General features: G+C 47.7%; 109 protein-coding genes, 2 pseudogenes and 1 riboswitch (1 of these 112 cut by a window edge). Of the genes and pseudogenes, 68 read left to right on the forward strand and 43 right to left on the reverse strand.

The genetic code is table 11. From position 1 onward, the window contains the following. The first annotated feature begins 74 nt into the window (after positions 1 to 74). Complete coding sequence (locus ACRRNK_RS02245; RefSeq protein WP_433945204.1) at positions 75 to 371, forward strand: DUF5316 family protein; 297 nt, start codon at positions 75 to 77, stop codon at positions 369 to 371. A gap of 67 nt (positions 372 to 438) precedes the next feature. Here ACRRNK_RS02245 and ACRRNK_RS02250 read toward each other — a convergent pair whose 3' ends face one another. The 5 genes from ACRRNK_RS02250 to ACRRNK_RS02270 all read right to left on the reverse strand — a co-directional run bounded on the left by ACRRNK_RS02250 (position 439) and on the right by ACRRNK_RS02270 (position 2,982). Further along, positions 439 to 831: a YvaD family protein gene (locus ACRRNK_RS02250; protein WP_433945205.1), complete on the reverse strand. Its 393-nt coding sequence runs from the start codon at positions 829 to 831 to the stop codon at positions 439 to 441. 34 nt (positions 832 to 865) lie between these two features. Continuing rightward, positions 866 to 1,222, reverse strand: coding sequence for a DMT family transporter (locus ACRRNK_RS02255; protein ID WP_433946777.1), 357 nt, complete (start codon positions 1,220 to 1,222; stop codon positions 866 to 868). A gap of 13 nt (positions 1,223 to 1,235) precedes the next feature. Beyond that, the gene (locus tag ACRRNK_RS02260; RefSeq protein ID WP_433945206.1) at positions 1,236 to 1,805 is read right to left on the reverse strand and encodes a TetR/AcrR family transcriptional regulator; all 570 of its coding nucleotides are present in this window, start codon (positions 1,803 to 1,805) and stop codon (positions 1,236 to 1,238) included. A gap of 249 nt (positions 1,806 to 2,054) precedes the next feature. Then, complete coding sequence (locus ACRRNK_RS02265; protein ID WP_433945207.1) at positions 2,055 to 2,465, reverse strand: hypothetical protein; 411 nt, start codon at positions 2,463 to 2,465, stop codon at positions 2,055 to 2,057. Between the two features lie 91 nt (positions 2,466 to 2,556). Beyond that, entirely contained in the window at positions 2,557 to 2,982 is a 426-nt protein-coding gene (locus ACRRNK_RS02270; RefSeq protein WP_433945208.1) for an SRPBCC family protein, read from the reverse strand. A gap of 135 nt (positions 2,983 to 3,117) precedes the next feature. Between ACRRNK_RS02270 and ACRRNK_RS02275 the strand changes: the two genes are divergently transcribed. Continuing rightward, a complete protein-coding gene (locus ACRRNK_RS02275; protein WP_433945209.1) occupies positions 3,118 to 4,086 on the forward strand; it encodes a copper amine oxidase N-terminal domain-containing protein in 969 nt (322 codons plus the stop codon). A 316-nt stretch (positions 4,087 to 4,402) separates the two neighbouring features. Here ACRRNK_RS02275 and ACRRNK_RS02280 read toward each other — a convergent pair whose 3' ends face one another. The 5 genes from ACRRNK_RS02280 to ACRRNK_RS02300 form a co-directional block, all read right to left on the reverse strand. Next, positions 4,403 to 5,548, reverse strand: coding sequence for a low temperature requirement protein A (locus tag ACRRNK_RS02280; protein ID WP_433946778.1), 1,146 nt, complete (start codon positions 5,546 to 5,548; stop codon positions 4,403 to 4,405). Between the two features lie 100 nt (positions 5,549 to 5,648). Then, a complete protein-coding gene (locus ACRRNK_RS02285) occupies positions 5,649 to 5,873 on the reverse strand; it encodes a hypothetical protein (RefSeq protein WP_433945210.1) in 225 nt (74 codons plus the stop codon). A gap of 359 nt (positions 5,874 to 6,232) precedes the next feature. After that, positions 6,233 to 8,551, reverse strand: coding sequence for a glycoside hydrolase family 65 protein (locus tag ACRRNK_RS02290; protein ID WP_433945211.1), 2,319 nt, complete (start codon positions 8,549 to 8,551; stop codon positions 6,233 to 6,235). 80 nt (positions 8,552 to 8,631) lie between these two features. Next, a complete protein-coding gene (pgmB, locus tag ACRRNK_RS02295; protein WP_433945212.1) occupies positions 8,632 to 9,282 on the reverse strand; it encodes a beta-phosphoglucomutase in 651 nt (216 codons plus the stop codon). Between the two features lie 93 nt (positions 9,283 to 9,375). Further along, on the reverse strand, positions 9,376 to 10,410 hold the full coding sequence (locus ACRRNK_RS02300) for a LacI family DNA-binding transcriptional regulator (RefSeq protein ID WP_433945213.1): 1,035 nt from the start codon (positions 10,408 to 10,410) through the stop codon (positions 9,376 to 9,378). A gap of 299 nt (positions 10,411 to 10,709) precedes the next feature. On the opposite strand from ACRRNK_RS02300, the gene pulA reads away from it, so the two are divergent. Continuing rightward, positions 10,710 to 13,373: a type I pullulanase gene (gene pulA, locus ACRRNK_RS02305; RefSeq protein ID WP_433945214.1), complete on the forward strand. Its 2,664-nt coding sequence runs from the start codon at positions 10,710 to 10,712 to the stop codon at positions 13,371 to 13,373. Positions 13,374 to 13,469: 96 nt separating this feature from the next. Here the strand turns inward: pulA and ACRRNK_RS02310 are convergent, their stop codons facing one another. The 3 genes from ACRRNK_RS02310 to ACRRNK_RS02320 form a co-directional block, all read right to left on the reverse strand. Next, on the reverse strand, positions 13,470 to 13,853 hold the full coding sequence (locus ACRRNK_RS02310) for a VOC family protein (RefSeq protein WP_433945215.1): 384 nt from the start codon (positions 13,851 to 13,853) through the stop codon (positions 13,470 to 13,472). After that, entirely contained in the window at positions 13,854 to 14,495 is a 642-nt protein-coding gene (locus tag ACRRNK_RS02315; RefSeq protein ID WP_433945216.1) for a DL-endopeptidase inhibitor IseA family protein, read from the reverse strand. Positions 14,496 to 15,001: 506 nt separating this feature from the next. Beyond that, the gene (locus tag ACRRNK_RS02320; protein WP_433945217.1) at positions 15,002 to 16,744 is read right to left on the reverse strand and encodes an alpha-glycosidase; all 1,743 of its coding nucleotides are present in this window, start codon (positions 16,742 to 16,744) and stop codon (positions 15,002 to 15,004) included. Positions 16,745 to 17,295: 551 nt separating this feature from the next. Between ACRRNK_RS02320 and ACRRNK_RS02325 the strand changes: the two genes are divergently transcribed. The 8 genes and pseudogenes from ACRRNK_RS02325 to ACRRNK_RS02360 all read left to right on the forward strand — a co-directional run bounded on the left by ACRRNK_RS02325 (position 17,296) and on the right by ACRRNK_RS02360 (position 26,450). Next, the gene (locus ACRRNK_RS02325; RefSeq protein ID WP_433945218.1) at positions 17,296 to 18,594 is read left to right on the forward strand and encodes a sugar ABC transporter substrate-binding protein; all 1,299 of its coding nucleotides are present in this window, start codon (positions 17,296 to 17,298) and stop codon (positions 18,592 to 18,594) included. Between the two features lie 93 nt (positions 18,595 to 18,687). After that, positions 18,688 to 20,016 (forward strand): ABC transporter permease subunit, encoded by a 1,329-nt coding sequence (locus ACRRNK_RS02330; RefSeq protein WP_433945219.1) that lies wholly within the window; start codon positions 18,688 to 18,690, stop codon positions 20,014 to 20,016. Then, the gene (locus ACRRNK_RS02335) at positions 20,013 to 20,858 is read left to right on the forward strand and encodes a sugar ABC transporter permease (protein WP_433945220.1); all 846 of its coding nucleotides are present in this window, start codon (positions 20,013 to 20,015) and stop codon (positions 20,856 to 20,858) included. Before ACRRNK_RS02330 ends, ACRRNK_RS02335 begins: the two co-directional genes overlap by 4 nt. A gap of 156 nt (positions 20,859 to 21,014) precedes the next feature. Further along, the gene (locus tag ACRRNK_RS02340) at positions 21,015 to 23,066 is read left to right on the forward strand and encodes a methyl-accepting chemotaxis protein (protein WP_433945221.1); all 2,052 of its coding nucleotides are present in this window, start codon (positions 21,015 to 21,017) and stop codon (positions 23,064 to 23,066) included. A 264-nt stretch (positions 23,067 to 23,330) separates the two neighbouring features. Next, positions 23,331 to 23,525, forward strand: a pseudogene (locus ACRRNK_RS02345) (transposase); the annotation flags it as partial. A 164-nt stretch (positions 23,526 to 23,689) separates the two neighbouring features. Next, the gene (locus ACRRNK_RS02350) at positions 23,690 to 24,220 is read left to right on the forward strand and encodes a type IV pilus modification PilV family protein (RefSeq protein ID WP_433945222.1); all 531 of its coding nucleotides are present in this window, start codon (positions 23,690 to 23,692) and stop codon (positions 24,218 to 24,220) included. Then, positions 24,204 to 24,737 carry a type II secretion system protein gene (locus tag ACRRNK_RS02355; protein WP_433945223.1) on the forward strand — a complete coding sequence of 178 codons (534 nt, stop codon included), beginning with the start codon at positions 24,204 to 24,206 and terminating at the stop codon, positions 24,735 to 24,737. Before ACRRNK_RS02350 ends, ACRRNK_RS02355 begins: the two co-directional genes overlap by 17 nt. Positions 24,738 to 24,749: 12 nt before the next feature. Then, a complete protein-coding gene (locus ACRRNK_RS02360; RefSeq protein WP_433945224.1) occupies positions 24,750 to 26,450 on the forward strand; it encodes a hypothetical protein in 1,701 nt (566 codons plus the stop codon). A gap of 83 nt (positions 26,451 to 26,533) precedes the next feature. On the opposite strand, the gene ACRRNK_RS02365 is transcribed toward ACRRNK_RS02360, so the two are convergent. Next, the gene (locus tag ACRRNK_RS02365) at positions 26,534 to 30,289 is read right to left on the reverse strand and encodes a DUF5057 domain-containing protein (RefSeq protein WP_433945225.1); all 3,756 of its coding nucleotides are present in this window, start codon (positions 30,287 to 30,289) and stop codon (positions 26,534 to 26,536) included. Positions 30,290 to 30,550: 261 nt separating this feature from the next. Here ACRRNK_RS02365 and ACRRNK_RS02370 point away from each other — a divergent pair, with 261 nt between their 5' ends. From ACRRNK_RS02370 to ACRRNK_RS02410, 9 genes are all read left to right on the forward strand, one after another. Continuing rightward, entirely contained in the window at positions 30,551 to 32,215 is a 1,665-nt protein-coding gene (locus ACRRNK_RS02370; protein WP_433945226.1) for a GspE/PulE family protein, read from the forward strand. Between the two features lie 12 nt (positions 32,216 to 32,227). Then, positions 32,228 to 33,274, forward strand: a complete 1,047-nt coding sequence (locus ACRRNK_RS02375) for a type IV pilus twitching motility protein PilT (RefSeq protein ID WP_433945227.1) — start codon at positions 32,228 to 32,230, stop codon at positions 33,272 to 33,274. A 1-nt stretch (position 33,275) separates the two neighbouring features. Further along, entirely contained in the window at positions 33,276 to 34,484 is a 1,209-nt protein-coding gene (locus ACRRNK_RS02380; RefSeq protein WP_433945228.1) for a type II secretion system F family protein, read from the forward strand. An 84-nt stretch (positions 34,485 to 34,568) separates the two neighbouring features. Beyond that, the gene (locus ACRRNK_RS02385; RefSeq protein ID WP_433945229.1) at positions 34,569 to 34,991 is read left to right on the forward strand and encodes a prepilin-type N-terminal cleavage/methylation domain-containing protein; all 423 of its coding nucleotides are present in this window, start codon (positions 34,569 to 34,571) and stop codon (positions 34,989 to 34,991) included. A 60-nt stretch (positions 34,992 to 35,051) separates the two neighbouring features. Beyond that, positions 35,052 to 35,807, forward strand: a complete 756-nt coding sequence (locus ACRRNK_RS02390; protein ID WP_433945230.1) for a prepilin peptidase — start codon at positions 35,052 to 35,054, stop codon at positions 35,805 to 35,807. A gap of 16 nt (positions 35,808 to 35,823) precedes the next feature. Beyond that, entirely contained in the window at positions 35,824 to 37,281 is a 1,458-nt protein-coding gene (gene pilM / locus ACRRNK_RS02395; protein ID WP_433945231.1) for a pilus assembly protein PilM, read from the forward strand. 5 nt (positions 37,282 to 37,286) lie between these two features. Further along, complete coding sequence (locus ACRRNK_RS02400) at positions 37,287 to 37,892, forward strand: hypothetical protein (protein ID WP_433945232.1); 606 nt, start codon at positions 37,287 to 37,289, stop codon at positions 37,890 to 37,892. 210 nt (positions 37,893 to 38,102) lie between these two features. Beyond that, a complete protein-coding gene (locus ACRRNK_RS02405) occupies positions 38,103 to 38,537 on the forward strand; it encodes an NfeD family protein (protein WP_433945233.1) in 435 nt (144 codons plus the stop codon). Beyond that, positions 38,537 to 39,472, forward strand: a complete 936-nt coding sequence (locus ACRRNK_RS02410; protein ID WP_433945234.1) for an SPFH domain-containing protein — start codon at positions 38,537 to 38,539, stop codon at positions 39,470 to 39,472. Before ACRRNK_RS02405 ends, ACRRNK_RS02410 begins: the two co-directional genes overlap by 1 nt. 47 nt (positions 39,473 to 39,519) lie before the next feature. Here the strand turns inward: ACRRNK_RS02410 and ACRRNK_RS02415 are convergent, their stop codons facing one another. Together ACRRNK_RS02415 and ACRRNK_RS02420 are read right to left on the reverse strand one after the other, a co-directional pair. Next, positions 39,520 to 40,200: a PspA/IM30 family protein gene (locus tag ACRRNK_RS02415; protein ID WP_433945235.1), complete on the reverse strand. Its 681-nt coding sequence runs from the start codon at positions 40,198 to 40,200 to the stop codon at positions 39,520 to 39,522. A gap of 25 nt (positions 40,201 to 40,225) precedes the next feature. Then, positions 40,226 to 40,453, reverse strand: coding sequence for a PspC domain-containing protein (locus tag ACRRNK_RS02420; protein ID WP_433945236.1), 228 nt, complete (start codon positions 40,451 to 40,453; stop codon positions 40,226 to 40,228). A 299-nt stretch (positions 40,454 to 40,752) separates the two neighbouring features. On the opposite strand from ACRRNK_RS02420, the gene ACRRNK_RS02425 reads away from it, so the two are divergent. Next, positions 40,753 to 41,301, forward strand: a complete 549-nt coding sequence (locus ACRRNK_RS02425; RefSeq protein WP_433945237.1) for a flavodoxin family protein — start codon at positions 40,753 to 40,755, stop codon at positions 41,299 to 41,301. Positions 41,302 to 41,470: 169 nt separating this feature from the next. On the opposite strand, the gene ACRRNK_RS02430 is transcribed toward ACRRNK_RS02425, so the two are convergent. Both ACRRNK_RS02430 and ACRRNK_RS02435 read right to left on the reverse strand, forming a co-directional pair. Continuing rightward, positions 41,471 to 42,205 carry a YcnI family copper-binding membrane protein gene (locus ACRRNK_RS02430; RefSeq protein WP_433945238.1) on the reverse strand — a complete coding sequence of 245 codons (735 nt, stop codon included), beginning with the start codon at positions 42,203 to 42,205 and terminating at the stop codon, positions 41,471 to 41,473. Between the two features lie 40 nt (positions 42,206 to 42,245). Continuing rightward, complete coding sequence (locus tag ACRRNK_RS02435; RefSeq protein ID WP_433945239.1) at positions 42,246 to 43,916, reverse strand: copper resistance protein CopC; 1,671 nt, start codon at positions 43,914 to 43,916, stop codon at positions 42,246 to 42,248. Positions 43,917 to 44,473: 557 nt separating this feature from the next. Here ACRRNK_RS02435 and ACRRNK_RS02440 point away from each other — a divergent pair. Both ACRRNK_RS02440 and ACRRNK_RS02445 read left to right on the forward strand, forming a co-directional pair. Beyond that, a complete protein-coding gene (locus ACRRNK_RS02440; protein WP_433945240.1) occupies positions 44,474 to 44,812 on the forward strand; it encodes a metal-sensitive transcriptional regulator in 339 nt (112 codons plus the stop codon). 23 nt (positions 44,813 to 44,835) lie between these two features. Next, a complete protein-coding gene (locus tag ACRRNK_RS02445) occupies positions 44,836 to 45,036 on the forward strand; it encodes a copper ion binding protein (RefSeq protein ID WP_433945241.1) in 201 nt (66 codons plus the stop codon). A 97-nt stretch (positions 45,037 to 45,133) separates the two neighbouring features. Here the strand turns inward: ACRRNK_RS02445 and ACRRNK_RS02450 are convergent, their stop codons facing one another. Beyond that, positions 45,134 to 45,544, reverse strand: coding sequence for an exosporium protein C (locus ACRRNK_RS02450; protein ID WP_433945242.1), 411 nt, complete (start codon positions 45,542 to 45,544; stop codon positions 45,134 to 45,136). A gap of 174 nt (positions 45,545 to 45,718) precedes the next feature. Here ACRRNK_RS02450 and ACRRNK_RS02455 point away from each other — a divergent pair. The 7 genes and pseudogenes from ACRRNK_RS02455 to ACRRNK_RS02485 all read left to right on the forward strand — a co-directional run. Further along, a pseudogene (locus ACRRNK_RS02455) lies at positions 45,719 to 46,363 on the forward strand (IS1595 family transposase); the annotation flags it as partial. Positions 46,364 to 46,415: 52 nt separating this feature from the next. Further along, positions 46,416 to 47,291 (forward strand): alpha/beta fold hydrolase, encoded by an 876-nt coding sequence (locus ACRRNK_RS02460; protein ID WP_433945243.1) that lies wholly within the window; start codon positions 46,416 to 46,418, stop codon positions 47,289 to 47,291. 377 nt (positions 47,292 to 47,668) lie between these two features. After that, positions 47,669 to 48,574, forward strand: coding sequence for a CPBP family glutamic-type intramembrane protease (locus ACRRNK_RS02465; protein WP_433945244.1), 906 nt, complete (start codon positions 47,669 to 47,671; stop codon positions 48,572 to 48,574). A gap of 88 nt (positions 48,575 to 48,662) precedes the next feature. After that, a complete protein-coding gene (locus ACRRNK_RS02470; protein ID WP_433945245.1) occupies positions 48,663 to 49,220 on the forward strand; it encodes a CcdC protein domain-containing protein in 558 nt (185 codons plus the stop codon). A gap of 41 nt (positions 49,221 to 49,261) precedes the next feature. Then, positions 49,262 to 49,741 carry a hypothetical protein gene (locus ACRRNK_RS02475; protein ID WP_433945246.1) on the forward strand — a complete coding sequence of 160 codons (480 nt, stop codon included), beginning with the start codon at positions 49,262 to 49,264 and terminating at the stop codon, positions 49,739 to 49,741. A gap of 70 nt (positions 49,742 to 49,811) precedes the next feature. Continuing rightward, entirely contained in the window at positions 49,812 to 50,405 is a 594-nt protein-coding gene (locus ACRRNK_RS02480; RefSeq protein ID WP_433945247.1) for a TetR/AcrR family transcriptional regulator, read from the forward strand. A gap of 76 nt (positions 50,406 to 50,481) precedes the next feature. After that, positions 50,482 to 51,111, forward strand: coding sequence for a VC0807 family protein (locus tag ACRRNK_RS02485; RefSeq protein WP_433945248.1), 630 nt, complete (start codon positions 50,482 to 50,484; stop codon positions 51,109 to 51,111). 252 nt (positions 51,112 to 51,363) lie between these two features. On the opposite strand, the gene ACRRNK_RS02490 is transcribed toward ACRRNK_RS02485, so the two are convergent. From ACRRNK_RS02490 to ACRRNK_RS02500, 3 genes are all read right to left on the reverse strand, one after another. After that, complete coding sequence (locus ACRRNK_RS02490; protein ID WP_433945249.1) at positions 51,364 to 51,768, reverse strand: hypothetical protein; 405 nt, start codon at positions 51,766 to 51,768, stop codon at positions 51,364 to 51,366. A 92-nt stretch (positions 51,769 to 51,860) separates the two neighbouring features. Then, positions 51,861 to 52,343 (reverse strand): hypothetical protein, encoded by a 483-nt coding sequence (locus ACRRNK_RS02495; RefSeq protein ID WP_433945250.1) that lies wholly within the window; start codon positions 52,341 to 52,343, stop codon positions 51,861 to 51,863. A gap of 13 nt (positions 52,344 to 52,356) precedes the next feature. Continuing rightward, on the reverse strand, positions 52,357 to 52,893 hold the full coding sequence (locus ACRRNK_RS02500) for a hypothetical protein (RefSeq protein ID WP_433945251.1): 537 nt from the start codon (positions 52,891 to 52,893) through the stop codon (positions 52,357 to 52,359). A 478-nt stretch (positions 52,894 to 53,371) separates the two neighbouring features. Between ACRRNK_RS02500 and ACRRNK_RS02505 the strand changes: the two genes are divergently transcribed. Continuing rightward, entirely contained in the window at positions 53,372 to 53,677 is a 306-nt protein-coding gene (locus ACRRNK_RS02505) for a hypothetical protein (RefSeq protein ID WP_433945252.1), read from the forward strand. On the opposite strand, the gene ACRRNK_RS02510 is transcribed toward ACRRNK_RS02505, so the two are convergent. Beyond that, entirely contained in the window at positions 53,661 to 55,124 is a 1,464-nt protein-coding gene (locus tag ACRRNK_RS02510; protein ID WP_433945253.1) for a PLP-dependent aminotransferase family protein, read from the reverse strand. The genes ACRRNK_RS02505 and ACRRNK_RS02510 overlap by 17 nt on opposite strands. Positions 55,125 to 55,386: 262 nt before the next feature. Between ACRRNK_RS02510 and ACRRNK_RS02515 the strand changes: the two genes are divergently transcribed. From ACRRNK_RS02515 to ACRRNK_RS02545, 7 genes are all read left to right on the forward strand, one after another. Further along, positions 55,387 to 56,004 (forward strand): LysE/ArgO family amino acid transporter, encoded by a 618-nt coding sequence (locus tag ACRRNK_RS02515; RefSeq protein WP_433945254.1) that lies wholly within the window; start codon positions 55,387 to 55,389, stop codon positions 56,002 to 56,004. A gap of 47 nt (positions 56,005 to 56,051) precedes the next feature. Further along, positions 56,052 to 56,249, forward strand: a complete 198-nt coding sequence (locus ACRRNK_RS02520) for a hypothetical protein (protein WP_433945255.1) — start codon at positions 56,052 to 56,054, stop codon at positions 56,247 to 56,249. A gap of 266 nt (positions 56,250 to 56,515) precedes the next feature. Continuing rightward, positions 56,516 to 57,685 carry a YhgE/Pip domain-containing protein gene (locus ACRRNK_RS02525; protein ID WP_433945256.1) on the forward strand — a complete coding sequence of 390 codons (1,170 nt, stop codon included), beginning with the start codon at positions 56,516 to 56,518 and terminating at the stop codon, positions 57,683 to 57,685. 203 nt (positions 57,686 to 57,888) lie between these two features. Then, on the forward strand, positions 57,889 to 58,482 hold the full coding sequence (locus ACRRNK_RS02530) for a TetR family transcriptional regulator (protein ID WP_433945257.1): 594 nt from the start codon (positions 57,889 to 57,891) through the stop codon (positions 58,480 to 58,482). Further along, positions 58,479 to 59,222, forward strand: coding sequence for an oxygen-insensitive NADPH nitroreductase (gene nfsA, locus ACRRNK_RS02535; RefSeq protein WP_433945258.1), 744 nt, complete (start codon positions 58,479 to 58,481; stop codon positions 59,220 to 59,222). Before ACRRNK_RS02530 ends, nfsA begins: the two co-directional genes overlap by 4 nt. 298 nt (positions 59,223 to 59,520) lie before the next feature. Further along, a complete protein-coding gene (locus tag ACRRNK_RS02540) occupies positions 59,521 to 60,081 on the forward strand; it encodes a DUF2062 domain-containing protein (protein ID WP_433945259.1) in 561 nt (186 codons plus the stop codon). 103 nt (positions 60,082 to 60,184) lie between these two features. Next, positions 60,185 to 60,940, forward strand: coding sequence for an AAA family ATPase (locus tag ACRRNK_RS02545; RefSeq protein WP_433945260.1), 756 nt, complete (start codon positions 60,185 to 60,187; stop codon positions 60,938 to 60,940). A 12-nt stretch (positions 60,941 to 60,952) separates the two neighbouring features. Here ACRRNK_RS02545 and ACRRNK_RS02550 read toward each other — a convergent pair whose 3' ends face one another. The 6 genes from ACRRNK_RS02550 to ACRRNK_RS02575 form a co-directional block, all read right to left on the reverse strand. Then, positions 60,953 to 61,384: a 2-oxoglutarate dehydrogenase E1 gene (locus ACRRNK_RS02550; protein ID WP_433945261.1), complete on the reverse strand. Its 432-nt coding sequence runs from the start codon at positions 61,382 to 61,384 to the stop codon at positions 60,953 to 60,955. A 209-nt stretch (positions 61,385 to 61,593) separates the two neighbouring features. Further along, positions 61,594 to 62,379 (reverse strand): TatD family hydrolase, encoded by a 786-nt coding sequence (locus ACRRNK_RS02555; protein ID WP_433945262.1) that lies wholly within the window; start codon positions 62,377 to 62,379, stop codon positions 61,594 to 61,596. 5 nt (positions 62,380 to 62,384) lie between these two features. Continuing rightward, positions 62,385 to 63,206 carry an ABC transporter ATP-binding protein gene (locus tag ACRRNK_RS02560; protein ID WP_433945263.1) on the reverse strand — a complete coding sequence of 274 codons (822 nt, stop codon included), beginning with the start codon at positions 63,204 to 63,206 and terminating at the stop codon, positions 62,385 to 62,387. A gap of 12 nt (positions 63,207 to 63,218) precedes the next feature. After that, on the reverse strand, positions 63,219 to 63,983 hold the full coding sequence (locus tag ACRRNK_RS02565; RefSeq protein ID WP_433945264.1) for an ABC transporter permease: 765 nt from the start codon (positions 63,981 to 63,983) through the stop codon (positions 63,219 to 63,221). After that, positions 63,980 to 64,273: a thiamine-binding protein gene (locus ACRRNK_RS02570; protein WP_433945265.1), complete on the reverse strand. Its 294-nt coding sequence runs from the start codon at positions 64,271 to 64,273 to the stop codon at positions 63,980 to 63,982. Before ACRRNK_RS02570 ends, ACRRNK_RS02565 begins: the two co-directional genes overlap by 4 nt. Positions 64,274 to 64,340: 67 nt before the next feature. Beyond that, the gene (locus ACRRNK_RS02575) at positions 64,341 to 65,384 is read right to left on the reverse strand and encodes an ABC transporter substrate-binding protein (protein WP_433945266.1); all 1,044 of its coding nucleotides are present in this window, start codon (positions 65,382 to 65,384) and stop codon (positions 64,341 to 64,343) included. 161 nt (positions 65,385 to 65,545) lie between these two features. After that, a riboswitch (TPP riboswitch) is annotated at positions 65,546 to 65,656 on the reverse strand. Between the two features lie 133 nt (positions 65,657 to 65,789). Between ACRRNK_RS02575 and ACRRNK_RS02580 the strand changes: the two genes are divergently transcribed. The 3 genes from ACRRNK_RS02580 to ACRRNK_RS02590 all read left to right on the forward strand — a co-directional run bounded on the left by ACRRNK_RS02580 (position 65,790) and on the right by ACRRNK_RS02590 (position 67,016). Further along, positions 65,790 to 66,206 carry a pyridoxamine 5'-phosphate oxidase family protein gene (locus tag ACRRNK_RS02580; RefSeq protein WP_433945267.1) on the forward strand — a complete coding sequence of 139 codons (417 nt, stop codon included), beginning with the start codon at positions 65,790 to 65,792 and terminating at the stop codon, positions 66,204 to 66,206. 298 nt (positions 66,207 to 66,504) lie between these two features. Continuing rightward, a complete protein-coding gene (locus ACRRNK_RS02585) occupies positions 66,505 to 66,705 on the forward strand; it encodes a cold-shock protein (RefSeq protein WP_009223993.1) in 201 nt (66 codons plus the stop codon). 77 nt (positions 66,706 to 66,782) lie between these two features. Further along, positions 66,783 to 67,016: a cold-shock protein gene (locus ACRRNK_RS02590; RefSeq protein ID WP_127199052.1), complete on the forward strand. Its 234-nt coding sequence runs from the start codon at positions 66,783 to 66,785 to the stop codon at positions 67,014 to 67,016. 95 nt (positions 67,017 to 67,111) lie between these two features. Here ACRRNK_RS02590 and ACRRNK_RS02595 read toward each other — a convergent pair whose 3' ends face one another. Both ACRRNK_RS02595 and ACRRNK_RS02600 read right to left on the reverse strand, forming a co-directional pair. After that, on the reverse strand, positions 67,112 to 67,498 hold the full coding sequence (locus ACRRNK_RS02595; RefSeq protein ID WP_433945268.1) for a VOC family protein: 387 nt from the start codon (positions 67,496 to 67,498) through the stop codon (positions 67,112 to 67,114). 137 nt (positions 67,499 to 67,635) lie between these two features. Then, positions 67,636 to 68,130 carry a CcdC family protein gene (locus ACRRNK_RS02600; RefSeq protein WP_433945269.1) on the reverse strand — a complete coding sequence of 165 codons (495 nt, stop codon included), beginning with the start codon at positions 68,128 to 68,130 and terminating at the stop codon, positions 67,636 to 67,638. A 217-nt stretch (positions 68,131 to 68,347) separates the two neighbouring features. Between ACRRNK_RS02600 and ACRRNK_RS02605 the strand changes: the two genes are divergently transcribed. From ACRRNK_RS02605 to ACRRNK_RS02625, 5 genes are all read left to right on the forward strand, one after another. Continuing rightward, positions 68,348 to 69,421, forward strand: a complete 1,074-nt coding sequence (locus ACRRNK_RS02605) for a lactonase family protein (protein ID WP_433945270.1) — start codon at positions 68,348 to 68,350, stop codon at positions 69,419 to 69,421. Between the two features lie 593 nt (positions 69,422 to 70,014). Next, on the forward strand, positions 70,015 to 70,998 hold the full coding sequence (locus ACRRNK_RS02610) for a sulfate ABC transporter substrate-binding protein (RefSeq protein ID WP_433946779.1): 984 nt from the start codon (positions 70,015 to 70,017) through the stop codon (positions 70,996 to 70,998). 33 nt (positions 70,999 to 71,031) lie between these two features. After that, on the forward strand, positions 71,032 to 71,862 hold the full coding sequence (gene cysT / locus ACRRNK_RS02615; protein ID WP_433945271.1) for a sulfate ABC transporter permease subunit CysT: 831 nt from the start codon (positions 71,032 to 71,034) through the stop codon (positions 71,860 to 71,862). An 88-nt stretch (positions 71,863 to 71,950) separates the two neighbouring features. Further along, a complete protein-coding gene (gene cysW, locus ACRRNK_RS02620; RefSeq protein ID WP_433945272.1) occupies positions 71,951 to 72,811 on the forward strand; it encodes a sulfate ABC transporter permease subunit CysW in 861 nt (286 codons plus the stop codon). Between the two features lie 104 nt (positions 72,812 to 72,915). Next, entirely contained in the window at positions 72,916 to 73,143 is a 228-nt protein-coding gene (locus ACRRNK_RS02625) for a YezD family protein (RefSeq protein ID WP_433945273.1), read from the forward strand. A gap of 142 nt (positions 73,144 to 73,285) precedes the next feature. On the opposite strand, the gene ACRRNK_RS02630 is transcribed toward ACRRNK_RS02625, so the two are convergent. After that, positions 73,286 to 74,239 carry a hypothetical protein gene (locus ACRRNK_RS02630; RefSeq protein WP_433945274.1) on the reverse strand — a complete coding sequence of 318 codons (954 nt, stop codon included), beginning with the start codon at positions 74,237 to 74,239 and terminating at the stop codon, positions 73,286 to 73,288. Positions 74,240 to 74,418: 179 nt separating this feature from the next. On the opposite strand from ACRRNK_RS02630, the gene ACRRNK_RS02635 reads away from it, so the two are divergent. From ACRRNK_RS02635 to ACRRNK_RS02665, 7 genes are all read left to right on the forward strand, one after another. After that, positions 74,419 to 75,147 carry a DUF421 domain-containing protein gene (locus ACRRNK_RS02635; RefSeq protein WP_433945275.1) on the forward strand — a complete coding sequence of 243 codons (729 nt, stop codon included), beginning with the start codon at positions 74,419 to 74,421 and terminating at the stop codon, positions 75,145 to 75,147. Between the two features lie 21 nt (positions 75,148 to 75,168). Next, the gene (locus tag ACRRNK_RS02640; RefSeq protein ID WP_433945276.1) at positions 75,169 to 75,603 is read left to right on the forward strand and encodes a GNAT family N-acetyltransferase; all 435 of its coding nucleotides are present in this window, start codon (positions 75,169 to 75,171) and stop codon (positions 75,601 to 75,603) included. A gap of 42 nt (positions 75,604 to 75,645) precedes the next feature. Beyond that, entirely contained in the window at positions 75,646 to 76,479 is an 834-nt protein-coding gene (locus ACRRNK_RS02645; protein ID WP_433945277.1) for a sulfite exporter TauE/SafE family protein, read from the forward strand. A gap of 1 nt (position 76,480) precedes the next feature. Next, complete coding sequence (locus tag ACRRNK_RS02650) at positions 76,481 to 76,867, forward strand: DUF1634 domain-containing protein (RefSeq protein ID WP_433945278.1); 387 nt, start codon at positions 76,481 to 76,483, stop codon at positions 76,865 to 76,867. Positions 76,868 to 77,026: 159 nt separating this feature from the next. After that, complete coding sequence (locus tag ACRRNK_RS02655) at positions 77,027 to 77,665, forward strand: NAD(P)-dependent oxidoreductase (RefSeq protein WP_433945279.1); 639 nt, start codon at positions 77,027 to 77,029, stop codon at positions 77,663 to 77,665. Between the two features lie 321 nt (positions 77,666 to 77,986). Beyond that, a complete protein-coding gene (locus tag ACRRNK_RS02660) occupies positions 77,987 to 78,142 on the forward strand; it encodes a hypothetical protein (protein ID WP_433945280.1) in 156 nt (51 codons plus the stop codon). Positions 78,143 to 78,317: 175 nt separating this feature from the next. Then, positions 78,318 to 79,955, forward strand: a complete 1,638-nt coding sequence (locus ACRRNK_RS02665; RefSeq protein ID WP_433945281.1) for an NAD(P)H-hydrate dehydratase — start codon at positions 78,318 to 78,320, stop codon at positions 79,953 to 79,955. A gap of 413 nt (positions 79,956 to 80,368) precedes the next feature. Here the strand turns inward: ACRRNK_RS02665 and ACRRNK_RS02670 are convergent, their stop codons facing one another. Beyond that, positions 80,369 to 81,271 (reverse strand): SDR family oxidoreductase, encoded by a 903-nt coding sequence (locus tag ACRRNK_RS02670; protein WP_433945282.1) that lies wholly within the window; start codon positions 81,269 to 81,271, stop codon positions 80,369 to 80,371. 211 nt (positions 81,272 to 81,482) lie between these two features. Between ACRRNK_RS02670 and ssuE the strand changes: the two genes are divergently transcribed. The 5 genes from ssuE to ACRRNK_RS02695 all read left to right on the forward strand — a co-directional run bounded on the left by ssuE (position 81,483) and on the right by ACRRNK_RS02695 (position 85,470). Next, positions 81,483 to 82,049 (forward strand): NADPH-dependent FMN reductase, encoded by a 567-nt coding sequence (ssuE, locus tag ACRRNK_RS02675; protein WP_433945283.1) that lies wholly within the window; start codon positions 81,483 to 81,485, stop codon positions 82,047 to 82,049. Positions 82,050 to 82,476: 427 nt separating this feature from the next. Next, positions 82,477 to 83,598: an IS200/IS605 family element RNA-guided endonuclease TnpB gene (gene tnpB, locus ACRRNK_RS02680; RefSeq protein WP_433943985.1), complete on the forward strand. Its 1,122-nt coding sequence runs from the start codon at positions 82,477 to 82,479 to the stop codon at positions 83,596 to 83,598. A gap of 416 nt (positions 83,599 to 84,014) precedes the next feature. Continuing rightward, positions 84,015 to 84,617, forward strand: a complete 603-nt coding sequence (locus tag ACRRNK_RS02685; protein ID WP_433946780.1) for an AAA family ATPase — start codon at positions 84,015 to 84,017, stop codon at positions 84,615 to 84,617. Between the two features lie 158 nt (positions 84,618 to 84,775). Next, the gene (locus tag ACRRNK_RS02690) at positions 84,776 to 84,919 is read left to right on the forward strand and encodes a hypothetical protein (protein WP_433945284.1); all 144 of its coding nucleotides are present in this window, start codon (positions 84,776 to 84,778) and stop codon (positions 84,917 to 84,919) included. A 38-nt stretch (positions 84,920 to 84,957) separates the two neighbouring features. Beyond that, positions 84,958 to 85,470 carry an SRPBCC family protein gene (locus tag ACRRNK_RS02695; protein WP_433945285.1) on the forward strand — a complete coding sequence of 171 codons (513 nt, stop codon included), beginning with the start codon at positions 84,958 to 84,960 and terminating at the stop codon, positions 85,468 to 85,470. 157 nt (positions 85,471 to 85,627) lie between these two features. On the opposite strand, the gene ACRRNK_RS02700 is transcribed toward ACRRNK_RS02695, so the two are convergent. From ACRRNK_RS02700 to ACRRNK_RS02715, 4 genes are all read right to left on the reverse strand, one after another. Further along, complete coding sequence (locus tag ACRRNK_RS02700) at positions 85,628 to 86,659, reverse strand: ribonucleotide-diphosphate reductase subunit beta (RefSeq protein ID WP_433945286.1); 1,032 nt, start codon at positions 86,657 to 86,659, stop codon at positions 85,628 to 85,630. 1,166 nt (positions 86,660 to 87,825) lie between these two features. Continuing rightward, positions 87,826 to 90,159 (reverse strand): ribonucleoside-diphosphate reductase subunit alpha, encoded by a 2,334-nt coding sequence (locus ACRRNK_RS02705; protein ID WP_433945287.1) that lies wholly within the window; start codon positions 90,157 to 90,159, stop codon positions 87,826 to 87,828. Between the two features lie 270 nt (positions 90,160 to 90,429). Continuing rightward, positions 90,430 to 90,948, reverse strand: a complete 519-nt coding sequence (gene nrdG / locus ACRRNK_RS02710; RefSeq protein WP_433945288.1) for an anaerobic ribonucleoside-triphosphate reductase activating protein — start codon at positions 90,946 to 90,948, stop codon at positions 90,430 to 90,432. After that, a complete protein-coding gene (locus ACRRNK_RS02715) occupies positions 90,945 to 92,921 on the reverse strand; it encodes an anaerobic ribonucleoside triphosphate reductase (RefSeq protein WP_433945289.1) in 1,977 nt (658 codons plus the stop codon). The genes nrdG and ACRRNK_RS02715 overlap by 4 nt, the downstream gene beginning before the upstream one ends. 591 nt (positions 92,922 to 93,512) lie before the next feature. On the opposite strand from ACRRNK_RS02715, the gene ACRRNK_RS02720 reads away from it, so the two are divergent. Next, positions 93,513 to 93,812 (forward strand): MTH1187 family thiamine-binding protein, encoded by a 300-nt coding sequence (locus ACRRNK_RS02720; RefSeq protein ID WP_433945290.1) that lies wholly within the window; start codon positions 93,513 to 93,515, stop codon positions 93,810 to 93,812. Between the two features lie 76 nt (positions 93,813 to 93,888). Here the strand turns inward: ACRRNK_RS02720 and ACRRNK_RS02725 are convergent, their stop codons facing one another. The 4 genes from ACRRNK_RS02725 to ACRRNK_RS02740 form a co-directional block, all read right to left on the reverse strand. Next, the gene (locus ACRRNK_RS02725; RefSeq protein ID WP_433945291.1) at positions 93,889 to 95,373 is read right to left on the reverse strand and encodes an oligosaccharide flippase family protein; all 1,485 of its coding nucleotides are present in this window, start codon (positions 95,371 to 95,373) and stop codon (positions 93,889 to 93,891) included. A gap of 78 nt (positions 95,374 to 95,451) precedes the next feature. Then, positions 95,452 to 96,573 (reverse strand): amidase domain-containing protein, encoded by a 1,122-nt coding sequence (locus tag ACRRNK_RS02730; protein ID WP_433945292.1) that lies wholly within the window; start codon positions 96,571 to 96,573, stop codon positions 95,452 to 95,454. Positions 96,574 to 96,596: 23 nt separating this feature from the next. Beyond that, positions 96,597 to 97,253: a class F sortase gene (locus ACRRNK_RS02735; RefSeq protein ID WP_433945293.1), complete on the reverse strand. Its 657-nt coding sequence runs from the start codon at positions 97,251 to 97,253 to the stop codon at positions 96,597 to 96,599. A 41-nt stretch (positions 97,254 to 97,294) separates the two neighbouring features. Further along, positions 97,295 to 97,615 carry a hypothetical protein gene (locus ACRRNK_RS02740; RefSeq protein WP_433945294.1) on the reverse strand — a complete coding sequence of 107 codons (321 nt, stop codon included), beginning with the start codon at positions 97,613 to 97,615 and terminating at the stop codon, positions 97,295 to 97,297. A gap of 211 nt (positions 97,616 to 97,826) precedes the next feature. Between ACRRNK_RS02740 and ACRRNK_RS02745 the strand changes: the two genes are divergently transcribed. Both ACRRNK_RS02745 and ACRRNK_RS02750 read left to right on the forward strand, forming a co-directional pair. Beyond that, positions 97,827 to 98,519 (forward strand): general stress protein, encoded by a 693-nt coding sequence (locus ACRRNK_RS02745; protein ID WP_433945295.1) that lies wholly within the window; start codon positions 97,827 to 97,829, stop codon positions 98,517 to 98,519. 324 nt (positions 98,520 to 98,843) lie between these two features. Next, positions 98,844 to 99,878, forward strand: coding sequence for a YsnF/AvaK domain-containing protein (locus ACRRNK_RS02750; protein WP_433945296.1), 1,035 nt, complete (start codon positions 98,844 to 98,846; stop codon positions 99,876 to 99,878). 110 nt (positions 99,879 to 99,988) lie between these two features. Here the strand turns inward: ACRRNK_RS02750 and ACRRNK_RS02755 are convergent, their stop codons facing one another. Beyond that, positions 99,989 to 106,216: an S-layer homology domain-containing protein gene (locus tag ACRRNK_RS02755; RefSeq protein WP_433945297.1), complete on the reverse strand. Its 6,228-nt coding sequence runs from the start codon at positions 106,214 to 106,216 to the stop codon at positions 99,989 to 99,991. Positions 106,217 to 106,677: 461 nt separating this feature from the next. Here ACRRNK_RS02755 and ACRRNK_RS02760 point away from each other — a divergent pair, with 461 nt between their 5' ends. The 6 genes from ACRRNK_RS02760 (at position 106,678) to ACRRNK_RS02785 (ending at position 112,123) form a co-directional block, all read left to right on the forward strand. Next, complete coding sequence (locus ACRRNK_RS02760) at positions 106,678 to 107,547, forward strand: carbohydrate ABC transporter permease (protein WP_433945298.1); 870 nt, start codon at positions 106,678 to 106,680, stop codon at positions 107,545 to 107,547. Further along, positions 107,547 to 108,383, forward strand: a complete 837-nt coding sequence (locus ACRRNK_RS02765; protein ID WP_433945299.1) for a carbohydrate ABC transporter permease — start codon at positions 107,547 to 107,549, stop codon at positions 108,381 to 108,383. The genes ACRRNK_RS02760 and ACRRNK_RS02765 overlap by 1 nt, the downstream gene beginning before the upstream one ends. A gap of 165 nt (positions 108,384 to 108,548) precedes the next feature. Then, the gene (locus tag ACRRNK_RS02770) at positions 108,549 to 109,811 is read left to right on the forward strand and encodes an ABC transporter substrate-binding protein (RefSeq protein ID WP_433945300.1); all 1,263 of its coding nucleotides are present in this window, start codon (positions 108,549 to 108,551) and stop codon (positions 109,809 to 109,811) included. Positions 109,812 to 109,997: 186 nt separating this feature from the next. Beyond that, the gene (locus ACRRNK_RS02775; RefSeq protein ID WP_433945301.1) at positions 109,998 to 110,336 is read left to right on the forward strand and encodes a YrdB family protein; all 339 of its coding nucleotides are present in this window, start codon (positions 109,998 to 110,000) and stop codon (positions 110,334 to 110,336) included. A gap of 405 nt (positions 110,337 to 110,741) precedes the next feature. Further along, positions 110,742 to 111,503 (forward strand): hypothetical protein, encoded by a 762-nt coding sequence (locus ACRRNK_RS02780; protein WP_433946781.1) that lies wholly within the window; start codon positions 110,742 to 110,744, stop codon positions 111,501 to 111,503. Positions 111,504 to 111,994: 491 nt separating this feature from the next. Next, positions 111,995 to 112,123 (forward strand): hypothetical protein, encoded by a 129-nt coding sequence (locus ACRRNK_RS02785; protein ID WP_433945302.1) that lies wholly within the window; start codon positions 111,995 to 111,997, stop codon positions 112,121 to 112,123. 123 nt (positions 112,124 to 112,246) lie between these two features. Here ACRRNK_RS02785 and ACRRNK_RS02790 read toward each other — a convergent pair whose 3' ends face one another. Then, complete coding sequence (locus tag ACRRNK_RS02790) at positions 112,247 to 113,803, reverse strand: potassium/proton antiporter (RefSeq protein WP_433945303.1); 1,557 nt, start codon at positions 113,801 to 113,803, stop codon at positions 112,247 to 112,249. A gap of 241 nt (positions 113,804 to 114,044) precedes the next feature. Here ACRRNK_RS02790 and ACRRNK_RS02795 point away from each other — a divergent pair, with 241 nt between their 5' ends. Further along, a protein-coding gene (locus tag ACRRNK_RS02795; RefSeq protein WP_433945304.1) for an HD-GYP domain-containing protein crosses the window boundary here: on the forward strand, positions 114,045 to 115,343 show its 5' portion. Its footprint extends 207 nt past the window's final position; only the first 1,299 of its 1,506 coding nucleotides appear in the window; it begins with the start codon at positions 114,045 to 114,047; its stop codon lies off the right edge, out of view.

The raw sequence follows: 115,343 nt of genomic DNA on the forward strand, positions 1-115,343 counted from the left end.
AATCATAGCTATCAGGAAGGGAAAAGAATGCTATAATATACCAAAAAATGGTTCGGCTGTGAGAGGAGTAGACGATGAGACGTGAGTTATATGGCTTTGCTGCGGGATTGGTGGCTGCATTAATCCTTGGTGCTCTAGCATGGGTTAAGGGTAGCGAGGTATTCTTCTTACAGACTGCGGGCTGGATCGGCTCCGCTGCCTTGATCATTGGGGCCTTAATTTCAGGTAACTTCTTAACTGGAGATAGAATAAGACAGCACCAAGCTAATGAATCCAAGCAGGACCGGAATAACAGAAGGATTGCAGCGGGTATCCTGATTTTATTTAGCCTGCCTGTTCTGGCGGCCTATGTCCTTGTGTCGTTATTTTAAGAATGAGTCTTATACAACTTACAATAAAAAAATGAGCTCCCCGATTCTTTGTCGGAGGCTCATCTTCTCAGGCCCTGCTTGGCTGCTGGATACAAGTCTTGATGAAGAACAGCGGATAGATCATTAAATACAAATTAAATAACCACCATGTAATATCAAAATCGTTACTGATCAGCCAAAATGCAATGGCTTGCAGACCTGAGCAAAATGTTAGCACAAGAGAGATTAATGCAACGCTTCTCCAGGCAGCCCGTTGTTTGCGATATAAATATAAGCTGGAAAGGCCTGTTATCGAGATCAGTATATCTAGCGGCAGGAAAGACCAGTTCCAGGCAATAATAATGGGATTATTGTAGTCTTTGAAGGCCCAGCTTGTTGGAATTACGTGCAGATAAGTTACGATCCAATAGATGATAAACCCAATATCCGTAATAAGAAAAAATGGCTTTAGTAGTTTCATTACTTTCCTCCATTAAAATTCAAGGGATACTATTTTATTTATTTGATCGACTCACTGTTGGCGCTTGATGAGCTTGTTCTGACGTAAGGTTGAGTGTAATGACACCAATAATTATAAGAATTATGGATAGAGCTTTAGATATATTGACCTTCTCGGAGAAGAAAAAGAAGCCAATAAGAGTGATCATTACAATGCCCATACCTGACCAGATTGCATAGGCTACGGATACCTGAATCGATTTCAAGGTCAAAGTTAGAAATACCAGACTGCAAATATAAAATATTACGAGGAGAACGCTAGGCTGCCATTTGGTAAATCCAGCTGACAGCTTCATACTTATCGTCCCGGCCACTTCGAACAGAATGGCTAGTGATAAATAGATCCATTGCAGGTACATCTCTCAATCACCCTCCATCTATATTTGGCACCACAATACCTTCCAGCAGAATATCTACAACCGAATTAAGAATTTCTCCCATCGTTAATAAATTTCGTAGAGGAGAAGATACATCATAGATCTGATTGATCGCGCCCAAGTATAACTCGATGAATAAGAGAGGATGGATGTTCTTGATGATTCCCTTCTCGGTACCCTTGTTCAATAGTTCCTGGACGACACTCCATTCATCCTTCAAGAAAGTATCTAGTATCCTCCATTGGTTGAAATGATACTGCTTCAGCTCCACCAGCATGTTCGAGTCCATGATGGCGAATTCCTCAGGTACACAAATCAAAATATGCTTGATTTTTTGAAATTCATTTAGTTGCTTGTCTTCAGCAATTTGCCGTTCCCTTGTCTTGATTTTGCTAATAAGCTGGTTAATGACTTCCTCGACAATGTCGTCTTTAGAAGAGAAGTTGTCATAGATCGTACGTTTACTGATTGATAACTGCTTGGCCAGGTCACTAATAGTAAAGTTAAAACCCTTTCGCTGAATTAATGAAATCGTCTCATCAATGATTCTTTGCTTCAAAGTTGTCCCTCCAAATTGGTACCAATAATAACGTTTCAGTACCATTGGTATTTTATAGTAAATAATGCGAAATGTAAATCGCTAATTTGTAAATATATATCATTACTGTATAAGGGGCCCACAAAGGCTCGGATTGGCTATAATATTATGTACAATTGTCACCGGATAGTTAGGCAAGTCCAACTTTAGACTACAACCCAAAAATCCAAAAAAAACCTGCTGGCGATCCAGCAGGTTCCTTGTACACAATTAGTAATCCCCGAATGATACTCCACTGAAAGATACAGGTCCTGTAATACTTGCTGTATTGAGCAATACATTTGTGCTGTTGTTCGTGACGACCAACAAATAAGAATGGTATCCTTGAGGTGCGTTATCAAGAAATGAGATGTTGACTGGTGTTATTGCCTGAACGGCTAAACCTGAGGCTCCTACATTGAAGATAGGTTGGCCGTCCCGATAGATTGTGAAGACTACATTAGGAATTCCCAAAGTGGTCTGAAAACCTACAGTCGCATTCAGTAACGCACTTCCTCCGTCCGGAGTGTAAAGTCCAAAATTAGCAAGTCCCACGGGATCAGCTGGACTTAGAATAGGAATACTCAATGTCTCGGTACCGGTTGACGCAACTGAACTACCCCGATCAATTACATATGCCATATCTAATTACCTCCCTTCTATAATTTACATAGTATGAGAGGCATCATATGAATGATTGGACTTAAACCAGCCTTCTTAATCAATATTATCTCTATAGACTCTCACTATACTTTTTAAAATTGTCTAGAATCGCCTGCCAGCCAGCTTGCTGCATCTCGGTAGGATTGGTAGTTTCTGCTTCGAAAGTTTCAATTACCTTAGTGTCATTTCCTTGGCTGCTAAAAGTAATCGTGACTTTTCTTCCATCACCAATTGTATAGGAGATATACTCATTTATCCTTACGTCATCATACACTCCGCTAAAATCAAAACCAAAGCTTCCATCCTTAGCTTCCATTCTTGTAAGAAACGTTCCGCCAACTCGTAAATCATTTTCAGCAGTTGGCACATGCCAATCATCGGAGGCGTTATTCCATTTTTTTATGTGCTGTGGCTCTGTCCAATATTCCCATACCTTTTCAATTGGTGAATGAACTGTGGTCTCAATGGTGATGATTGGTTTGTTAGTTGACTCCATAATAATTACCACCTCAACATAAATTATAATTCTGGGCAATTATACCATTAGTTAAGCAAACAATCTAAATTTAATTTACAACCCTTTATATTCCATTAATGTTATAATTATATAGATCTGAAAGGAGAGAGTATAGTGAAAAAGCTGCTGTATACCTTTATCCTCATGGGTGTATTCTCTTTCAATGCTTCGGCGTTTGCTGCCGGAGACATAGGCATTACGGTGAAGGACAAACCGCTGAAATCGGATAGATATCCTATTCTCGTTCAAGGGAGAGTATTGGTTCCACTTCGTGCAGTTTCTGAATCGCTTGGTGCTTCAGTAAGCTGGAATCCACACACCAAAACTGTGACCGTTAGCAAGTGGTCGGAGAGTATGTCGTTGACGCCTGGCAGCAAGAAAGCCCGGATTGAAGGGGGATTGAGAGGAGCTGTGACAATTCCACTAGATGTACCGGTCAGAACGGTTAATAATCGAGTCTACGTACCTCTGCGATTGATATCGGAGCAATATGGCTACAGGGTGGATTGGAGTAATAACACAGTCTCTATTCAATCACCGCTGACGCCAAGCGGGCGAGCCAAGCTCTATAAGGGTGATCTATCAACAAGCAGATCCATTGCAATGGATACAGCATTATATAACGGAGCTCATTACGAGCATCGACCTTTAGCAACCTCGCATGAACAGGAGGATTACAGCACCGCGTTCCTCTTTCCCGAGGGAGAGGCCCTGCGATTCTTCATGATCACAGGCAGCGAGACGATAACCTTGTTTGAATACAAGGATGACTTTCTCGTAGCCACCTGGCAGGCTCATGTCCAGAAGATCGGTCAGGATCCCGTGCAGCAGCTTTTTGAGAACAAACTCAAGGACCGGACAGGACCGACACCAACAATCAAGAAGCCATTTATGTATTACAACTCCGGCTATTTCGGAGATACCTCCTATGAGGAATATGGCCGATATGATAAGGATGCGAAATATACCAAAACCGGATCTCTAAGAAAAATGGGCAGATTTGTGACGGAGTCTACTGGAACGTTCTCGTTAATACTTCCTGACGAGAAACGGAAGGAAGTTATTACTATTCCGCGGGATTAACGATAGGAGTTGAAGAGGATGAAGCTCCATGAAACAGAAAAGCAACCCATGCACAATGATGTAGCAGTCTTTAATCGTGAACCTATGGCGAACCTCCAGTATATTGAAGGCGGTGGCCCGCCAAAAAAAGTGGGTCTGAAAGAAATGCCGAAGTGGATCCGGTATTTCGGATACTTCTTCGTCTATATAATTCCCGTGGTATTAATAGGCTTAATTATACTAAGTTTTTTTCGTTAGGAGAGAGCGGATATTATTATTCTGATTATTTTCTTTTTACAGAAGATGATGAGAAAAAAGTAGGCAGCTAGAACTCTCCTCAAGCCCGCTTCCTCTTACCGAGCCAGCGCACATATACCAAGGTATGGGCGATAAAGAAGAAGGCAAGAGCGATATACACTGTCAGGATCGTGGGGAGCAGCAGCAGGATAGCACCGCACAGGACAAGAGCGGCCAGGTAACAGCCAAGCAATCTATAGGTCTGTGCACCATTCTTATTCACAAAGGGACCAAAAATAAGCGCCATGGAGAGGAGATACATGGCCAATCCCGTTAAGGCAAGCCAGGCAAAGGGACCAAGGTCCAGCTCATGGCTCATTGCATACCGGATTACATTGGAGATGATCCCAAGCGACATATACGTGAACAAATGCCCATAGATGACCTTATGGCCGGCACCGTCTCCGGTCTGTTCCACTTTCTCTGAGGACTCGAAGTAATGCCACCAGATTGACGCGGTAATAATGAACCCGAGCAGGAGTTCAAAGCCGGACTGAAGCGTAATGGGATGATGGCGGATTGTATCCACGATCACAAGAATAAGTTCACCTAGTAAAATAATGGTGGCGAGCCCATACCGCTCCACCAGATGATAATAATGAACCGGCATCTGCCGCAGGATATGCCGTCCAGCAAGAGGGAGGACGATCTCCAGGAATATGCCGAGATACAGGATGTAGAATTTCGTAAGCTCCGGAAATAGAACCGAGCTAAAGCTGATGAGCGTTCCTATCAAAAAGCTTAAGGCTAAATAACGCGCAACCCTTCGCTGGGCACCCTTGTGCATAAGCCAGGTCCGCACATACATGAAGACCGTAGACAGGCGGATGCCAACATAACCAAGCATGAACAAGAGATAATGGGACTCAAAGTCGATGTTGATGTTAGCAGCCATGATAATGACGAACAGCATTTGTATGAAATACACAATTCGCTGGGCGGTGCTATCTTGACCAAAGCGATTTACATACACGGTAAAACCTGTCCAGGCCCACCACAAAGGGATGAAAATCAGGGGATATTTCAGGATGGCGTCTTCTGATATAAGGCCGTCATGAGGCTCTGAGAGCACGTGTGTCGTGATAGAAATGGCGGTAACATAGATAAGATCGTAAAAGAGTTCCAGCCACGTGACCTTCTTGGGAATGATAGGCTTCAGCCTCCGATCCTGTTTTCTTTCCAGTATACACCAGCCGTTCCTGACTGGGCTCTAGATTTTTACTTCCTTAAGGTTAAGAAGACCACAGGCCGCTGCAGGGCTCGTGGTCTTCTTCATGAATTTTTAATTAAAAAGAGAAATTGATCAGCCTCATGACATGAACAATTTCATCAAAGGGGAACGTCACCATGCCGGATTCATCCAAGATCTTGACACGGTTCTCCTGCCGGGAAATTTGAGGCAGCCCAATCAGTATTCTTCCATCCTGAATTTTGACACTCACCATTTGTTGCTTCTCTGCGGCCAATTGCAGAACATCGGCGAACATTAATATCCCACCAATCTTATTCATCTCTATGTATGTAAATACGTATATTGTTTATGTCGGATGATCTTTCTAATTATTTCATAGTTAGAAAGCCCCAACTCTCTAACTGTGTCAGCCTAAAACGACAAAAAAGCGCCCGGGAGCCAGTTGGCCCCCGGGCGCTTCAATATTACCCCCATTGTGCATGGGTAGACATGCACAATGGGGGTAAAGGCTCCGCTGAGAAAGCGGAGAGGACGGGAACGATTCCGGAGAAGCGAAGCGTTCGCCTTTGCTCGCGATTTCCTACAAAATCAAATCAATCAGGGAATTCGCGAGCAGGCAGCGATCGCAGGAACGTTCCGTCATCGGAGTGCCCTCAAGTGGCACCCTTCCTTTACTAATTAAGCATTTACTACTGCATTCTCAACTTGGATCATGCCAAGCGGGCTAACGGTGTAGTCACGGTCGAAGATACGGATCGCTGCAGGCGTCTCAGTCTCGTTGGATACTGTGATGTCCTTGTCAGATACGCTGACTTTCAGACGGGACCCGCGGAACATCACTTTGAACGAGAATGATTTCCAGTGACCTGGGATGAACGGTTTCAATACAAGCTCATCATTCTCTACACGAAGGCCGCCGAAGCCGTGAACGACAGACATCCAGGTTCCCGCCATACTTGTAGTGTGGCAGCCGTCTTCGGTGTCATTGTTGTAGTTATCGAGATCCAGTCTTGCAGTGCGCAGGTACATCTCGTATGCCTTCTCCTGATATCCAAGCTCACAAGCCAGGATGGAGTGCAGGCACGGAGACAGGGAGGACTCATGAACGGTCAATGGCTCGTAGAAGTCGAAGTTCCGTTTCTTGGTCTCCAGGTCATATTTGTGGCTGAGGAAGTACAGACCTTGAATGACATCACCCTGTTTGATGAAGCAAGAACGAAGGATACGGTCCCAAGACCAGTTCTGGTTGATCGGGAGGTTCTCAGGCTTCAGGTCTTTAACTTGGATAATCTCTTTGTCCAAGAAGCCGTCCTGCTGCAGGAAGATTCCAAGCTCTTCGTCCGCAGGGTAGTACATTTTGGCGATAATATCTTTCCATTTATCAGTCTCTTCCGGCTTAAGCTTCAGAGTCTCAACCAGCTCGTTGTAACGGGATGGCTCGTTCTCTTTCAGATAGTCCAGAACCTCAAGTGTATACTCCAGCGTCCATACAGCGATACGGTTGGTGTACCAGTTGTTGTTCACGTTGTTCTCATATTCGTTCGGGCCGGTTACGCCGAGCATCACGTATTGATCTTTGCGTGGTGCGTAGTTCACGCGCTCTTCCCAGAAGCGGGAGATTTCAGCCAGAACCTCAAGGCCGTATTGACCGAGGTAAGATTTATCACCTGTATAATTAACATAGTTATAGATCGCATAAGCAATCGCGCCGTTACGGTGGATCTCTTCAAAAGTGATCTCCCACTCGTTGTGACACTCTTCACCGTTCATAGTTACCATTGGATAGAGGGCGCCTTTGGTGAAGCCGAGCTTACGGGCATTCTCTTTAGCCTTCTCCAGGTGCTTATAACGGTAGATAAGCAGGTTCCGTGCGATAGAAGAATCTGCTGTACTCAGGTAGAACGGTACGCAGTAAGCTTCGGTATCCCAGTAAGTGCTGCCGCCATATTTCTCGCCAGTGAAGCCCTTCGGTCCGATGTTGAGGCGATCGTCTTCACCGCTGTAAGTCTGATTCAATTGGAAAATGTTAAAGCGGATCGCCTGCTGTGCAGACTCATCACCCTCGATGATAATGTCACTTTCTTTCCATTTCTCAGCCCAGCCTGCAACCTGCTCGCTAAGAAGCACATCAAAACCTGCAGTTCTTGCTTCCTCAAGCGCCTTGGAACCGACTTCAACCAATTGTCCCAGGCCATGGTTACGGGAGGTCACATTAGCCACATATTTATAGATAACGATTTCTTCGTTTTGTTCAGCTTGAATCGTAACATCATTGCCGACGTATTTTTCTTTTTCAACTGTGGAAGGAGTCAGGTCCAGCTTCTTGCCGTTCTTGAATACATCGTAAGTCATGACAGAAGTCACATGGAAGTCCAGCTTCTTCGTCTTCAATGTCAGGTTCGCGGAACCAGCGGACACCTCTTTGCTTACTTCGTTCCAGAACTTCTCTTCATAGTTGGAGTCCTTGTTCTTCACGTCGCCGTCCAGGTAGACAGTCAGACGGATAGGAGCGGAGAAATTCAGCGGAGTTACCGCATAGCGAATCGCGCCGATCTCATGACGGGCAATGCTCACGAAGCGAGTGGACTCGATCTTGATCTGTTTGCCATCTTCCATTTCGGCAACAGCGCTGCGGATCAGAACGCCTTCCTTCATGTTAAGCTCGCGGCGGAACTCAGTTACCTTGCATTTCGCGAGGTCGAGCGCAGTGCCGCCCACATACACATCAATCCCGATCCAGTTGGTTGAGTTCAGTACCTTGGCGAAATACTCAGGGTAACCGTTCTTCCACCAGCCAACACGGGTTTTGTCCGGATAATACACGCCAGCCATGTAGCTGCCTTGAAGAGAAGGACCGCTGTACTGCTCTTCAAAGTTGGCGCGCTGCCCCATAAATCCATTCCCGATACTGAAAATACTTTCTGAAATTTCATGATTGATAGGGTCAAAGCTTTCTTCGATAATAGACCATTCGTCAACTTTCAAATACTGTTTCACACTTATCGGCTCCTTTTAGATCGAAGTATATATAGTTACACTTGAAATTAACTCAATAATATCAGATCAGTGATTAAGTATTATAGTTCAGCTAACCGGCTTACAGACATTTGCTGAAGTGAAGGAATAACCAGATTGGCACGGCTGAGGGTATCCGGACTTCCGATACCTACACTGCGCATCCCTGCGCGCACCGCAGCTTCAATACCTGCTTCCGCATCTTCGAACACAACACAGTGCTCAGCGGGAATTCCAACCTCTTTGGCTCCCAGTACGAACACTTCAGGGTCTGGCTTGGCAGCAGCTGTCTTGGTACCATCAATGATGGCATCGAAGTAAGGGGTGAGGCCCGTATTATTCAGAATCAGCATGGCGTTCTTACTCGCAGAGCCGAGAGCCACCTTCAGACCGTTAGCACGGCATTCCTTCAGGAACTCAAGAGCTCCGGGAAGAATCTCGGTTTCGTCCATACTTGTAATGGATTCTACATACCAGTTGTTCTTGCGTTCAGCAAGCTCCAGCTTGGCAGCGTCATCCAGCTTGATTCCGCCAATTTCAAGCAGAATCTCAAGAGATGCAGTCCGGGATACCCCTTTAAGACGCTCATTGTCTTGTTCCGTAAATACAAACCCAAGCTCTTCAGCAAGACGTTTCCAAGCCAGGTAGTGATACTTAGCAGTGTCGACTAGAACACCATCGAGGTCGAATAAACAAGCTTGAATAGATGCCATTAATGATTCCTCCTCTAAATAGCGCAAACGTTTGTACAAATTGTTAAAAATAAATGAAGCATTTCAGCTTCAGTTATTTGTGTGCCCCGCAAGTCACCTCTTCGGCAGTGACAGCATAGAAGATTCCCGTATCATCAAGCGATGCGGAATAATCTGACGAGTCTGATAAGTTATATCTTCACCGTTCTGGATGTTCTGAATTAGCATTTGAGACGCGGTGTAGCCTAGATGATAGATACCGATGTCAATACTGCTGATAGGCGGCGTGGACAACTCCGATAACGTAATGTTATTAAAGCTGACCAGGCAAATATCATCAGGTACTTTGAAGTTAAGCTCGTGTAGACCCCGCAGAACTCCGAATGACACCATATCATCGACGACAACAAGAGCGGTCGGGCGATTCGGAAGGCTCATAATGAAGGACATGGCCCTATAGCCACTGTCTTGCAAGAATTCACCTTCAACAATCCACTCGGGACGCATCTCAAGGCCCGCATCAATCAGTGCATTCTGATAGCCCTTCATCCGGTCTTGCGAGACTGTCAAATTCGGCGGACCGCTTACGAAGCCGATGCGTTCATGGCCCATAGAGATTAGATGCTTCGTCGCATCATACGCGGCTTGAACATTGTCTGTATCTACAGACAAGGCATCAGGATGGTCATTGCTTCTGCCGACGATCACAAATGGATAATTGTTCGCATGCAGAAATTCAATCACCGGATCATCGTTACGGGAATATAGAAGAATGGCTCCGTCTACACGGCGCCCCTTTAAGAGCCGGGCTACAGCTTCGACTTCTTCCTTCTCATTCGCGCCTGAACTGATCAGTACGTCATATCCGGAACGGTTAGCTTGAGTGACAATACCGCGAATCAACTCCATAAAGAACAGGTTGGAGAACAACTCCTCTGCCGGTTTGGGGAGAATAATGCAGATGCTTTCGGTTGTCTTCGACACCAGGCTCTTAGCCATAATGTTAGGGTGATAACCTAGCTGCTCCATAATCTCCTTCACTTTATTGGAGGTTTGAGTACTGATTCGAGGGTGATTGGATAATACCCGGGACACGGTGGAGGGTGAAACTCCGGCCTTCTTGGCAACATCCTTGATGGTTACAGCCATGGCAACCTCCTTTGTGGAACCGTTTGCTTTTACATTGTAATCTTAATCGAAAGACATTGTAAAGTAAATAGAGACCTATGCCAGCAAGAATTTTTTAGCGTTCAAAAGGGAAGAGGGAACCAAGCGTGGCGCTGATTCATACACTATGGGAGCCGCAGATTTCACGTCTGGTATGAGGCGTGCATCCGTAGGGAGGCACGTACATTTCTTCCGGCGAGGAGATCCTATACGGGAAGCACTCCAGTCTCGGAAAGCGCATACAGCAAGCCCTCGCGGAACTGACAGGATGTGATTGCAACGTGGAATGGGTGACAGGTGCAGTGCAGCCCGGAACCGGGTTGAGGTATAAGTATACGATTCATTATTACCGTTATGATCAGCAGTTTGCAGGCTGGAACATGTGGATATGGTATGACCATAAGGAAGGGTGCAGTTACGCTTTCCATGCTGTGGATGAGAGAGGATTCGCAGTGGCTACAATAGAGCTTCCCGTAACCCGGATAGAAATCATAACGAGATGGAGCATGAACGGTAATGATTGGGCGGATCAGGAGGTTGCGAGGCGAGTTGTTATACCGGAAGGCGGCCGGGAGGTCGATGTCTGGCTCGTCCAAGATGACAAACAGGTGATCTATGACCCTGCTAAAGCTGATGTGTCTCCTAGATTCCGTTCAGCTCTTGCGGATGCTGCGGACACGTTAATCGCTGTAACAAGCGAATATATTGCGGATGAAGATATACAGACTACTCAATTAATCGATGCGGTGACGCAGGAGACCCTGCCTGTATCTGTGGTGAGGTCAGGAGACTGCCATCTCATCATAAAGCTTCTTAATGTTGAGCAATTCGACGTGACAAGGATTTATCTGTTAAAGAGCCGCCATTTCTCGGCAGCCAAGGTGACCATGCGCCATATTTTGGATCAACCTAAATTTTATTATGAACACCAGGATCTTGGCGTAACTTATACGCGGGCCGGCAGCAGCTTCAAGGTATGGGCCCCTACGGCAGCCAAGGTAAGTCTCTTATTGTATGACGGTGCCGGAGTTTATAATACCGAAGGACTTGTCATCGATCAAAGTGACGTGCGGAATACCGTGCCCATGAAGCGGATTTCCTGCGGGGTATGGTCAACCGTGATTAGCGGCAATTTGGCAGGTCAATGTTATATGTATCTGGTGGAATTTGCGGACGGAACCTCGCATGTGGCCATCGACCCCTATGCCAAAGCCGTAACCGCCAATGGGCAGAGAGCTGTGGTCATGGATCTGGCCGCGTCGAATCCGTCCGGATGGGCTGCCGGGGAGAAGCCACCGATGAAGCAGTCTACAGATGCGGTGATTTATGAGCTTCATGTTCGTGATTTCTCGGTTGATGAGAACTCTGGTATGGTGCACAAGGGGACATTCAAGGCGTTTACCGAGTTAGGTGCCTCCACACCAGATGGGCTTAAGAGCGGGATAGAGCATCTGAAAGAGCTGGGCATCACCCATGTACAGCTGCTTCCCTGCAGCGATTATGCTACGGTTAATGAACTGCCTACCGTGGGTGGTAAGGGGCTAAAGTCCTTGTACAACTGGGGATATGACCCGCAGAATTACAATGTTCCTGAGGGCTCCTACTCGACGAATCCGTGTGATCCGGTGGTTCGGGTCCTGGAGTTCAAGGAGCTGGTGCAGGCGCTTCATGACCAGGGACTCCGGGTTGTGCTCGACGTGGTATATAACCATACTTATTCCACGGAGGAGGGCCCCTTTGACAGGATTGTACCCGGATATTACTACAGGACAACGAGTACGGGCAGGTATACCAATGCTAGCGGAGTGGGGAACGAGCTGGCTTCGGAACGCCCCATGGTAAGAAAGTACATTCTGGATTCGGTCCGGTACTGGGCGGAGGAATTCCAGGTCGATGGCTTCCGTTTTGATCTTATGGGCCTGATTGACATAGGCACAATGAACGAAGTGACCCGGATGCTGCGTGGGATTAACCCCGATATTCTAATCTACGGCGAGCCTTGGGATATGGCGGGAACGACCCTGCCGCAGGAGAATAAGACCTTGAAAGGCTCCCAGCGGAACCGGGGGTTTGGCGTATTTAACGATAGCTTCCGCATAGCAATCAAAGGGGACAGTGATGGAGGGCAACGGGGATTTGCTACGGGTGAGCCGGGGAGGGAAGGAGATATCGCCGCCGGGGTAAAAGGATCAATCGATACGTTTACCGAGGTCCCTGCTGAGTCTATCAATTATGTAACTGCTCATGATAACTACATTCTCTGGGATAAAGTGATTGCAGCTCGGGGACTCGCACACGATATGGGTATGCTTGATATGCGAGATGGTGCGCTTCGCGGCGGTGGTTCTGTTGAAGCTGCCGTGAACCAGGTAGATCCTTATAAAGGAGTAGGAGAGGGGCCTCGCGTACTGCTTAACGAGTTAGTAAGGCGGACGCTGCTTGCTAATGCCATCATACTAACCTCGCAGGGAATTCCTATGATTCACGCCGGAGATGAAATGCTCAGGACCAAGTATGGGGACCATAACAGCTACAAGAGCCCGGATGTCATAAATAAGATACGCTGGCGGAATAAGCTGACATTCCGTCATGTATTTGATTATTATAAAGGGCTTATCAGACTGCGAAGGGCGCACCCCGCCTTCCGAATGAGTACTAAGGAGGCCGTGACAGAGCATTTGCAGATTCTGCGTGCGGAAGGGAACGTAGTTTCTTTTCAGATCGCGAATCACGCCTGCGGGGATACCTGGAATAGTATTGTTGTGATTTATAATGCGAATGAAGAGGCCTGCGACGTAAGTCTGCCTCCGAATACCGGTCGCTGGCATATCGTTGTTAACGACACCGCTGCCGGAACAGCCGTCCTTGAAGAAATTGATGGGGCCAGGGGAAGCGTTCGAGTTCCAGGAATTTCAGTCATGGTGATGTATGATCGGGAGAAGTGAAGAAGCCAGATACGCAGGTGCATATATAAAAGGCCCTACCAGGAATCAGATGATCCAGGTAGGGCCTGTCCGCTTGCTTGTAGTAGGCTTTGACGGCTAGGGTGCTACGACTTCAACCTTAATCCGGTCAGGGTCCTCGAAATATACGGCATAATGGCTGGAACCACCAGCGTAGGGATGCTTATTCTCATAAAGAATGGGGATACTCTTCTCCCGTAGCTGGCGGGTAAGACCATTAACTTGTTCTTTTGAAGTCGCTCGGAATGCCAGATGGTTCAGACCTACCCGAGAGCGGTGGTAGGGAATATCCAGAAATCGCTCTTCGGTCTGAACGAACACAAGGTAGGTATCCTGGCTCTTCCAGCTGAACCCGCCTTCCCACTGCTGATATGGGGTGTAACCAAGCTCATTCAGAAGCCAGCCCCAGAATTCCGAGCTCTTACCGAGATCGGACACATACAGCTCGATGTGGTGCAGCATTTAGAATATCAGGTGAGGTGCCGTATCTACTCTCCAGTAATCGCCAACCTTCTCGAACTTCACAACGATATACTTGGAGCTTTCCTTGATCTCTTTGGGGAAGGGAACATTGATCTTGTAGACCCGCTTGGTCGGGGTCATGCTGATCATCTTGGCCGTGGCTCTCTCGAACTCAAGCAGGTTGCCGGTATCGGCATTCAGCTGAGCAAGACGTCCTTCGTGAACGATGATGAATTTCTTGATAAAAAATTCACTGGCCTGCTTGGTATAGCTTTTCATCAGGTATTTCAGCAGCTCGTCCTTCGTATCGATATCCGCGGATAAGTAGCGGTATTCCTTCCCATTCTCGGTAAAGGTCTCGAGCTCCCCTGTTCCTGTTCCGCCGCTAAGCGCGTAGAAATATCTCTTCTCTGCTTCGACAAGAAGTGGAACCGCGGTCTCGTGGTTCAAGCTCTTAATTAGGGTAGGGTCTGTGACTTTCTGAGCTGGAGCAGTCTTTTTGTCTGCCTTAGTTGCAGGAGCTGCCTGTGTTTTTGCAGCGGACTGAGCTCCAGTAGCAGCAGGTGCAGCCATGGCCATGCCAGCTGAGGTTAAGCCCATTGCGAGTGTAAGTATACCTGCAGTAATTTGTTTAGATTTCATGTTGATCGCCTCCACCTAGTTAAACGCACTCAAGATGGTAAAAGTTTCATATTCTGCGGCAATCGACAAAATGGTGAAAGTGAATTATCGATCTTTAATCACAGAGTTAGCAACAAACATTAATCCAGTAATTACAGCTGCAGCTAACCAAGATATTTCCGTATCAAAAAGGCGTGGAACGAAAAGGAAAAGTATGGTCATTTTAAATCACCTATATTAAAGGAAGAGATTGGGTTTGTATGTTACAAAGATCATAGCAAATAGTGACTCTAATTCTGACCGTCGGCAGTATTAGAGTCAAGACTACGGATTCCCCAAAAGTGAATAATATGATGAACGGAAGAAAGTGATCCGACAAAAGTTGTTTTCTTGCTACTCTTTATTCTAATCAAGCAAGAGCAGATAAGAAGCGGCTGAAGATGGACAAGTCTCCCCAAGAATTATTCCAACTTCAGCCCCGCTTGGGCCACAAAAACAAAAAAGCCGCCTTTCGGCGGCTTTCTACACTATTTCGCGGACAAAATAGCGAATCCATAAGCTGGAAGGCGCACGGACAGCTTGCCGCGCTCGGCGTTCCATTCTTGGCCTGTGAATTCATCTTTCCAAGAATTCTCGTAGACATCGACTTCAATGGACTGAATTGTACTGTCATTGTTCAGCATGACAATCACGGTCTCGTCGCCAAGGCGGCGTTCGTAAGCCAGCTTCGTTTCTCCTTTACCGGCCGAGAGGAACTTGATTGTACCCGTACGCAGCGCAGGATGATCCTTTCTAATCTGAATCAACCGCTGATAAAAGGCGAACAATTCACGGTCCTGCTGCTCAGGCTCCCAAATCATGCATTTACGGCAGTCAGGGTCGAATCCTCCATCCATCCCGATTTCATCCCCGTAATAAATACACGGAGTACCCATATAAGTGAAGAGGGAGACGGCGGCCATTTTCAGCTTGTCCTTGTTCCCTTCGCACAGGGTCAACAGGCGGGCAGTATCGTGACTGTCGATTAGATTGAAGGCAACCTCGCTGGCCTGCTGAGGGTATCTCGACAGCTGAACGGCGATGGCGCTGGCGAAACCGCTCGCATCCTGGGTGCCATTTACGATGAAGTCAGTCAGCGCGAATGTGAATGGATAGTTCATTACGGCATCGAACTGGTCACCCTGAAGCCATGGGGACGATTCGTGCCAGATTTCGCCTAGAATATAGGCATCCGGGTTCACCTTTTTCACCACTTTACGGAATTCGCGCCAGAAGTTCTGATCTACTTCATTGGCTACATCCAGGCGCCAGCCATCAATGCCGACTTCCTTGATCCAGTATTCAGCTACCTTGAGCAGATACTCCTTGACCTCAGGATGCCCCGTATTCAGCTTAGGCATATGTGGCTCAAAGGCAAAAGCATCATAACTAGGAATACCATCCTTGATTTCAAGCGGGAAGCTGTTCACATGGAACCAGTCTTTATATTTCGACGCTTCGCCTTTCTCCTTCACGTCGAGGAATGGAGCAAAGGTGCCTCCCGAATGGTTGAACACAGCATCCAGCAGAATGCGAATACCCCGGTCGTGACAGAGCTTAACGAGCTTCTTGAGCGTTTCAGCGTCACCGAACTGTGGATCGATCTTCAAATAGTCCTCGGTATCATACTTGTGGTTCGTAGTGGCTGCAAATAGCGGCGTGAAGTAAATGGCGGTAATGCCAAGCTCGCTCAAATGATCCAAATGATCGATTACCCCTTGCAGGTCTCCCCCAAAGAAGTTATCCCGCTCAGGCTTTCCTCCCCATGGAAGCGTTCCTTCGGGATCATTGCTAGGATCCCCATTCGCAAAGCGTTCAGGGAAGATTTGATAGAACACGGCATCCTTCACCCAGGCTGGCGGCGTGTACACATCAACTGGATTTATGTAAGGAATCTCGAACAAGCGGTCTGGATTGGGTGGCATGTTCGGGGTGAATTCATACTCGGTCATCCAGAGCTTCTCGCTGCCGCTTTGCAGCAGAAATCCATATTTAAGCCGGCGGTAAGGAGGCTTCACACTGCATTCCCAGTAATCAAACATTTCATCCGATGCCATCACGCGCATAGGTACAAGCTCTCTTGTATGATCCCATGCATATTTATCACCAGTCCAAGCATACACGTTAGACAGGTCATCTTTTTTGGTCCGGATTCGGAGGTGAATGGTCTCCTTGTCGTAGGCGTAAGCCCAGTTCAGCTTTGGTCGATGATAGACAGCTTCTAATAGCATTCTGATTCCCCCTGAGATATGGTGTGTAGATACAAAAAAGGCACATCCTGTCTCTATAATCCGAGCGAGGATGTACCTTGTTGGTAACATTGCCTTTTTGTTTTGAAAGAGTACCAAAGTATCCCTCCAAAAAGGATCAATCTTTCGTTGCTCAGGATTATATCATGCCCATATTAATTTAAACAATAGGATTTAAGAAAAAACATTCAAGCCAAAAATCCGAAAAATTTTCATGGTTGCAATGCTTCTAATAATGGGTCAATTTATAGGCAAAATGCACCAAAAATAAGAGATATATTGCGATATAGGGAGGAAAACGAAGCGTAAATCAGTAAACAAAGGGTAAATGGGCTAAAATGACGAATGCAAACGTTTTTGCAATGCCAGAGATGTGATGTATGATGTCCCTAGGAATTAAGCGCTTCCAATCCGAAAGCTTGCTAAATCAGAGATAGAAACAGGCGAAGAAAATAGCTTGCTTCAAGTTTTGAGGAAACGTTTGCGCTGATCATTTCCTGTAAACTGTTCGCTAAAAATGGGAGGGTTATTCAATGAAAATCAAGAAATTAGCGGTTTTGCTTGCAGCGTTCTCGATGGCTGTATCCATCACGGCATGCGGACCTAAGAAAGCTTCCGAGCAGGTACAAACGCCGGCTGACTCCAGTACAACCACAGAGACAACTACCGCTACTACGGAAGTGAAGCCTGAAGACGGCGCCAAGCTGGTTATTTGGGAAAGTAAGGATGAAAGATCATTTACAGATGAGATTGCAAAGCAATTTACTGCTAAATACAACGTTCCAGTCAAAGTTGAAGAAGTAGCTCCGGTTGACCAAGTAACCAAATTGACTCAGGACGGTCCTTCAGGACTTGCCGCTGACGTAGTCATCTTCCCGCACGATGCCCTCGGTAGAGCAGCAAGTGCTAACCTGGTACTGCCAAACGATTTGTTTGCAGAAGAGACAACCAAGAACAACACAGAAAGCTCCATCAAAGGTGTTACTTATAACGATGTCCTCTACGGATACCCTAGAGCGGCTGAGACTTACGCACTCTACTACAATAAATCCGAGGTAAAAGAAGCTCCTAAAACTTTTGAAGATGTTCTAGCATTTGGTAAAACGTTTACTGATAAAGCGAAGAAGAAATACGGAATTATGTGGGAGACAGGCAACATGTACTTCAACTATCCGTTCATCGCAACTACTGGCGGATACATCTTCGGTAAAGACGGTACAGATAAAGACGACATTGGTATCAACAATGCAGGTGCAATCGAAGGTCTGAAAGTATACCAAAGCCTGAAAGAAGTGCTCCCAGTGAAGAGCGGTGACATTACGCCGGATATCAAACGCAGCTTGTTCGGCTCTGGTGATGTGGCTATGGATCTTAATGGACCTTGGGAACTTGCGGGATATAAAGCAGCTCTTGGCGATAAACTGGGTGTAGCTCCAATCCCAACTATTGGCGGCAAAACGGCGATTTCCTTGGCGGGGATCAAAGCCTGGTACGTAAATGCTTACACGAAATATCCGAATGCAGCTAAACTGTTCGCTGAATTTGCTTCTACCAAAGACGCACAGCTGCTTCTGAACGAAAAAGTAGGTTCGATCCCAACTAACAATGAAGCTCTTGAATCCGATCAAATTAAGAGCGATCCATATCTGTCCGCTTTCGCAGAACAAACCAAGAACTCTCAGCCTATGCCATCCATCCCTGAAATGGGTAACGTATGGAGCCCAGTGAACGCTGCTCTTCCAGAGATTTGGGACAACGGCAAAGATCCTAAAGCTACCATGGACAAAGCGGCACAACAAATCAAAGATTTGAACAATGGTGCTAAGAAATAATTAGATTGTGAATTGGGGATAGATGCATTATGAGGCCCGCCGCATAAGCGGCGGGTCATTCCCCGATCGCCGGGAGAGGAGAAGAGAAGGCACATGGATCGTCACCGCACAAGAGCCACGATACTGTCGATACTTAGCTTGGGACTAGGACAAATATATAACCGCCAATATATTAAAGGCGCCATCTTCTTGCTGGTTGAGGTTTTAGGGATTGCTTATTTTATTAACTATTTGGGTTTTGCAATTTGGGGAATTACGACATTAGGGGATACACCTACTGGATTCGTGAAAGTTAAGTCTGCTTCGGGCATGATGGTCTCCAAGCTGGTGCAAGGTGACCACTCGATTATTATTATGATTCAAAGCTTGATAACTTTGCTCTTCCTGGTTCTATTTATCATTGCGTACATTATGAACATCAAGGATGCCAATCGTATTGGCAGCTTAAGAGACCATGGACATAAACCGAACAACTTCAAACAATCGGTTCGATATATTCTGGACTACAAATTCGCGCAGGTATTTCTGGTACTGCCGGCCATCGGTATTCTGTTCTTCACCATTATGCCGATTGTCTTCATGATCATGCTGGCATTTACCAATTACGCCGCACCCGATCATATTCCGCCCGCGAAGCTCGTTAACTGGGTTGGATTTGAGACGTTCACCAATTTAGTCTCTCTGGGTACCTGGAGCCATACATTCTATGGGGTACTTACCTGGACCATTATTTGGGCGATCCTATCCACCATTACAACGTATTTCGGCGGTATGCTGGTAGCTCTGCTGATTAGCCAGCAGGGGATTAAATTCAAGGGAATGTGGAGAACGCTGCTTATTATTCCTTACGCGATTCCACAGCTTATTTCCTTGCTTGTTATGAAGAATCTGTTCAACGGCCAATTCGGCCCAATCAACCAATACTTTGGTTACTTTGGACTTAGCGGTCTGCCTTGGCTAACCGATCCATTCTGGGCGAAGGTAACTGTTATCTTGGTTAATATGTGGGTGGGAATTCCGGTATCCATGCTGCTCATTATGGGCGTGCTTACGACGATTCCGAAGGATATGTATGAAGCAGCTGAAGTTGACGGGGCGACAGGCTTCCAGAAGTTCAAGATTGTTACGCTGCCTATGATTCTCTTTACTACAGCGCCAACCCTGATTACCCAGTTCGCCGGTAATATCAACAACTTTAATGCGATCTACCTTCTGACTGCGGGGAATCCGGTGAACGGGGACTACCAATACGCAGGTTCAACCGACTTGCTCGTAACCTGGCTGTATAAGCTTACCCTGGATCAGAACAAGAACAACATGGCCTCTGCGGTCGGCATTATTATATTCGTGATTGTCGCATCCTTCTCGATTTATAACTACCGCCGGACGAGATCATTCAAAGAGGAGGATATGATCCAATGATCGGACGCAAACTTGCTAACAGACTGCGCTTGACCATCAGCTATATCATATTGCTAATTCTAGCTGTGTGTGCGCTGTATCCTGCTTTGTGGGTGGTGCTGGCTTCTTTTAGACCAGGTAAGTCGCTTTACAGTAAGACCTTAATTCCTGAAAGTTTTACCTTGGATCATTACAAGGAATTATTCACTTCTAACACATTTATGTTCACGCATTGGTATATGAATACGCTTAAGATTGCCATATTCTCTATGATCTTTGGCGTACTTTTGACCTTGCTCACGAGTTATGCCGTATCCCGGTTTCGCTTCCGGGCACGGAAGACTGCCTTGTCTATCGTTCTTGTGCTTGGGATGTTCCCGGGATTCATGAGTATGATCGCAATCTTCCTGCTGCTCAAAGAGCTCAATCTATTGGATACGCATGCGGCACTGATTATCGTCTATGCCTGTGGTGCTCCGCTCATGGGCACATTCATTGCCAAAGGCTTCTTCGATACCATCCCGAGATCTCTGGATGAAGCGGCCCGGATTGACGGAGCCAGCAACTTTATGATCTTTCGCCGGATTATTCTACCGCTGTCGCGTCCGATGCTGACGTATATGGCTCTGACTCAATTCGTCGGGCCTTGGGTAGACTTCATTTTTGCAAGATTGATTCTGCGGACCAAGGAGAACTGGACTCTGGCTGTTGGACTCTGGGATATTGTAAATACGAGCCAGAACAGTAACTTTACCCTGTTCGCCGCGGCTGCCGTATTCATTGCCATTCCGATTATTATTTTGTTCATCTTCCTGCAGCGCCTGCTTGTAGACGGATTGACCTCTGGAGCAAGTAAGGGATAATTGACGCTGGATGGTGGGGTTTTGGCTCCATATGGAAATATTACAATTGAAGAAGCACAGTCTGTTATGGGACTGTGCTTTTTCTATAACCAATTTCTTACACGAATTGTAAATTCATATCTATTAATGCAGAAAATTCATTAGGGTGGGATTATCTTGAAGTTGGGTTCGAAGATAGGTTGGAAGTCGGTAGGGACGAAGCTTTTCCTGGTAGTATTCATTACTATTGTTGTGTTATCGGCGGGACTTGGGCTGGTCTCCTATCAGGTGTCCAAAGGAATTATTCAGGAGCAGGTGTCTTCAGCGTCATCCGAGGCCATTAAGCAGGCGGCTGATAAGCTGGACTTTCTCTTCAGCCAATACGAATCCCAGTCACGGCAGCTCGCAGTGGATCCTATTCTCAGAGCTGATCTGGTGACGGTCAACTTACCGGATCTCGGTACTGTAGAGAGAACACAGACGGAAGATCGTATCAAACGAAGACTTGATGCTCTCACAGGCTCTGACGATCGGCTAACCAGTGTGAAGCTGGTTTCGAATGTTGATGGCAATATATCCTCCATTCAGTCCGGATCTGCTGGAGTCAGAACGGATGAATCTATCCAGGCCAGACTGAAGCAGATTAAGGAAGCAGATGGGGAACCGGTATGGATCCCTACCCTGAACAAGGGATTCTTTGGTGCCACCAGTGTTCCGGAGTTCACCATGGGTAGACTGCTCAAGAATATGCAGCATCCGGAAGCAGAGTATATCTTGTTAATGGAGATTAAAGAATCCTCGCTTGGAACGATTCTTTCCAACCTGAAGATTGGTAATTCAGGTGAGGTGAGACTGGTCACCGCGGGCAACCAGATTGTGCATGCGAAGGACAGCAAGCTGCTGGAGAAGGAGTCTTTTATCAAAGTAAGTCCGGCTCAGACCAAAGGGAAAGACAGGTCATTCACGACTAACAATGAGCAAAATGTAGAGAATCTCGTTGTGTTCCAGCCGCTTGCGACTTCGGGATGGACACTTCTGGGATATGCTCCAACCAGCGACTTCCTAAGTGCGGCTGACCGACTGCTGACCATTACCCTTATCGTTATTGTGGTGGCCATTATCCTCGCGCTATTAATCGGATATTACATGATTCGGATGGTAGGGAAGCCGCTTAGTAAATTGTCCAAACTCATGGAAGAAGGGGAGAACGGGAACCTTCAGGTACGTGCCGCATTCAAGAGCAATGATGAAATTGGCCGCGTGGGACAAGCCTTTAACCGCATGATGACCCGAATTTCGAATTTGGTCGAACAGACGAATGCGACTGCTCTTAAAGTGCTGGGCACAGCCGAGGAACTGGCTTTGGCATCGAAGAGCACCTCTCAGGCCGCTGGAGAAATTGCCGCGGCGACCCAGGAAATTGCTCAGGGTGCTTCAAGCCTTGCCGTAGAGGCCGACAGGGAAACTCAAATCGCCGAGGATATCGGAGTCAAGATGGACAAGGTGAATGTGGCCAATACTTCGATGGGCGAGTCTGCGGACCGGGCAATTGCGGTTAGTGTTCAGGGAACTGAATATATGAAGGAACTGGTTGATAAGACGGGGGCCGCCTCCGAGATGACGGAATTGATCCAGGAGAATTCAGCCAAGCTGACGAGAAGCACCGCCTCTATCCAGAGTATTCTGGCTCCTATGATTGAAATGACCAAGCAGACGAATATTCTGTCGCTGAATGCATCTATTGAAGCAGCAAGAGCAGGTGCGGCAGGCCGTGGATTCAGCATCATTGCTGATGAGATCCGCAGTCTGGCCCAGCAGTCGAATGAATCTATTCAGTCTGTATCGAATATTACCGAGCAGATTCAGCAGGATATTGAGAATACCGTTGAGGTGCTGAATAAAGTATCCCCGTTGTTCGATGAACAGCTGGAATCGGTACGCGAAGCATCAACCTTCTTCACAAGTGTGCGGAAGGAAATGGAGCAGTTCTACCAGCATATTGAGAATTCTTCGGAATCGGTGAAGGAACTGAGTGAATCGCAGTATATCCTGGGTGATTCCATATCCAGTGTCAGCGCAGTAGTCGAAGAGACTAGCGCCTCGACCCAGCAGGTGGCCTCTATGTCCTCTGAGCAGTTCAAGGTCAGCGAGCAGCTGGTCGCGCTCTCAGTCCAATTGGAGCGCTTGGCAGAGGATTTGAAGAAATCCCTGACAGGATTTAATACTTAAGTAGCCGCGCTTTGAACATAAGACCGACCTTTCTGCCGAAAGGTCGGTTTTTGTCATATTTTGAACCTATAAACGGTGTACAAAGCATTGCTGCAAGGGAATGCGATGATATAATGGAAATATGAGATATTCTAGGAGTTTTATAGTAAGATATAGGACTTTAGGAGAAGGTGGGGATCGTGATGAAGCAGCTGGGGAGTAAGGATCAGGGATTTTCACTAGGCTTATCTGAAAGCGAACCATCGCTTCCTGAATTACTTCTAGCTGCTACGCGGCGTGTGGGAATAGAAAGAAGCGTTCACGACTTGGTATGACTGCTCGCCGAGTTATGCCGTTGCCAAGCTGGGATTTGAGCGCTGGTGCAAGCAAGGCGATCAGATCGAACACGTTGCCGTCCAAAGTGCGCTAAAGACCATGCGCAATTGGCAAGAGGAGATCGTGAATTACCATTAATGCCGATGAACAAACGCCACCGTAGAAGCCGCCATAATCGCATTACAGCCTTTCAACGCTGCAAGAACCGATTTTGAGGTTGAGCCTGAGAAACAAGGACAGTGTGTAGTAGAATAAGTGGTAGTCGTATAGTCATATATTGCGGCATAACACGGTAAGAAGGTGATGAAATGGATAGCAGTAACAAGAAAAATGGGGACCTTGGATATAGTCTTGTCGAAGTATTGGCAGCTCTAGTTATTCTATCGATTGTTACATTGGCAATGACCGCATTCTTTACCAGTTCCTTGTCATTTACGAAAGGGAATCAGAGCAAGACGGTAATGGTAAATCTAGCGCGAAATGCCTTGGTCTATTTAGAGAAGCAACCGTTCGATCCCATCAAAAAGTACTATATTACCGATAACAATAACGAAATTGCATGTGATCCAGATCCCTTGGGTTGCAACACTATGATAAGCGGGCTGGTTGACGATCCTCACATCCTATACCAAGTATTGAATCCAACGATCAACAAAGTGCAGTATAAGCTTACCATTGAATACCAACGGGACATACATAACAAGATGTTAAAGGAACAGAAAAGTATGGCTGAATTGTTGATTCCGATCCAGGTGAAGGTAGAGAGAGCAGATGGCAGGGGCGGTAATCGCAATATCACTGGAGTAGAGGGGTATATTTCTAGTGAAAAAATTCGTTAGTATCCTTCGATCGAAGCGGGGATTCACATTAGTTGAGCTTCTCGCAAGCGTAGTACTAGCATCTCTCCTCGCCAGCATCATATTCTCAATCATTATGTTCGGGATTAATTCTTATCAGAAAATACAAGTAGAGAATGAGCTTCGGGATGAAGCAGATCTCTTAATGTCTTCTATTATTACCGATATGTATACATTTGGGCCCGATTCCGTAAAAGAAATAAGTGGTGGAATTCTGTTTGAGAAGACAGAGATGGATGCGGACAATAACATGGTGACTGTATCCAGAGAAATGCATATTAATTCTGATGGTAAACTTGTATTCAGTAGTTCGGGCACAGAACGTGTATTGGAATCGCGATCAAAGATTGTCCTGCCTGACACTAAAATTAAATTGAAATGCAGCAGACCAGATCTGGAACGTTGCAGAAGCGGTATGATTGAAATTATGTTAGTTATTGCACAAGAACATAATGGACTTACACAACAGCTTAAACTTGAAAGCAAATTCGGGTTTTAGGAGGATCAGCATATGGTACGTAATGAACGCGGTTATGCCCTTATCCTCGTTTTGTTTATGATCATCATATTTATGGTGCTCGGAACGGCGGTGTTAAGCGCAAGCATCGGCGGTGCTACTCGAACAGAGACTAGAGAAGATGACATCCAGAGTCTTCACCTTGCTGACAAAACCCTAAATGAAGCCGTTGCCTATCTAGTCTCTCAATTCGATGAGAGAGAAGATATTTCTCCTGATGAATTAAAGCTTAAAATGAGCCAAACCGCACTTAACGATATGAAGAGTAAAATGAAGACGAATACCGATCTTGCTAACGCTAGCGCTGAAATTACAGATATAACACTTAAGCAGCCTACATGTGTTACGAACTGTACCGTAGTGTTAACTGCAGAGGCCACAGTTAACACTACGAAACGTACCTTGAGGCAAGAAGTATCGATTCATTCCTTTCCTGAATTCTTGAAATATGCATTCGGTTCTGAGAATAACGTTATTCTAAACGGAGGAGTGCAGGGGATGGGAGGGAGTGTATATGCTGGAAAAGAATTGCTTATTAACAATTATGCCAGGTATATATACAAATCATCACCAGAGGTGCGCTCGTATAGATCAATCTATCCTCAACTTGGATTGGATGAGGAAGATAAGATTTATGTTCAATCGCTAGATAGCATTAAATATGATATTGGAGGCACCTATCTCAAGTTTATGAACAATAAAGGGATAGATGAGTTGCTTGGTGACGAGGTTACGAATGACAAGATTCAATTACGCAATAAGAAGAAGTTTGTTTCTATTAATGTGGACGAGACTTTTCTGGATAAGACGACAGAGGCCGTGGGTGAAGATAAGAGAAGTGCGATTAAGAATGCAATAGAGAATCGGAACTTTCATTCATTTGAACTGGCCCTCGGGCCTATCGCGACGATGCTTCCTCCTCCCGTGGAACCGAAAGATTTTAGCAATATTGTAGATATTGAGAACTACGAGCTTGCCAAAGATGCCTATGCCAATCAATTTATTGATATGAGAGATTCTACCCTGCACAATGGAGATCTAGACGTGAATGGCATCGATTTGAAGAAGATCACCTACGCAGGCGATGAGAACACGCGCCAAGGGAAATGGCTCATTGTGAATGGGGATTTGAATATTGTAAATGAGAATCCTGATGATTCAAAAATAGTGATCAGTGCGAATATGCTCGTAACGGGTGACGTAACAATCCGGGGTAAAGTGGACGTAGACGCCGCTATATATACGTTGGGTAGAACAACGATTGAGGATGCCACAATCCGAGGATTAAGTAACGGATCAGGCGGACGCAAGCAATTGATTATGATTTCTAAAGGGGAAATACTCATTAATCGTGTTGATGCGTTGGAGAATGACAGGGGGAATTATTCCGAGGATGGTAAAAATACTTTGGATGCTTTCTTCTATACCGATGCTTCAGGAGAACTGTATGGGGTCGGTTCAATCTTCTGGCTTCATGGCGGGTTCTTTGCAAAGGGAGATTTAACGATTAATGCGGTGCGGGGAGATGTGGGGGATGATAGTAGTGACTTTGTGTTTGGATTACAGGATAAATCGAAAGTTCCCCGCTTCGTCATCGACTACTATGATCAGTTCTATGAGTATCAATATTCAGGCCTGCCCCGTGTTAAACAGCTAAGCGTAGAGGCAGGGGCAAGAAGATTAGTTCCGAATTAACATAATGTTTTAGCAAAACATAATACGAGCATGACACTAAGCGTATTACACGCTTGTCATGCTCGTATTATTGTTTTCTACGTCTAATATTTGCCCTGACCATCGTAGTGCTTCTTTACGGTAATTTCCGTTCCAGTGAATACGTTGGATTTATCATGAATCGAGAATACTTTTACGCTAGCCTTACCTGGTTTCATTGTCCTTACTACACCGTTAGAATCAACAGTTAGGACATCAGGGTCGGAACTTTCCCACCTCAGAAAATCGTAAATGTTACCTTTTCCATCTGTTGGATCAGAAGCGAGCAAGTTATTGAATTCTTTTGTAATGCCAGTGTCTAGTGTCATCGTACTTGGAAGTTGCAGTTTAACTGGGGCTATGGAGACCGTATTCACGAATGATTCAGTATAGCCTAACGATGTCGTAATCGTTAGCTTAATATCGACATTCCCATGCTTGAGAGCTCGATAGGTTACGGTGTCGGTCGTATCTCCGCCTCTGAGCTCTATCTCGCCGGCAGAAGCATCATCGGCAATCGTCACATCACTCCAGCTATAGCTTTTAATGGAGTCCCCCTCGGCTAGTGTTATCGAATTGGGTGTAAGCGTGAACTTTTTGCCAAGTGCAACACCTGTAGTATTAAAAGTAAGTTCTGGTGCAATGACGCTCACTGTCGCACTAGCCGAGATACTTTTATTTTCCTGTGATGTAATTGTAATGACAGTAGTGCCTTTAGTTATACCGGTTATCTTACCGTCCTGGGTTACGATGGCAACGTTAGGATCACTGGAAGCCCAGGTAATAGGCACGTTGGTAACATTAGCCGGTACAAACTGCGCTGTTAGTTGTTTGCTCTGATTCACATATAAAGTAGTGCCCGTGAGATTTAATCCGGTTAGCTTACTTTTGACTGTTACATTGGCTGTTTTCGAATACGTGTGTCCTTGATTTGTCTTTACTTCTAGGCGAACGACTGAGCCCCCAGCTTGCGCCCCTCGAACTATAATAGACGCTTGATTCGCAGGAGCTTTGAAGGAGATGAATTCGCTGCCTGAATCTATAGTCCACGTATAGGAGGTAATATACTCATAATCTGCGGTTAGCAGCTTGGAGTTAAGTGTAATTTCGTCACCGACAAGAACTTCGCCAGGACCCTCAATATACAGTCCAGGGTCAACTACCTTGATCTTGGCTGTGGCCACTAATCCGCTGCCATCTAAAGCAGTGAGCTTGACAACGGCGGTGCCCAGCGCTTTACCCGTCACGACCCCGTCACTTGTAAGTCCAGCAATCCCGGGTTGGTCGATTTCCCATTTGAAGGGTACATTCGTTAAATCACTTGGTGTGTACTGGGGCAGCAATTTCACACTGTCACCAACGAGGAGCGTTTGATCACTTAGGTTCAGTGATGTAAGCTTGGTTACGGCCTCTAAGGTCACACTAGGAAATGACAGCTTAGTTTTTGTTGACTGGTTGATATCACTAAACGTAAGAGATCCACTGTTCAAGGGATAGAAGCCGTTCTTCGTGGGAATCACTTTGATCGAGAAGCTTACCGGGTCAGCTGTGAACAAAGTGTCGGTACCCTTTTTCGTATAATGAACGTTGCTTAGTGTACCTGAAATTTGATACCCATTTGCCAGGCTTCCCTTCTTGTCGAACCCTGGCGGGAGGGATACAACCTCCATATTAGCAGGAAGCTGCTCATTGAACCCGACACTGGTCACGTCCATGGATGTGCCTACACCTGTGATTGGCTTAGGTGTGATGGTATAATTCATCGTTACTGTACTTCCGGTGTCTACTTTATTATCAACTGGTTTAACGTTATTTGAATTTAAGAAAGTACGTGACAATTCAAGGCTGGCGTTAACTTTAGCAACCTTCACTTTAATCTGTTTCTTGGATTCGGCGCCTCTACTATCCTTGGCGATAATCTCAACAGTTAGGTCGCCCCCGTTAGGGAGCGGATTGTCGAAGGATTCGTTAATAGTAGTACCTGAAATGATAGGTCGATTATCAATCTTTGTAACTCTTCTTTCGACATTACCATCTTGGTAAATGAAATTCACTGTTGTCTTCAGTGCGGTATCCCCAATATCCAGATCCTCTACTAAATAATGTACCGGGATAGCTTCATATGTAGGTATGAAGTTATTCAATGTCGGATTGTATTCAACTGGTGAGAATACAGTAATGACAGGTCCGTGGTTTGCCATTGTAAAAGCACGGTACATCGTATTTAGGAATAATTGTCGTTCTCCGACTGTATAACCCGTCTTTGTCTGTCCAGTATGACCGGAGTTTGTAAACGTCACATTTCCTTTGGAATACGTATAGTAGTGGTTCCAGCTGTCACTTGCTGTTCTGCCGCCTGATAGATTGTACCAGGGAATGACTTCCGGATCATTAAGATCTAGTGTGTAATACTGACCGTGGGTGCTTCCCACTGAAATATCTGATGGTAAAGCAAAGGGGAAATCTGTTAATAAACCGGTGTTTACTTTCTTGGTATCTGTAGTAAAGCTGTTATCGATATTTCCTGTATTATTTACCGGCGTAATCATACCTGCAATGCCCCTGAAGTTGTTCCAATATGCGCTTCGATTTCCTTCTCTGCTGTAAGGGTTGAATGTGTCATGGGTGAACATGACGCTCTTACCTGAATCTATATATTTCTGCAATGCATCCCTTGCTGCCTGAACTTCAATGAATGCAAATTCTTTGTACTCATGTGCAAATCCGAAGATGAGCATGTCATAGTCTTGCAGGTTGTTATACCAGGTTGGACCGGCGAAGTCGTTAATACTCCTGGCTGTGAACTTGATCTCATAATCGCCATCTAAATAGAGATAGCTGCTATCGAAATTGTAATCCTTATCTAGTCCAGCGTCGTCCCCACTGTTATTTCCTCTAAATTGAAGTACATTGATTCTCTTCATTTCATCTTTAAACCGGAAGTTTCCAGCTTTCACATCATTAAGCGTTGTGTTGTTATCAATTAGCTCTAATCGCCAATATATAGGACCAGAATAACCTCTCGGCAGGGTGTAGGATAATGTGGCGCTTGCTGCTGTAACCTGGGCGCTTTTTACCAGTTGTTTCTCGGTAAAAGGAACAGCGCCATCCGTTCCAAGATACAGGTTCACAGTCATGTGGCTGAGATCGACTGCATTCTCAACGGTGTAGTCGAAAGCAATTTTCTCGCCTCTTGTATATATTTTGGTCGTTCCGACATATTCTAGCGGCTTGCTAGTAATTTTCAGTTTGGGACGTAGATTGCCTTTCGTACCGAGTGAAGTTTTGCTGGCAAAGCTGGCTCCGTTGCCAAGATCAGCAGGGCCAACGAACAGAACGTTACTCTTGCCAGTTATAGATGTAATAAATTTATACAGTTCGCCTGTTGTTTTCTGCTTCATGTAACCGCTGTTAGAATCTTGGTACACAATAAACGGAAGTCCCTTGTTTACAAAGTACTTCTTAAGCTCATTCACTTTAAGTGGAGTAATGTCATTCTGTTTGGAGCTTGTGTCTAACATCATGTAGGCTGGATCAGGGTCATAGATTCCTTTACCTATATATACAGCATCATATTTCCCATCCAAATAGTCCCTGGATCCTACGAATTGCTTCATACTGTAAGTACTTAATTCCAGCTTGAAATCATTAAAACTAAGCGATGATAAATCTGACTGTCCATTATCTGTAATTTCCAGCACCTTGATCACCAGTGTACCAGAAGCTTCAACTTTGGATGAAGAGCCGTTCATCGAGTTGAACAAACCGACCATAAGTAATATAACAAGCATGACTGACAGTGAAGTATGCCAACGTTTCATGGATTTGACCGACCTCCTAATTAGTGAATTTTCAAGTTATCCACCTGATTTTACATTTTACAATAAAAAAATGGTGCTTTAAGACTATTAGTTTAAATAAATATATTGTTTTAATTCCCACTAAGTTTATAATTAGTGTAAAATAGGGAACCAATAGTTGCAATAGTGTGTATGGAATTATTACTTATTACCCAGATGTTAGATATTTTGTAATAAATGACAGTCGCTCTTATATTATCAAAATGTAAATGGGGTATTAGTATGGTTGCTGGTAAGAAGAAGTTAGGGGATTTGTTAGTAGAAAACGCTATCATTACTCAGGAGCAGCTACAGACTGCTCTGCATGAACAGCATAATACGAAGCAGAAGCTGGGAGATTGGCTCATATCCCAAGGTTATATTACCGAGCAACAACTGCTCGAAGTGCTGGAGCTGCAGTTTGGTATTCCTCAAGTGAATCTTTTTAAATATCAGATTGATCCGGCTATCACCCAGATAATCCCTGAAAGTATGGCAAGACGCTACTTAGTCATTCCTTTCTATAAAGATGGTGACCGGCTCATGGTCGCTATGGCAGATCCATTGGATTATTTCGCAATCGAAGAATTAAGAATGAGTACAGGTTTCCGAATCGAACCGGCTATTTCCAGCAAGGACGATCTGCAGCGTGCATTGGCTCGTTATTATGGTCTTCAGGATTCCATGACCCAAATGATGGTTGATCTATCTGCGGTTGAGGAAATTACTGAGTTGGAAATTACTGATGAAGATGCTCCGGTAGTTCGATTGGTGAATCAGATGATTCAACAAGCCGTACAGCTCCGGGCATCAGACATTCATGTAGATCCGGGTGAGAACGGTGTAACGATTCGTTATCGTATTGATGGCGTACTTCGGAAGGAACGGGCGATTCCAAAACAAATGCAAGGCTATATTATTGCGAGACTGAAGATTATGGCACAGCTTAATATAGCAGAGCGTAGATTACCGCAGGACGGAAGAATGAAGTTCCAATATGATTTTAAAATGATTGATATCCGTGTATCTTCATTACCTACGGTTGACGGCGAGAAGATTGTACTCCGGCTGCTGGATCTTACATCTGGAATTAAAGCAATTCAAAATTTAGGATTTAACGACCACAACCAGAGGACATTCCAAGAAATGATTGAGAAGCCCTACGGAATTCTGTTAATTACAGGCCCTACGGGAAGCGGTAAAACGACAACCCTGTATTCCGCCCTTAATCAATTAAATACGGATGAGAGGAACATTATTACCGTTGAAGATCCTGTTGAATATCAATTGGAGGGCATTAATCAGGTACATGTGAATCCTAATATTGGCCTTACCTTTGCTGCTGGTCTTCGCTCTATTTTAAGACAGGACCCGAATATCATTATGGTCGGCGAAATTCGGGACAGCGAGACAGCCCAAATTGCTATACGGGCATCATTAACAGGTCATTTGGTGCTCTCAACATTGCATACCAATGATTCTGTCAGCTCGATTACTCGATTCAGGGATATGGGTGTGGAGTCATACTTGATCGCCTCATCGCTCATCGGTATTGTTGCTCAGCGTTTGGTTAGACGAATTTGCAGTGACTGTAAGGAAATGGTTGCTGTGTCTCAAGAAGAGTCTTTCTTCCTAAGAAGCAGAGGGATTTATGCAGAGCAAGTACACAGGGGGAGAGGCTGCGGAAGTTGCAATATGACCGGTTACCGAGGACGGGTCGCCATTCATGAGGTACTCTATGTGAATAATGAAGTTAGAGAACTTATTAACTCTTCTGCTACCTTGAATGAGCTGCGTGAAGCTGCAGTCAAGCAGGGGATGATTCAACTGATGGAAGACGGTCTGGATAAGGTACTACTAGGCGTTACTACGCTGCAGGAAGTACTTCGAGAGACGGCTGTAACTTAGGTAGGAGGAATCATGGATTATAGAAATGAGATGCTTACATTATTGAGCATAGCCCACGCAAGAAATGCGTCTGACTTACATCTATGTACCGGCTTGCCTCCGACGCTAAGGATTCACGGTCAATTAACAGTAATTAGTGGATCACCTATTGCGGCCGAACAGTTAGAGGGGATGGCCCTAAGCTTAATGGATGAAATACAGGCAAGTAGATTTAAGGTCATAGGGGAGATTGACTTCCTATATGAATTGCCGGAGGTCTGTCGGTTTCGGATCAATATATTTAAGCAAAGGGGCCGCATCAGCGTCGTTGTGCGAACGATTGCACTGGAAGTCCCGGATATACGGGAACTTCAGTTGCCTCCTGCTATTGTTGGATTGGCTGACAAACGGCAAGGATTAATTGTTGTAACCGGTCCGACAGGGAGCGGTAAATCAACAACGGTAGCCGCTCTCATCGGACATATTAATCGTACACAGAATAAGCACATCATAACTCTTGAAGACCCTATCGAGTATGTACATACACATCACTGTTCCATTATTAATCAACGAGAAATTGGGACCGATACGAAATCATTCGCAACGGGACTAAGGGCAGCCTTAAGACAGGACCCTGATGTGATCTTCGTAGGAGAAATGAGAGACTTGGAGACGATCTCCGCTGCTTTGACGGCGGCCGAGACAGGACATTTAGTTCTGGCGACCTTGCATACTGTTGATGCTCCTCAGACGATCGATCGGATTATTGATGCCTTTCCTGGAGATCAGCAGAATCAGATTCGAATGCAGTTAGCTTCCGTATTAATTGCCGTGATTGCTCAGCGCCTCATACCGATGGTACAAGGCTCCAGTAGAATATGTGCAACTGAAATTTTGCTGAACATCCCTGCTGTAGGTAATCTTATTCGCTCAGAGAAAGTGCACCAGCTCAGAAATGTGCTGCAGACAAGCGCTAATACAGGAATGCACACCATGGAGATGTCTATTCAGGACTTGATCCAGCAGGGGCTAGTCGAGTACTATGTTGGCCAATCATATTTGACAGAAGGAGGCGCTTGAAATGCCTCAATACTTATACCATGTGAAGAATAAATCAGGTAAGCACCTGAAGGGAAAGTTTTCTGCGATGGACAAGTCCTCCGCAGTGGAGGAGCTTCGCAAGCGGGGATTAATTGTCCTTGACGTTTCTGAAGTCCGCAACTCGGTTCTTTCGATGGATATATATATTGGCCAGCCGGTGAAGAATATTGACTTTGTTATATTTTGCCGACAATTTGCGACCCTGATCCGGGCTGGTGTTCCTTTAGTAGAGACGGTGAATGTCCTTGCTCAGCAAACGAATAGCAAGCCGTTAAGGAAGGCCTTATTGGATGTTGCAGCCGGATTGACCAAAGGAATGTCCTTCTCGCAGGCAGCACAGGAGCATAAGAAGATATTGCCATCCTTGTTCATTAGCATGGTTCGATCAGGCGAAGAATCTGGCAATTTAGATGGTACGCTGGATCGAATGGCCCATTATTACGAGAAGGCGCATACAACTCGGGAGAAAATCAAGTCAGCCATGACTTATCCGATCGTGGTTGCGGTTTTGTCTATTGTGGCCGTCATTTACTTGCTTCAGGGTGTTGTTCCTCAATTTGTAACCATGTTTGATTCTTTTGATGCTAAACTCCCTTTGATTACCAAAATAGTCCTTGCAGTAAGTGATAGTATATCACAGCAATGGTATATATGGTCAGCCGCTGTAATAACGCTTGTTATTGCCTTATTATTCATGAGGCGTAACGAACGAGGCCGTTACTATATGGATTATGCGAAGCTGAAGGCCCCTATATTTGGCAAGCTGAATCAAAAAGGGGCGATCGCACAAATGACGAGGACTCTCTCCTCGTTATATGCGAGCTCAGTCCCCGTACTGCAGGCATTGAATATTGTTGAGGAGGTGGTGGGAAATAGGGTAATTGGCAAATATATTCGTCAATCCAGTGAGTCTCTTAGACAAGGGAAATCGCTGTCTGAGCCGTTCAAGAAGGCGTGGGTCTTTCCTCCCTTAGTTACACAGATGATTTCTATCGGTGAAGAGACGGGCTCTTTAGACGAGATGCTTGCTAAAGTTGCAGACTTCTATGAAATGGATGTAGACAACACAGTCGATCGTCTTAAGTCGTTGATTGAGCCGCTCTTGATTGTATTCTTGGCCGGAGTCGTCGGATTGATCGTCATGGCGATCATCCTTCCGATGTTCACGTTGTATTCCAGCGTAAGCTAGGAGATGTCAATCCTTAACTCGAAGATTGAAGGGGTAGTCAGTCTTATTCGCAAATCACAATATTCTTTTAGGAGGAATAAACGTATGCAAATGTTATTGAAAAGAATGAAGAAAGAAGAAAAAGGTTTTACATTGATTGAACTGTTGGCAGTTATCGTTATTTTAGCGGTTATTGCAATTATTGCAATTCCTTTGATTGGGAATATTATCGACAATAGTAAAACAAAGTCAGACCTAGCAACAGCCCGTCAAATTTATGATGCTGCACGTATTTATGCAACGGATGTGAATAATGGTACAATGACTGACCCTATTACTCTCAAAGTATTGCAAACAAACAAATACTTGGATACTGGCATCACTTTACCAAGTACAAAGAAAGCTCTGGATCCGGATAATACTATTCTTACGCCTACTGCAACAGATGATACGTTTCTTGTCATAAAAGACACTTCAGGCACTGTAGTTACGAAGAAATATACAAAAGCGGAAGTAATGTCCCAATAGAATCAGCGGGGATCAGATCCACTCTGATCCCCAATTATACCAATGAAAGAGACCCAACCCATGACTCTATACATATCAATCTATTTATTCGCTCTAGGCTTAATACTTGGATCATTCTATAATGTAGTTGGACTTCGGGTACCTGTAGGGGAGTCTATCGTTCGTCCGCCTTCAAGTTGTCCTAAGTGTGGGACAAGGCTGAAAGTGCGGGATCTCATTCCGGTTGTTAGTTATGTATTGTCGCTAGGAAAATGCAGACATTGCGGCTCGCACGTCTCCCCCTTATATCCACTAGGGGAACTTGTTACAGGAATATTGTTTGTACTTGTTTATTTATCTTACGGAATCACTCTGGAAACGGTCATCGGGCTAGTGCTTGTGAGTGCAGCCGTAGTGATTTCGGTTTCTGATTTACGATATATGCTCATTCCTAATCGGATATTGGTTGCATTGGCCCCAGTATTCCTCCTCTTACGGTTACTGAATCCTGTTGATTCCGTATGGATGCATTTGTGGGGGGCCCTTGCCGGCGGTGGTATACTCCTCCTCATTGTTATTTTGAGCCGGGGCGGTATGGGAATGGGAGATGTTAAATTAATGATTTTGCTAGGATGGGTTCTAGGTCTGTATCCGATGATCCCTACCTTTATTCTAGCTTGCTTGATGGGAAGTATCGTTGGCGGCGTTCTCCTCTTAAGTCGGGTTATCAAGCCGAAACAACCGATTCCTTTCGGACCGTTCCTGCTTGCTGGTGCGATAATATCGTATTTATATGGTTCTGAGATGATTCATTTCTACGTTTCAATAATTATCTAGCGGGATGTGGTCGATAATGATGTCAGGTAATAAACATATAGGCTTGACGGTAGATCCTGGCGGAATTCGTTATGTTATCGTAGCGAAGAAAAATATATGGGAAGTTGAACGTTGCGGTCACTTTCCTTTTCCCAAAGGGGTCGTTAATGGGGAAGGTTTCCATGCTACAGATGACCTGCACGAGCAACTCAAGTTTTGGGTGAAGCAAGAGAAACTTCAGGGCAGCACGGCTACGATATCTATTCCGACATCTCATATGATTATCCGAAAACTTTCCGTAGAGACAGGAAATCCGAAAGAAATCACCCAGCTTGTCGGTCTTGAAGTAGAAACTACATTACACCTGCCATTCACTGATCCGGTATATGACTTCATTCCCGTTGAATCGACCGACAGCTCAACAGAAGTGCTTGTATACGCTTCTCGTCCTGGTTGGGTCGTGGAATGTAACGAGCTGCTAAATGATATTGGCATTAAAGTGAAGCATGCTGAAGTGTCTTCTACGGCACTTGCCAGAACGATTCAGAATGTTCAGGATATACCGTTCCAGGACACATTGCTGCTGTATTTTGGCAAGGAAGGCACGGAAGTCTATCTGTTCCATAATAATCACCCCGTATTTATGCGTGTTATTAATGAATATCAGCACGAAGAACTGAAGGAACAGGGACTTACACCCGAAATTATAAGCGATATTAATGCGGAGATTTCCAGATTACTAAATTTCTATCAATATAGTATTCAAAATGGCGGGTCTAGAATAACTGAGGTTATCGTGTCTGGTGAAGTACAAGGACGAGAGCAGTTTGTTTCTCTTTTACAGTTAGAGCAGCCTGATATTCAAGTGAATGTGTTTGATTTCGAGGCAACGGATTATATTATTCCTTTCGGTCTTGCAGTTAGGGAAAACAAAGACAAATATATTAATCTGTTGCGGCAGACAAAGTTTAGCTATAGAAGAATTCCGACCTATTTGCTCATGGTGGGGATAGCTTGGATCATAGGGCTTAGTATAATTTTAACCTTAATCCTGGTGAATAAGAGTGCGATTAGCGAGAATCAAGCAACAATTAAGGAACTGGAGATACAATCTTCAAAACTTGAACAAGAGCTTGTAAAGCTGGAAAATGGAAGCAATAGCGTGACTGATCCTAATAAAGTACTTGAGTATATTAAGGAAAATAAGCAATATTCTTATAAGGTTTGGGATGAGCTCCAGTTGCTTCTACCAGAAGGTTCATCGATAAAGCAAGTGGATTATAGCAAGCCGGGGACATTAGCGGTTTCCATCCAAACGGCGGATATGAAGGGAATTTCAGATTATTTAGTGAGTTTACGGGCGGCATCTTTTGTAAATGATGTGAGGCTTCAGAATTTTACGAACAATTCGGGGTTAGACTGGTCGGCTAATTACAGCATTCAATGGAAGTCGAGTCCCCGCGATGAGGCGGCTCAACAGGAAGGGGGGAGATAATTCGAATGGATAGCATCAATAAACGTTCACTTACCCTATTGATTGTTGCGGCTACAGTTCTCATTTTGTTAGCGCTGGTAATTCTATTCTACTGGCCATTGACCCAGCAGCTAGCTTCCACCAAATCGGAGAAGGCAGAGCTCGCCAGCAAAATCAAAATAATGCAAAAAGTATACAAACAGAAGATGGACAGTAAAGTCGAGCTTGATGAGGCGGTTGTTCAGGCGGCTCTGCCATTATGGGACAACTCAGAACAGTTCATTGTACAGTTGCAGGAAGTAGGCGAGAAGTCAGGGGCCAATCTTAAAAATGGCAGTCTTAATTTTAAGGAATCTAATGAGCTTCACCTTCAGAGTAACCTTAAGGAGCAGATCTATAAGAATGTTCAGGAGCTAAGCGTAAACATGACAGTAGCAGGCACCAAACAACAGGTCCACGATTGGATTCAAAAATTAGAGGAACTGCCTAGATTAACCATTGTGAACAATCTGCAGTTGAGTAGTGTCGGAGCTAGCGATTCATACACAGCGAATATATCTGTATCCATATATTTCGATAAATCCTATATCCAAATGTTACACGCCCCCATCCTCCCCAATTCAAGTGAATAGTGACCTGTTTTTTGTATTTAGGGGCCTTTTTAGCGAAACCGTATGAGTTTCAAGATCCTGAGAGTTTGTTGACCACGAGCATTACCTTCACGGCTTATTATGATCCTTCATAATTTAAAGATATAACATAAAGAGTAATATAACTTGAATACCTTTTACCAGTTGGACCGTATATATAGTTATATCGCGGAAAGGTGGTGCATAGTCCAGATGCACACATGTGTGTTTTGGCTGATTGTTGCCGGAATTCTGCTTGTATCAGAAATGATGACGTTGACGTTTTATCTCTTGTGGCTCAGTATAGGAGCAGGGGCGGCGGCACTGGTGGCTTGGATTGCACCGGATAACATTTTGATGCAGGTGCTTGTCGGCTGCGCAGTCGCGCTTGTACTAACACTATTTACCAAACCGCTGGTCAGAAGATTTCGCGCATCCAGAGGGTTCCAAGACATCGGTACCGAGCTTATCGGTAAACAGGGGGTTGTTGTCGAGCCGATCGACAAAGCGAAGAATGGGATCGTGAAGATCGGGGGAGACACGTGGACCGCGATGTCCGATCAGTTCATTGATGTAGGTGAACGGGTCATCGTCGTGAAGCGGGGCAATGCCATACTTGAAGTAGAACGATGGGAGGGTACACATTAATGACTTGGGCTGTAATTGGTATTATTCTGGTTGTCGTAGTTATATTCATCGCATTAACTGTCAAAATCGTACCGCAGCAGCGGGTAGGTGTCGTTGAGCGCCTGGGGAGATTTCACCGTCTGCTCACACCGGGGCTGAACATTCTGATTCCTGTGATCGATCAGGTTCGCATCTATCATGACTTGCGGATTCAACAAGCGAACGTTCCGCCGCAGACGGTTATCACCAAAGATAACGTGCAGGTCCAGATCGACACGATTATTTTCTATCAGGTGGTAGGACCGGAAGAAGCAACCTACGGGATTTCGGATTATGTGTATGGGGTGCGTAACATCTCCACGGCTACGATGCGTCAGATCATCGGTAAGCTGGAACTCGACGAAACCTTGTCCGGACGGGAGAAAATTTCTACTGAAATTCGTCTCGCCCTTGATGAGGCAACCGAGAAATGGGGCGTACGCATTGAACGGGTAGAGGTTATCGATATTAAGCCTCCGCTCGATATTCAGGAAGCGATGGACAAACAAATGAAGGCCGAGCGCAGCAAGCGGGCAATCGTGCTTGAAGCGGAAGCGGCTAAGCAGGACATGATTCTTCGCGCTGAAGGGGATAAGCAGAGCAAGATCCTTAAGGCCGAAGGGGATAAGGAAGCGCGTATCCGCGAGGCGGAAGGTCTTGGGCAAGCACAGGAGCTCGAAGCACTGGGTCAGGCGAAGGCTATTCTGGCTGTGGCAGAAGCCGAGAAGAACCGGATTGCCCTGTTGCAGGGAGCTGGACTGGATGAGAACGTACTCGCTTACTATTCTTTTGAAGCCTTGACTGAGGTAGCCAAAGGTCCTGCGAACAAAGTATTCCTGCCGACCTCTACAGTAGATGCGCTTGGCAGTATTGGTGCAATTGGTGAGGTATTCAAAGCAGGCAAGAGCAACAAATAGCATAAGGTAGCATAACAAGGCCCGGAGCAGATGCTCCGGGCCTTGTCTTATTTTTCGCCAGCTCTCTTGCTTTGCAAACGTTGGAGTTCTTCTTCAACAGCCGTGGAATAAGCTGACTTCACTTCAGTGTTCGGTATGCTAGCGGGAGGCGCAGAGTACGTACGACCCGCGGCATCAAGATTAGCTTCCCACTGCATAATTTTCTCTTCCATTCGCTCAAAGCCCCGGGCAGCAGATCCGCTCTCAATACCGTAGCTGAAGCTTGGGCGGATGCTCTGGGATCTTTCTTCCGCCTTCTGAGCGCGAGCGGCCAGCTCGGTACGTTTCTCTTTGAGACGTTCATATTCTTCTTTGGCATTCTGAATCTGGAATTCAAGCTCTTGTATGCGTACGCCAGCTTCTTGAAGCTGGGCGGTATGCACTTCAGCTTGCTCTGCGAACTGCAGCTTGGCTGAGAGGGCTTCTCTTGCAGCAGCTTCATTTCCTCCGGAAAGGGCCTGAGATGCAGCCTGTTCGGACTGCTCCGCAGAACGAAGAGCTTCTTCCTTGCGCCAAGCGAGAACTTTTAATGCACCTTGCTGCTCTGTTAGCTTGCGCTCAGCAATCCGAATGTCCTCCTCCAGGTTACGAAGATACTGGTTCATCAGCAGGACCGGGTTCTCCAGCTTATTCAAGGCTTCGTGGGCTACGGCTTTGGTCATATTGGCAAGTCTTTCGAAAATACTCATGGTTCATCTCTCCTTATAATTTGGATTAGTAAGTGTGGTGATAAGAGTCATGGAAGTCAAAGCCGCCTGCAGGCTCTTTCGGAACTAGGAGGCTGGCAATCAGATAGATCGCAACAAAGGTCCCGAAACTGAATATGGCTCCAACAACAGTGACTAGACGAATAAGGGTTGAATCAACGCGAAAGTACTGCGCAAGGCCTCCGCAAAGTCCGCTGATTTTGCTATCGGTTCTAGATCTGTACAATTTATTCATATTAATAATCTCCTTCTTGATTCTAAATTGGTTAGTTGTTAGTTCGTGTGTCGTACGCTGCACCGTTACTGTAACTTATGTCTATATCTTACCTTGCGGGGAATTCATTCAAAACGGCCCTCAGACGGTTTTTGATCTGGACTTAGGTCGGGGAAGGAGTTCATCACAAAGACCAGTAGCGGCGCGTATATATAGATTTAGCGGAGTAACGAGGCAGAATGTTATTGTGCCAAAGCGCATAACATCATAGTATGTCTTTGAGGACGCAGCATTTAGCATTTTATGAGAGGAGATTGGCCATGAGGATTGCAGTATTGCTCGGGAGTACGCGTCCCGGTGGAAATACTGAGCAGCTGGCGGATCAAGTGATTGAAGGGATCAGCCATAGCAAATTTGTACTACATGAGAAGAAAATTAATACGATTATTGATCAGCGCCATGTTCCTGAGGGATTTCAGCCCGTAGAGGACGAATATGATGACTTGATTCAGCGTGTTCTGGAGCACGATATTCTGATCTTTGCAACCCCGGTCTATTGGTATGGAGTCTCAAGTCCGCTTAAGACGTTCATTGATCGGTGGTCTCAGAGCTTAAGGAGTACAGACTATAACTTCAAGGAGCTTATCTCGCAAAAGAAAGCCTATATCGTCGCCGTTGGCGGGGACGACCCGCATATTAAGGCATTGCCGCTGATTCAGCAGCTCAAATATACCTTCGACTTCGTAGGATTGCCGCTGGGAGGCTATATCATCGGCAAAGGCAGCAAGCCGGGCGATATCTTGACTGATTCCCGCGCCCTGCTGAATGCGAAGTGGCTGAATGGCCAGCTCAAAGAGCAGATGGTCTGATGTCCGCTTCCAACTCTGCGCCCAATTCGGGCTCACTTAGGTAAGCGATACGAATAAGTCGGCAGGACAATATAGAAATAGTAGATAAGGTCCTTATTAATAACAAAGAGGTTATCCAAGGCAGCACTTGCCAGGGATAACCTCTTTGTTATTATAAGCGTTCAGCGGGTTAGCGTATGATTCTCCGTACGAACAGAATGGAAATCCACAGCGCTGCCAGCGAAGCGACCAGTGCGGCAGCAGACAGCACAATCGAGACGGTCTGCGCCGTGGAGGACTCACTGCTCGTCTGTACAGCTGTGCTCGTGGCAGGCGCAGCAGCAGTCTCTGTGCTCGCTGCCTGATCTGCGGTGGACGCACTGGCGTGATTGTCTGAAGCTGCTGCGGCATGGTCATCATGGCCGCTGTCCGAAGCCGGGACAGCATCGCCAGATGCGCTGACGGTGGTCACGGAGTGGGGGGAATCTCCGCCATCCCCAGTCCATTCAACAATACTGCCATCCTTGTAGTATTGATAGGCATCCCACGCGATAGTGGTATCCTTATCCGGGTTCTTTGCTACAAAGTTGAACTGCTGGAACTGACCCGGTTCAATCCCGTTATCTCCTTCAGCGGCCCAGGTTACCGTGGTGATCCTGCCAGCGTTGTCTTTGGCAGTCTCCACTTTCCAGCCGGGAACAGGCTGGTAATTCTTGAAGTCAACCCCTGCCGGGACCTTGATGGCAACTTTGACCGTCGGGATATCTTTTTCCACGGGGATCTTGATTGTATAGGTCTCATAGGCACTAGGCTTTGATGTAGAGGGCTTCACGGTAACATGCGCGCTGGCAAGGCCAGCGAACAATAACGTGCCGGCAATGGCTGCCGAGAATACAGCTGTTAATTTGGAGAGTGCTTGTCTCATTTCGATTTAAGCTCCTTTTGTACAGGTTGTTTTCAACCATTTATTTTGGATTACCCACGGTAAAATCAACAATTCCATCAAGCGAATCCAGCGATTTCAGAAGGACGTGATACTTGATCTCCCAGCGGCCTGCCATCGTAATCAAGTCTTCCTTGGTAACGGGAGATGTGTTCCCAGGCATGTTAATCTCCAGAGTTCCCATCGCCATCTCTCGAGAGGTCAGCTTCAGGGAGGTCTGCTCAATGGCTGTGACCGGCTTGCCCTCAGGGTCCTTGACTGAGACCTTGAACTCATTCTTACCCATGATATTGGGTGAGATGTCGATCATGACCGTGTAGCCGCTCCGGGTCGTATCCTCAAGATGAGCGGGACCTGGATTGGAAAGAGCAGTAGGCAAGTTGGACAGAATAGCTGCCAGAACGAGCACCACAATACCCACGGAGAATTCGATCCATACCGCCGGGCCAAGTTCCCGGTTCTGTCGTCTTCCCCGGAGGAAGCCGGTAAGTGCGAAGACGAGCATGATCACGAACAAGGCGATTTTGCCAAGCAGCACCTGTCCGTAGATGGAGGTGAACAGCGAGCCCAGCGTTGGGGTGAAGATTTTGATGCCGTAGAGCCCGCTCCCGAGCAACAGTAGAACGCATACCGCTCCAGTTAGCGAGAACCGCTGAATCGTCCCCCAGTAGAGCTGCTTGCGCTCCGCGGGATCAGCCTTCCCTCGGCTGTAGGCCGGCAGCAAGAAAGCTAAGGCAAGCAGGCTGCCCAGCCACAGGGACGCGGCAGTCAGATGCACAAAGTCGTTGCCGATGGCCAAGCCTTCAATTTCCGCCGTAGCGGCATGCCCCATAAAGGCCTTCGCCCCAAACATGGCAAGGATCGTACCGACGGCCATTCCCGCGAAGATGGGCTTCTCACCTTGACTCCACTTAGGAATGAGTGCATAGGTCAGACCTGCCAGAATCAGCAGAAGCAGCACCTGGGTCCACCAGATTGAGCCAAACGAAGAGTATCTCAGCGTCTCGCCGAGCACATTCTTGCCCCACGCTTCACTCCAAGGCACTCCAGCATCAAGCCGGGCATGCAGAGGCAGACTTAGCAGGACACCCACTGCAGTAAGCACGAAGGAGATGATCAGGATCCATTGACTGCGGCCCAGCTTATACGATTCTCTCCGCTCTGCCTTGGGAAGCAGGAACAAGTGGAAGAAGAGTGTGCCCAGATACAGGGATAGGCCCGTATACTGCAGCCAGCGGATCAGCGTTGCGTCCCAATCGGGAAGCGTCTTGGCCTCGGCAGCCGTCTCCGAGGCAGGCGCGGATTCGCCGCTGCCAACGATGAATGGGATAACCCCCGTAATCGGGTGTCCATCAGCAGAGACCACACGCCAGCTGACGGTGTAGATTCCATCCGGCAGATCCTTCTTGAGACCCGCAGTAAGCTTCGCCGGATTCTTCTCATCGATGTGAGAATTATCAAGATCTACGCGTGTCCCACTGGTGTTCGTTACGGTCAGGGAATGGAATACTTTCTCAATCGGTTCGTTGTACACAATCGTGATCTCCTCTGGAGACTTGTCCAGGGCCTCATTGGCGGCAGGAGTTGACTTCACGATATAGGCGTGTGCCGAGGCTAGTCCTGGACACATGAGGAGGAGCATGCAGAGGATCATAGCTCCGCTAATCCATTTATGACTTGACTTGTTATTCAACGCATCTTCACCTTCTCTAGTAAATATCAGTATGATTGTATCTTAGTATTGCCAGATTAACATGACTACAACGGGCTATATATATGATGCGGTCCATGCAGGTTTATGTCCAATCTGTGAAAAAGATCACTCTGAGGAGCCTAACTATAAGTATACCCGTTTAGAGCGCTCCGAATTTTGATATCGTGCCTTCAAATGTTACTATTTAGGAACAATCGGAGCCGAACAAATAGGATCAAGAACATGCTTGAATACCCCCTTGGGGTATACTATAATAAAAGTGTATAGAATGTACTATATAAGCTGAACTATCGATTTACACGTAAGGCAGCCGTGTGGAACGTTCCTCCAATCGCTGTTATTCCCAGACTTCTTAATTGATTATATAAGGTAGAAGTCCGGTCACAAAGAATATGCTTCCGATGTAGCTTTCTGTCAGAAAGCTTGTAGGCGAACGCTTCGCTTCTCCAGAATCATTTCACACTCTTGCCGTTTGTAATTCTTAAGATCAGCCTATATAGCGAATAATAGTGAAGTAATAAGGGAGGCGGGGGACAATGTCAGAAGAGAATCAAGTGCAGGAGGCAAATGCCGACTGCTGTACTACAGGGGATCATGCCCGTCAGAGCCACCATTCCGAGAAAACGAAGAGTAACCTGATCACCCGCTTGAATCGTATTGAAGGTCAGATTCGCGGGGTCAAAGGCATGATTGAGAGGGATACGTACTGTGACGATGTGCTCAATCAGATTGCCGCGATTCAATCGGCACTGAACAGTGTTGGCAAGCTCTTGCTGGAAGGACATATGAAGAGCTGTGTCATTGAACGAATTCAGGCCGGAGAGATGGAAGTTATGGATGAACTGCTGGTTACTGTTAATAAATTGATGAAATAATAATCCCTGGGAGGCAGCGAGTTATGGCAGAAATAACATTGAACGTACAGGGCATGTCCTGTCAGCACTGCGTTAAGGCAGTGGAAGGTGCCCTTAGTGAAGCTGGAGCAGTTGGTACAGTAGATCTGGCGTCCGGCACTGTGGCCGTCAAGTATGATGAGAGCAAAATAACGGTCGAAGCATTGAAAGAAGCGATTGAGGAGCAGGGTTACGACGTTGTCTAATTGAACCAGCGTTGCCTTATCACCTTGAATATTTAGGATAGAACAGCAAAAAGGAGCCCGGTTATGGGCTCCTTTTTGCTGTTCTAATTGCCGGGGCTTAAGGTTCAATAGCCAGAGCACTGAATGTGATAGGTCCAATAACAGTAGCAGCAGTGCCTGGAGTAAGAAGCTCTACGGAAAGGGTGTAGTCATGGGTACCTGCCGCAACGCCAGTGTCAATAGCTTGAAGGGTGGTGAGATAAAATTTCTCAAAACTAGACTCAAAGCCTTGGCGTGCATAGTAAATCTCATGACCGTCACGGAAAATACGGAAGAGGATGCTTCCTGTTCCAAGGTCGCCACGGTAACCAACGGTAGCCACCAGTTCCACTCGATTGTTTGCCACTGGAGGAACAACAATTCTTACTTGGGAGATCCCTTGACCTGCTGGGGTCAATGGGACTGTAATTGCTGCTCCATCAGTAATTGGAGTAGGAACGTTAGTGCCATATGCCAATATCTGTGCCATTAATCTATCATCTCCTTTTTGGAATATACTGTATAGTACGCTGGAAGATAGATTCGGACTGGACGACTACTGTGCTATAAAAGCTGATTTTTGATAGAGCGTTATATACGGATCTGAGGCCGATCTCTTAAGGTGCGGGGGGGCACGGCAGACCAATATCGTTTAAAAGAGTTCTTCGGTAAATATAATATGAAAATGGATAGCTGTACTTTAGAACGCCAACGTTACCGATACTAAGATTGCGGGAAGACGTTAACTGATGTTACGAATACCCCTCTTCATCGTACTTATCTTCTACACAAATGGATGGAGTTCGTTCGATGTATAATAGAAGGTTTTTCCCTCCGTAAGTCTTCATAACTTTTAGAAGTTCACTATGTAACTTTGTTCTATTGGATGACATATTCGAAAGTTGTTGGTCAGGGTCGGATTGTAAAAACTCGATTGGAAGAAGCTATCGGTTCTAAACTCTCTCTAATCAATATTCTTTGTACGATCGTGCGGGCATTATTTATGACTTACGCAAAAGAAAAAGGACTTGAGCATTATAGATTTAAATCAGATGGTAAAGAACGTGTTAGAGGGGGTTATCATATCCAAAATGTGAATAGTTATCACAGTCGCTTGAAGGGCTGGTTAAATCGATTTAATGGCGTGGCTACAAAATACCTCGACTATTATTTGAGTTGGTTTCAATTTTTCGACCAAATCAGACATCGCAATGACGACACAACGGTTTGCCAGATGATTGTTGAAAGTTGCCTGTTCTCAACGGATATGACCTATGATAAACTCAGGTTATTAAAATTTTCCAATTAAGCATTAAATTTTATAAACATTTATTTCTATAAGCATAGGAGAGGGATGCCTTTTGGGGAAAGGAACCATTTATAAAAGTGAAGGGAAAACGCTTATTAATCAACATTATGATAATTATCTAAAGTCGTTTGATTTTGATGTCGAGCAGATATTTGTTGATACAAATTATGGTAAAACACATATTCTTGTAGCAGGACCACCAGAAGGAAAACCTATTTTTATATTTCAGGGTGGTAATTGTATAAATCCAATGACGTTATCTTGGTTTTCGCCACTCGTAGATAAATACAGAGTTTATGCACCAGATACAATTGGACATCCAGGATACAGTGATGAAAGTAGGATTTCAGCGAAGGACAATAGTTTTGCCCAGTGGATAAAGGAACTAATGGATTATTTTAATATAGATAGTAGTGCATTTGTTGGTCCGTCCTACGGTGCAGGTATTATTCTGAGATTAGCCACATTTATGCCAGATAAAATTGCTTGTTCTGTATTGGTATCACCAGCAGGAATAAGATTAGGTTCTAAGATTAGGATGATTAAAGATATCTTACTTCCTTTGGTCTTATATAAGGGCACTTCATCACAAAAACATCTCAATAAAATTACTGATACTATGTCAGATAATAGTATGAAAGAAATTGATAAAAAAGTTATTGGAGATGTATTTAAATATATTAGACTTGAACAAGAGATGCCCAAATTAACTACGAAGGAAGAATTGTTACATTATAGCTCACCCACTTTAATCATAGCAGGGAAAAAGGATATCTTTTTTCCTGAAAGTAGAATAAATAAAGTTGCTAGAGAAATCATTTCGAATTTAATAGCATTTAAAACCTATGATATGGGACATTTCCCATCTGAAGAACATCTGATGAAAATTAACAATGATATTGTAGAGTTTTTATATGATTATTACTAACCCTGTCCCTGTATCTTTATTAAACTTATGGGAGCTTTAAACAAGTGAACTCCAAACCAATACGGGGTTCCCTTTAATGTTTTAAAAAATCAACACTATTCTTTAACATAGCTTATATGAAAGAAAGAAGAAAGAAGTCTCATAGCAACCGATTATTGAAACACAGAGCCAAGTTAGTGGTGAATATCCTGTCAAACCTTTTAAAAAAGAAGAACAAATTCGCTTGACAGACCGACGGTCGGTATAATATTATAAGTGTACATAAACCGACCGTCGGTCTCTGGGTTTGATTAGAAGCATTGTACGCGCTTGATCTCGTATAACCCGGTTGGTCAATTAAAGAAAACCTAAATGATTGGAAAATAGGAGGCTTACATATGAACACTTTAGGACCCAGACGTTTGAACAGTCCGCTCAGGCTTCTGGTCGCTGTAGCATTTAACTTTGCAGTGATGTATACATTTCTCGGTGTCCTGGTCTGGCTTGGTGTCATTGACCGGGTCAGAACGGATTATGGCTTTCTGGCCTGGATGAATATCCTGGTTGGTGTTCTTCTGTCAGGAGGTACATTCCTTGTCTACCGGTTCATTGATCGTGGAAGCCCGATGGCCTTCGGATTCCGGATGACTAGGCGGGATGGCGCCTTTGCAGGAGTGACACTGCTGCTGTCAGTCATCTTTGCCATCGCTTGTATAGCCATCATCGGCCGGGATCAAGCTCTTGGAGCAGAATTTCAACTCTACAAGCTGGCCAGACCGTCTATGATAGGACTCATGATACTTGGTGCTGTAGGCTGGATCATAGCTGTTACCCAGGAAGAAGTTCTGTACAGAGGATACTTCTATGCGAATCTTCAGCGGCTTCATCCGCTGGTTCTCATCCTTGTATCGGCGTTCTTCTTCAGCCTGACACATATCCCAACGAAAGGGATCGCGCTTATCCCACTGATCATTCACTTTGTTGGGGGCATAGGTTATGGATATGTTTATTACAAGAGCGGTTCACTCTTGCTATCCACACTGCTTCACGGCATGCACAATTTCCTGCTTGATATTCTGTTCAACAATGATTACAGCGTGACTCTGGTAACCTTGGCTCATCCACTGGACGATTCGGTGAAGCTGGCGCAGCAGTTAATGCTGCTGGCTGCAGTAGTGCTAATTACGCACGTATTTTATGGCCGAAATGGCGCTTTCACTCCAGCTGAAAATCTTCAGAAGTTGTGGAACACCAAACACGAACACATATATCTGCTTCAACAACAGCCCTCTCAGGCTAAGTAGGATGCTGATTTAAGAGTTTGTTTGCATACCGTCAGTCGGTATAATATGCGATTTAACAATTTATCTATTAAAAAGGAGAATGATAACGATGACACAGCAGCAATGGGATTTAATCGGTTATGGAGTATGGGCATTAATTATATGGATGACCTTGAAGCAATTCCGGCAGACCAGAAGGCCGGTACAGGGCAAAGGGCTCAAGCTCCTGCTGGGAGATTGGCTCTTGTTCGCACCGCTTCCGTGGATTGTCTACCGTATGATTGAGCGCGGAACCTGGGAGCAGCTGGCATGGACACTGGGGATGGGCGTTCTGCTTGCGCTGCCTTATATCCTGACTACGAGATTTACAGCTGCGGCCGACGGGACAATTAAGTTCAAGTCCAATGTATGGTTCTACATTATTTTGTTCGGATTCCCTTACCTTCGTTATACGATCCGTGACCGGATTTTTCACAGTCACCCGATCCTGACTGCCCAGCACCGCCCGGATATCGAATTGATGCTTGCCGAGTATATTGCTGTACTGGTGTTGTTAACCTTTCTTTGGCGTTTGTTCATGTATATAAGCTATAGAAGAACGCTTCGGGGCCTGGCTTCTAAGCAGCAAGCTGCAGCAGAACAATCCAATCTGAGCTCGTTACTTTAAGCAGACCGACGGTTGGTATATAATAAGGAGGATATAAACCTATGAACTATATTTGGATGGCACTCTTGATCTTGATTGTTATGGCCAAAAGGCAGCTTACTCCCCGTCCCATTTCCGCAGGACTGGTGACTTTCCCGCTAATCCTGATCTGCTTCGGAGGGTATATCACCACTCAGCTGTCCCTGGGCGGTGGGGAGATCACATCACTCGTCCTGAGTCTCGTCATGGGCGCGGCTGTTGGACTGTATGAAGGAAGGTTCGTCCGCGTGTTCGAACAAGGAGGCATCTGGATGAGGCAGGGTTCCATAGTAACTCTGGGGATCTGGCTGCTGTCGATCCCAGTTCGCTTCATCGTCAAGTATGGTTTTATACAGCTGTGTCATATTCCGGTTCAACTCACAGGCTCTTATGCCTATGTTCCATATCTGTTCTCGCTCGCAGGTATCATGCTAGGCAGAGCGGGCTATCTAATCGTAAAATATCCGGGCGAATTTCAGAAATCAGCCGCTGCTAACCAGTGAGAACATAAAGAATGTCTCTTCTGGGAGCATGATGAGCATCTGATCGCCTTCAAACTTAGGGGAGGTGCCCATGAACGAATCTACACCGCACAATGCGAGCTTTCAGCTTATACTTACTTCTTCCGAAGAGTTGATCCGGGAGAAAGGCTGCCGTAAGACAACGCTTCAAGACATTATTGAACGATCAGGACTTTCTAAAGGGGCCATCTACCACTATGTATCGGGCAAGGATGAGCTGTTCGGGCTCATTCTGAAATCCAAGATTGAATCCATGAACCTTCGGTTCAAAGAAGCTGTATCTTCTGCTGCAGAGCGGGATGCCAAGACGCCGATACTTTCTATTACCTCAGGACTGATGAACACGATGGATAAAGAGAATGTAACCAACACGATTTTTACCTACCTGCTGAGTCAGGCGGATAACCCCAAAGTGGCTGCAATTCTGCGTGATGTATATCAATACACCCATACGACAGCGGAACGCTGGATTCTAACCGGTCAGCAGGCCGGTGCAATTCCGGCAGAGATTAATGCTGCGAAGATGGCAGGGATGTTCATGATTTTTACCTACGGACTGCGGGTTCAGAATGTAGTCGCAGGTGAAGGGGCATTAACTCTAGATGCCCAGGATGTGTTTGCTCTTCTTTTTAAATCTCTGCAATAAGACAGTAGGCGAGCATAGGTACAGACGGTATAATGGCAGGAGAAAGATTTCTAATGAATCGGGTGAATCCATATCCATGAAATCGGCTCTGCCCTGGCGTGCATGGCTCCCGCAGATTATTGTTACTGTGCTGCTGAATGCACTCCTTCCCTGGCTCGTCTACCTTATACTAATCCGCCATTTCTCAAGCTTCACGGCTTTGTCGGCGGCAGCTTTTCTTCCCTTAATCGAGAATATCGTGTATCTCATTCGCTACCGGCGGCTCGATACGTTCGGCTCACTCATGCTGGGTTCCTTCGTCCTTGCAGCGCTGCTGGCATTCATGGGCGGCGATGAACGGGTGCTTCTTGTTCGGGGCTCCATTGTAACGGGGGCGGTGGGAGCGGCCTTTCTGCTGTCACTCCTGCTGAACAGACCTTTGATCTATGGGCTTGCCAAGCGGTTCGTATCTCCCGAGACCGCTGCGAGATATGAGGAGGGCTGGCACAAGCCTCAGGTACGGCGGGTATTCCGAATTATGACCGCTGTATGGGGGGCTGCACTGCTGCTTGAAGCAGCTGTTCGAACCCTTCTGGTGTATACCCTGCCTATAGCCGTGTTCCTCGGAGTCTCTAACCTGGTATTCTATGGATTCATTGGAGCGGCAGCGGTATGGACTTGGGTGTACAGGAGACGAAGCGCCACTGCAATGAACCCTCGACTATAAAAGAAGCTGCAGAGCTCGGTGGGCTTAGACAGCACTAAGGTAACGTCCTAATAGAGAGGCTGTATTGGACTTTTAATTTTGAGTGTCGTATGGGGACAAGATCCTAATCATACGATTGCAAATCCTGTTATGGTCGGCGGCAGGAAGGACATGAGTTTAACGTGTAAATAATAGGGACCTTTGCTGAATTCGCCCTGTGTCAGGATACTCCTGACACAGGGCGAACTTCATAGCAAGGTCCCTTGGGTTAATTTAATAAACATTTACGAGTGCAGAAACGGTCTTATCCCCGTATTTGGCTGTAATAACAGCCGTTCCCCGGTTGATAGCGGTAATATTGCCTTGTGCGTCAATGGTCAGAACATCAGGACGGCTTGAGCTGTAGGTAGCGCTGGAACTTACATTGACAGCTTGTCCATTCTGGTCATACCAGGTTACGACCGTGTCAAAGGTGTCTCCCCGGCTGATACTGTACTCCTCGGAGTCAAATTTGAGGCTGGATGCCGGATTTCCCGGATTGTCCGATCCGCCTGAATTAGCAGCGGCCAGCTTCACCAGCTTATTGCCCGCCAGCGCATAGATATCCTGGTCACCGATTTGGATGGCTTCCGCAACTTTTTTATCTAGGTCCTTCGACCAAAGCAGCTTGCCGTTCACAGCTGGAAATGGTGAATGATGAGAGGGGCATTGATAACGTTAAATACAAACGTAAAAGGGACGGGTATGCTCCCCGTCCCTTTACAATTCAATTAATCAGCTATAGATAATAATTGCTTAATTATTTTTTTGTACAGTCCTTGATCGTACATTGCTTTAAGTATATCCGTTGTACGATGTTCACCGCATATACCTAATAGCTTGTAGATGCCTTGGACTTCTTCTAATGTTGGAAGTTCATTGTTAAAGAGAACCTTGGGATATTTCAACGCCTTCTGGAAAGAAACAATCCTATCTTCTGAGTCCACATCGAAAGGAAGATCGTCCTGTTCATCGGAAGAGTTCACGACAATATTTATGCCATTAAGCCTGTCCGACATAATAGAAAGTACAAATTCTAAATCCAATCTTTGCAATTCAGAAAATTGATATTGAACAAGCCTATGCCAATACGGGTACTTTTCATCGACTTTTGAAATCATCGCTAGTCGTTGCAAGTTACTATTTAAGCTTGCAACTTGTGTTTCCAACTCATCAATGCGTTTCTGTTGCGCTAGTAATTCGTTTTCCAACATATATCCCCCTATTTTAGAGTAAAAAGAAGATAATAGCCGTTACTGCATCGGCAATTTGAAAGGAAACAGACTTTTCGCCCGTAATTTCCTCCAACCCTTCCCAAAGTATTCTTTTTACGTAGCTTTCCGCAAAGTTTCCAGCTGCAACTATTTCGTCGAGCATATCGGCGATGCCACTTAAATTATTCCTGAAAACTTTTGCGGAACCAGCATCAAGGTAGTCTACAATAATTTTTTGTACCCATTCATTTCTCGCGCCTGCTCTTAGTGCTGATGCCACGCCTTGAAGAGCTTTTTTTGTAATCCATGATTTGATTCCGTTTGTTTCAAATTGTCCGTTACCGTTACTGGGCGCAGGTTGGATACTTGTTATTAGATCACTTGATGGTACAACAGATGGGACAACAGAAGGTATAACAATAGTTTTTTGTACAGGCGTTGAGGAAGTAGTAGCATTGTCCGCGAATGCGCTAGTGGCTCCTGTAAGAAGTATGACACAAGACAATGTACCTGCAAATAGCTTCTTCCCTAACTTGTTCATTTTTAGCATTTGATTACCTCCAAAAATTGGTTTTCTTAATAGTAACTTACAATAGGACTATAACAAACCATTTTTGTCTAAGTAAGGTGAAAGGTGTAATTGATAGAAAAATAGTCGAAAAGGAATAATATCTGCAATTCGTAAAACTTGAAATAATGCTACTAATTCGTACATACCGTGATTCTTTGCTATTCTTCTGCGTATAAAATTCGATATGCGATTTAAAGAAGAAGTATTTTTCCAAGTTTACTGTCGTGGACTTCCGAGAATTGCCTATATGGGGAATATATAAGTACAAGAGTATAAATGCGTTAATAAATAAAATGATGGAAGAACTAGATTTAAAAGAGTATCTGTTGGTTGAGTTAGAGGAACAAGCTTTAAAGTTAAATTTCCAACAGCTGTTTAATAAATATTTTTAAAGTCATTCGCAAATCACGAGTGGCTCTTTTGTTGTGTCTAGAAGACCACTGAAAGGAGAACAATTATGAAACAACAAGGTCACTTTCTCTTATTGGAACGTTCCGAGTTTAGGGACTGGCTTAAAAAACAGGCTGTAACTCGAAAGATTAATCAACTACATGTACACCATACAGCTTCTCCAAATTACTCAACTAGAAGAATCATTAACGGTGTAGCCCAACAAGATCATTTTGTATGTCTTGAGGGAATGAGAAATTTTCACGTTAATCCTGAAGGTTGGTCTGCAACTGGACAGAACATCACGATATTTGAGGACGGGAAAATTGCTATCTCACTTGATCGGGATTTGAAGATTATTTGTCGGAAGTAGTTAAATGTCTGATTATCGCCGCTAACCGTGAAATTCCCCGTTCTAGCTCATCCATCCGCGCGTAGGCATAGGACAGGCGCAGGCAATCTACCGCTTCAGGATCATATAGATGACCCGGATTCAGCAGGATACCCTCCTTAAGCGCAGTTTCAAATAGCAGCCGGGGAGCGGGGGCGTTATGCAGCTTCAGCCAAATATAGAATCCTCCCTGTGGCAGCTGCCACTCGGCCAAGTCCCGAAAGTGCTTGTCCAGCATAGCTGCGGCCGCATCCCGGCGGGCCCTCAGCTTGTCTCTGAGCGAATCCATATGCTCTTCATGCATACTGCTGGAGAGCCATTCCCTCGCGGCCCATTGGGACAGCTGGCTGGAGCCGTAATCCGTCTGCATTTTGAGATCGGCAAGCCTGTCAATTACGGGCTCTGGCCCTGCAATCCAGCCAATACGCAAGCCGGGACTTACCACCTTGGACAAGCTGCCCATGTAGACGACCATCCCTTTCTTGTCAAGGGATTTCAGCGGCAGCGGAGGCGGTGTTTCCAGCCATAGCTCCCGGTATACGTCATCCTCCAGCACCGGCAGGCTGACTTCCGAACAAGCATCCAGCAGCCGGTTCCGCCGTTCCTCGCTCATAAGGATGCCAGTTGGATTATGGAAGGAAGGGATCGTGTAGAGCAGCGCACCACTGGACTGGCGGGCATAGGACGTGATCATTTGGTCCCGGATTCCTTCAGCATCCATGGGAATGCCCCGGAGTTTCATGCCCGCGGACTGAAAGACGGGGACAGAATACAGATAGGAAGGCCGCTCCAGAAGCACGGAAGAGCCCGGCTGCATCAGCCCGAGGGATACAAGCTGAAGCGCCTGTAGTGCCCCGGAGACGATAAGGATCGACCGGGGCGAAGCCGTGATGCCGAGCGCGCGTAGACGCTCTGCGATCAGCTCCCGCAGGCGCGGGTCGCCGCCGGGCTCGCCGTAGCCGAGGTCCGGCGCACGGTGCTGCGCCATTGTCCGCAGCAGGCGCTGCATTCCGGCCTGCGGCAGCAGCTCCGGCGATAGCTCGCCGGTGCCGAGGCGAATGATACCGGGCTGGAATTCGGCCCGGTTGATCTCCTGCACCGCCGGCAGGTTCGGGCGGTGGATGCTGGCGCTGACGTAGGCATTCCAGTCCGGCGGCTTCGATGCCGCGAGAATGCCCCACGTCCCGCTTACCACCCGCGTGCCGCCGCCACGGTTGCCTTCAAGCAGCCCGGCGGCAGTCAGCTCATCCAGCGCCGTGACCACGGTGCTGCGGTTGACGCCGAAGGAGGCTGCCAGGCTGCGCTGGGACGGCAGCCGGGTGCCAACCGGCCACTCGCTGCTCGCGATTCGCTCCTTGATATGCTGTTCGATCTGAAGATGGAGCGGCAGATCGGACTGCCGGTTCGGCTTCCACGAGCCTTGCTGCATAAGTTGTTGTTCCTTCTTTCCTTGTACAAGATAGTAGGTAGTGTTTTAACCCTTGATTATATAACCAAGTATACAACTTGGTTGGGTTATTAACCATCCAAATGGATGGAGCCAAAATGGTGAAATGGAAGGTACACTAAATATAGACAGAAGCACAGTCTTGTACGAAAGGCGTTTATTTAGATGGGCAGTTACGGTTAGTCCTACCAAGAAGCCTGCAGGGCAGCTTGAAAAGGATTTGTGGAATTTGGAGGTCGCTAATATGTTAGAAGCTGTTATGCATGGGTTGATCTTAGCTCTAGGGCTTATTTTGCCGCTGGGGGTACAGAATGTATTTGTATTTAATCAGGGCGCCAGCGCATCCAGATGGACAGGAGCCCTTCCGGTGGTTGTGGCAGCCTCCTTGTGTGATTCACTGTTAATTTTGATGGCGGTGTATGGAGTATCTCTGCTGCTATTGTCTATGGGTTGGCTGAAGATGATCCTGTTCGCTGCTGGAGTCCTGTTCCTGCTCTATATGGGCTGGTCCATCTGGACAAGTGCCCCGAGGCCAGCCTCGTCTGATAAAGTGAGGCTGCCTGCACGCAAGCAGATTCTGTTCGCCATTTCGGTGTCACTGCTTAACCCCCATGCGATTATGGATACTGTAGGCGTGATCGGAACAAGTGCTTTACGTTATGAAGGAAATGATAGATGGGGATTTACCGTGGCAACCATGGCCGTGTCCTGGCTCTGGTTCATGTCGCTCGCTACTGCTGGAAGATGGGTGGGCAGTCTGGACCGGGCCGGAGGAATTCTTAATCTGATAAACAAAATTTCTGCCATCGTCATCTGGGTCGTTGCGATCTACATGTTGGTTCAGCTTATGATCTCATCTTAAATTTAAAATGACAGTTACTGAGCAGCACTTTAAAGGGGGACCTAGACGTGAAAAGAATGCTGTGTCTTACTGCGGGAACTTTGATTATTGTTATCACGTATTTCCTAAGTCAAATAAGTAAAGACCTTGCGCATATCTCAAAAACCGATGGTCCATCTGATTACTTAACAGCAATATTTTATATTATTGCAGTTATTTTTATTGTGTATGGTTGGATAAACAGAAATAGAAATGATGCAGACTAATTTACTCTATGGGATGTAGGCGGCTCTAATCGTCGATGAATGGCTTTAGAACCTTTATGCTCCTATTCAGTCTATTGATCGTCTCGCAGTTAAACTGCATACGGTAAATAGAGTACAGGCCCCCTGTACTCTATTTTTTGTGATCAAACGCACACTTTTTTTCATGTAATGGTTGACAGGAAGATTCAGCCAGAGTATATTTTAAACAAATGTTTTAAATGACTGTTTAAAACTTAGAGAAAAGACAAAGAGGAGAGATAAGTTACATGCTGGATACTTTTAAAGGACTGATCAGGAAGCCGCAGACGATTGTTGGGGTGGTAATGGCTCTGGCGTTCCAGGTCATCTTCTGCCTGGTATGGATGACTGGATACAATGGAGTCAATGACCGGGTGAAGGAATTCAAGATCGCGGTTGTGAATGAGGATGGGAAGTTTGGGGAGTCCCTGAGTAAGCAGCTTGAGGGGAAGCTTCCTTTCCAGGTCGTATCGATGAGTGCGGCTGAGGCGAGTGAAGGCCTGAACAGCCGGGAAGTTCAAATGATCGTTACGGTGCCGCAGCAGTTCAGCGAGAACCTAAAGACTCCCGGGAAGCAGGCTGAGCTTAAATATACGATTAACGAATCGAACCCTGTTACCGTCAAGAGCGCGATGCAGAGTGCGGCGAATTCAATAACCGCCTCCGTGAATGCGGGTGCGGCGGCTCAGGGAACCCAGGCTGTTCTCGAACAGCTTAAAGTGCCTGCCGCACAGGCGGGAGCAACCTCCGCTGCGCTGACTGCGCGGGTGAATTCCGAATTTACTTTTACGAACAAGATCGATGGCATGAACAATCAGATGGTGCCGATGATGCTGGTGCTTGCCTCCTTCGTCGGAGCTATGATTATGGGTATGAACGTCCAGCAGGGCGCTATGATGATGAAGCCGGGTACCTCGAAATGGCAGCTGTTTGGAGCCCGTATTCTACTGAATGTGCTGTCCGCTGTAATCGTATCGCTGGTGGGCTCATCCCTTGTGATGGCGCTTGGCGGCCAGGCTGCGCATGGATTTATAAGCCTGTGGATGTTCCTTGGATTGTTCGTCCTGACCTTTATGCTATTCTCGCAAATGTTCCTCTTTCTGTTCGGAATGGCTGGAATGCTGGTCAATGTAACGATGCTGTCCCTGCAGCTTGTAAGCTCAGGTGCCATGGTGCCGCGCCAGCTGCTAAGCGATGCTTACCAATCCATTGGTGAATTCCTGCCGGCTTCTTATGCGGTCGAGGGTCTGATGAATCTTCAGTTCGGCGGACCCGCAATTGGACCGAAAGCTGTAGCTCTACTGCTCATTAGCTTGATAAGCATTGGAGTCAGCCTGCTAAGAGTTGCCTTGAAGCGGGAGCCGAAGTCAGATAAGACCAAGGAGCTATCCACAGATCCGGTTGCAACTGCGGTGTAAGCTTAAGGAAGATATTATATAAGACGCAGTCAAAGTCAAACAAGACATGTAGGTAAGGAGTAACTGCGTCTTATATAGGTGATAGATGCCTGCCATCCGGGATTGACCCTGCCGGAGGCAGGCTTTTTCACCTTGGCCAGCCTTGCGTATGCGGTTTCAAAGTCGCATAATGGGACTAGAATTATTAGAGAGGATCTAAGGGAATGAATCATAACGATTGCGACATCAAGATGCGTATTCTGCTGTCCGCCAGGAAGCTTTTTGCCAAACAGGGGTATGAAGGCACGAGTGTAAGGCAGATCTGTGAGGAAGCAGGGGCCAATGTGGCGCTTATTTCTTATCATTTCGGGGGAAAAGAAAAGGTGTACACCGCTTTGTTCGAGAAGTTCTTCCCTGGAAGGTTAATGAGCGACTACAGCGAGCAGCTGAGCGACCCGATTTCGGGTCTTCGCCTGCTCATCTCGGAGATTATCCATTTCACCTTTCAGGATAGAGAGCTCAGCAGTATCGTTCAGCAGGAAGTGATGATGGATTCCCCCCGCAGGGATATTGTGATGGAATTCTTATATCCCGTATGGAGCAAGGTAAGAGAGCTGCTGCTCAAGGGAAAAGAAGACGGCATATTCGAGTTCGACTCGCTTAGTAATACGCTGCTTATGGTCATAGGGGCAGCACTTGCCCACAAACGGGTATATGATTTTGAACGCTTAATTGCAGATGAAGAGATGAACCCGGAACAAATCCCGGACCAAACGGTGAAATTTATTCTTAGAGGGTTAGGAGTGAAAGAGGCATGAACGACACAATCGCATTGCTCAAAAAGCATCGGTCTATCCGGAAATTCAAAGATAAGCCGCTGGGTAAGAGTATGGTGGAGCAGATCATCAGCGCCGGCCAGGCTGCCTCGACCTCCAGTAATGTGCAAGCCTTTAGCGTTGTTGCCATAACAGATACGGAGCGAAAAGGAATCCTGTCCGAGCTCGCAGGAAATCAGGCTTATATTCGGGAATGCCCAGTCTTTCTGGTATGGTGTGCGGACCTGCACCGCTTGAAATATTCGGCTGAAAGGCACCGTCCTGGTCAGGATTCCTATGAGGATGTAACCGAGAACTTCATTATCGCCACGGTGGATACCGCGCTGGCCGCGCAGAATGCCGCTGTGGCCGCCGAGTCGCTAGGTCTTGGAATTGTATACATCGGCGGAATTCGGAACCGGATTGCCGAGGTGGCCGAGCTGCTGGAGCTGCCGGATCTGGTCTATCCCGTGTTTGGGATGTGCCTGGGGTACCCGGATCAGGAGCCGGGTCTTCGTCCGCGATTACCGGTATCGGCGGTACTACATTGGGACGAATATGATACGGACAAGACAGAAGCGCAAGTGGAGATCTATGACAAGACGATGACCGAGTATCTGCGAGAACGTACTGGAGGGCAGAAGGACACGCCTTGGTCGGAGCTGATGGCCGAGAAGCTGACTCAGCCAGCGCGCCTGCATATGCGGGAGTTCTTGCAGAAGAGAGGCTTTGAATTAAAGTGAATGACAGAGCGGCACCTCACCGGGCCGCTTTTTAATTTACAATATTCTTGAATCCCTCATATAAATATGAGACAGAAGGAAATATTCCAATCTACGGATGTCTGAAACGGGCACATTGTATATGAGGCGCAGGAGGGCTTTATTCATGGTGGACTCCAGACTCTGGCGATGAGAGATAACTCCGCTCCAATTGAATAGAGCTGCGATAGGAAGTGCGGCTTCTTATATGGTATAATCTTATTATCCTAAGAAAAGCCCTTCTATATGGATTAGGGTTGTAGAGATTAAGGAGTCTGCCATGAACAAGAAACACTCGAACAAGAAGCAATTTCTCAATAAAATATACCGTGCCTTCAAACTGAATTTCCTTAAGCTGCTGCGTACACCGGGCGGTGTGAAGAAGGTATCCCTCGGCTTCTCGATCGGATTCGCCCTGGAGATGATCGTTATCTCGTCGGCGTGCCTGGTCTACTTAATTTTTTATCCTGTCGTTAAGCTGTCCGGTGGTTCAGTACCAGCTGCCATTATCGGGAATGTTATTGGCAAGCTGACGTTTCTTCCGATTCTGTTGATGCCATTTGCAAGGAAGCTCGGTTCCTGGATCTATCCGCTGCATGGAAGCCGACATAAGGGCATGATTCATGAGGCCTCGATTATGGATATCTTCAAAGGGGACTTCTCCGCTATCCGAGATGTGCTTCACGGCGGACTGCATATCCTGATCGGGATGAGCATCTTCGGCGCTGTGCTGGGTGTAATCTCTTATTATGTCATTCAGTTTTTGTATAACAAAACAGCCAAACGTCGAATGGAGAAACGGCGAAGCCGAATTCTTGTATATGAACAAATAGGATCGTGAGCGAATAGCTCCGGTCCTTTTTTGTGTCATATGGGATATAATGTAAATTGGAGATTGGCCGAGTGGGATTAATTATTTGAGATAGAACGGAGTGATCTTCTGGATGAGCATTTATGAGGTGGATGCGTACGTGAGGAGCATTGAGCTTGATAGGAGCCGGATTCCCTCTTACCAGCAGTATCCTTTCAATCTGGGCGCGGTACGGAATTTGCACAGTCTGAAGCTTCACCCCAAGGTAACGTATATCGTCGGGGAGAACGGAATGGGCAAGTCTACTTTGATGGAGGCTATGGCTGTTGCCTGGGGCTTCAATCCTGAAGGAGGAACGAAGAACTTCAATTTCTCAACACGAGCGACGCACTCTCCGCTGCATGAGCATATCCGGCTGGTTCGCGGGAGGAACCGGCCCCGGGACGGGTTCTTCTTTCGGGCGGAGAGCTATTATAATCTAGCGACGAATATAGGTGTGCTGGACCGAGAGTTCTCTGATGCTCCACCAATTATAGACTCCTATGGCGGGAAATCGCTGCACGAGCAGTCGCATGGGGAATCCTTCTTTGCCGCCTTCATCCACCGGTTCGGAGGGCGGGGTCTCTACATACTGGACGAGCCGGAGGCCGCGCTGTCCCCACTGCGGCAGATGGCCATGCTGGCGCGGATTCATGAGCTGGTAGGGCGGAATTCCCAGTTCATTATCTCCACGCATTCCCCGATTCTTATGGCTTATCCGGATTCCATTATGTATAACCTGACGGCTGAAGGAATGGAGGTCACCTCATTAGAGAAGACGGATCACTACATCATTATGAAGGAATTTCTGAGTAATAAGGATAAAATGCTTCGTGAGCTGTTCGATTAATGAAGAGCAGGCTCAGCTGAGAATGGGGTGCTCCCAAAGTCCAAGCTGTCCCTTCGCTGGAATGAACTCAGGGAGCAGGGTCATATCCTCAACTTCCCAAGCGAAATGATCCACCCTGTAATCACCGAGCAGGTAGTCATTACCTTTAACCTCTTGACCCTCCTCCAATACTGCGGATTCCCCGCTATTCTTGGTAACCCGGTAACAATTTACAAGACGGCAAGTTGCCAGGATTACGCCAGTCGGCAGCTTCGTCTCGGTATATCCATGCTTGGCAAGGACTGAGAATACAGGTTCATCACGGCAAGCTGCCTTGTCCGTTCTTAAGCTGGCGTGAATTGCAAGCGGTCCGCGGTAACGTGTTCTCCACGATCTTGTCTCATATTTGATTTCCCCGAAAACAAAGAGACTTGCCCAAGGCTGAATCATCGACAGTACCTTCAAGAAATGCTCCCCTCTCATTTTAGCTTTTTGTTTAGATTACCCTACAGTTAGTGAAGTACACCTATCGTCAATTATGAAATTGATAGCGGAAAAAAATATAGGATGAAGCATTAATGATATGAATGAGAAAAAGCCCTCGATTAGAGGGCTTTTTCTCATAAGCAGGGATGTAAGACAAAGGACAAGGGCATAGCAGCTAATGTTCACATTTAATAGTAAAATCGTTTCGTATTCGCGTACAGCATCGTCTCCGCCTGCTGGGGTGTGATTCCATGAATCGCCCCGTAAGCTGCGATGACTTCTCTTACCATCCCTGGGTGGGTCATCTGACCCTCGAATGGTCCTTCAAAAGGCCACGGCCCATCCGTCTCAGCCATCACGAGATGCTTCGGATAACGATGTGCCAGCTCTATAATTTCCGGCTCATAGAGAAGGTCCGGGGTGAACGAGATATAGTAGCCCTGGCTTGCCATACGTTTAATCGTGTGCGGGGCACCCTTGAACCAGTGGAAGTGAGCCCGGGTAATCCGGTGCTTCTCCAGCAGGTCGCAGACGATATCCGCATCCTCATAGACGGCGTGCAGGACGACTGGCTTACCCAGCCGGGCAGCCAGGGCGAGAAGCCTGTCCAATAGATGAAGATATGGGGCCGCGTCAAATTCTTCACCGCGTTCCGCCGCCTCAAGCCGGGAGTAATAGGGGAGGCCAATCTCGCCCACAGCCACCATCTGATCGGCATGCTGCTCCATCCACTGCATCAGCTTGCCTATTTCGTTCCCAGATGGTATCTCCTGCTCAGGGTGAAAACCATATGCAGGCCGAACAATGCCGGGGTATTGCAGCGCCAGCTTCTGGTTCATCTGAGAGGATTCCAGGTTCATTGAAACAGCAATTAACGACTCTACACCGCTGGCTGCAAGCTCACTCAGCAGCTTTGTGCGGTCCTGCTCTTCATATGAATCAAGATGAATATGAGCATCGATTACCTTATTCACTATGATCACCGGCTTCCTTCAAGCATTTTCTTTTGTTCTTCCCGCATGTACTGTGTCAGTTCTCTCTTCAGGGCAAGGAAGGAGGCGTCCTCGGCGATCTCCTCCCGGCGCGGCCTTGGGAAGGGAACTTTAACTTTGTGCAGCACCGTTGCCGGACGGCTGGAGAACAGATATACGGTGTCCGACAGCAGTAAGGCTTCCTCAATATTATGCGTAATGAACAGGACGGAGCGCTTATTCTCTTCCCAAATATTCAAAAGCCAGTGCTGCATGTCACTGCGAGTCAGTGCATCGAGCGCACTGAAGGGCTCGTCCAGGCACATAACCTCCTGCCTGCCCAGCAGCCCGCGAAGGAAGGAGGCGCGCTGCTGCATTCCGCCGGACAGCTTATGCGGATAGGAGTTCTCAAATCCGCCAAGTCCTGCGCGATGCATCCATTTGCGCGCTTCCTCCCGGACTTCCCTAACTGGAACACCGAATACTTCCATCGCAAGGATGACATTGTCTTCAATGGTCCGCCAAGGAAATAAAGCCGGCTGCTGGGGAACATAGCTGATATGCCCCTTCTTCCCGGTGATATCTTGGCCTTGCAGCAGAATTTGGCCTTGATCCGGCTCGGTCAGGCCGCCGATAAGATGGAACAAGGTGCTCTTGCCGCTGCCTGAAGGACCGACGATGGATACGAACTCACCCGGGGCTACGGAGAGAGAGACGTCCTTCAGAACGGGCAGCTCCCGCCGTTTCTCCCGATAGCTCTTGCTGATTCCCCGAACCTCCAATGCAGGAACCTGAATAGAGGGTTCTTGTACAGCTTGTGTCTTGTCCATGTTCTTCCCTCCTCAATGCTTCTCCCGCTCAGGCTTATAGCGGATTAACCACTTCTCCAGCAGTACAATAAGTGTGAACAGCAGCAGGCTCATGACAACAATAATCATAATGGCGACAAAGATCCGGTCTGTCCGAAAGGAAGACTTCTGCATCATCATATACTGGCCGATGCCGGTTCCGCTTCCCATCCATTCCGCAATAATGGCTCCCATCACGCTGTAGGTTGATGCAATCTTCACGCCAGATAGGATGGAAGGAAGCGCATAGGGAAGCTCCAGCTTTCTGAAAATTTGACCTTTGCTGGCTCCAATCATCCTCATGTAGTTCAGCATCACATGATCGGTCCGGGACAGTCCGTCAAGAGTTGCGACAGCAACCGGGAAGAAGCAGACCAGCGTGATAATGATCAGCTTCGGCGTCAGATCAAAGCCGAACCAGACTACCAGTAGAGGAGCCAGCGCAATCGTGGGAATGTTCTGACTTAGAATGATCAGCGGATACAGGGCTGATTTCAATATAGGTATGAAATGAAGTGCAATTGCAATGATAAGTCCTACAGCAAGGCCAATAACGAGACCGAGTAGGGTGAGCTGAAGAGTGGATAGGGTCTTGGCCCATAGATTTGCCGGATCAGCGGCTGCTTCCTTTCCAATATCGGTAGGACTCGGAAGCACCCATTTATCAATAGCGAATACGGAAGTCGCGATCTGCCAGACGAGAATAAACAAGATGACCGCCACAAGGGGCGGCCATACCATTTTGAACCAGGATCTCATGGACGGTATTTCTCCGTCAGCTTATCCATACTCGCACCTTCCGGTGTGTACAGAATTTTAATCTGCGAAATAATGCTTGGGCTTCCGAACTCTATTACGGCTTCATTCATCTTCTTCACAATATCCAGGAGTTCGCTCAGTTCACCTTCCATCGTAGTCTCAAGCGCGTTCACTTGATGCTTCACACCGGAAGCCTGAATGATCTCGATGGCCCGGTCAACATAAGGGATAACGTCTTCGCCGCCCGGGGTCTTCGGAATGATTTGTATACTTAGCAGAGTATTGGCCATGGTTGATCTTCCTTCCTATTTAACTGGATAAGTGCTTAGGCGATGAGCCTATCTTTAACTGCCCGTCTTACTTAGCTTCAGGCAGGTAATCATTGGTGAATGCTTTGCTTACATCCAGCGGCTTATCCAGCAGCTTGCGTTCATACATCCAATCGGAATAGTTCTTCCATACGGACTCTTTCTGTTCTCCCCAACGCGGCGCGTCATCCTTGTACCGGGGGCTCAGCCACTTCTGGCTGGCAACAACCAGCTTCTCGTCCAGGTCCGGTGCGGCCTTGAGCAGTATCTTGGCTGCTTCTTCGGGGTGGTCAATCGCATATTCATAACCTTTGGAGGTCGCGCTCATGAAGGCTTTGACCATTTCCGGGTCGCTGGCGATGACCTTCTCGCTGGAAGCGATGACCGGTGTGTAATAATCAAGCTTGTCTGAATAGTCTTTGACATAGAGCATATCAAGCGGTTGTCCGCGGAGCTGTGCCTCAATGCCGGTCCAGCCGTAATAGATCCAGGCGAAGTCAACATCCCGCTTCACGGCTGTGAAATAATCGGCGTCCCCAATATTGATATTGGTAACCTTGGAGACATCAGCACCCTGGAGCTCCATGATGGATTTCATCACAGCTTCCTCGACAGGAGAGCCCCAACCGCCATATTTCTTTCCTTCAAAGTCTTTTGGAGATTTGATCTTGCGGTCGACAGGCGCAGCAAAACCTGAGGTATTATGCTGGATAACTGCCGCAAGGGATACCAGCGGCACGTTCTGTGTACGGCCTTGGGTAATGCTCTCCTGATAGCTGACACCGAACTGGGCTGCACCGGAAGCTATCATCGTATCGGCCGACCCGCTTCCGGGCTGAATAATATCCACATTCAGTCCAGCATCTTTATAGTAACCAAGCTCCTTGGCAGCAAAAAGGCCGGTATGATTCGTATTTGGAGTCCAGTCGAGCACGACCTTGATATCCTTCAGTTCCTTTGGCTTCTCGGCAGTCGGAGTTGACTCGGTGCCGGTTGCAGTGCTTCCGCTGCCTTGCTTTGAAGTTCCGCAGCCTGCAGCTGTAAGTACGATCACACAGCATAGCAGAAGCAGACTCCATGTTCTCTTCTTCATTTGTATTCGCCCCTTCTTCTTTGAAATTCTACCCTGGTTCCTGACCGTTCAACCCGGATTGTTAAATGGAATGAACTATAGTTCACTCCATATTAATGGTGTAATGCAAAGGAAAAAAGGCGTCCTGGACAGGACGCCTTCGCGCGCATGAAAGAATGGAATTACCAAACATTTCTCGTTCCTACGCTGGCATTATCCAGATCAGGTATACGGGTTAGCATCTTGGGGATGCACTCTCAGCCGGCCGAATTCCAGCTCCCCGGGTGTTTGAAGTTATTACTAGAAGTATTATAGTCCCACCCTATGACCTTGTCCAGTAAATGGGGGAATGAACGGTTCATCTTACTTGCCTGTGGGTACACTAACGATGAGCGCCATTTTTTGAATCAGGAAGGAGCAATTGACATGGACCGTCAGCAATTGGAATCGCAAATAGAGCAAGCCTTGAAGGCAAATAAGTTTGGTTCCTTTGGAACCGTCGAGAACGGTGGCCCCAAGGTGCGTTACATGGCCATTTACCACGAGGGACTAACTGTATACCTGGCTACCGACCGGAAGACGCATAAGGTGGAAGAGCTTCAGAACAACCCCAAGGCCGCGCTTCTGCTTGGTTTTGAGCAGGGAGGAACGGGAGATATTGTTGAGATCGAGGGCGAGGCGACTGTCAGCAGTGAGGAGAGCCTGAAATCTAAAGTCTGGAGAGATGACTTCAAGCAGTATCTGGACGGACCGAATGATCCTGATTATGTAGTGATCAAGCTGACGCCTACGCGAATCGAGTTCGTATCCAAGGGCTCCGATCGTCAGGTCTGGACCGCATAATAACTCAAGTATTAATCCACAGACCCGGGGAAGTGCACCGGGTTTTGTGCGCGAATCAAGGCAGGCGATTTGGCATCCCAAATGGCCGCCTTTTTTATTCCATTTTTTCCAGACCATGTTGGTTCGTATTTGCTTTTTGCTGGAAACAGGTTTATAATTAAATTAATTGACTCCCAGAGCGATATTCTCATATTGAAAAGAGTGTCACTTACAAGCTGGAACTTTTTTCAATGTGTGAATTTTTTTATGGAAAAAAGGAGCATATTAATTTTTTTTACTTTTAGGGAGGCTACCCCAAATGGAAACAGGAACAGTTAAATGGTTTAACGCTGAGAAAGGCTTTGGCTTCATCGAAGTTGAAGGCGGCAACGATGTATTCGTGCATTTCAGCGCAATCACTGGCGAAGGTTTCAAAACTCTTGACGAAGGACAGCGCGTACAATTCAACGTTGTTCAAGGCAACCGCGGACCGCAAGCTGAAAACGTTGTAAAACTGTAACGCAAACCATACTGCCCTTAACGTGTGCGTTAGGGGCAGTTTTTTCTTTTAGAGGTAGGAACAGAAGGAGGATAATCATGAATTATCGAAAAAAAACGTTAGAAGAAATTCCTGAGGAGATCACACCGATTTGGTCGTGCACCAATGACAGTTGTAACGGATGGATGAGGGATAATTTTGCGTTTGACTACACTCCTGCTTGCCCTCTATGTTCTTCTGAGATGGAGAAGAGTTCAAAGATGCTTCCCTTGCTCGTTAATAACAACGCCGATATGAAGTCCCTCAAGAAGGGTGTTCAGATCGATCAGTAAATCTGATACCAACTAAGGCCGCCGTATCTTCATACGGTGGCCTTTTATGTTGGGATACAAGCCAGCCTTGTTCATTGCATAGATAGATCTTAAGCTTAGCGCTGGAACAGCTCAATCCATTCCTTCTCCGGGCCATAGATGAAGAAATAACGGTAACCGTTAGGCAGTGTGGTAATTTCTGAATCAATGAATTGTACATGATCGAACGATTTAATACGCTTAAACTCCTCTTCAATATCCGGAACGGTAATAGCGAAGTGATGCACGGTCGCTTCGGAAGGCAGCTTATCGCTGTAGCCTTGAATCAGCTCAATCTCCGTTTCATCGCTGCCTCCAAACCCAAGGAAAGCCAGCTTAAAGATCCCGTTGGAATGAAGAAGGGTCCCCTTTAGCTCAAGTCCGAGAACCTCGGTATAAAAATGGATCGATGCCTCAATATCCCGAACCACTACTCCGACATGATCAACCTTCCGTTGCGTCATACGTACCATGCTCCTTCTTATAATAAATTTATAACGATTATGCGAGTGGAAAACCTACTTGTCAAGTGGGATTAATGTTGCTAATTCTAAAGGTGGAAAAACTAAAAAAGGCTACCCATTAAGGATAGCCTCGTGTCTCAATGATTTACTGGAGATTGTGTCTTAAGAATAGTCTGGTAATGCTTCCACATGAATAACCGCCAACGGAGGATCATTCCGTAAGCCAGCAGGAAGAACAGGGCGCCTGTCTGCGGTACGGAGACATATTGTTCGATAAATTCATGAAGCAGCATCCGAACGGCGAGCAGTCCGAGCAGAACTACAATAAAGCTGCGGGAACGCTGTGCGAATACCTGACCCTCGGTGACTTCGAACTTGGTACTGCGGATCAGCGGGTAAGAGAATAACAACCATCCGACAGCAAAAGCGGCAATTCCCCATAACCAGGGAATCCGAACGGCAGGCACGATGAACATGAAGAACCCGGTCGTCATACCCACCGGGGGCATAATAATCTTCTTGATCGTTATGGGCTTTTTGCTCGCTTTGAGACGAATGAATATAGTTAGCAGGGCCATAATCAAAGTGCCCGCTGTGGCGGCGATTTGTAGATACGTAGGACTGAGCTGCATAAATTCAGGCCCCTTTCAATAGATGAACAATTCTGTTTTTTATTATATCACAATAACGCTTCAGGGTTGAATAAAAGAAAGGAATACCGAGATGACGCTGCTCTATTCGGGTATATAGAATTGGACACCTTCCTATATCATGTAGAGTGAACTAGTAGGGAACGAAGTATGAATATAGAAGTCTAATTATATATGAACAAAAGGAGACCTGTGGAATATGACGAACAGAAACCAGGACAACGAAACTTTGTTATATGTGGGCAGTTATGCTTCGGCTGAGGAGAGTGGAATTCATCTTGCTGCCTTAAATAAGGAGACTGGGGAGCTTCGTTTACTTCAAAGCACCTCCGGGATCGAGAATCCCTCTTTTGTTATTGTTAACGAAGAGGGAACGAGGCTGTATTCCGTTGCTGAGCTGGAGGATGGACAAGTTGCCGCGTATGAAATTAACCAGGAAGATGGAAGCCTACGGGAACTGAGCCGTGAGTCCACAGGCGGATTTGCGCCCTGCTACATATCTTATACTTCAGGGCCGGAAGGGCAGTTATTCGTTGTTAACTATATGAGCGCAGAGGTAAGCAGCTATAACCTGGATGAGAACGGGGCGATTAAGGAGCTAGCCTCCCGGGTCAAGCATGTGGGCAAGGGACAGCGTGAAGACCGACAGGAAGCCGCCCACACGCACTCCATTGTGCCGGACCGCAACGGGAAGTTCGCTTACGTATCGGACCTGGGCATGGATCAGATCGTTATCTACCGTATCGAGGACGGCAAGCTTGTGACACATAAGGAGATCAAATTGCCGCCAGGCTCAGGTCCAAGACACTTCAAAATTCATCCTTCAGGTCAGTGGGCTTACGGAATTAATGAGCTGAACAATACGGTGACCGCTTATTCTATGGATGAGCCCCGGGGGGACTTGGGGATTCTCCAGCATATATCAACGATCCCGGAAGACTTCACGGCAGAGACCACCAGTGCGGAAGTGGCTGTGTCCCCATGTGGACGCTTCCTGTATGGCTCGAACCGCGGTCATGACAGCATTGTGCGTTACTGTATTGACCAAGAGAGCGGTAAGCTATCTGATCCTCATTGGGTATCCAGCGGTGGCGAAGGACCGCGCCATTTCCTGATTGTTCCCGGCGGCTATCTGCTGGCGGCCCATCAATACAGCGATAACCTGGTCAGCTTTCGTCTCGATGCCGAGACAGGCATCCCGCGGGAGACCGGGCATGAGCTAAGCCTTAGCAAGCCAGTCTGCATCGCGCTGGCCAGGCCAGCTCAAAGCTAATCGGACTTCTACCCGATAGTAGAGCTGTCTGATTTTCGCTTGGCGCTCCTGTAATTGTCTACACTGACGCTTGCTCGGTGGGTCCATGATAGCGAAAGATCTTGAACTTTGCTAGGCGGGCAAGTAGACCGCGTGTTTCAGATTCTGTAGTTCGAGCCCGCGTTAGACAGATGAAATTATAACTATAAATTCGCACGCAAAAAACCAGAGCAGGGTTTTCCCTGCTCTGGTTTTTTGCTGTGTGTTTGGACGGTGAAATATTTTAGCGAAGTGACGCAAAAAAGGTTTGACAATATACGCGGCATACAATTAAAATAACAAACATAACTTACTAAACAGGTAGGATTAATTTTAAATTTAGCTTCCAGGTAGTTAAAGATGGAGAAACGCTCTAGAGGACTTGGCAGGCACGAGCAGCCGCTCGGTTTGACACGGGGCACTACAGCGTTTCTTTGTCGTTCACAGAAACTTCTATGAATGAGCAGATGACGCATGAACGGGATCATTTTCAGAGATAAGAATTCAATTAAAGGGGAGTGATAGGAATGAGGAGAGGTTTGAAAAAGGGGATTGTTGTCAGTCTGGTGTTGGCTATGTCTATGGTGACGGCCGCATGCGGATCAAGCTCAGGGAAAAGCGATAATAGCGTGGAGCTGCTGAATGTATCCTATGATCCAACCCGTGAACTCTATGAAAATTACAACAAGGCATTCTCCGCCTACTGGGAGAAAGAGAAAGGCCAGAAGGTTACGATCAAGCAATCTCATGGGGGCTCAGGCAAGCAGGGACGGGCGGTTATCGATGGTTTGAAAGCCGACGTAGTCACCTTGGCGCTGGGTTACGACATTGATGCTATTGAGAAGAAAGGTCTCATTAATAAAGGTTGGCAGAGCAAGTTTGAAAAGAACAGCTCGCCTTATACGTCAACTATTGTCTTTCTGGTGCGCAAAGGCAATCCGAAAGGAATCAAGGACTGGGATGACCTGATTAAAGGGGATATCAAAGTCATTACACCGAATCCTAAGACTTCTGGTGGAGCGCGCTGGAACTATCTGGCCGCTTGGGGTTATGCCCTCCATCATAACAATAATGATCAGAACAAAGCGAAGGAATTTGTTCAGAAGCTGTATCAGCATGTACCTGTCCTGGATACGGGAGCTCGTGGTGCAACAACAACCTTTGTGGAACGTGAGATCGGCGACGTACTCATTGCTTGGGAGAACGAAGCCCTGCTGTCCATGAAGGAGCTAGGTCCTGGCAAACTGGATATTGTATATCCATCCGAAAGTATTCTGGCAGAGCCGCCTGTAGCTGTAGTTGATAAAAATGTAGACAAGAAGGGTACACGTGAAGTGGCAGAGGCTTACTTGAAGTACCTGTACTCTGAAGAAGGCCAGAAGATCGCAGCCGAAAATTTCTACCGTCCGACGTTGGACAGTGTGAAGGAGAAGTATAAGGACACCTTCAAGGATCTTAAGCTGTTCACGATTGATGAGTTTGGCGGATGGGCCAAAGCTCAAGCCGAGCATTTCAGCGATGGGGGCGTATTTGACCAAATCTACGTACCCGGCAAATAATACCGACCGGACAGACGGAGGGGAGAAGTAATCATGAAGACAATAGCTACCAAGCGGGGAGTGCTTCCCGGCTTCGGGCTGACTATGGGCTATAGTGTGCTCTATCTCAGTTTAGTGGTTTTGATTCCACTTTCAGCACTTCTGCTGAACTCTACAGGACTAACCTGGGGGAAGTTCTGGGATATTGCAACGGATGCGAGGGTTCTGGCATCCTTTAAAGTCAGCTTCCTGACAGCTGCGGCTGCAGGTCTGATCGATGCGGTGCTTGGCCTGCTTCTTGCGTGGGTTCTTGTAAGATACGATTTTCCCGGTAAAAGCATATTTGATGCCATGATAGATCTTCCTTTTGCGCTTCCAACGGCCGTTGCCGGGGTATCGCTTACCGCGATCTACTCCGATAAGGGCTGGATCGGCTCCCTGCTGGAGCCGCTGGGTATCCAGGTGGCCTATACGCCGATTGGAATTACGCTGGCGCTTATGTTCATTGGAATTCCATTTGTGGTGAGAACAGTTCAACCTGTTCTTCAGGAACTGGAATCAGAGGTAGAGGAAGCGGCAGCTACGCTGGGCTCGGGTAGAGTCAGAACGTTCTTGGTCGTGGTTCTTCCCCAGCTCTATCCGGCTCTACTGACCGGGTTCGCCCTGGCCTTCTCGCGGGGGATTGGGGAATACGGTTCAGTGGTCTTTATTTCGGGCAACATGCCGATGAAGACGGAGATTGCCCCGCTGCTCATTATGTCGAAGCTGGAACAGTTCGACTATGCGGGTGCCACCGCGGTGGCCCTCCTTCTGCTGATGATTTCGTTCCTGCTGATGCTTGTTATTAATACTCTTCAGCACAGACTACGTAAAACAGCCCGTTAAGGGCCGTAAATTCCAGTATGAGAGGCGGACCTTGCAAGGTTGTAAGGGGCAGCTCAGATGAACATGATTGAAGAAGGAGGAGATAAATATGGCCGGTTCTGTACCTATGACTCCCGGGAGTTCAGTGAACGTAAGAACCAGATCATTAAAGGAGACAGGCTGGGTGAAGTGGACACTTATTGGCCTGGCGTCGCTAGTGCTGTTGTGGCTGATCGTTCTTCCCCTCATTGTTGTGATAACAGAAGCACTGAAGCAGGGCTGGGACGTATATCTAGCGGCTATTGTGGACCCTGATGCGCTGTCCGCGCTGAAGCTGACCCTGCTGGTTGCCGTGATCACGGTACCTTTAAATACGATTTTTGGAGTGGCCGCAGCCTGGGCAATTACCAAGTTCCGCTTCCGCGGCAAGCAGTTCCTGATCACCCTGATTGATCTGCCCTTTGCGGTATCTCCGGTTATTGGCGGTTTGATCTATGTACTCGTGTATGGTGAACATGGATGGTTAGGCGGATGGCTGGACAGCCATGATATACAGGTTGTTTTTGCCCTGCCTGGGATTATACTGGCTACCTTGTTCATCACCTTCCCGTTTGTCGCCAGGGAGCTAATTCCGCTCATGGAGGATCAGGGACAGCAGGAAGAAGAAGCTGCTGTTACACTTGGGGCTAAAGGGTGGACGGTATTCTGGAAAATTACGCTGCCGAATATCAAATGGGGCTTGCTCTATGGCGTTATTCTGTGTAATGCGAGAGCCATGGGTGAGTTCGGTGCCGTGTCTGTCGTATCCGGACATATCCGCGGGGAGACGAACACGCTGCCATTGCATGTTGAAATTCTCTATAATGAGTACCAGTTCTCGGCATCGTTCGCTGTAGCTTCTCTGCTGCTTATACTCGCTTTGGTGACACTGGTGTTAAAAGGCTGGTTTACACGCAAAAATGCGCATTGACGGCAATTTCCATCCTATGGTAACATTAAACAAAGTTAATTGGTCGGAATAGACTGAATAACTAATCGCAGTAAAAGTCCATCGGGAAGAAGGAGGCGCGGACTATGGCCAAACCATTAAAAGTTGACGGCGAGTGGTTGGATCGGATTGCGGGATTACTAAGCGACATGGAGTTTGGTTCTCTGAATATTGTGGTTCATGAGGGACAGATTGTACAGATGGAACGCACGGAACGCAAGCGGTATGAGTCAGGTGCCTCCGGTGGAGCCAGGGTGTCAACAGGCTCCAAGCATTCGCCCAGAGCTTTACGTGAGTCGGGTCGCGGTAGATAGCTTTAGATAAAATAAGCGGAGTATCACTCTGCGAGATATGAAAAAGGTATACAAAAGCCCCGTACTCCGGGCCCCTGAACTTCAAGTCAGGGAATCCGGAGTACGGGGCTTTGTTCGTAAGAACGGGCCGAGACCGTCTCATTTAATTCTTGCTCGCGGCCTCTGTGTCTGCCGGACTTGAGGCTTCGGATTCGTTCAAGGGGCGAGCCTCATTGTCCGCAGCCCCACCGGGAGTATCCAGATGCAGCGTCTGTATGGCCGCGTCATCATAATGGCCGGCGAATGGACGAGCCTTGCGGGGCTTCGTGCCGGTGAGGCTGAAGCCCAGTACGAACAGCAGGAGCTGGACGGCAAGCACGTACAGCGAGGTCTCCAGGCCTGCGAGATGAATCAGCGCCAGCAGGGCGATGAAGATGGAGAGCAGGCGCAGCAGTACGATGCTGCCCCCGGGGCGGCGGTTCTCAAGCAGCACCGGGTAGAGCAGCAGCAGCGAGAGCAGGATGGAGGCGAAGCGCGCCCAGATCGCCGCGCGGGTCCAAGCGGCATCGCTGCCGCCGGCAGCGGCTGCGTCTCCGAGAGCCTGCAGCAGCCAGGCGGTCAGCAGGACCGCGGCTGCCGCGAAGGCGAACGGCAGCAGGGCTCGAAGCTGCAGCCACAGCGAGAGGCCCCAGCCGGGCTGCTCAGCTCTTGAGAGCAGCTTCGCCCGCTCTTCCATGAGCCGGACAGCTTCGCGGTCCAAGGCTCTATGGAGCAGCGGTAGACGGGCTTCGTCCCCGTCTGCCAGATAAGCGCCGATCTGGCCCTGCAGATCGGCGGTCAGGTAAGGCGCGGCTTTGCACGCCTGCAGCCGGTCCATGAGCAGCGCTGACGCATCGGTGTCCGCGCCGCGCTGCTCTAGTGTACGCTGCAGCGGGCCGGCTGCGGCGCTGTAGAGCTCGAGGCTGTGGCGAAGCCGCTCCAGCCGGGCCTGCTCTACCCGCCAGGCGCTGCTCCGCGCCGCGGCATAGAGAGCTATGAAAGTAAGGGCGGTCACGGCAGCCAGATAAGGCCCCGCGGGATGCTGGATCAGCCATGACCAGACTTGCGTAAGAGACACCGGGATATCACTCCTTCGATCAATAGGTAGAAGCCATCCTTGTTAGTCCGTATAGCTTTCTCTACCTCCACTATTGCACAGGAGCGGGATATAATACAAGCGGTCCTTTGATCTCCAGTGGGTATATATATAGCAAGTGCCGGCTGAGCCGGATACCTTGCTCTTATAAATCAGTTATAATGGAGGTTAGAACTGTGGGCTTTGAACAAATTACTTTTAAGCTGCTGATCGGTTTTGTCGGTCTTTGGGCGATGACACGGCTGCTGGGCAAGAAGGAGATCTCCCAGCTCACTCCGTTCGACTTCATCTCTTCCCTTATGTTAAGCGAGCTTGTAGGGAATACCGTCTATCAGGAGGATGTAAAGTTCTCTCATTTACTGTATGCCCTGCTGCTCTGGGCGGTCCTGTCGTTTGTCTTCGAGAAGGTCACCCAATATTTCAAACGGACGCGAGGCTTCCTGGATGGGAAAGCTTCTATTCTGATTCGTCATGGGGAAGTGGACCTGAAGGAGCTGCGCAAGAACAGCCTGGATTTTGATCAGCTGCGAATGCTGCTGCGTCAGCATGATGTGTTCTTTATGCGGGAAGTGGCCTATGCGATCTTTGAAGCTAACGGCACTCTCAGCATTATGAAGAAGTCTGAATATGAGCCGGTGACCCGCGAGGATCTGAACCTGCCAAAGCAGGAGGCCTACTTCTCTTACAGTCTGGTTGAGGATGGGAAGCCGGATTACGAGAGTCTGAAGCTGCTCGGTAAGGATGAGTCCTGGCTTACAGCCGAGCTGCGTAAGTGCGGGTTTGATAAGCTTAGCGAAGTGGCCTATGCCGAATGGACCCAAGATGAGGGGATATATGTGCTGGAGCATCGCAGTGAATCTTTCGTGCTTCCAAAAGATGAGGTGAATTAAATTAAGGGGATGAGTAAAACCATGGATTTAGGACAGCTCGAAGTATACGAACAACCGCCCAAGGTTGCTGAATATCTTGCGCTGCGTTCCCAGGCAGGAATGAACCCAAGAAGCGAAGCAGGTGCTGAGATCGCACTCCGGAATTCTTATTATGCTGTTACGGTCTACTTACAGGGCGAGCTGATTGGGATGGGAAGAGTGATCGGGGACGGCGGCTGTCATATGCAGGTGGTCGATATGGCAGTCAGGCCGGACCTTCAGAGGCAGGGGATCGGCAAAATGATCTTTGGGCGGATTGTTGATTACCTGAAGCGTGAGGCACCGGATAAAACCTTCGTCAGCCTGATCGCGGACGGTCCGGCTGACAAGCTGTACCGGAAGTTCGGATTTGATTACACACAGCCCGAAGGCCAAGGCATGTATATGAGAATCCAATCTGACCGGCTTGTGCCTTAGCAAGGTCCGTAGGGACATTATACATATAAAGGAGCTGCAGACTTGACGAATACAGTCATCGAAATCTTTTTCATTGCTATTCTGGCAGGGGTAGTCGGTTCTGTCCTGGGTCTTGGGGGCGGGATTGTAGTTACACCTGCCTTAACCTTGCTGTTCGGGGTGGATATCAACCATGCGATTGGAGCCAGTATCATCTCCGTTATTGCCACCTCCAGCGGCTCGGCGGTCGCTTATATCAGGGATCGCATCACCAATCTTCGGGTAGGTATGTTTCTGGAGATCGCCACGACAGTGGGAGCTATAACCGGAGCCTTTCTTGGGGCCATCATAGCTCCTAAATTCTTATATGTCATCTTCGCCGTGCTTCTCTTGTATTCGGCTTATGCCATGATTAAGAAAGGCAAACAGGAAATCCCGAGCGGCGTGCCGCTTCATCCTGTAGCCGAGAAGCTTGGACTGCAGGGGGAGTATTACGACAAGGCCATCAAAAAGACGGTGGCTTACAACGTAGACAAAGTACCTCAGGGGTTCAGCGTCATGTACGGGGCCGGGGTGATCTCGGGACTACTCGGAATCGGGAGTGGAAGCTTTAAAGTTATGGCTATGGATGTGTTCATGAAGATGCCGCTTAAAGTTTCAACGGCGACAAGCAATTTCATGATGGGAGTCACCGCGGCGGCCAGCGCCGGGATCTATCTGTTGCGGGGGGATATTAATCCGGTCATCTCAGCCCCGGTTGCACTCGGTGTGCTCATTGGAGCCACAATCGGCTCACGCTTGATGCAGCGGATGAAGAGCAAGACGATCCGCAAGCTGTTCATCCCGGTCATGATCTACGTTGCCGGACAAATGCTGTACCAGGGATGGAGGGGTTAATATGGCGAATCAGACGAAATCAAAAGGAGATGTGCCCAGCCGAATTGCGGATGTAGAGCTGGCCATTAGCAAAATGCTGCGGATCGGAGTAATCGCGGCAGCCGCGGTCATTATTATCGGACTGGTGCAATTCCTGGTCACCGGCGTCAGCGGATATCCGGATGAGACGTATCCACTCGGATTTCGGGCCATCTGGGAAGGGCTTCTGGCTATGAAATCGGTAGCGGTCATTGAGACAGGGCTGCTGATTCTGATTTTGACACCGGTTCTCCGGGTGTTTGTCTCTTTATTTGTATTTTGGCAGGAGAAGGACTACCGGTTCGTTGCCATCACGGCCACAGTCTTTATCATTCTTATCATCAGCTTTATGCTGGGTAAGGCGGGTTAGTTGAGCTGAGCCGGCATTTCCATGAGAGCAAAGTGCATTCCACATGGCTATAAAATCCACTCGAATGCGTTTTGGATTTATCGGTTGGGATAATTATATATATAAGTTGGGTTATTTACATTACCATTCCATTTAAATAGAGAAGGAGCGATACATATTATGAAAATTGCGCTGTATGGAGCTACAGGTACGATCGGTAAAAGCATTCTGGAGGAGGCGCTGCGCAGGGGCCACGAGGTAACTGCCGTGCTCAGAGATATCTCCAAGCTTGAGGGCTTGGATCAGCATGAAAAGCTTCAAGTGAAGACAGGGGATATTCTTATCCCGGATTCCGTGGCCGAGGCGGCCGCTGGTAAGGATGTCGTGATCAGCGCCTTCGGCCCTAAATTTGGCCAGGAGGATGAGCTGTCCGAAGTCGCGCGGACACTCGTTGAAGGTGTGAAGCGCGGGGGAGCAGGACGCCTGATTGTCGTTGGCGGTGCCGGCAGTCTTGAGGTGGCTCCCGGGGTAGCCCTTATGGATACGCCGGCATTTCCAGAAGAGTGGCGCCCGCTTGCACGGGCCCATGCGGAAGCTTACGAGATCTTTCGGGGCTCCGACATCGACTGGACCTATTTTAGCCCGGCAGCCGTGATTGAACCGGGTGAGCGCACCGGGAACTTCCGAATTGGAACGAATCAGCTCGTAACCGATGAGCTGGATAACAGCCGGATATCGGTAGAAGATTACGCGGTAGCCCTGCTTGATGAAGTGGACGAGGGACATTTTGTACGAGGACGATTCACCGTCGCTTATTAATTTCCTGAAGCTCAGCACATTGGGAACTCACTGCATGATCATTGAGGATTGAACCAAGCGGCAGGAACGGGAGAACTCTTACGGTTAGGCTCGAACCTGTGTTAGGGAGTCCCTCATATAATCTCGGGCAATAGAATGACAGACAAGGGCAGGGGCTTTGGCTTCCTGCTCTTTGCTTTGTGCTCCTGGCCTCAGACTGAGGCCTGCTTGCTTCTTGCTTTGTTATACTTATCGGGTAGAGCCTTGAAGGGCGAAATGGAAGTAAGGTACGCTTGTACCGGTGGCCCTTGCAGTCGGGCGGGAGTTGATTAGTGCGGCGAATTGATTATAGCCGATCAGACATCCATGCATGCCCTGGACCACTCATCGTGGGTACAGGGAGCAGTGCAGATGATGTACAAAAAGACGGAAGGCCTCCCTGCTGTGAATGCTCAGGTTCTAAGAAGTATTCAGCTACAATTGGGTAATGTGGAGTAGGGGAAGAATTGATTAATAAGAATAGTTCAATAAGAATAGTTCAATAAGAATAGTTCAATAAGATTTGTAAATAAGTAGTAATAATCAGTAATCAGTAATCAGTAATCAGTAATCAGTAATCAGTAATCAGTAATCAGTAATCTATCACTTGGAGACAGCAAGGAGGCCTACGGATATGCGGCTTGTGGATGCCAGGCAGATGAGGGAACTGGATAACCGGGCAATACAGGAGATTGGAATTCCGGCTGTCGTCCTGATGGAAAATGCCGGAGTTGCGATCGCGGAGGAAGTGGTAAGGTGGTGTGTGCTCCGTGCGGAACAGCAAGTGCCGGATGAGGCGGAAGGCCTTATAGAGGAAGCCCTGCTGGGAATAGGGCGAAGAGCCGTCCAGAATAGCCCTACCGAAGTTAGGCGGATACTTGAGCAGGAGCACTGGCTTATTCTAATCGGCAAGGGCAACAATGGCGGTGACGGACTGGTTGCCGCACGGCACTTAATGAACGCGGGGATGTCTGTCACCTTGCTCTATGTAACTCCGCACGAACAACTGACAGGGGCAGCAGCAGGGCAAGCGCAGATTGCTGCCGCGTTAAATATTCCGTTAATCGTGTTTGGAGAGCAGCAGCTGAACTATGGAGAATATACAGGCGCCATAGATGCGCTGCTCGGGACCGGTACGTCAGGAGCTCCCAGGGGGAACTATGCGGCAGCCATTGAACAGGTAAATGCGAGTGGGCTGCCGATCGTATCGGCCGATCTTCCGAGCGGGGTGAATGCCGATACGGGCGAGACCTACGAGCCCTGTATCCAGGCCCGGATCACCGTGTGTCTGGCCTTCTTAAAGGCCGGACTTACCCAGTATCCGGGGGCGAGGGCAGCAGGCGATGTCATCGTGAGGGACATCGGTATCCCTGTTAGTCTGGCCAAGACAGGGAGGCCAGGCAGCTTCTTGCTTACGGAAGAGGTGCTGATCCGTGAGCTTGGGGTACAGCCTTCACGCCGGCGTGATCCGGACGGTCACAAAGGCACTTATGGGCACGTGCTGCTGGCCGCAGGCAGCGCGGAGATGAGCGGCGCGGGGCTGCTCGCGTCCAAGGCCGCGCTGCGGGCCGGATGCGGGTTAGCCACTTGGGCGCTGCCCGCCGCCCTGGCACCGCACGTGCTGGGCGCGGTGCCGGAGCTGATGCTGGCACCGGTCGGTGACAGTGCCAGCAAGGGGTGGAGCGAAGCCGCAGCGGGCGAAGTGCTGCGGCTGCTGGAGACGCGCGGCGTGCTCGCGGCAGGGCCGGGGCTTGGCCGCTTCGAGGGCGAGGGCGCATTCCTGCGCGCCCTCTGGGAAGGCGCCCGGCGTCCGCTGGTGCTGGACGCCGATGCGCTGAACATTCTCGCTGCGGCCGGTGGCCCCGCAGCGTGGAAGCGCCGGGATGCGGCGGTGGTGCTTACGCCGCATCCCGGCGAGATGGCGCGCCTTGCGGGCGTCTCTACGGCCGAGGTCCAGCGGGACCGGATCGGCCTTGCCCGCAGGTTCGCCCTTGAGCACGGCGTGACACTCGTGCTCAAGGGCGCGCGCACTGTCATCGCGGCTGAGGATGGCCGCATCTTCGTAGGCACTACAGGCAACCCGGGCATGGCCACCGGGGGTGCCGGAGATGTGCTGACCGGCATGATCGCCGGTCTGCTGGCAGAGGGCCTTACCGCCGTGCAGGCAGCGGCGTTCGGCGTGCATCTGCACGGCCTTGCCGGGGATCGGGCCGCGGCGGCACGGCACAACCCGGCATCTCTGCTCGCCGGGGATATCATTGAACATCTATAGGCTGCTCTAAGCTCAGTTCTTGCAGGAAAAAAACCTATCCGCATACGACCGGATAGGTTTTTTCCTTGCAGACGATATGTCGCTGCCGTCACAAAACAGATTACCTTTCGCATAGAGGATGACCACAGATTAACCGCAATTGTTCCACGAGCAACAATTAATTAACATAATTAACTATTTAGTTCGCCTGCATAAAGTGGTATACATCCAGAAATATAGAGGGGATTATAACCGAGAGTCCAAGTATGATCTTTTACATGAAAGTTGGATATTCTGACTGTATCGATATAAGTTGAGCTTAAGAATTACCCATTGGCAAGAGTGTGAAATGATTCCTTTATATAATTCAATTTTATTGCTGCGAGCATACAATTTGAATTCAGTCATGAGAAAGCACATATCCTTAAATTGAATCAGGTGGTCACCATATCCCCGCCGTTCACATGCATCGTCTCTCCCGTCACATAAGAGGAGTCGTTGCTCGCCAGGTATACATAAGCCGGAGCAAGCTCGTAGGGCTGACCGGCCCGATTCATCGGTGTCTCGGTACCGAAGGTGCTGACTTCCTCAGCCGTGAAGCTGGAAGGAATGAGCGGGGTCCAGATCGGGCCTGGAGCCACCGCGTTGACCCGGATTCCCTGTTCAACGAGTGACAGTGCGAGGGAACGTGTGAAGGACACAATTGCCCCTTTGGTTGAGGAATAGTCAATCAGGTTCTTCCTGCCCTTGTAAGCGGTAATGGAAGCCGTGTTGATGATCGCCGAGCCCCTGCGCATGTAAGGCAGAGCAGCCTGCACCAGAAAGAAGAAGGGAAAGATATTCGTCTGGAACGTATGATAGAGCTGCTGCTCCGTAATATCGAGAATGCTGTTCTGAGGATACTGAACGCCATGATTATTGACGAGAATGTCCAGCTGGCCAAAATGCAGAATTGTCCCGTCAATGACCGAGGAACAGTTCTTCTTGAATCTCAGATCGGTCTCGATAAGAAGACAGCGTCTTCCAAGCTGCTCGATCCGGTTCTTTGTCTCGATGGCATCGGATGTTTCATTCAGATAGGCAATGACAATGTCAGCGCCTTCCTTGGCAAAGGCGTAAGCCACCGCGCGTCCGATTCCGCTGTCTCCGCCGGTAATGACGGCTACCTTGTCTTTTAGCTTACCGCTTCCGCAGTATTCGGGGTTCTCTGATATGGGCCTTGGATTCATTAAGCTTTCAATACCGGGCTGTTTGGGCTGATGCTGGGGAGGGAAGGATAGCTTCTGTTCTATACACACGGTCTTTTTTCCGTAATAAGGATATACAGGGTTAGTCATACAGATAGTCTCCTCTACTGATCTTTGTTTCCTTGCTCATCCATATGCATTCGCCCAGGGGTTGGTTCCTTGGAAAAGGTAAATGGAAAGGGTAGAATGAAAAAGTATAGTCTAAATTGGTTGACAAGCCGCTTACGAATTGGTAGCATTCTTTTTAAAGTATAGTAAGTACATCGGAATTATAAAATTTAAATAGGCAGGTGTATGTAAAATGGCAAAAGTAACGATTATTAACGGTAATCCCTCTTTGACATCCCGTCTCTCCGCGATTATCGGACTAACCGAGGAGCTTCTTAAGAAGGAGAATATTGAGGTGCATCACGTCAATGTGGCCGAGCTTCCGCCAGAGGACCTGATTCATACGAAGTTCGAGAGTGAGGCCATCGTGAAGGCCAATGCGCTTGTGGCTCAGGCGGATGCCGTGATTGTAGCGAGTCCGGTGTACAAAGCTTCTTATACCGGTGTTCTCAAAACCTTCCTGGATCTCATTCCGCAAAAGGGTCTGGCAGGAAAGATCATTCTTCCGCTGTTCATCGGCGGCAGTCTTGCGCACCTTCTGTCGATCGATTATTCCTTGAAGCCGGTATTATCCGCTCTGGGCGCGCGTCATATTCTAGGCGGTGTCTACACCGTGGATACCCAGGTTGCCCGGACCGAAGCCGGGGGCTTTGAGATCGCGGAGGAGCTGCGTACCCGTCTGGAGGAGAACGTGGCTGAACTTGTAAAGGAAACCAACCTTCGTCTGCAGCACAGCGAGCTTCCTCAGGGTCTCTCTTAATCGGCGGCTACCCGTTATTGAGTGAGAGGAAGACAACTCTGTAGAATTCATAAACAGTTACGTATGGTGCCTGATCTTTCTTCGCCGGTGCCCGCGCAAAGACATAAGCTCCTGCCTTCCTGAGAAAGGCTTCGAGCTTATGTCTTTTGTTTATGGATTGAACTAAAGTTTGTGTGATCGATTCTTTTGTATAACAAGTGTCAGCCTTGATCCATGCACTCAATTCTTTAGTTCATTCCATATAGGTTAGGTGTTTTGCTAACTTTGTTGTTTATCGACCTTCCGACAGAATACCCCTTCCTCAAGGAATGTGGAGGGCGAAGCCTAATGAGTAGGGAGGGGATGAATGTCGGTTGGTAATAGCCAAAAATTACCTGAACATGGTATAATGAGAACGTAGGTTCTGGTGATAGTGAGGTGAAACGTATTGTTAGTCAACAAAGCATACAAATTTCGTATCTATCCAACGAAAGAACAGGAACTCCTAATTGCTAAAACATTTGGGTGTAGTCGTTTTGTATTTAATCGTTTTTTAGCACAATGGACGGATATCTTCAAAGAAACAGGAAAAGGATTAACTTACCATTCATGTTCTGTTGAATTGACACAGTTAAAGAAAGAATTAGTCTGGCTAAAAGAAGTGGACAGCATTGCCCTTCAATCCTCACTGAAAAACCTTGCCGATTCGTATACACGATTCTTTAAAAAGCAGAACCATGCACCTCGCTTCAAGTCTAAAAAAAATCCAGTGCAGTCATACACAACAAAGGAAACAAACGGAAATATTGCCGTTGTAGGCAACAAAATTAAATTGCCTAAACTGGGTCTTGTTCGCTTTGCTAAAAGTCGTGAAGTAGAAGGGCGTATTCTTAACGCAACCGTTAGGCGTAATCCCAGCGGAAAGTACTTCATTTCTATTCTTGCAGAAACAAAAGTGCAATCATTAGAAAAAACAGGTTCTTCTGTTGGTGTTGACGTTGGGCTGAAGGACTTTGCTATCCTGAGTACAGCAGAGGTATTCTCTAACCCGAAATGGTTTCGTACACTCGAAGGGAAACTAGCAAAAGCACAACGTATTCTTTCCAGACGTACGAAGGGTGGTTCAAATTGGAACAAACAGCGGATCAAGGTTGCAAGACTCCACGAATGGATCACCCATACAAGAACAGACTACTTGCAAAAAATCTCTACGGATATCATCAAAAACCACGATGTCATTGGCATTGAGACATTGCAAGTCACGAACATGTTGAAGAATCCTAAGTTAGCCAAAGCCATTAGTGAGGTGTCATGGTCGCAATTCCACAAGATGTTAGAATACAAGGCAAAATGGTATGGTAAGCAAGTGATTGCTGTATCTAAAACCTTCGCTAGTTCTCAATTGTGTTCGTGCTGCGGCTATAAAAACAAAGACGTTAAACATCGAAACCTTCGTGAATGGGATTGCCCTTCTTGTAGAGCACATCACGACAGGGATATTAACGCAGGACAGAATCTTAAAAATGAAGCTATAAGACTTCTAACCGTAGGGACTACGGGGATAGCCTAATCAATTAAAAGCCGATAGGCTTTCGTACTTAGGAATCTCCCACTTCAAACGACCCGTAGGATGTTAAGTGGTGAGTAGTTCAACTGATATTGCTATTGAAAACAATATGGAATGAGGTTAGAAGTCAGGCAGAGGAAGCGGGTACTGATCTCCATGTTTACAGCTGCGGCGATCTCATCAGCTAGCCTATTACATTGATTTTTGGGAGAAGAAGTGTTGAGTTTTAGAAGTGGAAGTGCTCCTATGACCTGTTTTCCTCTTACGAATGGAAGGCGTGAAGGCAGGAGGGGGGTTAATTCCTTGAATAAGTGAAACAACGCAAGCGTCCTGAATACGGCAGAGCCACTTGTCTGGCACTCGCTTGCTTTGATGTGTTAAAATGTACAAATGAACATATCAGAACTGGAGGCTTTATGATGCAAAAACTGGTATTCTTTGTAGGAGTGGCGGGAACAGGCAAAACCACGGTGGCCCGCAAGTTGTCGGCGCGAATTCAAGCAGCATTTTTGGATAGAGATACAGTAGGCGGCAGATTTGTAGAGAAGATTCTCGAAATGAACAATTTGGATAAGAACGACCGGGATTCGGAGTTCTACAAGAAGCACCTTCGTGATCTCGAATATGATACCACGAAGGATATTTGCGTGGATAACCTGGCTGCGGGACAGAGCGTATTCATGATCTCACCGTTCACCTCCGAGCTTAAGAATGCCGCCTGGATTGAAGAGGTTGTAGGCGCGGCAGGCCTAACCTTGAGTGAGGTTGACGTTAAGGTTGTCGTGGTTACGCTCAGCGATATGGACGTTCAGAAGGAACGCATTATCGAAAGAAAGACCGAGCGGGATACCTGGAAGCTGAATCATTGGGATAACTTCAAACAACGGGTTGAATTTGTTCCTGAAGTGAACTGGAATATTCCGGCTTCTTCCGTCACTGTCTTTGATAACAGTGGAGAGCTGACCGATGCGAAGATCGAAGGTCTGTACCAATTCATCACGGCTGATCCGCAAAAGAACTAAGCGGGATCTTGCAGGGGTTCTTACCCGCTGATCTACACTATTGGCCCTTAATACGGTGTCTGTAAGTTTTATGATTTCCTCGTAAAAAGAGTTCAAATGGCCTCGCCCTTTCTAACCAGGGACGAGGCCATTTTGTTGTTATGGGTGGGAGATAGGATTTGGGATTGAATGCATCCGGCCTTACGATTCCGAAAGGATTTGAAGGGCCAGATGAGAGGAAATGGCTAAAAATCCGTAAAGATGATTCACCCGATTACGATCTCCTTGCCGATCTTCTGGCTCAGGCTTCTAGTACTCTATAACAAAGTACGGAAATAGTCTTAAAACAAGGAGGACTTTCATGGATCACAATCAGGAACAGTCGTGTGATATTGCATTTACGCGCGTATTCGATGCTCCTCGTGAACTCGTATTTAAAGTATGGACGGAGCGCGGGCATTTCGCGAAATGGTGGGGACCAAAGGGCTTCTCCCTCAAAGTTGTTAAAATGGACGCTCGACCAGGCGGCGAGTTCTTAGGTTTTCAGACATCTCCTGATGGAAATCACGTTATGTGGGGAAAATTTGCATATCAAGAGGTTGTAGAACCTAAGAAAATAGCTTTTATCCAATCCTTTTCCGATGAGCAAGGCAATACGACCCGGGCACCATTTATCGAGAACTGGCCTCTTGAAATTTTGAATATCATCACGCTAGAAGAAGATGAAGGTAAAACTGTATTAACAATGAAAGGTGGCCCTGTGAACGCATCCACTGAGGAACAAGAAGTCTATAATGGTATGGCTGCAATGCTTCAACAAGGACTTGAGGGTACTTTCGATCAACTTGCCGACTATCTTATATCTCTGAGGTAGAATGCGATAACCGAGCTAATCGGTCAAATGGAATCTTAATTTTGAATATGTCGCCAGTCTGAGACTTTATTTACTCAGATTATCACCTGTAACACCAACAGGGTCAGTCCTATAAGGACTGACCCTGTTTAATATTTCTTAAAGTTGGTCTGACAACTTACAAATCGTCAAAACCGTTATCGTCGCCGACTTTACCGTAGTTACGGGATTTTGCTTCGAAGAAGTCAGTCTTCGTTGCATTTAGCGCTTCATCGGAGAAAGGCTTGATCCACGGCATGCAGTTCACATCCACGCCTTCATAAGCTTTTTCCAGACCCATCAGGGTCAAGCGTTTGTTAGCAATGTATTTGATGTAATCGGATAGTTCATTGAGATCGATACCGCGCACTTCTTTCAGTGTGTAGAAAGCCCAGTTCGTCTCGAGCTCTACGGCACGGTTGATGGTGCTGTACGCCCAGTCCATATTGGCTTTAGTATTCAGCTCCGGATAGTCTGCGAGCAGCTGCTTGAATACTTCAGCGAAGAAGTAGCAGTGCTGATTCTCATCACGCTGGATGTAAGAGATCATTTGGCTCGTACCCATCATTTTCTGATCGCGTGCCAGGTTATAGAAGAAGGCAAATGTGCTGTAGAAGAAGATCCCTTCCAGAATCAAGTCAGCCACAAGTGCTTCGAAGAACGTCTGCGGTGTAGCATCATCACGGAAGTTCTGATAAATATCGGAGATGAACTTGTTGCGCTCCAGCAGAACCGGATCATGCTTCCAATATTCAAAAATTTCTTTCTGCTCCTGCTCGGATACGATGGAGGACAGTACATAAGAATAAGACTGGTTATGGACAACCTCCTGCTGACCGATAATCGCGGAGATCGCTTCCAGCGAGGAGTCGGTGAAGTAGCGCTTCACATCGCCCACGAACATGGTCTGCATGGAGTCGAGCACCGCCAGCAGGGAGATGTTGATCTTGAACGTCCGCTGCTCCTCGCTATCCAGACGCGCGAATTGCTGTGCATCCTTGGACATTGGGATCTCATCCGCGATCCAGTGGTTCAGAAGAAGCACTTTATATAGCTTATACATATGAGGCATCCGGATGTCGTTCCAGTTCAGAATCCCTGAACACTCTCCGCCAATAATCCGTGTGGATTGGTTAGGCGCCTCTGTATTAAAAATCGTTTGTAATTGCATAAGATCATCTCCTTAAAATAATGCGAGAGGTGCTCCGAGAACGAAACGATCAGCATTGCGCGTAGAGGCGCTCCGAGAACGAAACGATCAGCATTGCGCGTAGAGACGCTCCGAGTACGAAACGATCCTACGACCGCTGTTATCTCCAAGTTTCTTGATTCTAACCGCCATAGCGGTCGAAACTCGGAGATAAAGGCGGACGCTTCGCTTCTACGGATTCGTTTCGTTCTCTCCGCTCCCGCAGCAGCAGAACTGATAAAGACCTTCTCAGGCCCACGCTACCAAAGGGAGAGCGCCACCCAGCAGCCCAGAAGAACAAAACGCACTAAGCACCGCCCACGCCTGCTCTATACCAAGCCCGAGCGTATCCCAAAGGGAGAGCGCCTCCCAGCAGAGCCAAACAACAAAACGTTCGAAGTCCCGCCCACGCTGCTTTGCACCAAGCCTGAGCGTATCCCAAAGGGAGAGCGCCTCCCAGCAGAGCCAAACAACAAAACGGCCGAAGTCGCACCCACGCTGCTTTGCACCAGTCCGAGCGTATCCCAAAGGGAGAGCGCCTCTCAGCAGAGCCAAACAACAAAACGGCCGAAGTCCCGCCCACGCTGCCCTGCACCAAGCCTGAGCGTATCCCAAAGGGAGAGCGCCTCCCAGCAGAGCCAAACAACAAAACGTTCGAAGTCCCGCCCACGCTGCCCTGCACCAAGCCTGAGCGTATCCCAAAGGGAGAGCGCCTCCCAGCAGAGCCAAACAACAAAACGTTCGAAGTCCCGCCCACGCTGCCCTGCACCAAGCCTGAGCGTATCCCAAAGGGAGAGCGCCTCACAGCACGAAGTCCCTAACAACGAACAACCTAACTCAACACGCCAGCCGCAGGAGCTCCTCAAGTAGAGCGTGCCCCAACGGGGCGACAAGCGGCTCATATATCTAAAGTCACCCGGGTGCGCCACCCAGCAGCTCCCAAGCGACTGAAACAGGTAACTAAACACTGCCAAACTGTAAGCGGGTCCCGAAGGGACGGCAAGCGATCCCAACGCCTACCTTACACACACCCGCCTCTGTAACTCTCTCGTTCCCCAATAGGGTGTCCAGAGGGCAGAGCCCTTGGGGCCCTCCCTTAAGGAAGGGAGGGTTTGGGAGGGTTGGAAAATCCTTAAAAGGACTCAGGATTAAGACGCACACGACTCGCATTCCTCGATCGTCAGCGCGCGGCTGCGAACATAGTACGTGGATTTGATGCCGGCTTTCCAGGCATGCAAATGCAGGTTCAGGAACTCGGTAGCCTTGATGTCAGGGCGCACGTACAGGTTGAAGCTTTGCGCCTGGTCGACGTGACGCTGACGGGCGGAAGCCATTTTGATGGACCAGTTCTGGTCGATCAGGAAGGCCGTTTTATAGTACCAAATCGTCTTCTCGGACAGGTCCGGAGCCGGATTGGCGATTTTATAAGTCGTCTTCTCTTCATAAGACAGCAGTTCATACAGTGGATCGATACTTGCGGTAGAACCGGCAATAATCGAAGTTGAACCGTTCGGCGCGATGGCGAACATCCAAGCGTTACGAACGCCGTTCTCATGAACTTCCTTCTGAAGCGCACGCCATTCTTCCGTGGTTACATATTTACCTTCACGGGTTCCGTCGGTGTAATGACGGTAGGTGAAGTAATGGCCTGTATCCCAGTCAGAGCCTTCGAATTTCGCATAGCGGCCTTTTTCCTTAGCCAGCTCCATGCTGGAACGGACAAGCAGGTAGTTGATCTTCTCATACAGCGCATCATTGTAAGCGACAGCCTCGTCGGATTCCCAGCGGATGCCTTCGAGGGCAAGCAGGTGATGCAGACCGAATGTGCCGAGTCCGATCGCACGGTACTGACTGTTCGTGTATTGAGCTTGCAGCACTTCAATATTGTTGATGTCGATTACGTTGTCGAGCATACGCACCTGGATTGGAACAAGGCGCTCAAGCACTCCGGCTGGAACAGCACGTGCCAGGTGAATGGAGTTCAGGTTGCAGACGACGAAATCGCCAGGAATCTTGGAAATGACGATACGTGTCTGTCCATCCTTGGTTACGAGCTCTTCTTGCTCAACCACGGTTGCCGACTGGTTCTGCATGATTTCGGTACACAGGTTGGACGAGTAGACCATACCATGTGCGCGGTTCGGATTGGCACGGTTCACGGTATCCCGGTAGAACATGTAAGGAGTCCCGGTCTCCAGCTGGGATTTCATAATCCGTTTCATGATGTCGATAGCCTGTACCGTAATCCGGGAAAGTGTAGGATGCGCCACGGCTTCCTCGTACTTCTCGCGGAAAGCGCCTTTGCCAAATTCCTCATCATAAAAGTCTTCCAGACCCAGTGGACGGCCATTCGCGTCTTTCCAGCCCATCGTCTTCTTCACTTCGTGCGGACAGAACAGGTTCCATTCGTCACGGTTCTCAACAGCTTCCATGAACAGATCGGGAAGGCAGACCCCGTGGAATACGTCATGCGCTCTCATGCGCTCGTCCCCGTTATTCAGCTTCAGATCCAGGAAGGCGAGAATATCTTTATGGAAAACGTCGAGGTATACAGCAATGGCACCTTTACGTGTGCCCAGCTGATCGACGCTGACAGCAGTGTTATTCAGCTGGCGAATCCATGGGATAACGCCAGAGCTGGTATTCTTGTGGCCGCGGATATCTGAACCGCGCGCCCGTACTTTGCCGAGGTAGACCCCGATACCGCCACCCATTTTGCTCAGACGGGCTACATCGGTATTGGAATCGAAGATGCCTTCAAGGGAGTCATCCACGGTATCAATGAAGCAGCTGGAGAGCTGTCCGGCTACCTTTTTGCCCGCGTTGGACATGGTTGGTGTAGCGGCGGTCATGTAGATATTGCTCATTGCCCAGTAAGCTTCCTTCACTAGGTGCATACGAGTCTCGGCAGGCTCTTTGTGCATCAGGAACATGGCGATCACCATGTAACGCTCTTGTGGGAGTTCCATCACACGGCCATCGAAGTCGTTAGCGAGGTAACGCTCAGCCAAGGTAAGCAGTCCGATATAGTCAAACAGCAGATCGCGCGAAGGGTCGATCATTTCGCCGAGTTCTTCAATCTGCTCTTTGGTATAAACTTCGAGCAGGTCCTCTTTGTATATGCCGGCTTTGGTCAAATCGACAATCAGATGATAGAACGATCCGTAAGGCTCTTCCGGATAAGCTTTGTAGCGGCGGTTATTGGCTGCTTTCTTATACAGCGTGGTAAGCAGGGCACGTGCGGCTGCGAACTTCCAGTCCGGCTCTTCTTTCGTTACAAGCTCAAGGGCGGACATGGTAAAAGCATTGCTGATTTCTTCCCCTGTTACTTCATCACGACGAAGCTTGGAGACGACGCCGCGAAGCAGACGCTCTTTATCCAGAGAAGGCAGGCCTTCGAGAATACGGTCGGCATAAATACCCAGACGGTTATTGTCGAAAGCGAGTTGACGGTTGTTCGGTTTATTGACGAAGGATGGCATAGAAAAGAATCCCTACTTTCTAATGAAATAAAATGTATGCTTTGGTAAAATTACAGCTCGGTAAATGTTAGAAACTGTAATGAATAATCTGATTCTGGCAAAAATAACGCGCCCCCAGGAAAAAAGGACCACAAGAAGCAATTATACTAGAAAGATGGTTGACGATAAAGAAAGAATTAAAGACTTTGCTGCCGTTATTTGTATTCAGGCAGTCTGCCGGATTCTAATTATGTGTTCCAACGAACTTACTCGTTATGTGTTCCAACGAACTTACTTGGTGAATACCGATTGCCACAGTATGGCTTCTCCATGCTCAAGACTTTGCTTAATGTCGATAAGCCGCTGATTGGAGCTTCCCCGGTATAGAAGGGAAGGGTCGCGGAGGGCTTCTACATAACGTCCATCAACCAGTACATCACAGCGGCCAAGAAGCGCATATTCATCTGAATCCGACGCAGCGCTTAATTCTTCATAGGTATACCCGCTGTAGATCCATACCGGAACCGGGCCTGCCTCTAGATGAAGCAGATCAATGAATCCGCTGACCTCCCGGGCGGAGAAGAAAGGATCCCCGCCAAGAATCGTCAGCCCGTCCAGCAGGGGATTGCCCGCAATGTCCCGAATAATCTCCTGCTGTCTGGCTGGAGTGAACGGCTCGCCGTACTCGAAGTTCCAGGTCCTCGGGCTGAAGCAGCCCGGGCAATAATGCTTGCAGCCGCTGATGAATATCGCCGCCCGCAGCCCTTCGCCCTCATTGATCGATTCCGGGGAGTATCCGCAAATATTCATGTGGTGTGCTTCACCCGGTCCCTGACCTCAGCCTGCTTGGCACTGTTGAACCGGGTCTGGAAGTCCCCGGTCAGATAACCGGTGACCCGGCGCAGCCTGCGGATATGAACTTCGTTCTCATGTCTTCCGCAGGAAGGGCAGGTAGCTCCGATGATTCCTTCGTGCCCACAGGCGGAGCAGCGGTCGATCGGATGATTAATACTGAAATAGCTGATCTGCTGATCCAGGGCATACTGAATAATTTTCAAGAATGCAGCCGGGTTAGCCCGGGCGTTGCCATTAAGTTCAATGTAGGAGATCGCACCGGCATTGCACAGAGCATGGAAGGGAGCCTCAAGCTTGATCTTGACGGCCGCGGTAACAGGATAATACACAGGAACATGGAAGGAGTTCGTGTAATATTCCCGGTCGGTTACGCCGCTTAGAGTTCCGTAGTGGGCACGGTCGCGTTTCGTGAATTTCCCGGACAGCCCTTCTGCCGGTGTAGCGAACAGCGTCACGTTGAGGTTCAGCTTCTCGCTCTGACGGTCACAGAAGCTGCGCAGGTAGCGAATCAGCTTGGCAGCCTTCTGATAGACTTCCTCATCCTCGGCATGGTGCTTGCCGTACATTGCTTTCATGCACTCGGCGAGGCCGATGAACCCGATCGACAGGCTGCCGTGCTTCAGGAGCTCTCCCACCGGCTCCTCAGGATCGAGCTGCTCACCGCCTTCCCATACGCCTTCGCGCATCATGAAGTCGGAGGCTTTGGCTTTCTGGGCAGACTGGATACGGAAGCGGTGGAGTAGTCCCTCCATGGCAATGTTCAGGTAATGATCCAGCTCCCGGTAAAAGCTTGCTTCATCAGCTTCCTTGCGACGTCCAAGGACGATGCCATGCTCGATTCCAAGCTTCACCAGATTCAAGGTGTTGAAGCTCAGGTTCCCCTTGCCGGACAGATGATTCCGGCCGAACCGGTCAGCCAGGACGCGCGTACGGCAGCCCATCGTTGCAAATTCGGTATCCGGATCACTCGGATCGTAATGAGCAAGGTTCAAGGGAGCGTCCAGATTGGCGAAATTCGGATAGAGCCTGCGCGCCGAGCACTCGGCTGCCTTCAGGAACAAGTCATAGTTCGGCTCTCCGGGCGCCTGGTTGATTCCCTTCTTGCATTTGAAGATCTGGATCGGGAAGATGGGTGTCTCGCCGCTGCCTAGTCCCTTCATGGTGGCTTCCAGAATCGAATCGATTACTAGCTTGCCTTCTGGTGAGGTGCACGTTCCGTAGTTGATGCTGGTAAAAGGAATCTGACCACCGGCCCGGCTCGACATGGTGTTCAGATTGTGGATAAGGCTCTCTGCGCCCTGCAGCGTCTCACTCTCGGTCTCCTGCATAGCATAGCGGAAGGACCGTGGATAACGCTCCTCTAGATCACGGCGGCTCATCGAGATCTCCCCAAGGTCCGTGATCCCATCCCGCTCTTCAAAGTAATCCAGCCCTTTAATGAAGGATTTGGTGAAGGATTTGGCGACATATGGAGCCAGATCATGATCCAGCTTGTTGCCGGATACCCCGCCATACTGGGAATTTTGCTGAGATTGAAAGATGATGGCGACAAGGGCCATAGCCGTCATGATCGAATTTGGCGGCCGGACGCTGCCATTACCTGTATTAAATCCTTGGCGAAGCAGCCTGCCAAACGGAATGAAGATACAATTCGTAGTTCCGATCGCATATTGATCCAAATCGTGAACGTACACGATATTATCCCGGATTGCCTGCACGAGCTGGCTGGGCATGATAAAGTGGTCCGCGTACCATTTCGCATATTCACTGCCGAATTTACTCATTTTCCCCGAGAAGCTTTCCCCGTTCAGGTTGGCGTTCTCACGCAGCATCTCAAGATCGCGACTGGCGACGATATTCTCACCCAGCCGGATAACCTCATCCAGGATGTGATCCTGCTTGCTGAAAGCTTTGGTTACCAAGGACATTACTAACTACTCCCCTCGATTTACTTGTATATACGGATGCAAAAGGAACTCCCTTGCCGGCAGGGTACTCCTGTCGTTAATGCGAGGTAGTGCAGCTGTCTTAAAGTATGTAAATTCGCACCCGGACACCCCAGTGCATTTTGCAGAGGTTGGTGTCGTGAAACAGGCACAGGGATGTGTCTTGGCGATCCTCTCAGGAAAGGCTTGAGATGCTTGAAACCAGTAAAATCGTAGTCTTTGTAAGGGAAATCGCGCTTAGGGTTATTTAATCATGAGAAGGCCTGTTTACACTATATTTTGTTTCTGTTTAAATACATTAACACAATATCTAGTGGTTAAACAAGGTTTGAAAATCCAAATGCACCTATAAAAAGCACTTGACATGTCCACTTCCCGCATCCCGCTTGGCCCCGGGCCATTCAAATAAATTTCACAAAAATATTTTGTTGAAATTTGAAGGAAATTGTATGTATGGGGGCTTGAAAATTTCATAATTTTCAGACCAAGTTTTGGTTTTTAAGCAGCAAACTGTTAAAATAGAGGGAAAGATTTGCGGTGGAAGATGCTGAACAACCAGGGAGGAATTTGATCATGGCAATCGCAGAGGTAACCATTATTCCTGTGGGGACGGGGTCAACGAGCCTTAGCAGGTATGTCGCGGATATGCAGCGTGTTCTGGAGCGGCAAGAAGGAGTCCAGTTTGAGCTGACCTCCATGAGTACCATTATCGAGGGGCCGCTTGAGAAGGTGTTCGCGGCTATTGCCGCGCTGCATGAGGCGCCTTTCCAGGCCGGAGCTGGACGTGTCTCCACCTCCATTAAGATCGATGACCGCCGGGATAAGCCGTCTTCTTCGGAGCAGAAGCTCCGGTCGGTGAGAGAGAAGCTGTAACCGCAGCGTTCTCTCTTACCGGAGGGTGTTAGCTATCTCTAAATGAACAACAATGACGAATAGGCGAGAGTGTGTATTAATCCTTTAACAGACCTTTAAAGCGAAACTTTATATATAGGGCAGAGCCGATGAGATACAAGAGAAGCTCTGCTATTATGCTGTAAGGCTGATAGTTCAGCATCATGTTGGAACACCATGTGCACACAATAATAAGGAGCTCAAAGTATAACAGATCGAGCAGAAACAACACGATACGGGATTTGAAATATTGAAACAGCCGCAGTACCTTGAAGTTGCAAAGGGTGGCAATCAGCTCCATGGCTATGACCCCCAGAGACATGCTTAAGTATCCTAGTCCAGGCTGAGCAGCCACAACATATAGAATTGAAAAGTTCGTCATGATGCCGAATGCCAGTCCTATCAAAGGGGCTCTTTTTTGATTTTGGGCCCACAATAGGCTGGTTGTTATTTCCCGAAATCCTACGATAAGCGGGAGCAGGGACAAGAGCTTGATCGACGTCTCCGCGCTGGGAACTCGAAATAAAAACTGGGCTATCTCAGGAGAAAAGTTAAAAATAAACCAGCTTGAGACCCAGCCCCACACCCAGGTGAGGTTGATGGCCTTGTTTCTTTTTTCATAGAAGTGTTGAAATCTCTCATTAATCCAGTCCGATGAGATTCTCATCGTAAGCGTATGTGTAAGCGCAGCGGTAAATAACGTAGGCATGTAGGCCACAACTAATGCAATACCGGAGAAAACACCGAGCATTTGCACGGCCTCCCCGGAAGAAAGTCCGGAAGCCTGCAGTCTTTGGGGAATAATCATCGCATCCACAAAGTCAGAGGCTGGAACAAGCAGGCGGGTAAGGGTAATCATCAGAGATACTTTGGCTACGGTCAGGAAGCCGGAGTTCATATCCGGGAGGGCGGCGGAGAGGGAGCCGCCGTGCTGCTTGTACTTCATCATGACAATGATAAAAGCGAATGCCAGTATAGCTGCAAGCGAGGTTCCAAGGATGGCCGCACCTACAGCCACCTGGAGCCCGGAACTTATAAAGATAGGGATAAGAATAACTAATGAGCCTATACGAACCAACTGTTCAACAAGCTCGGACAAGGCAATAATTCCATATTTCTCGAGGCCCTGTAAGTATCCTCTAAGCAAGCTGAGCAGGGGAACAGCAAAGATAGCCGGTGCAAGGCACTGTATGGCAAAATCAAGCTGGGGATAATGAAGCAGGGAGGCAATCCTGGAGGACAAGGAATAGGTCAGTAAACTGCATATCGCTCCGATCAATAGCACGATGACGGAGAATTTCTTGAATAATGCCCAGCCCCTGGAGGGATGGCTCGAGATATACATAGCTAGAGCGGTGGGTAGTCCTCCGGAAATAATCATAAGAACCAGGGCATAAAAGAAATAGGTGAGCTGATACAGTCCCATTCCTTCTACTCCCATGGTTCTTGTGATAAATACTTTACCGAATAGCCCAACCGATTTCACGACAATCATCGTATTGGCTCTCAGAAGAGTTTGCTTGACTAGCAGAGGTAGCTTCAATTTCGGTCCTCCCCGTTAGACGGCTGTCCAATAAATCTTATGACAGTAGTCTTTGGGTTATGAACGAAGAGAAGCTATTCAATCCCGAATGTGAATAATCTGGTACTTGGTATATTTATCCCAGCCTAAATCAAAGGGAACCTGAAAACGGTCTGCTGTGTGCGAGTTGACTAACGGATACCCGCTTTGATCAAAGCCCACAATAATCGAGAAGTGGTCAATGTCCCCCTTGATTTCGTAAGCGACTAGATCCCCCGCCTGAAGCTTGTGTAGCTGGGACTCGTCCTGCTGGACATGATTCGCGAATTTTACGATTTTTGCAAAGTCCCCATGTGCGACCACGGTTCCATAGCCGGAATGAACCAGAAAGCTCTTAAAGCTGTCCGTTCTCACCCAGGACCCGGTTCCGCCATTTTTATAGTAATAGCGCCAACTCCCTCTCATTCGAAGCCCGCCGCCCTCTTCATCACCGATGACTTGGGATGAAAAGTTAGTACAGTCTCCTCCTTGGGAATTGTAATCTTTATACTTCGGATTATAGCGGTGCTTGTTCCCGGCACCCCAAGCGCTTCCGGCATATTTGTTGGCGTATTCTACCGCGCGCAGGCGGTTATACTTGGAATTTTCTTTAGGATGCATAGGAGTCTTTACGGGTATGAAGTTCAGATCGCATTTCTGGATCAATTTCGGATTCTCCTCAAGAGGGTCCAGATACCACTCGCGTTCCAAATACCAGACGTTATTATGTTTGTGCAGCTTGATCGCATGCCGGGTTCCAATTCCAAAGTCATGGTGGCCGGGATACTTATCTATATACTCATAGCCTAATTTTAAAGACTGCACCAGAGACACCTTGGCGGTCTCGCCCTCAACCTTCAAACGGACAATTCGGATGGAGCTCTCGGCATTTACAAATTTCGCTCTTCGCTCCTTGGCCCAAACCTGAATATACTCTGCCCGCTCCATTTCATGGCTCAAGGCATGACGGCTATAGGGGTTATCCCGTAGGTAATGATCCTCTATAAGGGCCTTATTATGATCGAGAAGCAGTTTGGTGCGGTCTTCAAACAGCTCCTGCAGAAACTTGGTAATACCTTCACGCTCAGAGGATTCAGCATATGCCCGCGACGGCGAACCGATTCCAGCAAGCTGCGACAGGACAAAGAAGACAATAAGATGAGCCTTTAGAATTCGTTGCACGGTTGTGTACTCCCTAAGTGTGTTTAGTCATGTCCGGTATGCTTGCTGCTATACAACCTGGTATACACAACAAGCCTTCCTTCATCCTCACGACGGCTTCTGCTGTAACGGCCTGCGCAAGTAATCAGATTAAGCCCATGATTGGAAGACGGACCGAAGATCGCTTCCGCTGGTGCGTCTTCAGTTAGGTAATAATTAACGGATTGTACAATGAAGCGAAGCTTATCCCCATTGTCATTGGAGATGTAGACGGAATCCCCTTTTTTAAGTTTTTTCAACGGATAGAAGACGGCTGGACCCGTATAGGTATCGACATGGCCATCCATAATAGCATTCCCTGCTGCGCCCGGGAATACTCCGGAGGCTAAATAGCCTACACGATCCGTTCTATTGGGGACGTCCATTTGTCCATTTTCCAAAAATCCGACAGGTTCGATTCTAGCCTCTATATGAACAGCAGGGATGCTGATGTGAGAAGGGGTAATTCCTTTGAAGCGGCTGATCCAGCTGCTTACTGCGAGTTCTGGCTGCTTTTTAACCTTTTGTACAGGTTGTTTAATTTCGGATGTTAGAATTCTTGGCTTAGAGTGAGCTTCCGGCTTGGCCGGAGAGGAGCAGCCTGCACAGGACACAAGAAAAAATACACCTACGATGATGAGGACCACACGGATATTGTTCATTTTAAAAAAGAGAGGATAAAAAACCTCCTCTCTTGTCCTCCCTATTCCATTTGTTCGCTGGCACCGCCGAAGCCTGTTTTAGGCATTTGGTTTGTTGCTTTTGTCTTCAGGCTTTTAGCACCGATGCTCTTCGCATGAAGCTTTTTGGCATGGCTTTTGCTTTTTGCATGAATTTTTGAAGCTTTGTGTGCAGCATGCGCTTTGTGCTTAGCAGGAGCTTTGTGTTTGTGGGTGCTTTGGGTATGGACTTTCGTCTGGCTCTTCTTGTGTCCGGTTTCCTCTGCAGCTGAGGCGGAAGTTACTGCCATACCTGCATTTAGAAGCACTGCCAGCGATGCGATAGTTGCAATAAGCTTTTTCATGTTTGTGTAGCCTCCTTGGGTGTATTGGAAGCTTTTATATTGTTCAATCTGTAGGTTTTTATTTTACACAATTCTTGCCATCAGGCTGGTCCAAGTGACTTCAGGCGCGTCGATGTTACAACCTTAAGTTTAGCTCCATGGAGGCTGGTTAAATACATTACAAATACTTGCGAGCCTTACTTAAATAGAGGCACATCTGGAGGTTAATAACATGACCGAGAAAATTGTAGGTGTATTTCAGACCGAGGATGAGGCAACAAGTGCAATACAGGAGTTAAAGGATCAGGGGTTTGGAGCGGAGGACATCTCGATTGTAGCCAAAGACAGACGTCATGTGAGTTCAATTAACAAAGAGACGGGAACCAAATCACCCGAAGGCATAGCCACTGGCGCCGCAGCAGGCGGTGTACTCGGTGGCGTGACGGGACTGCTAGCTGGACTTGGAGCTCTGGCGATTCCAGGGATAGGGCCAATTCTTGCAGCGGGCCCTATTGGAGCTGCTCTAACAGGGGCGGCTCTTGGGGCTGGTGCAGGTGGACTGGCAGGCGGACTTATCGGCCTCGGGGTTCCAGAGGAACAAGCTCATGAATATGATGCCAGAGTCAACGAGGGGCGTATTCTAGTTATTATTGAGGCCGAGCCTTACCAAATGAACGGGATTTATCAGGTGTTCAGGGACAATAATTCATTGAACTCCGAGTATTATAGTAACAACAATTCGTCTGATAGGACCGAGGAGCAGGAAGTAGTCGGAACCCATGTTAGTAGGGCGGATCAGGAGAACATGCCCTGGTACAATGAAAAGGATGTGCCAGCAGACCCTGAGGCCGTTGTGTCGATTGCGGAGAACAAGGAGAAGGAGCTTCACCGGCTTCATGAGGAGCAGGTCAGGAAGCACCGCTGAACCAGCAGTAACTGGGCAAATAAGCCGCCTTACAAGCGGCTTATTTGTGCTCCGGCCGAATTTCTCCAATGTCTATTTGATAACCGAGGGGAAGGAAGAAGCTTAAGCCGGATAAGGGAATGAACATTGTCCAGTTTCTAGTTCAATCCATATAGAAGTGCGAATCTCATGTTTAGCTCCCCGGGTAGTGGTTAATTACATGTTACGCCTGGCGAATTACCTATATGGAATGTACTAAGCTATCACTGCTTAGCTCTTTCCTTATACCGGATTCGTCATAGCGGAGCCAACTACAAAATTACGAACAACCTGGAGGTAACCAACATGACTAAGAAAATTGTAGGCGTATTTAGAAACGACAATGAGGCAACGAATGCGATTGAGGAACTAAAACGTCAAGGTTTCAAGGCAGAAGATATCTCCATCGTAGCCAAAGATAAGCGTGATATATCCGCAATCAGTGATGAGACAGGTACCAAAGCGCCTGAAGGTGTAGCGACAGGTGCTGCTACAGGCGGGATTCTCGGAGGCGTTACCGGCCTGCTTGCGGGTCTGGGCGCACTCGCCATTCCCGGCATCGGACCGATCGTAGCTGCCGGTCCAATTGCAGCGGCATTAACTGGTGCGGCTGTAGGTGCTGGAGCAGGCGGCCTTGTAGGCGGTCTGGTCGGACTGGGCATTCCAGAGGAGGAAGCGAAGGAATACGACACTATGGTTAATGATGGCCGTATTCTGGTTATGGTTGACGCTCATCCTACCCAGGAGGGGAAAGTATATCAGATCTTCCGTGATAACAACTCCCTAAATGCTCATTATTATAATAAATATCAAGATAGCACTAATGTTACTACCCAAGATGTGGTTGGGACGCATCTGAGTGCTACAGACACAGGCACCCAGCCTGTATACAACGAAGTGGATACTACGGGAACTTCCTCGGCAGCAGATCGTCTATCTGCTGAGCGGGAGTCCGACAAGCTGCAGCTTCATGAGGAACAACTGAAGGTAGACAAAAACCGTGTTCAGACAGGCGAGGTTCAGATCCACAAGGAAGTTGTTGAGGAGCAGAAGACCATCAATGTTCCTGTTACTCATGAAGAGGTTGTGATCGAGCGCAGAGCGGTAAAGGATGGGGTAACCGACCAACCGATCGGCAAGGATGAGACGATCCGCATTCCGGTTAGTGAAGAGAAGGTAGAAGTGAACAAACAAAATGTGGTAACTGGTGAGATCGAAGCCCGCAAGCGCGAGGTTCAAGACACCGAGCAGGTGCAGGATGTAATCCGCAAGGAAGAAGCGCGTGTAGAACGCAGCGGATCGCCAGAAGTGAGAGAAGAGCAGCTGAATAGCCGTCGCTAATAGCCATATTATTAGATACATGACCGCCCGCCTATGAAGGGCGGTCTTTTTTACTCCTTGAAGGTTAATACAAAAGAGACCCCGCGGGGTCTCTTTTGTGCGATCTAATATTAGTTCGTGCTTGACGGATAATTAAGCAATTTGTAGAGCATTTTGGCAAGCTCAGCCCGGGTTACCTGATCCTTCGGATCAAAACGGTTTCCTCCCTTGCCATTGATCAGGCCTAGCGCTTGAGCTTGGCCCACGGCTGATTTCGCCCAGCCGGAGATCTGAGCTGCATCGGCAAAAGTAGTCGGGATCTCATTCGTCTGTAGCGTTATCTTCATATTTCCAGCCAGATTAATGAGAACAACGGCCGCCTCTTCACGGGTAATCGGGTCCATGGGTCGGAATTTCCCGCCGCTTCCCTGCATAATCCCCAGGTCCGCCGCCTTAGCCACATATCCTGAGAAGTAAGCATTCGAGGTTACATCTTCAAAAAAGGTATTGGGTTCTGAAGCTTGCTTCGTTAATGATCGTACCGCAAGAATCGCAAAATCCGCACGGGTTATATCTTGCTGAGGTCCGAATCGTGACTCGTCTATTCCTGTAATGATATGTTTAGCTGCCAGCTTGGTGATAAACTCATCGGCCCATCCACCTGTGAGATCTATGAACTTTTTATGATATTCCATTACGGCGAATTCGGCGAGTTGATCGGTTGTGAAGCTTACTATTGATCCGCTAAACTGACCGCCGATGTATTGTGCTTTTCCGGTATTTAACTTATATACGCCGGCATAATCCGGATCAAGTTGTCTTTTCTGCTCATCTGTCAGCGTCCGAGTGATCGTAACAGGGCCGCTCAATTGATGGATTGCTGCCTCGGATTGCCCCTTGATAAGAGTCATCCCCAGCGTAAAGACCAATCCTTTCGAAGTGAACTCCCCAAGGCCACCGGAGGCCATCGCCAGACTAGCTTTTATACTTGAATTCACGGTCGTGTCGATATCTACAACCAGCTTATCGGCTTTCGTGATGCCCTCAGGCAGGGATGATCCAGGCAATGTTATAGTAGCTGATGGTGAGATGATCTCAATGGTCAACTTACGGTCTGTGACACTCTGTAGAGCAGCGGTATTCATAACTAGTCTCGAGCTCATCTGCCCACCAGCTGAACCTTTCAGCTCAATTTGAACTTTTCCGTCTGTGGCCTCCGATGCGGCTTTCTTCATAGCCTCGTCGGTGATTGGGTAAGTCCCGTCCCCTGATGCCTTCACCTCAATAACGCCTCCCTTAGCTCCCGGCAAGGTTGGCTGTACAGGGGGGACAGGAGTCGGTGACTTGCCTTCGGACGAGCTGTTCCCCGGATTGCTCGGCAATCCTCCACCTTCAGTTTCCGTACCACTGTAGAATCCCCAGATGTCAGACAGTGTACTGCCGCTGAAGTCGTCTTCCGCTTTCACATACCACTGGGAATAACTGTTTGGTTGAAGGGTGTTCCAATTGGCTGAAGTCTTGCTGCCGCTCTCAACATTCTGGTTGCTTCCAATCAGCTGATCCGTGTAAACTCTTACGCCGAAATAATCGGTGGCCACACGTTTGGTGCTCGGCTGAAGATCCAGATCAAGAGAGAATTCGTCCTTGCCCTGATACTTCGGATTTTCGGCCGGATCATAGAAGTTGTATTTATCCAAGTAAGGAGAATATGTCTTGATGTGAAGCTTGTTATTCTTCATGTCGAACTGCATCAGGCGAATATACCCAAGTCCGCCTTCTGGTGCGCCTTGGTAATCGGCCAGCATTTGATAGACTTTGCGGTCAGGTACTTTGTCGCCGTTATCATCAATCTCATCCACTTTTAACTGAGCATCATGGTAATGGCCCGAGAGCGTGGCGAACACATTCTTGTTCGGGATAACCACTTTCTCATAGATCTTATCCGCAATGGGTGCCCGGTTGTTCGATACCAGCATGTATTCGTGCAGACAGAGAATCGCCTTCCGCTCCGGATATTTGGATACGACTTCATTCATCCATTCGATTTCCTTATCTCCGAGTCCCCAGCCCATATAGACAATAATAAAGTCATTTCCTCCGGCGGACACGAGATCGTAATGTCCACGGTTGTTCTCATAAGAGCCGGCGAAAGTAGGCATATTCTTGAACCGGGATTCACCGAAATACTCCCAATATTTCGAATAGTCGTTCTCCTGATGATTCACATCATGATTCCCCGCAAGAACCCCGTAAGGAATACTGGCATCTTCAAGCACCTTCATGTCCTTATCGGCTTCCTGCCATTGATATTCCTGATACGATTTATCTACAATATCTCCCGTATGGATCACATACTTCAGGTTGATCTTGTCCTTGTTGTCCGCAATCCACTTCACATTCTTCTGATAAATGTAGGGGAAGCTTTGTGAATAATACTGTGTATCGGACATCCATACGAATGAGAAATCATACGGATCTTCACTAATCGGCCCTGATTTAGCAGAGGAGGGAGAGGCGATTTCGTCCTGCACCAACACTTGAATAACCTGACCATCCGCATACTCTCCAGCGGTAACCATGGCTTTTAATTCGAAATCCTCACTTCCGGCAATCACATGATCAAGCTGCTCCCATTTGTCCGAAGACTTGCTCCAGGCGTACAGGCTCACTTTCCGACCTTCGAGCGACTTTCCTTTCCATTCGATTTCCACTTGATCTTTAGACTTCACGGTAGGGTCAAGCTTAACTTCAAACCGTTGATATGGAAACTTCTCGTCAGAATCATTAATCAAATATTTGCCGTCTACCTTGCTGATTTGGGCATATTCTTCGCCCGTCAAGGCTTGCTCGCCACCAGGAACTTTCTCCTTCGGAGGTTCGGTTACAGACGCATTCTTATACCCTGTGAATCCTTCAGTACGGTTGCCATCATACTTGAATCCTTTATAAAAACTAACCTTAAGACGGTCATTTGTAGGATCTTGCACCTTAACAGTTAGTTTGGCGTACGTCCCAAGACTGCTCTGCCCTTGAGCCGGTGCAACCAGTTCAGGAGCCAGAGGATTCTCATTCGGAACCTTGAATGTCACCTTCTTCTGTGTGGTGTTGCCAATTTCATCTGCGGCCTGAATGGATAATTCATGAGATCCCGGCTTCATGGTCCCTGACGTTGTTGCATATGGCAGGTGAATGACCTGGCCGTCAAGCTTTACTTCCACTTGATCCACACCGGCAAATTTATCTTCGATTTCGGCATTGATCGTAAATGCTCCACGGTACTCCTTGCCCTCTTCCATGTTTGGTTTAATGGATGGAGGCGTATTATCCACAGTGACCTTGGCTGCTAATGACATACCCTGATTCTCAACCTGTACTTGATGCATACCATCCGCATAGTCTTTGGTATCCCAGCGATATGCTTTGGCTTGGAACATGGGTGGTGTCAGGTTAAATCGGAAGCCAATGGATTCCGACTTCCCGGAGCTGTCACCCATTTTAATTTCCTTGTCAGGTGTGCTGTACGCAGGATCCCATATCTCCGTACCGTCGGCTAATAGGAGATGCACATTTCTGATCTCGAAGTCATCTTTATTCTCATCCGGCCTTGGATCAAATGGGGAGGATTTCGACCCAGCCCGGATATATATGACATTGTCAGCTCCGAGCTTCAACCGGTCGGCATCAATCGGATAGGAGAGGGTTGTATAAGCTGGGATAGGATCCATAAAAGTGTACAGGATTGTCTTATCTTCACTACCCGGAACAGGTTCACCCATCGTCACCGCATTCTTAAAATAATAATCAACATTCTTGGCATCAAAGACGAAATACGCATCATGCTCAAGAGCCGCATGTGTTCCCGTAGACATTTCCTTGCCATCAATGCTGAGCTTCAATGTATCCGGAGCTGTCTCCTGGGCAGCCCCTTTCAACGTAAGGATGTCTTTAACCAAATCTCCATCCTTGAGGTTCAAGCGAAGAGCCTCATGGCTTGGTCCCCCGGTTATGGACACGGCCTTGATCTCCGAATCCGTAACATGGGTCCCGTCTGAAGCGGTGAAATAGTACTTAAGAGACTTTCTGCCGATCAAATCCGCAGAGGATAATTTGTAATGGTACAGACGGTCTCCATAGTCCTCTGCCAGATTGTGTTCCACATAATCCTGCTGTTTATCGGATTTAATGTAAATTTTAACGGAGACGACCTGCTTGTCATCCCTTACATCCACCTTGAGATCAATGCCCTTGGATTGATCAATGGCTGTTATTCCGGTTAAGTCCTTCACAGTAGGTGCTTGAAGATCTGGTTCAACATGTACGGGAGTGGAGGGTACAGCCTCGCTGTCCACACCAGGAACAGCTTTAACCAGCCCTGAGCTCATCTTGATCATCGTGGTACCGATGACCGGATATTTATACAGAAGCGCGGTGTTTCCTTTGGTTTCGTCACCTTTGGTGCCGCCCTCATACACTGTATCCGCATCATAATAAGCGGCAGAGACTTCCTTCTCCGTGTTCGTCTTGATCACAATGGCCCGGCGGCCGGAGTTGGCCATTCCTCCACTCTCAATGGTGAACAGGTTACTGTCCTGTACGAGGGAGGTTTGGTAAAATGTGTTGAAATCATCGGCCGTATAACCGCCATTTGCCCCATTCTTAATCCAGAAAACAACCGACTTCCCGGCAGGAATCAGAAATTGCTCCTTATTGGAAGGCCACTTCACATCGGCTTGAATTCCCGAGTCCGGGTACCTGTAGTAGACCTTATAGTTATTAAAATCTAACGGCTGGTCCGTATTATTGTAAACCTCAATAAATTCATACGCATCCGTTGATGTCCCAGGCACATCGGTGGTATTAGGAACCACCTTCGTAACAAGCAGGGCCGGAGCTTTGGATGGGTCGAACGCAGGCAGGTTCACATCGACTGAGTATGCCTGTTCAGATGAATTCACCCGAATCTTATAATCCAGCTTGGATTCAGACAATGCAGCACCCGGAATGATTGCCGAGTATTCATTTCCGCCTTTTCGGGGGAATGGAATAACCGTATACCGCGCCTGTGAAGGAGTCTTATACAGCAGCTGAGCTGACAATGCGCTTCCAGACGGATCATCCTGGTTTAGGATTTGGGCCGTTATGGGCAGATCCTTCAGGCCCTCTGTACTGGCTGAAGGCACATGCGTGATCTGAACTTTGCCAGTGCCCGGCTCTTCCGGGGTAGAAGGCAGTGTTGGAATTTGAGATTCAAGCAGCTGACCCGGAGTGGCGGGCAAGGATTCAGGCTGAGACTCCATGTTCATATTGATGCTGCCATTCACAGGATAACCGAACCTAATTCCATAATTGGCTTTAGACTTAGTGATCGTATACTCGGCCTTGACCACATCGGTACCCTGCTTGTTCCGTATGATCAAGGAACGGGTTCCTGTATTAGCCATGCCATTGCCGCCTTGCAGGCGGAATAGATTCTTGCCCTCCACCAGAGAGGAGGTATAATCCGCCCGGGTATAATTCGTATTGAAGGAATCCTCTGGCAGTCCTTGGTTACTACTGTTCTGAACCCAGAAGACAACTGCCTCGCGGGGCGGGATTTTTACATCCGTACCTGGATTGACTGCCCATTTGGTCTCTGTAGAACCGTTAACATAGAAGAAATCATACTGCCCAAAATCTACTTCCTGGGTAGTACTGTTATATACCTCAATGGACTCATAACCGTCCACGGAGCTGCTGCTGGATGGGGTTCCGTCCGGCAGAAGTTCCGGAACATTGCTTGTATCCGGAACAACTTGCGTAATGAGTAGCGTCGGAGTTTTCACCTGCTCTGCAAGCAGCTTGGCAGTGCTGTTAATAGCCACCGTGTATGTAGGCGACACTACAGGCGCAGACTGTTCATCACTAGCTTCGATATGATAGGTCAGTATTTTTCCGTTCAATTTGTCTTGGCTGAGGCGGGCCGAGTAGACGCTCTCTCCTGTCCGTGTAAGGGTGACAGATTCCTCTGGCTTTCCGTCTACAGCAAAATGTACAGAAGCGGTTAACTGTTCCGCTCCCTCTGTAATAACAGCGCTTACGAGATAATCGGCATGCTGTTCAATCACTGCGGCAGGTGTATGCTCGATCTTCAGAGTTCCGAGCGGCTTTGCCGCTTGCTCTGAATTCTCTTTCACAGAAACATCTCCCCATGTTCCTGTGACTACTGCTTCATCCACTGGCCCGCTAGGTGCGATCACTGAGGACGGAATGGAACTTACCTCTTCTGCAGCCCCTGCCGCAGGCAAGGCTGAACCAAGCATCATGCTGCTGATCATCGCAATGGATAACCAGCGTCGTAACTTAAGATTACTGTTGTTCAAAGTAACTCTCCCTCTCTAAATAGATGCCTTTGTTAGTCCTTCGACAAAATATTCGCATGGACATTTCTTCATATTAGGCATTCCATGTTTCGAGAACATAAAGGTAAGGTTAACCGGAGGTTAATCTGTTACCCCAAGTTGCCTAAAGTTGACTTCAGGATAACAAATGCTTGCAAGCTCTGATAGCCGACAGTATTTAGAAGCTTCACTAATCCAGATTGTTTGTCTCTATCAGGCCCCAATCCGAAGTATTACTCAGCCGATTTCAATATTGCTTTAGATTCACCGCGATATGTCCATAGCACTCTCTTAAAATGCCATCTGTTCCGTGTGTTCATCGGATTTTATCGTGACCGAGTTAGTTTTGTTTTTCTATGAAGGGCGGTCTTTTTTTGCGATTCAAAACTGGATTCAAAAGGTAATAAAGTGAACAAAAGAGTACATAACGAGGGGTGAAACGCATGGATCAGAAGAAATCTTCAAGCTGGCTGTATCAGCTGATTTTTGTTGGACCGTCCGCAGTATTTTTTTTCCTGATCGTGGCAGTCCCGTTCTTTCTGGGATTGTATTATTCATTCACTAGCTGGAATGGAATCTCTAAGCATGTCACTTGGGTTGGACTGAACAACTATATTCATATCTTCACAAAAGACCCCGATTTCCTGAATTCCTTCTGGTTCACGGTCAAGTTCACGGTGCTTGGCGTAGTTCTGACCAATCTGGTGGGCTTTACGCTTGCTTATTTGCTGACCAAGCCGCTGGCCACAAGAAATGTTATGCGTACTGTGTTCTTCATGCCGCATGTCATTGGGGGGCTGCTGCTCGGGTTCATCTGGCAGTTCATCTTCGTTCGTGGATTCCAGTCGATAGGAGGACCCTTCTTCAGCCTTCCTTGGCTTGGAACGGAAGCAACTTCCTTCTGGGCCATTGTGATCGTCTTTATCTGGCAAAACTCAGGTTATCTGATGGTCATCTATATCTCCTCGCTCGGAGCGATCCCCCGTTCGCTGACCGAAGCCGCCAAGGTAGACGGGGCAGGCCGCAAGCAGGTGCTGCGCCATATTATTCTTCCGCTAGTCATGCCGGGGGTGACAGTCTGTCTCTTCCTGGCGATCTCCTGGTCGTTCAAGCTGTTCGACCTGAACCTGTCGCTAACCAAGGGTGGACCGTTCAAATCCACCGAATCGGTAGCGCTTAACATTTACAATGAAGCTTTTAACATCAGCCGATTTGGTATGGGCTCGGCGAAAGCGATTATTTTCTTCATTATAGTGGCTATTATTTCGATTCTTCAGGTCCGGGCGACCAAGAGCAGGGAGGTTGAGGTCTAATGGATACCATCAAAAAGTATCGTTCATCATATTTCCTGATTGAAATCATCCTTATTCTGCTCGGTCTGGTCTTTCTGATTCCGTTCTACTTCCTGCTGGTCAATTCGGTCAAAGAATTCGGCGAAATTCTGACGAACTCGGCAGGCTGGCCAGCCGCATACAAATGGAGCAACTATACCGAAGCCTGGACGAAGACGACGTTCCCGCAGGCGTTCGGCAATTCGCTGATTATTACCATTATCAGTAATGCCCTGCTGGTTCTGATGTGTTCAATGGCCGCTTACCGGATGGTGCGTCACGCCACGCTCTTTAACAAGCTGCTGTATGGAGCATTTGTTGCGGCTATGGTCATCCCGTTCCAGTCGCTGATGATTCCTCTGGTGAAGGTGGTCAGTATGCTTGGCGTTATGGATACGCGAACAGGCTTAGTTCTATGTTATCTGGGCTTCGGAGCCCCGATTACCGTCTTCCTGCTGCACGGATTTGTGAAGACGGTGCCTGTAGACATCGAGGAAGCGGGCCGGGTGGATGGAAGCTCGACTTTCGGCATCTTCTTCCGGATTGTACTTCCCTTAATGCAGCCGATCATCGTAACGGTAATTATTCTGAATACGCTGTGGATCTGGAACGACTATTTGATGCCGTCCCTCATTCTGCAAAGTCCAGAGATGCGAACGATCCCCATTGCGACCTACGCTTTCTTCGGGCAGTTCACGAAGCAGTGGGATCTGGCGCTGCCGGGACTCGTGCTGGGCATCGCGCCCGTGGTCATCTTCTTCCTGGCGATGCAGAAGTACATTATTGAAGGAATTGCTCAAGGCTCGGTAAAAGGGTAGGCGCAGCGGAGGGGAAGCTTGGAACTGTAGGAACGAAGTGATCGCCTTTGTCTCCAGATTTCATCCGTACTACGGTATGAATCAAGAAATCTGGTGACAACAGCGACCGAGAGTCCAAGCATTCCACGCAGTATATAGATTCGGGAAAAGGGGAGGTTGCATGATATGAAAGCTTGGGCGAGAGGACTCGCGCTTCTGGTCATAACCGCCTTGACCGCCACCGGTTGCGGTAAGGGCGGAAATGAGGACGGCGGCGGTACGAAGACCGTGCACATTTTTCAGTTCAAAGTTGAAATCTCCGAGGCGATGAGCCGCTTAAAGGTACAGTACGAGAAAGAGCATCCGGGAGTGAAGCTGGACATTCAGACCGTTGGAGGAGGCAGTGATTATGGGGCCTCGCTTCGGGCCAAGTTCTCTTCGGGCAAGGAACCGGATATTTTCAATATTGGGGGCTACCGGGAACTGGACATGTGGCAGGATTATCTGGAGGATCTGTCGGGTGAGCCCTGGGTGAAGGACGTCAAGACGATTGCGAAGGAGCCGATGACCAAGAACGGGCATCTGTATGGTCAGCCGATGAACCTTGAAGGTTATGGGTTTATCTATAACAAGGACTTGTTCAAGAAAGCGGGAATCGAACAAATCCCTGTGACACTGACAGAGCTTGAGGAGGCCGCGAAGAAGCTTAAGGCCGCAGGCATTGTCCCTTTTGCCAACGGGTATCAGGAATCCTTCGTCCTTGGGAACCACAATATCAATCTGGCCTTTGCTTACCAGAAGGACCCGGGAGCCTTCATTAAAGGGCTCAACAATGGCACCGAGAAATTCTCGGATAATGAGGTAGTCAAGGAATGGTCGAACCTCTTTGATCTTACCCTGAAGTACGGTAATGACAATCCGTTAACGACCGATTACAACACCCAGGTCACTATGGTGGCCAGCGGCAAGGCGGCTATGATGCAGCAGGGGAACTGGACCCAGGGTCAAATTGACGGCATTAATCCAAAGCTGAATCTCGGGATCCTGCCTATACCGATTAACAATGATCCGAAGAATGACAAGCTGTTCGTAGGTGTTCCGAACAACTGGGTCGTGAACAAGAACTCTCCGGTGAAGAAAGAAGCCAAGGAGTTCCTGAACTGGCTGGTTACCTCGGAGACAGGCAAAAGCTATATTACGAAGGAGTTCAAGTTCATTCCGGCGTTCGACAGTATTAAAGGCCGGGAGGAGGACCTCGGGCAGCTGGGTATGGAGGTGCTGAAATATACGGATGCTGGTAAGGCTTTGACGTGGAACTGGTTCCGCTTCCCGAACGGCATGTCGCCCGAGTTCGCAAGCAGCATGCAGGCCTATATTGGCGGTAAAATCAACAAGGAAGAGATGTACGAACAATTCCAGCGGAACTGGGATAATCTAAGTGCGCAGTAGTTCCCAGTCACTGAGTATTAAGAAGGGTGTCTCAAGGTCTAAGGACCTTTGGGGACACCCTTTATTTTATGCTGTTATGGGTAATTTTTCGGCGACTCAGTCAACAGTTGGTCATGAATCTATTGCCAAAACTAATGACATTAGTTACTATAAAACTAACAATATTAGTTTTGGGGGGCGGTTAGTATGGTGATCATCCAATCGTTGAATTTGGTCTTAAGATTTCTGCTGGAGCTGGCGGCATTAGCTGCATATGGGTATTGGGGTTTTCATACGGGAAATCACGCTGCTCTAAAGTTTCTGCTCGGTCTCGGAACGCCGATTGCGGCCGCTGTATTATGGGGCTTGTTCGGCTCTCCTAAAGCCAGCTATCCACTTGGTGGGGCAGCCTACTTTGTCCTCGAATTGGTTGTGTTCGGCTTGTCTGCTGCCGCGTTGTATGCAGTTGGAGCTCATAAAATGGCCCTTATACTAGCCATCCTCTTAATTGTGAACAAGATATTGATGCTGATATGGAACCAGTAATCCGAAGCTATATGAGATCTAGGTGATTTGGAGGGGGTGAATGAGTAAAAAGTGGGATATGGCGCCCCTGCGCTTAGTTGTGGATGTCTATTAAAATACCCTTATAAAAAAAGTGTTCTATTAAATCTCTAGCAGCGAATGTCGACTGTCTCAGAAGATTTCTTTTATTATAAATTCCTGTTATTCATATAGAATTTGTTACTTTTTAACTATTTACATAAAACCATGCTGGATTTACTGTAATTATAGGAAAAAATTTACTTCATGGAAATTACATCGCTTTTCATAGTTTTGTGAAAAGGAGGGATGGAAGAACACAATAAAGCATACGAATCTGTGACTTTTTTGTCGGCAGAGACTGTAGTACAACAATAATAAATTAGAGGAGTGAGAGTTGTGAAAGCAATGAAGAAACTGTTTGCTGGACTAATGATGTTTTCTCTGATTTTTGGTATAACGTTTACTGAATCGGCATTCGCTAGTGGTAATGAGGTTAAGCTTATTGACTCGGATGTCAGTGTAATTTATAAAAACGGATATGTTGGATTCAGCGGGGATATTGAGGTTGAGAATCTTGGACCCGTGAAGAATGTGACTGTTCATTACACAACAAATAATACAACTTGGTATGATACGAGTGCGTCTTATGTAGGGCCGACAGATGCAAGCCATGAGAAATGGCATTTTGGCATTTTCACAAATGATGCCACCAACGCAGCGCATGCCGAGCTGAAGAATCTGTCCTTCATCAAGTTCGCGATTAAATACGACGTGAATGGCCAGACTTATTGGGATAACAACGGATCAGCGAATTATTACAATGAAGTGAATAATTCATACCCTTTAACATCCATCATTTTGGGGACACCAAATGTGCTTAATGCGAGCAGTACTCTGAGCAATGGTACATTCAGCGGTAATATCTATGTGAAAAACTTGGATCCAACAAAAACAGTAAAAGTACGTTACACCACGGACAACTGGGCAACGTCTCATGAGGGCAACGCTACTTATTATGGCCGCTTGAATAATTTCAATACAGTTGAAGGCTGGAAATATAGCTTCGATGTTCCAGGTGCCACAAATGTTAAGTATGCGATTTCGTATACAGTTGGTGGACAAACGTATTGGGATAACAACTATGGTCACAATTACGAGGTACAATAATCATTAACTTAAGACCGGGATGGCCCGGTTAAATAGACGCGAGCGCCTGACAGGGAATCCTGCGGCGCTCGCTTTTGTTTACATATTAATATTGTAATCCCTGTCTTCGTGTACACGTGCCGAAAACAAGGCGATGTTCCTGCTTCAGATCATAACTGACGTTTTTCTAAAACAACAAAAGCCCTACCTCTCTCTTGTCCTTGCGGCTCCAATGACCGCGCCAGTGTGAATCAGAATACTCCAAAATTCTTACTCTTAGGGTTAGTTCAAATAGGAATTTCTTGCAGATACTTAAGGAGAGTTATCATCTTTTGAGGAACTACATATATAAGGGTTTATAACCTAAAGATATACTATACAGTATATTCGGGGGGAATGCAACACAAATTATGAACAGCAGGATTTTAAGGTTAGAAATATACCAGGTGGGTTATTAAATCATACAGTGTTTTTTCGTGCTTTCTTCTTAAACTGGAAAGGGGAGTTCAAAAATGGGTTTTGGTTCTGCTGAAGATGTTTGGTACACGGTTGGTTTTTATGTTCTCTTGGCTGTAGGTATTATAGGTCTGGGTGGATGGCTGCTTTGGCTGAACAAGAAGGCTAAGAACAGCAGAAGGTAGGCGCGGATCTACTCGCCTTTCATTCACGTTTCAGCCCGGCGCAAGTTGTATGAACCTCAGAAGGCCCGTCAAAGTTGATCATCTTTGACGGGCCCTTTTGCCGGTCGGCTAAGAAGTCATGTTCTAGTGAGGGTCTTTCAGATCGGGCTCACTGGGCTGTGCGCTGTTGTTCAGATCAGGTTCACCTGGAATCAATTCAGGTTCGGGAGCCCTGGGGGCAAAGATGACCTCCTGAAAGCGGAAGACCTCCTTAATCCGCTGACGTTCAGACTTGGGACCGAGGATGTAGAGCGTGTCTCCTTCCTCAATAACTGTATCCCCAAGCGGAGTGACGATCTCTTCACCGCGAATGACTGCGGTCACCAGCACATCTGGGGGCAGCCCCAGATTGCGAATTTCCAGGCCGATGATCACCATACCTGCATGGATATGGATATGATTGATCTCCGACTTGGTCTTGCCCAGAGAGACCAGCTCCAGCAGGGAGTGAGAATGATTACTTGATGGTTCAACGAGACCTAGCTTAACCGCGAGCGGAGTAATGGTAGCTCCTTGAATCAGCGCAGAGGTCAGAATGACGAAGAAGACGACATTGAAGAACATTCTCCCGTCAGGCAGACCGTTAATCAAGGGGTAGGTGGCTAGCACGATAGGGACGGCGCCTCGTAGTCCGGCCCAGGAGAGTACAAGCTTTTCCTTGAAGCTGAACTTGGAGATCAGTGTGCTTGCGAATACACCAATAGGACGGGCAATCAACATGAGTATAAGGGACAATGCAAGACCTTGAAGCATGATTGCAGGCAGCTCTCCAGGGAAAACAAGCAGACCGAGCAGCGTGAACATGGTAATCTGCATAATCCAGCCGAAACCTTTGTTGAAGTGAAGAATGGACTGGCGATAGGTCAGATCGGAGTTGCCAAGCACAAGAGCCATGACATACACAGCGAGCAGGCCGCTGCCATGAAGTGCTGAAGTCAGGCCATAGGTCAAGACAGCAAAAGCAATTGCCAGAACAGGGTATAGCCCGGATGAGTCGAAGTTAATTTTGTTAATTACTTTCACGGCAATCCAGCCAAGGAGAAGGCCAAAGATAAGACCTAGCCCCATCTCCAGAATAAACGAGAAGATTAATTTAACAATGTTGTGGTCATTCGGGTGTTGAATCCATCCAATCAGGGTTACAGTCAGGAATACCGCCATAGGATCATTGCTCCCGGATTCGGCCTCCAGGGTGGAGGTTAGCCTTTCCTTGATATTCTTGCCGCCTAACACAGAGAATACAGCGGCAGCATCCGTGGATCCGACGATGGCACCGAACAGAAGACCGTCCACGAGGGGGACATCCAGAATCAGCATGGCGCATACTCCGATCACGACGGTGGTGAACACAACACCGACAGTAGCAAGCGAGAGGGCAGCGGGTAGAACGGGTCTTATGGTGAGGAACTTGGTCTGCATCCCTCCCTCGAACAGAATGACGATCAGGGCGAAGGTGCCGACGAGCTGGGTAATAAAGGCGTTATCGAAATAAAGGAAATTACTAAGTATCATCCCGGCTGCGATGAAGAACACAAGGGCGGGAAGACCGAATCGGCTTGAGAATTTGGTAGCAAAAACCCCAATTAGCAATAGGCTGGCCAGCAAAATGATGATCGAACTAGTTAAGGCTGTTAAGTCCATGGCCACCTCCAGGAATTATAAACTGCTGCTATAGTGTACTTCTTCTCTACTGAAATTATTAGACATGAATTATAAACCTTGAAACAACAAGCTGGCACAGTCTACTCAGATTCATTTCTTGCCGGAAGGTAATCCGGAAGAAATGCCGAATATAAATCTGTAGCTCTGTCAATTAAACGTTAGATAGTGCCGATAATGGCTAGTAGTGGTTTTTCAGCAAAGAGAAGGGGTGATACGCCTTATGATATACCGAACCTTTATCTCCCGGCTCCTGCTTAATTATTTCATTGGATCTATAACGGCAGTCGCCGGAGTAGGCGGCCTGATGATATTTACGACATTGGATATTTCCACTAGGGAGTATTTATGGCTTGTTCTTGTCCTGGCTATCTCCCTGTGCTTCATGGTGAGTCTGGAATGGACGGTCTTTCGTATCCATATTAAGCCGGTCAAGATGGCCTTTCAGCAGGACATTTGTGATTATCCGCAGCTGCAGAGAATCTATATTCGTCTTCATCAGCTTCCCTCTTTGGCGGTAAAAAGGATTCTGGGGCCGCATTTATTCGGTCTGTCCGTTCCGGCCGTCCTTCTGACGCAGTGGCTGATTCAATCGGGAAGACTGAGCTTCCCTCAGAGGTACGTTATCCTGGCGATCCTGGGTGCTCTGCTTGTCGCTGCCATGCATGCAATGATTGAATTCTTCTTGACCTCCTATGCGATCCGGCCAGTGCTGGAAGAGCTCCAGCGTATGAGCAGACGGAGGTTCAGCCGGGAGCTGTCGCTGGGCGGTCAGGTGCTTATTTCAATTAGGCAAAAGTTCAAATGGGGAGCCTTCCTGATCGGAGCCTTTCCACTGCTTCTGTATGGAATTGCTCTCCAGCTCCGAATCGGTGATCTTCAGAATGCCGGTGTGGAATATTGGAAATGGGCAGGTTATATTCTTATCGTTGCTCTGGGGTTCGCCTTCTTCGGGGCCTGGCTGCTGACCAGGGATGTGGAGATTCCAATCCAGCACCTGTACGAGTGTATGGCCGAGGTGAAAGAAGGCAACCTGAACGCACAGGCGAATGATATGTTCTCCGATGAATTCTCCAAGCTCGTGTCCGGATTCAACCACATGCTTAGCGGGATCAAAGCGCAGTCGAACCTCAATAATCAGTTGATTGAGAGTTACTTTGCCACCCTTGCAGCCGCATTGGATGCCCGTGATCCTTATACGGCCGGGCACTCACTGAGAGTAGCGGATTATGCGGTACAGATTGGATTGCTTGCAGGCCTCTCAAGTGAGAGGGTGGATGCGCTCCGCAAATCCGCGCTGCTGCATGACATTGGGAAGATTGGAACAAGAGATTCCGTTCTGCTCAAGGAAGGCCGTCTAACTGATGAGGAATTCGAACAGATCAAGCAGCACCCGGCAATGGGGGAGAGCATCCTGCGGCAGATTGAACCTGCTGATGCGATGGCCCCTTTTCTACCCGGGGTAAGGTCTCACCACGAACGATTTGACGGAAAGGGATATCCCGACCAGCTGAAGGGAGAG

This window comes from Paenibacillus sp. SN-8-1 (assembly GCF_050995535.1).
In the GTDB taxonomy this organism is placed as follows: Bacteria; Bacillota; Bacilli; order Paenibacillales; family Paenibacillaceae; genus Fontibacillus.

Coding starts and splice junctions, on each gene's coding strand:
- ACRRNK_RS02515 (WP_433945254.1), top strand. CDS start 55,387: ATGTTAGAAGCTGTTATGCATGGGTTGATCTTAGCTCTAGGGCTTATT.
- ACRRNK_RS02375 (WP_433945227.1), top strand. CDS start 32,228: ATGGATTATAGAAATGAGATGCTTACATTATTGAGCATAGCCCACGCA.
- ACRRNK_RS02540 (WP_433945259.1), top strand. CDS start 59,521: ATGAACAAGAAACACTCGAACAAGAAGCAATTTCTCAATAAAATATAC.
- ACRRNK_RS02565 (WP_433945264.1), bottom strand. CDS start 63,983: ATGAGATCCTGGTTCAAAATGGTATGGCCGCCCCTTGTGGCGGTCATC.
- ACRRNK_RS02635 (WP_433945275.1), top strand. CDS start 74,419: ATGGAGGTTAGAACTGTGGGCTTTGAACAAATTACTTTTAAGCTGCTG.
- ACRRNK_RS02700 (WP_433945286.1), bottom strand. CDS start 86,659: ATGCAATTACAAACGATTTTTAATACAGAGGCGCCTAACCAATCCACA.
- ACRRNK_RS02530 (WP_433945257.1), top strand. CDS start 57,889: ATGAATCATAACGATTGCGACATCAAGATGCGTATTCTGCTGTCCGCC.
- pgmB (WP_433945212.1), bottom strand. CDS start 9,282: ATGGCATCTATTCAAGCTTGTTTATTCGACCTCGATGGTGTTCTAGTC.
- nfsA (WP_433945258.1), top strand. CDS start 58,479: ATGAACGACACAATCGCATTGCTCAAAAAGCATCGGTCTATCCGGAAA.
- ACRRNK_RS02370 (WP_433945226.1), top strand. CDS start 30,551: ATGGTTGCTGGTAAGAAGAAGTTAGGGGATTTGTTAGTAGAAAACGCT.
- ACRRNK_RS02785 (WP_433945302.1), top strand. CDS start 111,995: ATGGGTTTTGGTTCTGCTGAAGATGTTTGGTACACGGTTGGTTTTTAT.
- ACRRNK_RS02765 (WP_433945299.1), top strand. CDS start 107,547: ATGGATACCATCAAAAAGTATCGTTCATCATATTTCCTGATTGAAATC.
- ACRRNK_RS02500 (WP_433945251.1), bottom strand. CDS start 52,893: ATGCTAAAAATGAACAAGTTAGGGAAGAAGCTATTTGCAGGTACATTG.
- ACRRNK_RS02510 (WP_433945253.1), bottom strand. CDS start 55,124: ATGCAGCAAGGCTCGTGGAAGCCGAACCGGCAGTCCGATCTGCCGCTC.
- ACRRNK_RS02250 (WP_433945205.1), bottom strand. CDS start 831: ATGAAACTACTAAAGCCATTTTTTCTTATTACGGATATTGGGTTTATC.
- ACRRNK_RS02425 (WP_433945237.1), top strand. CDS start 40,753: ATGAGGATTGCAGTATTGCTCGGGAGTACGCGTCCCGGTGGAAATACT.
- ACRRNK_RS02320 (WP_433945217.1), bottom strand. CDS start 16,744: ATGCTATTAGAAGCTGTCTATCATCGACCAAAGCTGAACTGGGCTTAC.
- ACRRNK_RS02560 (WP_433945263.1), bottom strand. CDS start 63,206: ATGGACAAGACACAAGCTGTACAAGAACCCTCTATTCAGGTTCCTGCA.
- ACRRNK_RS02380 (WP_433945228.1), top strand. CDS start 33,276: ATGCCTCAATACTTATACCATGTGAAGAATAAATCAGGTAAGCACCTG.
- ACRRNK_RS02270 (WP_433945208.1), bottom strand. CDS start 2,982: ATGGAGTCAACTAACAAACCAATCATCACCATTGAGACCACAGTTCAT.
- ACRRNK_RS02685 (WP_433946780.1), top strand. CDS start 84,015: ATGCAAAAACTGGTATTCTTTGTAGGAGTGGCGGGAACAGGCAAAACC.
- nrdG (WP_433945288.1), bottom strand. CDS start 90,948: ATGAATATTTGCGGATACTCCCCGGAATCGATCAATGAGGGCGAAGGG.
- ACRRNK_RS02325 (WP_433945218.1), top strand. CDS start 17,296: ATGAAAATCAAGAAATTAGCGGTTTTGCTTGCAGCGTTCTCGATGGCT.
- ACRRNK_RS02410 (WP_433945234.1), top strand. CDS start 38,537: ATGACTTGGGCTGTAATTGGTATTATTCTGGTTGTCGTAGTTATATTC.
- ACRRNK_RS02575 (WP_433945266.1), bottom strand. CDS start 65,384: ATGAAGAAGAGAACATGGAGTCTGCTTCTGCTATGCTGTGTGATCGTA.
- ACRRNK_RS02655 (WP_433945279.1), top strand. CDS start 77,027: ATGAAAATTGCGCTGTATGGAGCTACAGGTACGATCGGTAAAAGCATT.
- ACRRNK_RS02770 (WP_433945300.1), top strand. CDS start 108,549: ATGAAAGCTTGGGCGAGAGGACTCGCGCTTCTGGTCATAACCGCCTTG.
- ACRRNK_RS02430 (WP_433945238.1), bottom strand. CDS start 42,205: ATGAGACAAGCACTCTCCAAATTAACAGCTGTATTCTCGGCAGCCATT.
- ssuE (WP_433945283.1), top strand. CDS start 81,483: ATGGCAAAAGTAACGATTATTAACGGTAATCCCTCTTTGACATCCCGT.
- ACRRNK_RS02485 (WP_433945248.1), top strand. CDS start 50,482: ATGAAATCGGCTCTGCCCTGGCGTGCATGGCTCCCGCAGATTATTGTT.
- ACRRNK_RS02465 (WP_433945244.1), top strand. CDS start 47,669: ATGAACACTTTAGGACCCAGACGTTTGAACAGTCCGCTCAGGCTTCTG.
- ACRRNK_RS02475 (WP_433945246.1), top strand. CDS start 49,262: ATGAACTATATTTGGATGGCACTCTTGATCTTGATTGTTATGGCCAAA.
- ACRRNK_RS02580 (WP_433945267.1), top strand. CDS start 65,790: ATGGACCGTCAGCAATTGGAATCGCAAATAGAGCAAGCCTTGAAGGCA.
- ACRRNK_RS02760 (WP_433945298.1), top strand. CDS start 106,678: ATGGATCAGAAGAAATCTTCAAGCTGGCTGTATCAGCTGATTTTTGTT.
- ACRRNK_RS02775 (WP_433945301.1), top strand. CDS start 109,998: ATGGTGATCATCCAATCGTTGAATTTGGTCTTAAGATTTCTGCTGGAG.
- ACRRNK_RS02720 (WP_433945290.1), top strand. CDS start 93,513: ATGGCAATCGCAGAGGTAACCATTATTCCTGTGGGGACGGGGTCAACG.
- ACRRNK_RS02350 (WP_433945222.1), top strand. CDS start 23,690: ATGGATAGCAGTAACAAGAAAAATGGGGACCTTGGATATAGTCTTGTC.
- ACRRNK_RS02705 (WP_433945287.1), bottom strand. CDS start 90,159: ATGCCATCCTTCGTCAATAAACCGAACAACCGTCAACTCGCTTTCGAC.
- ACRRNK_RS02300 (WP_433945213.1), bottom strand. CDS start 10,410: ATGGCTGTAACCATCAAGGATGTTGCCAAGAAGGCCGGAGTTTCACCC.
- ACRRNK_RS02610 (WP_433946779.1), top strand. CDS start 70,015: ATGTCTATGGTGACGGCCGCATGCGGATCAAGCTCAGGGAAAAGCGAT.
- ACRRNK_RS02640 (WP_433945276.1), top strand. CDS start 75,169: ATGGATTTAGGACAGCTCGAAGTATACGAACAACCGCCCAAGGTTGCT.
- ACRRNK_RS02625 (WP_433945273.1), top strand. CDS start 72,916: ATGGCCAAACCATTAAAAGTTGACGGCGAGTGGTTGGATCGGATTGCG.
- ACRRNK_RS02310 (WP_433945215.1), bottom strand. CDS start 13,853: ATGCTGCACCACATCGAGCTGTATGTGTCCGATCTCGGTAAGAGCTCG.
- ACRRNK_RS02415 (WP_433945235.1), bottom strand. CDS start 40,200: ATGAGTATTTTCGAAAGACTTGCCAATATGACCAAAGCCGTAGCCCAC.
- ACRRNK_RS02585 (WP_009223993.1), top strand. CDS start 66,505: ATGGAAACAGGAACAGTTAAATGGTTTAACGCTGAGAAAGGCTTTGGC.
- ACRRNK_RS02365 (WP_433945225.1), bottom strand. CDS start 30,289: ATGAAACGTTGGCATACTTCACTGTCAGTCATGCTTGTTATATTACTT.
- ACRRNK_RS02265 (WP_433945207.1), bottom strand. CDS start 2,465: ATGGCATATGTAATTGATCGGGGTAGTTCAGTTGCGTCAACCGGTACC.
- ACRRNK_RS02440 (WP_433945240.1), top strand. CDS start 44,474: ATGTCAGAAGAGAATCAAGTGCAGGAGGCAAATGCCGACTGCTGTACT.
- ACRRNK_RS02745 (WP_433945295.1), top strand. CDS start 97,827: ATGACCGAGAAAATTGTAGGTGTATTTCAGACCGAGGATGAGGCAACA.
- ACRRNK_RS02445 (WP_433945241.1), top strand. CDS start 44,836: ATGGCAGAAATAACATTGAACGTACAGGGCATGTCCTGTCAGCACTGC.
- ACRRNK_RS02385 (WP_433945229.1), top strand. CDS start 34,569: ATGCAAATGTTATTGAAAAGAATGAAGAAAGAAGAAAAAGGTTTTACA.
- pilM (WP_433945231.1), top strand. CDS start 35,824: ATGATGTCAGGTAATAAACATATAGGCTTGACGGTAGATCCTGGCGGA.
- ACRRNK_RS02335 (WP_433945220.1), top strand. CDS start 20,013: ATGATCGGACGCAAACTTGCTAACAGACTGCGCTTGACCATCAGCTAT.
- ACRRNK_RS02390 (WP_433945230.1), top strand. CDS start 35,052: ATGACTCTATACATATCAATCTATTTATTCGCTCTAGGCTTAATACTT.
- ACRRNK_RS02570 (WP_433945265.1), bottom strand. CDS start 64,273: ATGGCCAATACTCTGCTAAGTATACAAATCATTCCGAAGACCCCGGGC.
- ACRRNK_RS02330 (WP_433945219.1), top strand. CDS start 18,688: ATGGATCGTCACCGCACAAGAGCCACGATACTGTCGATACTTAGCTTG.
- ACRRNK_RS02495 (WP_433945250.1), bottom strand. CDS start 52,343: ATGTTGGAAAACGAATTACTAGCGCAACAGAAACGCATTGATGAGTTG.
- ACRRNK_RS02245 (WP_433945204.1), top strand. CDS start 75: ATGAGACGTGAGTTATATGGCTTTGCTGCGGGATTGGTGGCTGCATTA.
- ACRRNK_RS02505 (WP_433945252.1), top strand. CDS start 53,372: ATGAAACAACAAGGTCACTTTCTCTTATTGGAACGTTCCGAGTTTAGG.
- ACRRNK_RS02525 (WP_433945256.1), top strand. CDS start 56,516: ATGCTGGATACTTTTAAAGGACTGATCAGGAAGCCGCAGACGATTGTT.
- ACRRNK_RS02665 (WP_433945281.1), top strand. CDS start 78,318: ATGCGGCTTGTGGATGCCAGGCAGATGAGGGAACTGGATAACCGGGCA.
- ACRRNK_RS02790 (WP_433945303.1), bottom strand. CDS start 113,803: ATGGACTTAACAGCCTTAACTAGTTCGATCATCATTTTGCTGGCCAGC.
- ACRRNK_RS02740 (WP_433945294.1), bottom strand. CDS start 97,615: ATGAAAAAGCTTATTGCAACTATCGCATCGCTGGCAGTGCTTCTAAAT.
- ACRRNK_RS02470 (WP_433945245.1), top strand. CDS start 48,663: ATGACACAGCAGCAATGGGATTTAATCGGTTATGGAGTATGGGCATTA.
- cysT (WP_433945271.1), top strand. CDS start 71,032: ATGAAGACAATAGCTACCAAGCGGGGAGTGCTTCCCGGCTTCGGGCTG.
- ACRRNK_RS02715 (WP_433945289.1), bottom strand. CDS start 92,921: ATGTCCTTGGTAACCAAAGCTTTCAGCAAGCAGGATCACATCCTGGAT.
- ACRRNK_RS02360 (WP_433945224.1), top strand. CDS start 24,750: ATGGTACGTAATGAACGCGGTTATGCCCTTATCCTCGTTTTGTTTATG.
- ACRRNK_RS02450 (WP_433945242.1), bottom strand. CDS start 45,544: ATGGCACAGATATTGGCATATGGCACTAACGTTCCTACTCCAATTACT.
- ACRRNK_RS02600 (WP_433945269.1), bottom strand. CDS start 68,130: ATGCAGCTCAGTCCTACGTATCTACAAATCGCCGCCACAGCGGGCACT.
- ACRRNK_RS02670 (WP_433945282.1), bottom strand. CDS start 81,271: ATGACTAACCCTGTATATCCTTATTACGGAAAAAAGACCGTGTGTATA.
- ACRRNK_RS02315 (WP_433945216.1), bottom strand. CDS start 14,495: ATGAAATCTAAACAAATTACTGCAGGTATACTTACACTCGCAATGGGC.
- ACRRNK_RS02650 (WP_433945278.1), top strand. CDS start 76,481: ATGGCGAATCAGACGAAATCAAAAGGAGATGTGCCCAGCCGAATTGCG.
- ACRRNK_RS02695 (WP_433945285.1), top strand. CDS start 84,958: ATGGATCACAATCAGGAACAGTCGTGTGATATTGCATTTACGCGCGTA.
- ACRRNK_RS02400 (WP_433945232.1), top strand. CDS start 37,287: ATGGATAGCATCAATAAACGTTCACTTACCCTATTGATTGTTGCGGCT.
- ACRRNK_RS02605 (WP_433945270.1), top strand. CDS start 68,348: ATGACGAACAGAAACCAGGACAACGAAACTTTGTTATATGTGGGCAGT.
- ACRRNK_RS02480 (WP_433945247.1), top strand. CDS start 49,812: ATGAACGAATCTACACCGCACAATGCGAGCTTTCAGCTTATACTTACT.
- ACRRNK_RS02595 (WP_433945268.1), bottom strand. CDS start 67,498: ATGACGCAACGGAAGGTTGATCATGTCGGAGTAGTGGTTCGGGATATT.
- ACRRNK_RS02545 (WP_433945260.1), top strand. CDS start 60,185: ATGAGCATTTATGAGGTGGATGCGTACGTGAGGAGCATTGAGCTTGAT.
- ACRRNK_RS02285 (WP_433945210.1), bottom strand. CDS start 5,873: ATGAATAAGATTGGTGGGATATTAATGTTCGCCGATGTTCTGCAATTG.
- ACRRNK_RS02405 (WP_433945233.1), top strand. CDS start 38,103: ATGCACACATGTGTGTTTTGGCTGATTGTTGCCGGAATTCTGCTTGTA.
- ACRRNK_RS02780 (WP_433946781.1), top strand. CDS start 110,742: ATGAAGAAACTGTTTGCTGGACTAATGATGTTTTCTCTGATTTTTGGT.
- ACRRNK_RS02420 (WP_433945236.1), bottom strand. CDS start 40,453: ATGAATAAATTGTACAGATCTAGAACCGATAGCAAAATCAGCGGACTT.
- cysW (WP_433945272.1), top strand. CDS start 71,951: ATGGCCGGTTCTGTACCTATGACTCCCGGGAGTTCAGTGAACGTAAGA.
- ACRRNK_RS02750 (WP_433945296.1), top strand. CDS start 98,844: ATGACTAAGAAAATTGTAGGCGTATTTAGAAACGACAATGAGGCAACG.
- ACRRNK_RS02590 (WP_127199052.1), top strand. CDS start 66,783: ATGAATTATCGAAAAAAAACGTTAGAAGAAATTCCTGAGGAGATCACA.
- ACRRNK_RS02735 (WP_433945293.1), bottom strand. CDS start 97,253: ATGAACAATATCCGTGTGGTCCTCATCATCGTAGGTGTATTTTTTCTT.